Source organism: Ekhidna sp. ABH4_415 (assembly GCF_056161305.1).
Window position 1 is genome coordinate 54,524 of sequence record NZ_JBSWYW010000002.1, and the last position, 115,343, is coordinate 169,866.

At 41.0% G+C, this 115,343-nt stretch carries 116 protein-coding genes and 1 other RNA gene (2 of these 117 running past the window's edge); 55 read left to right on the forward strand and 62 right to left on the reverse strand.

Features of this window, described 5'->3' with window-relative positions; all coding sequences use genetic code 11:
* On the forward strand, positions 1-49 hold the final stretch of the coding sequence (locus tag ACXAH9_RS03200; protein ID WP_474893420.1) for an amidase. 1,568 nt of this gene lie to the left of the window's left edge; 49 of the gene's 1,617 nt are visible here — the last part of the coding sequence; its start codon lies off the left edge, out of view; its stop codon occupies positions 47-49.
* Entirely contained in the window at positions 46-702 is a 657-nt protein-coding gene (locus tag ACXAH9_RS03205) for a hypothetical protein (RefSeq protein ID WP_474893421.1), read from the forward strand. The genes ACXAH9_RS03200 and ACXAH9_RS03205 overlap by 4 nt, the downstream gene beginning before the upstream one ends.
* Here ACXAH9_RS03205 and ACXAH9_RS03210 read toward each other — a convergent pair.
* From ACXAH9_RS03210 to ACXAH9_RS03230, 5 genes are read right to left on the reverse strand one after another with little or no spacing between them, the layout of a single operon-like run.
* Positions 677-1,606, reverse strand: coding sequence for a hypothetical protein (locus ACXAH9_RS03210; protein ID WP_474893422.1), 930 nt, complete (start codon positions 1,604-1,606; stop codon positions 677-679). The two genes, ACXAH9_RS03205 and ACXAH9_RS03210, sit on opposite strands and share 26 nt — an antisense overlap.
* Positions 1,607-1,609: 3 nt before the next feature.
* On the reverse strand, positions 1,610-2,986 hold the full coding sequence (locus ACXAH9_RS03215; protein WP_474893423.1) for an MBOAT family O-acyltransferase: 1,377 nt from the start codon (positions 2,984-2,986) through the stop codon (positions 1,610-1,612).
* A gap of 1 nt (position 2,987) precedes the next feature.
* Entirely contained in the window at positions 2,988-4,169 is a 1,182-nt protein-coding gene (locus tag ACXAH9_RS03220; RefSeq protein ID WP_474893424.1) for a cytochrome P450, read from the reverse strand.
* Positions 4,148-4,381, reverse strand: coding sequence for an acyl carrier protein (locus tag ACXAH9_RS03225; RefSeq protein WP_474893425.1), 234 nt, complete (start codon positions 4,379-4,381; stop codon positions 4,148-4,150). Before ACXAH9_RS03225 ends, ACXAH9_RS03220 begins: the two co-directional genes overlap by 22 nt.
* Positions 4,382-4,415: 34 nt before the next feature.
* Positions 4,416-5,645, reverse strand: coding sequence for a 3-phosphoshikimate 1-carboxyvinyltransferase (locus tag ACXAH9_RS03230; RefSeq protein WP_474893426.1), 1,230 nt, complete (start codon positions 5,643-5,645; stop codon positions 4,416-4,418).
* A 69-nt stretch (positions 5,646-5,714) separates the two neighbouring features.
* On the opposite strand from ACXAH9_RS03230, the gene ACXAH9_RS03235 reads away from it, so the two are divergent.
* The gene (locus ACXAH9_RS03235) at positions 5,715-5,870 is read left to right on the forward strand and encodes a hypothetical protein (RefSeq protein WP_474893427.1); all 156 of its coding nucleotides are present in this window, start codon (positions 5,715-5,717) and stop codon (positions 5,868-5,870) included.
* Here the strand turns inward: ACXAH9_RS03235 and aroB are convergent.
* Positions 5,863-6,885 carry a 3-dehydroquinate synthase gene (aroB, locus tag ACXAH9_RS03240; RefSeq protein WP_474893428.1) on the reverse strand — a complete coding sequence of 341 codons (1,023 nt, stop codon included), beginning with the start codon at positions 6,883-6,885 and terminating at the stop codon, positions 5,863-5,865. The genes ACXAH9_RS03235 and aroB overlap by 8 nt on opposite strands.
* Positions 6,886-6,946: 61 nt before the next feature.
* On the opposite strand from aroB, the gene ACXAH9_RS03245 reads away from it, so the two are divergent.
* Both ACXAH9_RS03245 and lysS read left to right on the forward strand, forming a co-directional pair.
* Complete coding sequence (locus tag ACXAH9_RS03245; protein WP_474893429.1) at positions 6,947-8,125, forward strand: proline dehydrogenase family protein; 1,179 nt, start codon at positions 6,947-6,949, stop codon at positions 8,123-8,125.
* Positions 8,126-8,164: 39 nt separating this feature from the next.
* The gene (gene lysS / locus ACXAH9_RS03250) at positions 8,165-9,883 is read left to right on the forward strand and encodes a lysine--tRNA ligase (protein WP_474893430.1); all 1,719 of its coding nucleotides are present in this window, start codon (positions 8,165-8,167) and stop codon (positions 9,881-9,883) included.
* Positions 9,884-10,008: 125 nt separating this feature from the next.
* On the opposite strand, the gene ACXAH9_RS03255 is transcribed toward lysS, so the two are convergent.
* From ACXAH9_RS03255 to ACXAH9_RS03265, 3 genes are read right to left on the reverse strand one after another with little or no spacing between them, the layout of a single operon-like run.
* Positions 10,009-10,440 carry a DUF1801 domain-containing protein gene (locus ACXAH9_RS03255; protein ID WP_474893431.1) on the reverse strand — a complete coding sequence of 144 codons (432 nt, stop codon included), beginning with the start codon at positions 10,438-10,440 and terminating at the stop codon, positions 10,009-10,011.
* Between the two features lie 18 nt (positions 10,441-10,458).
* Positions 10,459-11,382 carry a DUF6624 domain-containing protein gene (locus tag ACXAH9_RS03260; RefSeq protein ID WP_474893432.1) on the reverse strand — a complete coding sequence of 308 codons (924 nt, stop codon included), beginning with the start codon at positions 11,380-11,382 and terminating at the stop codon, positions 10,459-10,461.
* A 38-nt stretch (positions 11,383-11,420) separates the two neighbouring features.
* A complete protein-coding gene (locus tag ACXAH9_RS03265; protein ID WP_474893433.1) occupies positions 11,421-11,798 on the reverse strand; it encodes a SnoaL-like domain-containing protein in 378 nt (125 codons plus the stop codon).
* A 101-nt stretch (positions 11,799-11,899) separates the two neighbouring features.
* Here ACXAH9_RS03265 and ACXAH9_RS03270 point away from each other — a divergent pair, with 101 nt between their 5' ends.
* Complete coding sequence (locus ACXAH9_RS03270; protein WP_474893434.1) at positions 11,900-12,805, forward strand: DUF6268 family outer membrane beta-barrel protein; 906 nt, start codon at positions 11,900-11,902, stop codon at positions 12,803-12,805.
* A gap of 3 nt (positions 12,806-12,808) precedes the next feature.
* On the opposite strand, the gene ACXAH9_RS03275 is transcribed toward ACXAH9_RS03270, so the two are convergent.
* Positions 12,809-13,948 (reverse strand): lycopene cyclase family protein, encoded by a 1,140-nt coding sequence (locus ACXAH9_RS03275; RefSeq protein ID WP_474893435.1) that lies wholly within the window; start codon positions 13,946-13,948, stop codon positions 12,809-12,811.
* Positions 13,949-14,166: 218 nt separating this feature from the next.
* On the opposite strand from ACXAH9_RS03275, the gene ACXAH9_RS03280 reads away from it, so the two are divergent.
* Positions 14,167-15,207 carry a mechanosensitive ion channel family protein gene (locus tag ACXAH9_RS03280; RefSeq protein WP_474893436.1) on the forward strand — a complete coding sequence of 347 codons (1,041 nt, stop codon included), beginning with the start codon at positions 14,167-14,169 and terminating at the stop codon, positions 15,205-15,207.
* A gap of 1 nt (position 15,208) precedes the next feature.
* Here ACXAH9_RS03280 and ACXAH9_RS03285 read toward each other — a convergent pair whose 3' ends face one another.
* Genes ACXAH9_RS03285 through ACXAH9_RS03295 form a run of 3 tightly spaced genes read right to left on the reverse strand, consistent with a single transcriptional unit; the run spans position 15,209 to position 17,394 of the window.
* Entirely contained in the window at positions 15,209-15,955 is a 747-nt protein-coding gene (locus tag ACXAH9_RS03285; protein ID WP_474893437.1) for a LytR/AlgR family response regulator transcription factor, read from the reverse strand.
* Positions 15,952-16,971 (reverse strand): sensor histidine kinase, encoded by a 1,020-nt coding sequence (locus tag ACXAH9_RS03290; protein WP_474893438.1) that lies wholly within the window; start codon positions 16,969-16,971, stop codon positions 15,952-15,954. The genes ACXAH9_RS03285 and ACXAH9_RS03290 overlap by 4 nt, the downstream gene beginning before the upstream one ends.
* A 9-nt stretch (positions 16,972-16,980) precedes the next feature.
* Complete coding sequence (locus ACXAH9_RS03295; RefSeq protein ID WP_474893439.1) at positions 16,981-17,394, reverse strand: hypothetical protein; 414 nt, start codon at positions 17,392-17,394, stop codon at positions 16,981-16,983.
* Positions 17,395-17,722: 328 nt separating this feature from the next.
* On the opposite strand from ACXAH9_RS03295, the gene ACXAH9_RS03300 reads away from it, so the two are divergent.
* Genes ACXAH9_RS03300 through ACXAH9_RS03315 form a run of 4 tightly spaced genes read left to right on the forward strand, consistent with a single transcriptional unit; the run spans position 17,723 to position 20,525 of the window.
* Positions 17,723-18,451 carry a bacteriorhodopsin-like gene (locus tag ACXAH9_RS03300; RefSeq protein ID WP_474893440.1) on the forward strand — a complete coding sequence of 243 codons (729 nt, stop codon included), beginning with the start codon at positions 17,723-17,725 and terminating at the stop codon, positions 18,449-18,451.
* 18 nt (positions 18,452-18,469) lie between these two features.
* Positions 18,470-19,396 (forward strand): Brp/Blh family beta-carotene 15,15'-dioxygenase, encoded by a 927-nt coding sequence (locus tag ACXAH9_RS03305; RefSeq protein ID WP_474893441.1) that lies wholly within the window; start codon positions 18,470-18,472, stop codon positions 19,394-19,396.
* Positions 19,397-19,428: 32 nt separating this feature from the next.
* On the forward strand, positions 19,429-19,968 hold the full coding sequence (locus ACXAH9_RS03310; RefSeq protein WP_474893442.1) for an HD domain-containing protein: 540 nt from the start codon (positions 19,429-19,431) through the stop codon (positions 19,966-19,968).
* An 11-nt stretch (positions 19,969-19,979) separates the two neighbouring features.
* Complete coding sequence (locus ACXAH9_RS03315; protein WP_474893443.1) at positions 19,980-20,525, forward strand: DUF2911 domain-containing protein; 546 nt, start codon at positions 19,980-19,982, stop codon at positions 20,523-20,525.
* 38 nt (positions 20,526-20,563) lie between these two features.
* Here the strand turns inward: ACXAH9_RS03315 and ACXAH9_RS03320 are convergent, their stop codons facing one another.
* The 3 genes from ACXAH9_RS03320 to ACXAH9_RS03330 form a co-directional block, all read right to left on the reverse strand.
* Positions 20,564-21,277 (reverse strand): DUF2490 domain-containing protein, encoded by a 714-nt coding sequence (locus tag ACXAH9_RS03320; protein ID WP_474893444.1) that lies wholly within the window; start codon positions 21,275-21,277, stop codon positions 20,564-20,566.
* Between the two features lie 29 nt (positions 21,278-21,306).
* Entirely contained in the window at positions 21,307-22,635 is a 1,329-nt protein-coding gene (locus tag ACXAH9_RS03325) for a pyridoxal phosphate-dependent decarboxylase family protein (RefSeq protein ID WP_474893445.1), read from the reverse strand.
* Positions 22,636-22,746: 111 nt separating this feature from the next.
* Positions 22,747-23,310, reverse strand: coding sequence for a nitroreductase family protein (locus ACXAH9_RS03330; protein WP_474893446.1), 564 nt, complete (start codon positions 23,308-23,310; stop codon positions 22,747-22,749).
* A gap of 17 nt (positions 23,311-23,327) precedes the next feature.
* Between ACXAH9_RS03330 and ACXAH9_RS03335 the strand changes: the two genes are divergently transcribed.
* The gene (locus tag ACXAH9_RS03335) at positions 23,328-24,188 is read left to right on the forward strand and encodes an SDR family oxidoreductase (protein WP_474893447.1); all 861 of its coding nucleotides are present in this window, start codon (positions 23,328-23,330) and stop codon (positions 24,186-24,188) included.
* A 29-nt stretch (positions 24,189-24,217) separates the two neighbouring features.
* Positions 24,218-25,084, forward strand: a complete 867-nt coding sequence (locus ACXAH9_RS03340; RefSeq protein ID WP_474893448.1) for a DUF72 domain-containing protein — start codon at positions 24,218-24,220, stop codon at positions 25,082-25,084.
* Positions 25,085-25,127: 43 nt separating this feature from the next.
* On the opposite strand, the gene ACXAH9_RS03345 is transcribed toward ACXAH9_RS03340, so the two are convergent.
* Both ACXAH9_RS03345 and ACXAH9_RS03350 read right to left on the reverse strand, forming a co-directional pair.
* Positions 25,128-25,517: a hypothetical protein gene (locus ACXAH9_RS03345; RefSeq protein WP_474893449.1), complete on the reverse strand. Its 390-nt coding sequence runs from the start codon at positions 25,515-25,517 to the stop codon at positions 25,128-25,130.
* A gap of 66 nt (positions 25,518-25,583) precedes the next feature.
* Entirely contained in the window at positions 25,584-26,357 is a 774-nt protein-coding gene (locus ACXAH9_RS03350; RefSeq protein WP_474893450.1) for an AMP nucleosidase, read from the reverse strand.
* Positions 26,358-26,493: 136 nt separating this feature from the next.
* On the opposite strand from ACXAH9_RS03350, the gene ACXAH9_RS03355 reads away from it, so the two are divergent.
* The 3 genes from ACXAH9_RS03355 (at position 26,494) to ACXAH9_RS03365 (ending at position 28,614) form a co-directional block, all read left to right on the forward strand.
* The gene (locus ACXAH9_RS03355) at positions 26,494-27,090 is read left to right on the forward strand and encodes a hypothetical protein (RefSeq protein WP_474893451.1); all 597 of its coding nucleotides are present in this window, start codon (positions 26,494-26,496) and stop codon (positions 27,088-27,090) included.
* A gap of 63 nt (positions 27,091-27,153) precedes the next feature.
* Entirely contained in the window at positions 27,154-27,918 is a 765-nt protein-coding gene (locus ACXAH9_RS03360) for an SDR family NAD(P)-dependent oxidoreductase (protein WP_474893452.1), read from the forward strand.
* A 96-nt stretch (positions 27,919-28,014) separates the two neighbouring features.
* Positions 28,015-28,614: an NUDIX hydrolase gene (locus tag ACXAH9_RS03365; protein WP_474893453.1), complete on the forward strand. Its 600-nt coding sequence runs from the start codon at positions 28,015-28,017 to the stop codon at positions 28,612-28,614.
* Positions 28,615-28,917: 303 nt separating this feature from the next.
* Here ACXAH9_RS03365 and ssrA read toward each other — a convergent pair.
* Positions 28,918-29,325: a transfer-messenger RNA gene (gene ssrA / locus ACXAH9_RS03370) on the reverse strand.
* Positions 29,326-29,500: 175 nt separating this feature from the next.
* Between ssrA and dnaX the strand changes: the two genes are divergently transcribed.
* Complete coding sequence (gene dnaX / locus ACXAH9_RS03375; protein WP_474893454.1) at positions 29,501-30,619, forward strand: DNA polymerase III subunit gamma/tau; 1,119 nt, start codon at positions 29,501-29,503, stop codon at positions 30,617-30,619.
* A gap of 344 nt (positions 30,620-30,963) precedes the next feature.
* On the forward strand, positions 30,964-31,239 hold the full coding sequence (locus ACXAH9_RS03380; protein WP_474893455.1) for a hypothetical protein: 276 nt from the start codon (positions 30,964-30,966) through the stop codon (positions 31,237-31,239).
* A 215-nt stretch (positions 31,240-31,454) separates the two neighbouring features.
* On the opposite strand, the gene ACXAH9_RS03385 is transcribed toward ACXAH9_RS03380, so the two are convergent.
* The 6 genes from ACXAH9_RS03385 to ACXAH9_RS03410 form a co-directional block, all read right to left on the reverse strand.
* Entirely contained in the window at positions 31,455-33,224 is a 1,770-nt protein-coding gene (locus tag ACXAH9_RS03385) for a lytic transglycosylase domain-containing protein (protein ID WP_474893456.1), read from the reverse strand.
* Between the two features lie 32 nt (positions 33,225-33,256).
* Positions 33,257-33,895: an O-methyltransferase gene (locus ACXAH9_RS03390; RefSeq protein WP_474893457.1), complete on the reverse strand. Its 639-nt coding sequence runs from the start codon at positions 33,893-33,895 to the stop codon at positions 33,257-33,259.
* Positions 33,896-33,911: 16 nt separating this feature from the next.
* Complete coding sequence (locus ACXAH9_RS03395) at positions 33,912-35,150, reverse strand: M16 family metallopeptidase (RefSeq protein WP_474893458.1); 1,239 nt, start codon at positions 35,148-35,150, stop codon at positions 33,912-33,914.
* Between the two features lie 298 nt (positions 35,151-35,448).
* Positions 35,449-35,985 (reverse strand): DUF4136 domain-containing protein, encoded by a 537-nt coding sequence (locus ACXAH9_RS03400; RefSeq protein WP_474893459.1) that lies wholly within the window; start codon positions 35,983-35,985, stop codon positions 35,449-35,451.
* A 79-nt stretch (positions 35,986-36,064) separates the two neighbouring features.
* Positions 36,065-37,294: an RNA polymerase sigma factor gene (locus ACXAH9_RS03405; RefSeq protein WP_474893460.1), complete on the reverse strand. Its 1,230-nt coding sequence runs from the start codon at positions 37,292-37,294 to the stop codon at positions 36,065-36,067.
* Positions 37,295-37,392: 98 nt separating this feature from the next.
* Positions 37,393-37,728 (reverse strand): YciI family protein, encoded by a 336-nt coding sequence (locus ACXAH9_RS03410; protein WP_474893461.1) that lies wholly within the window; start codon positions 37,726-37,728, stop codon positions 37,393-37,395.
* A 120-nt stretch (positions 37,729-37,848) separates the two neighbouring features.
* Here ACXAH9_RS03410 and ACXAH9_RS03415 point away from each other — a divergent pair, with 120 nt between their 5' ends.
* The 4 genes from ACXAH9_RS03415 (at position 37,849) to ACXAH9_RS03430 (ending at position 40,667) form a co-directional block, all read left to right on the forward strand.
* Positions 37,849-38,442, forward strand: a complete 594-nt coding sequence (locus tag ACXAH9_RS03415; RefSeq protein WP_474893462.1) for a DUF2179 domain-containing protein — start codon at positions 37,849-37,851, stop codon at positions 38,440-38,442.
* Positions 38,443-38,518: 76 nt separating this feature from the next.
* Positions 38,519-39,808 carry an aminopeptidase P family protein gene (locus tag ACXAH9_RS03420; protein ID WP_474893463.1) on the forward strand — a complete coding sequence of 430 codons (1,290 nt, stop codon included), beginning with the start codon at positions 38,519-38,521 and terminating at the stop codon, positions 39,806-39,808.
* Positions 39,809-39,810: 2 nt separating this feature from the next.
* Positions 39,811-40,233, forward strand: coding sequence for a RidA family protein (locus ACXAH9_RS03425; protein ID WP_474893464.1), 423 nt, complete (start codon positions 39,811-39,813; stop codon positions 40,231-40,233).
* Between the two features lie 5 nt (positions 40,234-40,238).
* Complete coding sequence (locus ACXAH9_RS03430; protein ID WP_474893465.1) at positions 40,239-40,667, forward strand: DUF5362 family protein; 429 nt, start codon at positions 40,239-40,241, stop codon at positions 40,665-40,667.
* Here ACXAH9_RS03430 and ACXAH9_RS03435 read toward each other — a convergent pair.
* A complete protein-coding gene (locus tag ACXAH9_RS03435) occupies positions 40,664-41,290 on the reverse strand; it encodes a hypothetical protein (RefSeq protein WP_474893466.1) in 627 nt (208 codons plus the stop codon). The genes ACXAH9_RS03430 and ACXAH9_RS03435 overlap by 4 nt on opposite strands.
* A gap of 181 nt (positions 41,291-41,471) precedes the next feature.
* Between ACXAH9_RS03435 and ACXAH9_RS03440 the strand changes: the two genes are divergently transcribed.
* Both ACXAH9_RS03440 and murA read left to right on the forward strand, forming a co-directional pair.
* Entirely contained in the window at positions 41,472-42,149 is a 678-nt protein-coding gene (locus tag ACXAH9_RS03440) for a DUF4290 domain-containing protein (protein WP_474893467.1), read from the forward strand.
* 100 nt (positions 42,150-42,249) lie between these two features.
* Positions 42,250-43,557 carry a UDP-N-acetylglucosamine 1-carboxyvinyltransferase gene (murA, locus tag ACXAH9_RS03445; RefSeq protein ID WP_474893468.1) on the forward strand — a complete coding sequence of 436 codons (1,308 nt, stop codon included), beginning with the start codon at positions 42,250-42,252 and terminating at the stop codon, positions 43,555-43,557.
* Between the two features lie 2 nt (positions 43,558-43,559).
* On the opposite strand, the gene ACXAH9_RS03450 is transcribed toward murA, so the two are convergent.
* From ACXAH9_RS03450 to ACXAH9_RS03465, 4 genes are all read right to left on the reverse strand, one after another.
* Positions 43,560-44,837, reverse strand: a complete 1,278-nt coding sequence (locus ACXAH9_RS03450; protein ID WP_474893469.1) for a hypothetical protein — start codon at positions 44,835-44,837, stop codon at positions 43,560-43,562.
* Positions 44,838-45,032: 195 nt separating this feature from the next.
* On the reverse strand, positions 45,033-46,223 hold the full coding sequence (locus tag ACXAH9_RS03455) for an aminotransferase class V-fold PLP-dependent enzyme (protein ID WP_474893470.1): 1,191 nt from the start codon (positions 46,221-46,223) through the stop codon (positions 45,033-45,035).
* Positions 46,216-47,127 carry an MBL fold metallo-hydrolase gene (locus ACXAH9_RS03460; protein WP_474893471.1) on the reverse strand — a complete coding sequence of 304 codons (912 nt, stop codon included), beginning with the start codon at positions 47,125-47,127 and terminating at the stop codon, positions 46,216-46,218. The genes ACXAH9_RS03455 and ACXAH9_RS03460 overlap by 8 nt, the downstream gene beginning before the upstream one ends.
* A gap of 60 nt (positions 47,128-47,187) precedes the next feature.
* Positions 47,188-48,498, reverse strand: coding sequence for a tetratricopeptide repeat protein (locus ACXAH9_RS03465; RefSeq protein WP_474893472.1), 1,311 nt, complete (start codon positions 48,496-48,498; stop codon positions 47,188-47,190).
* A gap of 177 nt (positions 48,499-48,675) precedes the next feature.
* On the opposite strand from ACXAH9_RS03465, the gene ACXAH9_RS03470 reads away from it, so the two are divergent.
* The 3 genes from ACXAH9_RS03470 to ACXAH9_RS03480 are packed head-to-tail and all read left to right on the forward strand — an operon-like array spanning position 48,676 to position 50,365.
* Positions 48,676-49,245 carry a MarC family protein gene (locus ACXAH9_RS03470; protein ID WP_474893473.1) on the forward strand — a complete coding sequence of 190 codons (570 nt, stop codon included), beginning with the start codon at positions 48,676-48,678 and terminating at the stop codon, positions 49,243-49,245.
* Positions 49,242-49,697: a ribonuclease HI gene (gene rnhA, locus ACXAH9_RS03475; protein WP_474893474.1), complete on the forward strand. Its 456-nt coding sequence runs from the start codon at positions 49,242-49,244 to the stop codon at positions 49,695-49,697. Before ACXAH9_RS03470 ends, rnhA begins: the two co-directional genes overlap by 4 nt.
* A gap of 38 nt (positions 49,698-49,735) precedes the next feature.
* A complete protein-coding gene (locus ACXAH9_RS03480; protein WP_474893475.1) occupies positions 49,736-50,365 on the forward strand; it encodes a hypothetical protein in 630 nt (209 codons plus the stop codon).
* A 2-nt stretch (positions 50,366-50,367) separates the two neighbouring features.
* Here the strand turns inward: ACXAH9_RS03480 and ACXAH9_RS03485 are convergent, their stop codons facing one another.
* Genes ACXAH9_RS03485 through ubiE form a run of 4 tightly spaced genes read right to left on the reverse strand, consistent with a single transcriptional unit; the run spans position 50,368 to position 53,994 of the window.
* On the reverse strand, positions 50,368-51,714 hold the full coding sequence (locus ACXAH9_RS03485) for a saccharopine dehydrogenase family protein (RefSeq protein WP_474893476.1): 1,347 nt from the start codon (positions 51,712-51,714) through the stop codon (positions 50,368-50,370).
* A gap of 38 nt (positions 51,715-51,752) precedes the next feature.
* Positions 51,753-52,505 (reverse strand): SDR family NAD(P)-dependent oxidoreductase, encoded by a 753-nt coding sequence (locus tag ACXAH9_RS03490; RefSeq protein WP_474893477.1) that lies wholly within the window; start codon positions 52,503-52,505, stop codon positions 51,753-51,755.
* Positions 52,502-53,245, reverse strand: coding sequence for a type IX secretion/gliding motility protein PorT/SprT (gene porT / locus ACXAH9_RS03495; RefSeq protein WP_474893478.1), 744 nt, complete (start codon positions 53,243-53,245; stop codon positions 52,502-52,504). The genes ACXAH9_RS03490 and porT overlap by 4 nt, the downstream gene beginning before the upstream one ends.
* A gap of 26 nt (positions 53,246-53,271) precedes the next feature.
* Entirely contained in the window at positions 53,272-53,994 is a 723-nt protein-coding gene (gene ubiE, locus ACXAH9_RS03500; RefSeq protein ID WP_474893479.1) for a bifunctional demethylmenaquinone methyltransferase/2-methoxy-6-polyprenyl-1,4-benzoquinol methylase UbiE, read from the reverse strand.
* Between the two features lie 62 nt (positions 53,995-54,056).
* Here ubiE and yihA point away from each other — a divergent pair, with 62 nt between their 5' ends.
* Genes yihA through ACXAH9_RS03515 form a run of 3 tightly spaced genes read left to right on the forward strand, consistent with a single transcriptional unit; the run spans position 54,057 to position 55,596 of the window.
* Complete coding sequence (gene yihA, locus ACXAH9_RS03505; RefSeq protein ID WP_474893480.1) at positions 54,057-54,659, forward strand: ribosome biogenesis GTP-binding protein YihA/YsxC; 603 nt, start codon at positions 54,057-54,059, stop codon at positions 54,657-54,659.
* Positions 54,660-54,689: 30 nt separating this feature from the next.
* Positions 54,690-55,148: a DUF5606 family protein gene (locus tag ACXAH9_RS03510; RefSeq protein ID WP_474893481.1), complete on the forward strand. Its 459-nt coding sequence runs from the start codon at positions 54,690-54,692 to the stop codon at positions 55,146-55,148.
* Positions 55,141-55,596: an acyl-CoA thioesterase gene (locus ACXAH9_RS03515; protein ID WP_474893482.1), complete on the forward strand. Its 456-nt coding sequence runs from the start codon at positions 55,141-55,143 to the stop codon at positions 55,594-55,596. The genes ACXAH9_RS03510 and ACXAH9_RS03515 overlap by 8 nt, the downstream gene beginning before the upstream one ends.
* Here the strand turns inward: ACXAH9_RS03515 and ACXAH9_RS03520 are convergent.
* Positions 55,586-56,059, reverse strand: a complete 474-nt coding sequence (locus ACXAH9_RS03520; protein WP_474893483.1) for a nuclear transport factor 2 family protein — start codon at positions 56,057-56,059, stop codon at positions 55,586-55,588. The two genes, ACXAH9_RS03515 and ACXAH9_RS03520, sit on opposite strands and share 11 nt — an antisense overlap.
* Positions 56,060-56,218: 159 nt before the next feature.
* On the opposite strand from ACXAH9_RS03520, the gene ACXAH9_RS03525 reads away from it, so the two are divergent.
* A complete protein-coding gene (locus ACXAH9_RS03525) occupies positions 56,219-56,536 on the forward strand; it encodes a hypothetical protein (RefSeq protein WP_474893484.1) in 318 nt (105 codons plus the stop codon).
* Here the strand turns inward: ACXAH9_RS03525 and fbp are convergent.
* Positions 56,511-57,518, reverse strand: coding sequence for a class 1 fructose-bisphosphatase (gene fbp, locus ACXAH9_RS03530; RefSeq protein ID WP_474893485.1), 1,008 nt, complete (start codon positions 57,516-57,518; stop codon positions 56,511-56,513). The genes ACXAH9_RS03525 and fbp overlap by 26 nt on opposite strands.
* A 78-nt stretch (positions 57,519-57,596) precedes the next feature.
* Here fbp and ACXAH9_RS03535 point away from each other — a divergent pair, with 78 nt between their 5' ends.
* On the forward strand, positions 57,597-58,835 hold the full coding sequence (locus ACXAH9_RS03535; protein WP_474893486.1) for an aspartate kinase: 1,239 nt from the start codon (positions 57,597-57,599) through the stop codon (positions 58,833-58,835).
* Between the two features lie 74 nt (positions 58,836-58,909).
* Here the strand turns inward: ACXAH9_RS03535 and ACXAH9_RS03540 are convergent, their stop codons facing one another.
* The 3 genes from ACXAH9_RS03540 to ACXAH9_RS03550 form a co-directional block, all read right to left on the reverse strand.
* Positions 58,910-59,767: a fructosamine kinase family protein gene (locus tag ACXAH9_RS03540; RefSeq protein ID WP_474893487.1), complete on the reverse strand. Its 858-nt coding sequence runs from the start codon at positions 59,765-59,767 to the stop codon at positions 58,910-58,912.
* Positions 59,764-60,234 (reverse strand): low molecular weight protein-tyrosine-phosphatase, encoded by a 471-nt coding sequence (locus ACXAH9_RS03545; protein WP_474893488.1) that lies wholly within the window; start codon positions 60,232-60,234, stop codon positions 59,764-59,766. The genes ACXAH9_RS03540 and ACXAH9_RS03545 overlap by 4 nt, the downstream gene beginning before the upstream one ends.
* 139 nt (positions 60,235-60,373) lie before the next feature.
* Positions 60,374-61,441: a DUF6588 family protein gene (locus tag ACXAH9_RS03550; protein ID WP_474893489.1), complete on the reverse strand. Its 1,068-nt coding sequence runs from the start codon at positions 61,439-61,441 to the stop codon at positions 60,374-60,376.
* 172 nt (positions 61,442-61,613) lie between these two features.
* On the opposite strand from ACXAH9_RS03550, the gene ACXAH9_RS03555 reads away from it, so the two are divergent.
* The 3 genes from ACXAH9_RS03555 (at position 61,614) to rsgA (ending at position 63,744) form a co-directional block, all read left to right on the forward strand.
* On the forward strand, positions 61,614-62,057 hold the full coding sequence (locus ACXAH9_RS03555) for a Fur family transcriptional regulator (protein ID WP_474893490.1): 444 nt from the start codon (positions 61,614-61,616) through the stop codon (positions 62,055-62,057).
* A 35-nt stretch (positions 62,058-62,092) separates the two neighbouring features.
* Complete coding sequence (locus ACXAH9_RS03560; RefSeq protein WP_474893491.1) at positions 62,093-62,722, forward strand: peroxiredoxin; 630 nt, start codon at positions 62,093-62,095, stop codon at positions 62,720-62,722.
* Between the two features lie 107 nt (positions 62,723-62,829).
* Positions 62,830-63,744 carry a ribosome small subunit-dependent GTPase A gene (rsgA, locus tag ACXAH9_RS03565; RefSeq protein WP_474893492.1) on the forward strand — a complete coding sequence of 305 codons (915 nt, stop codon included), beginning with the start codon at positions 62,830-62,832 and terminating at the stop codon, positions 63,742-63,744.
* Positions 63,745-63,881: 137 nt separating this feature from the next.
* Here rsgA and ACXAH9_RS03570 read toward each other — a convergent pair whose 3' ends face one another.
* Positions 63,882-64,721, reverse strand: a complete 840-nt coding sequence (locus ACXAH9_RS03570; protein WP_474893493.1) for a glycosyltransferase — start codon at positions 64,719-64,721, stop codon at positions 63,882-63,884.
* A 140-nt stretch (positions 64,722-64,861) separates the two neighbouring features.
* Between ACXAH9_RS03570 and ACXAH9_RS03575 the strand changes: the two genes are divergently transcribed.
* Positions 64,862-66,052 (forward strand): glycosyltransferase, encoded by a 1,191-nt coding sequence (locus ACXAH9_RS03575; protein WP_474893494.1) that lies wholly within the window; start codon positions 64,862-64,864, stop codon positions 66,050-66,052.
* Here ACXAH9_RS03575 and ACXAH9_RS03580 read toward each other — a convergent pair.
* Positions 66,030-66,917 carry a GNAT family N-acetyltransferase gene (locus tag ACXAH9_RS03580; RefSeq protein WP_474893495.1) on the reverse strand — a complete coding sequence of 296 codons (888 nt, stop codon included), beginning with the start codon at positions 66,915-66,917 and terminating at the stop codon, positions 66,030-66,032. The genes ACXAH9_RS03575 and ACXAH9_RS03580 overlap by 23 nt on opposite strands.
* A 98-nt stretch (positions 66,918-67,015) precedes the next feature.
* Between ACXAH9_RS03580 and ACXAH9_RS03585 the strand changes: the two genes are divergently transcribed.
* The 3 genes from ACXAH9_RS03585 to ACXAH9_RS03595 are packed head-to-tail and all read left to right on the forward strand — an operon-like array spanning position 67,016 to position 69,169.
* A complete protein-coding gene (locus ACXAH9_RS03585; RefSeq protein ID WP_474893496.1) occupies positions 67,016-68,128 on the forward strand; it encodes a hypothetical protein in 1,113 nt (370 codons plus the stop codon).
* Positions 68,125-68,736 carry an IMPACT family protein gene (locus ACXAH9_RS03590; RefSeq protein WP_474893497.1) on the forward strand — a complete coding sequence of 204 codons (612 nt, stop codon included), beginning with the start codon at positions 68,125-68,127 and terminating at the stop codon, positions 68,734-68,736. The genes ACXAH9_RS03585 and ACXAH9_RS03590 overlap by 4 nt, the downstream gene beginning before the upstream one ends.
* Entirely contained in the window at positions 68,723-69,169 is a 447-nt protein-coding gene (locus ACXAH9_RS03595; RefSeq protein WP_474893498.1) for a DUF1572 family protein, read from the forward strand. The genes ACXAH9_RS03590 and ACXAH9_RS03595 overlap by 14 nt, the downstream gene beginning before the upstream one ends.
* 446 nt (positions 69,170-69,615) lie before the next feature.
* Here the strand turns inward: ACXAH9_RS03595 and ACXAH9_RS03600 are convergent, their stop codons facing one another.
* From ACXAH9_RS03600 to ACXAH9_RS03625, 6 genes are read right to left on the reverse strand one after another with little or no spacing between them, the layout of a single operon-like run.
* Entirely contained in the window at positions 69,616-70,446 is an 831-nt protein-coding gene (locus ACXAH9_RS03600) for a DUF4249 domain-containing protein (RefSeq protein ID WP_474893499.1), read from the reverse strand.
* Positions 70,446-73,061, reverse strand: coding sequence for a TonB-dependent receptor (locus tag ACXAH9_RS03605; protein WP_474893500.1), 2,616 nt, complete (start codon positions 73,059-73,061; stop codon positions 70,446-70,448). The genes ACXAH9_RS03600 and ACXAH9_RS03605 overlap by 1 nt, the downstream gene beginning before the upstream one ends.
* Positions 73,062-73,094: 33 nt before the next feature.
* A complete protein-coding gene (locus ACXAH9_RS03610; protein WP_474893501.1) occupies positions 73,095-73,979 on the reverse strand; it encodes a FecR family protein in 885 nt (294 codons plus the stop codon).
* A gap of 55 nt (positions 73,980-74,034) precedes the next feature.
* Positions 74,035-74,604, reverse strand: coding sequence for an RNA polymerase sigma-70 factor (locus ACXAH9_RS03615; RefSeq protein ID WP_474893502.1), 570 nt, complete (start codon positions 74,602-74,604; stop codon positions 74,035-74,037).
* Between the two features lie 8 nt (positions 74,605-74,612).
* Positions 74,613-75,731 carry a serine hydrolase domain-containing protein gene (locus ACXAH9_RS03620; RefSeq protein WP_474893503.1) on the reverse strand — a complete coding sequence of 373 codons (1,119 nt, stop codon included), beginning with the start codon at positions 75,729-75,731 and terminating at the stop codon, positions 74,613-74,615.
* Positions 75,728-76,411, reverse strand: coding sequence for an SOS response-associated peptidase (locus ACXAH9_RS03625; RefSeq protein WP_474893504.1), 684 nt, complete (start codon positions 76,409-76,411; stop codon positions 75,728-75,730). Before ACXAH9_RS03625 ends, ACXAH9_RS03620 begins: the two co-directional genes overlap by 4 nt.
* Before the next feature lie 113 nt (positions 76,412-76,524).
* Here ACXAH9_RS03625 and ACXAH9_RS03630 point away from each other — a divergent pair, with 113 nt between their 5' ends.
* Together ACXAH9_RS03630 and hslV are read left to right on the forward strand one after the other, a co-directional pair.
* Entirely contained in the window at positions 76,525-78,171 is a 1,647-nt protein-coding gene (locus ACXAH9_RS03630) for a pyruvate dehydrogenase complex dihydrolipoamide acetyltransferase (RefSeq protein ID WP_474893505.1), read from the forward strand.
* Between the two features lie 107 nt (positions 78,172-78,278).
* Positions 78,279-78,818 carry an ATP-dependent protease subunit HslV gene (gene hslV, locus ACXAH9_RS03635; RefSeq protein ID WP_474893506.1) on the forward strand — a complete coding sequence of 180 codons (540 nt, stop codon included), beginning with the start codon at positions 78,279-78,281 and terminating at the stop codon, positions 78,816-78,818.
* Between the two features lie 21 nt (positions 78,819-78,839).
* Here the strand turns inward: hslV and ACXAH9_RS03640 are convergent, their stop codons facing one another.
* Entirely contained in the window at positions 78,840-79,667 is an 828-nt protein-coding gene (locus ACXAH9_RS03640; RefSeq protein WP_474893507.1) for a peptidylprolyl isomerase, read from the reverse strand.
* A 58-nt stretch (positions 79,668-79,725) separates the two neighbouring features.
* Here ACXAH9_RS03640 and ACXAH9_RS03645 point away from each other — a divergent pair, with 58 nt between their 5' ends.
* A complete protein-coding gene (locus ACXAH9_RS03645) occupies positions 79,726-80,256 on the forward strand; it encodes a hypothetical protein (protein WP_474893508.1) in 531 nt (176 codons plus the stop codon).
* Positions 80,257-80,492: 236 nt separating this feature from the next.
* Complete coding sequence (locus ACXAH9_RS03650) at positions 80,493-81,065, forward strand: hypothetical protein (RefSeq protein WP_474893509.1); 573 nt, start codon at positions 80,493-80,495, stop codon at positions 81,063-81,065.
* Positions 81,066-81,217: 152 nt separating this feature from the next.
* Here ACXAH9_RS03650 and ACXAH9_RS03655 read toward each other — a convergent pair whose 3' ends face one another.
* Positions 81,218-81,619 (reverse strand): DUF6326 family protein, encoded by a 402-nt coding sequence (locus ACXAH9_RS03655; protein WP_474893510.1) that lies wholly within the window; start codon positions 81,617-81,619, stop codon positions 81,218-81,220.
* A 205-nt stretch (positions 81,620-81,824) separates the two neighbouring features.
* Here ACXAH9_RS03655 and ACXAH9_RS03660 point away from each other — a divergent pair, with 205 nt between their 5' ends.
* A complete protein-coding gene (locus ACXAH9_RS03660; protein ID WP_474893511.1) occupies positions 81,825-82,199 on the forward strand; it encodes a DUF2784 family protein in 375 nt (124 codons plus the stop codon).
* 207 nt (positions 82,200-82,406) lie between these two features.
* On the opposite strand, the gene ACXAH9_RS03665 is transcribed toward ACXAH9_RS03660, so the two are convergent.
* From ACXAH9_RS03665 to ACXAH9_RS03675, 3 genes are all read right to left on the reverse strand, one after another.
* Positions 82,407-82,898, reverse strand: coding sequence for an N-acetyltransferase family protein (locus ACXAH9_RS03665; RefSeq protein ID WP_474893512.1), 492 nt, complete (start codon positions 82,896-82,898; stop codon positions 82,407-82,409).
* A 151-nt stretch (positions 82,899-83,049) separates the two neighbouring features.
* Positions 83,050-84,492, reverse strand: a complete 1,443-nt coding sequence (locus ACXAH9_RS03670) for a pyridoxal phosphate-dependent decarboxylase family protein (RefSeq protein ID WP_474893513.1) — start codon at positions 84,490-84,492, stop codon at positions 83,050-83,052.
* Positions 84,485-84,970 carry a MarR family winged helix-turn-helix transcriptional regulator gene (locus tag ACXAH9_RS03675; protein WP_474893514.1) on the reverse strand — a complete coding sequence of 162 codons (486 nt, stop codon included), beginning with the start codon at positions 84,968-84,970 and terminating at the stop codon, positions 84,485-84,487. The genes ACXAH9_RS03670 and ACXAH9_RS03675 overlap by 8 nt, the downstream gene beginning before the upstream one ends.
* A 94-nt stretch (positions 84,971-85,064) precedes the next feature.
* On the opposite strand from ACXAH9_RS03675, the gene ACXAH9_RS03680 reads away from it, so the two are divergent.
* On the forward strand, positions 85,065-88,508 hold the full coding sequence (locus tag ACXAH9_RS03680; protein WP_474893515.1) for a pyruvate carboxylase: 3,444 nt from the start codon (positions 85,065-85,067) through the stop codon (positions 88,506-88,508).
* Positions 88,509-88,541: 33 nt separating this feature from the next.
* Here ACXAH9_RS03680 and ACXAH9_RS03685 read toward each other — a convergent pair whose 3' ends face one another.
* Positions 88,542-88,769, reverse strand: coding sequence for a helix-turn-helix domain-containing protein (locus tag ACXAH9_RS03685; RefSeq protein ID WP_474893516.1), 228 nt, complete (start codon positions 88,767-88,769; stop codon positions 88,542-88,544).
* 3 nt (positions 88,770-88,772) lie between these two features.
* Complete coding sequence (locus ACXAH9_RS03690; RefSeq protein WP_474893517.1) at positions 88,773-89,354, reverse strand: DUF2975 domain-containing protein; 582 nt, start codon at positions 89,352-89,354, stop codon at positions 88,773-88,775.
* A gap of 116 nt (positions 89,355-89,470) precedes the next feature.
* Here ACXAH9_RS03690 and ACXAH9_RS03695 point away from each other — a divergent pair, with 116 nt between their 5' ends.
* Positions 89,471-90,715 (forward strand): MFS transporter, encoded by a 1,245-nt coding sequence (locus tag ACXAH9_RS03695; RefSeq protein WP_474893518.1) that lies wholly within the window; start codon positions 89,471-89,473, stop codon positions 90,713-90,715.
* A 10-nt stretch (positions 90,716-90,725) separates the two neighbouring features.
* Here ACXAH9_RS03695 and ACXAH9_RS03700 read toward each other — a convergent pair whose 3' ends face one another.
* On the reverse strand, positions 90,726-92,135 hold the full coding sequence (locus ACXAH9_RS03700; protein WP_474893519.1) for a hypothetical protein: 1,410 nt from the start codon (positions 92,133-92,135) through the stop codon (positions 90,726-90,728).
* A gap of 160 nt (positions 92,136-92,295) precedes the next feature.
* Here ACXAH9_RS03700 and ACXAH9_RS03705 point away from each other — a divergent pair, with 160 nt between their 5' ends.
* Positions 92,296-94,182, forward strand: a complete 1,887-nt coding sequence (locus ACXAH9_RS03705) for a RecQ family ATP-dependent DNA helicase (RefSeq protein ID WP_474893520.1) — start codon at positions 92,296-92,298, stop codon at positions 94,180-94,182.
* Positions 94,183-94,291: 109 nt separating this feature from the next.
* On the opposite strand, the gene ACXAH9_RS03710 is transcribed toward ACXAH9_RS03705, so the two are convergent.
* A complete protein-coding gene (locus tag ACXAH9_RS03710; RefSeq protein WP_474893521.1) occupies positions 94,292-95,479 on the reverse strand; it encodes a phosphoglycerate kinase in 1,188 nt (395 codons plus the stop codon).
* A 100-nt stretch (positions 95,480-95,579) separates the two neighbouring features.
* On the opposite strand from ACXAH9_RS03710, the gene ACXAH9_RS03715 reads away from it, so the two are divergent.
* Complete coding sequence (locus ACXAH9_RS03715) at positions 95,580-96,320, forward strand: tryptophan-rich sensory protein (protein WP_474893522.1); 741 nt, start codon at positions 95,580-95,582, stop codon at positions 96,318-96,320.
* On the opposite strand, the gene ACXAH9_RS03720 is transcribed toward ACXAH9_RS03715, so the two are convergent.
* Positions 96,321-97,295: a polyprenyl synthetase family protein gene (locus ACXAH9_RS03720; RefSeq protein ID WP_474893523.1), complete on the reverse strand. Its 975-nt coding sequence runs from the start codon at positions 97,293-97,295 to the stop codon at positions 96,321-96,323. It abuts the gene before it with no gap.
* Between the two features lies 1 nt (position 97,296).
* The gene (locus tag ACXAH9_RS03725) at positions 97,297-99,372 is read right to left on the reverse strand and encodes a T9SS type A sorting domain-containing protein (RefSeq protein WP_474893524.1); all 2,076 of its coding nucleotides are present in this window, start codon (positions 99,370-99,372) and stop codon (positions 97,297-97,299) included.
* A gap of 119 nt (positions 99,373-99,491) precedes the next feature.
* Here ACXAH9_RS03725 and ACXAH9_RS03730 point away from each other — a divergent pair, with 119 nt between their 5' ends.
* Both ACXAH9_RS03730 and ACXAH9_RS03735 read left to right on the forward strand, forming a co-directional pair.
* Complete coding sequence (locus tag ACXAH9_RS03730; RefSeq protein ID WP_474893525.1) at positions 99,492-101,165, forward strand: 1-acyl-sn-glycerol-3-phosphate acyltransferase; 1,674 nt, start codon at positions 99,492-99,494, stop codon at positions 101,163-101,165.
* On the forward strand, positions 101,143-102,213 hold the full coding sequence (locus tag ACXAH9_RS03735) for an NAD(P)H-dependent glycerol-3-phosphate dehydrogenase (protein WP_474893526.1): 1,071 nt from the start codon (positions 101,143-101,145) through the stop codon (positions 102,211-102,213). The genes ACXAH9_RS03730 and ACXAH9_RS03735 overlap by 23 nt, the downstream gene beginning before the upstream one ends.
* On the opposite strand, the gene ACXAH9_RS03740 is transcribed toward ACXAH9_RS03735, so the two are convergent.
* Together ACXAH9_RS03740 and ACXAH9_RS03745 are read right to left on the reverse strand one after the other, a co-directional pair.
* Complete coding sequence (locus tag ACXAH9_RS03740) at positions 102,210-103,442, reverse strand: M48 family metallopeptidase (RefSeq protein WP_474893527.1); 1,233 nt, start codon at positions 103,440-103,442, stop codon at positions 102,210-102,212. The two genes, ACXAH9_RS03735 and ACXAH9_RS03740, sit on opposite strands and share 4 nt — an antisense overlap.
* Before the next feature lie 24 nt (positions 103,443-103,466).
* Positions 103,467-104,495, reverse strand: coding sequence for a PorP/SprF family type IX secretion system membrane protein (locus ACXAH9_RS03745; protein WP_474893528.1), 1,029 nt, complete (start codon positions 104,493-104,495; stop codon positions 103,467-103,469).
* A 225-nt stretch (positions 104,496-104,720) separates the two neighbouring features.
* On the opposite strand from ACXAH9_RS03745, the gene ACXAH9_RS03750 reads away from it, so the two are divergent.
* The 4 genes from ACXAH9_RS03750 to ACXAH9_RS03765 are packed head-to-tail and all read left to right on the forward strand — an operon-like array spanning position 104,721 to position 113,606.
* Positions 104,721-109,880, forward strand: a complete 5,160-nt coding sequence (locus tag ACXAH9_RS03750) for a PKD domain-containing protein (RefSeq protein ID WP_474893529.1) — start codon at positions 104,721-104,723, stop codon at positions 109,878-109,880.
* Positions 109,881-110,471, forward strand: coding sequence for a hypothetical protein (locus ACXAH9_RS03755; protein ID WP_474893530.1), 591 nt, complete (start codon positions 109,881-109,883; stop codon positions 110,469-110,471). It begins immediately after the preceding gene.
* Between the two features lie 11 nt (positions 110,472-110,482).
* Positions 110,483-110,836 (forward strand): carboxypeptidase regulatory-like domain-containing protein, encoded by a 354-nt coding sequence (locus tag ACXAH9_RS03760; protein WP_474893531.1) that lies wholly within the window; start codon positions 110,483-110,485, stop codon positions 110,834-110,836.
* A 1-nt stretch (position 110,837) separates the two neighbouring features.
* Complete coding sequence (locus tag ACXAH9_RS03765) at positions 110,838-113,606, forward strand: FlgD immunoglobulin-like domain containing protein (protein ID WP_474893532.1); 2,769 nt, start codon at positions 110,838-110,840, stop codon at positions 113,604-113,606.
* Here ACXAH9_RS03765 and ACXAH9_RS03770 read toward each other — a convergent pair.
* Positions 113,603-113,758, reverse strand: a complete 156-nt coding sequence (locus ACXAH9_RS03770; protein WP_349564294.1) for a hypothetical protein — start codon at positions 113,756-113,758, stop codon at positions 113,603-113,605. The genes ACXAH9_RS03765 and ACXAH9_RS03770 overlap by 4 nt on opposite strands.
* Before the next feature lie 90 nt (positions 113,759-113,848).
* Here ACXAH9_RS03770 and ACXAH9_RS03775 point away from each other — a divergent pair, with 90 nt between their 5' ends.
* On the forward strand, positions 113,849-114,799 hold the full coding sequence (locus ACXAH9_RS03775; RefSeq protein ID WP_474893533.1) for an L-threonylcarbamoyladenylate synthase: 951 nt from the start codon (positions 113,849-113,851) through the stop codon (positions 114,797-114,799).
* Here the strand turns inward: ACXAH9_RS03775 and ACXAH9_RS03780 are convergent, their stop codons facing one another.
* Positions 114,800-115,343, reverse strand: partial view of a TraB/GumN family protein gene (locus ACXAH9_RS03780; RefSeq protein WP_474893534.1) — the end only. The gene runs 623 nt beyond the window's last position; the window shows 544 of its 1,167 coding nt (coding positions 624-1,167); its start codon lies beyond the right edge, outside the window; it ends in the stop codon at positions 114,800-114,802. It lies immediately after the preceding gene.

Genomic DNA, 115,343 nt, shown 5'->3' on the forward strand with positions numbered 1-115,343 from the left:
CAAAGTGAGAAAAGCACCTAAACTATTACCAACTCTAGATCTGGCATGATTAAAGCGATATTAAAATACCTTGGAGCAGGGCTGGTGGTCCTAATTATTATTGGGATTTTAGCTTACCTGTTTATTGATGAATCGGTTCCTGATGGAACACAAGGCCAGGAAGCAGAGTCACTGGCTGACGAGATGTTAAAAGCGTTAAACAAATCCGGGTACGATACCCTGTCAATGATCCGATTTACATATCCCGGGGGGCATAATTATGAATGGGACAAGGAAAACAACAAAGTAAGAGTGCGATGGGATAATAAAGATGTATACCTTGATTTGAACCAGTCACCCAACGACTTTAATGTAACTGAGTATCAGGCCTACGAGTACTTTATAAATGATACTTTCTGGTTGGTGGCTCCATTCAAGGTTAGGGATGAGGGGGTTATGCGATCGACTGTCAAAGTTAAAGATGGAAGAGGCCTTTTGGTAACCTACACATCTGGAGGAGTGACTCCCGGAGATTCCTATCTATGGATTATAGGAGAAGATGGATTCCCTAAAGCCTGGAAGCTATGGACCTCCAACGTGCCAATTGGAGGACTAAAAATAGGCTGGGGAGGCTGGGTTGAAAATGAGGGTGTTTGGTTCTCAACCTTTCACCCGAGTGCTGTCATTGATTTGGAGATTACGGATTTAGAAGTGAGCTATTGATTATCGCTTGCTCATTAAGCAATCTTGCGATTTCATTTGTTACAACCTTCGCTCCTTTAGCGTTGAAGTGATTTGAATCAAATAGGAGTTCAGGCTTATTAATTGTTTGAACAATTCGATCATCATAAATGAGTTTGTTCTCATTAGGAATTTGATGATATAATGGAATTATAATTAGTTTTTCATCTTCTTTTCTAAAGGTTAAAGGGAGTCTGAAAATAAGTTTTTTGTTATGTTCACGGGCCGAGGTTATTAAATCCAAGATTACATTTTTGTACATACTAAGATCAAAATTGGATGATTTGACCAGCAAGTCTTTAGACTTGAGGATGGTTTTGTCACTCGTTATTAGGTTTAACTCTTCCTCGAAATAACCAAATGGGCTTTTACTCTTTATTCTAAATAGTCGTTTCACTTTTTGCTTAATGAAGAGTTTTTTGGATACGATATCGTTCAACACTTCTATTTTGAATCGAAAATTTGATCCAGAATCATTCCCTTTGATTTTAGCTAAAGAAGAGTAATAATCGATATTTAAATAATCCGTCAATCGATGTGTGAAATTCGGACAGTCACTGATGATGGGTGAAAGCTCAAAAATGATAATCCCACATCTCGATTTTTCAATTAAATAATTGGTCACTAAGTAATTAGACACAAATGTGCTTCCACTTATTCCTAAGTTGAAGGATTTATATGTTCGGATCAAACTGTCGAGTAATATTGGATTGATTCCACGCATTGTTCTGCTTGAACCCACGAATGCAATTGAATGACTATCAGTAGATTCAACAATGCTTTTAAACCTGGAGACATTTTGATCTTCAATTGGAAGCTGATCAACTAGATAAAGGAAACTAAATACGAGGATTAAGAATATGATAATTTTTTTAATTGTATTCATAAGTCAAAACTGGTTGTAGTAATTATCAATTTGACCAGAGTTTCCGAACACAAGAATTATCGCTGTTAAAATTAAATAGAAGCTCCACCGGTAAACCAGAGTCTGTGACTTGAGATAATCACTTATCCTAATGGCAGTTGTTTTCTTTGCGAAATAATCCATCAGAGAAAAACTGACTACCATTATGATAAAAGACCTTGGAGTTATCTGATCTAATGGTAAGTGTGGTTTGCTGCTTATTTGCTTTACCAATTCACTTAAAGATGGACTGATAAATACCATAGCAAGAATGCTGGCAAAAAAGAAGTGGTAACATATACCTAAATAATGTCGAGCACTCGGTAGAGGCCAATGTTCGTGCTTAGCTCTCTTTTCAAGTATTATCCATGTCCCATTTAATACTCCCCAAAAGAATACAATCAATGATACCTCATGCCAAAGGGCTATCAATAAAAAAGTAAAAAGCAATATCAGGTCGATGAAATTTCGAGTACGATTGAGTTTAGCAAAGGGGAAGAAAAAATAATCCCTGAACCATTCGTTCAATGTGATGTGCCAGCCTCTCCAAAAATATTGTCTACTGGGAGATAAGTATGCCCTGCTTCGAAAGTTGTCTTTCAGTTTAATACTGAATAGCTGGGAAACCCCCTGAAATAAGTCAATGAAAGAGCTGAAGTTTACAAATAGATAAAGGAAGAAAAGAAGGCCACAGATTAGATAGTATGGACCACTAATCTCATTCTTCAACAGGTTGTTAAGCACCTTGAAAAGGTAGGTGGCAACTACCAGGTTTTTAAAGAGACCCCAAAGTATAAGCCGAAGACCGGCTGAAATTGAATCGTTTGTTACTTTGATTTCTTTGAACTGTTTACTTAAATATTTATACCTGTGCAGAGGACCTGAGAATATCGTTGGAAAATAGATTAGAAATAGTAAAAGTTTAAATGGGTTCGTCTCTGGTTTGATATACCCTCTTTTGATGTCAAACAAATAACTCAAAGCCAGGAATGTGAAATAAGAGATGCCAATAATCTGGAAAAGATTTGCCCAGTCAAATTGAATGTTAGCTGTTAGAATGGAAGTTGTATGTTTGGTAAAATGATTGCCTTGTTCGGAGAGTTTGCTAATAACGAGAGCACTTAAAATGACTAAAACGTATGTCCATGATGGGATGCTATTATGCGCAATAGCTCGGCCAAACAGATAGGTGAAGAGCCACATGGCAATTAGCACAATTGATTTTTCTCCTGCGAAATAAATGAGCAAAAGTAAGCTTGGAAGTAGTAGCCCGCACCATTTATTGTTTTTTGGTAATAGCTTGCATAAACAAATTCCTAATAAGATAGTGGTGCCAATGATGATGAAGTTTAAACTATGCATTTCATTTGCTCACTAAAACAAACTGAAGGTTTCTCATAAAGATCTGTTTTTTCCAGATCATACTATCATCGTTTAGGTGATAATTTTTAAGAAAATTCATCATTGGTTTAAGACATGTTCTCAATTCTGCACGAGCGATGTTGGCTCCAAGACAAAAGTGCGAACCTCCACCGAAAGCGAGATGATCATTCGGATATCTGTCCGGGACAATCTCATTAGGGTTCTCAAACTGTTCAGGATCACGGTTCGCGCTTGCTATGGATAGATAGAGTTTTGACTTTTCAGGGATTTCTATGTCTTGAAATTTTAGTCGGTGCTTGTTAACGCGGATAGTAAACTGAAGAGGTGATGTGAATCTAAATAACTCTTCAATCAAAACATTTTGATTTTCAGCTTTAGAAAAAAGCGTATAATTAATAAGTGTTTTCTTTTTAAGAATTTCAGCGAGTGCGATAGAAAGATTGTCTTTGGATGTTTCATATGCTGCCATAACGGTTACGACCATTAATGAAAACACATCATTCTCGCTAAGCAGTAAATCATGATTCTTAAATTCTTCAATGAGTTGATCTTTATACCTAGAGTCCTTGAAAATTTCTTTTCCCCATAAAAACCACTTATTAATTTCTCGGTAAATCTGCTTTGGGACGAAAATATCCTGGCTGATTGCAGCAAAGTTTGAATATTCATGTAATTCATCGTAGCTCATTGAAATATCAAAAGCTCTCCTCACTACCTCATAGATATAGAAACTACAATAATCAACCAGGTTGAATTGTCTTTTATCTTTAAATACTTGATTTGCTAATGCAATTGACTCATTGATGATTTCTTTGAAACCAAGCTGATTAAACACCTTTAGGACACCAACTCTTATAAGCCTGTGAAGCTCTCCTGAGAGATACATTGGCCACAGTTTCGTAGTTTCTCCAAGAATTGGGCATTGGCTAGTTCCTTTGAAAATGTACTCCTCCTTATCTCTCAAATACTCGCTTAAATTAGAGGCTTCAAAGTCTTTAGATCTCAAAATCTTACTCACATGTTCATATTTAAAAAATGTCCATGCTTTTTGTGTTCCAATTTGAATTGGATTAGATTCTCTACAGGCTGCTAAGTGCGGATACGGATCAGTTTGATAACCCTTTGTGAACGGATTCCATATTACTTCTGATCTTGAATCCATTTTGCTAATTTCTCAACATTATCATACTCAGTTAAGGCAGTAGGGTCCACTTCAATAGAAAATGCTGATTCGATTTCGTGAGCTAAGGATAAGAGAGACAATGAATCTAAATTCATGGTATCAAATGGCTGATCTGCAGAGATACTCTCTTTTTCTTCCCCAGTTTCTTCAGCAAGTTTGTCAATAAGCCAATTGGTGGTATCAGTGATCATGAATATAAAATTAATTAAACTTGAATTTGGCTATTTATTCAGTTAAATCTACTATAGGACCGATTTTTTTCACCTCATCCCAAAACTCAGGGTAAGACTTTTCAACGACCCTGGGATCCTCAATGGTTACATCCATTTTCATACAAAGCGGAGCAAAGGCCATGGCCATGCGATGATCTTCATAAGTTTCGACCTCTACTTCGCTAGGAAGTTGTAGCGAGGGCGTTAGCTTCCAGCTATTTTCGTTTTCAGATAGTGTTGCTTCAATCTTCGCAAGTTCAGTTTGCATGGCGTTAATTCGATCTGTCTCTTTTATTTTCAGACTTTCCAATCCGGTCATCTCTAAAGCAACTTGATTTACTGCTGCGGATATCATTACCGTTTGAGCTAAATCCGGACAATTTCTAAAGTCTAAGCTGAGTGCAGTTTGCGCTATGGGCTTCTTTTTCAGTAGCACCTTATCAGATCGAAAAATCGTTTCAACACCTAACTCATTCATGATAGAAGCAATGGCGATATCGCCCTGTGTAGAATCCTTCCTCAAGGTAGGTAATTGGATCTCTGATCCTTCAGGAGCCATCGAGATGAACGAATACCAGTAGCTCGCCCCTGACCAGTCCCCCTCAATAGTATACACAGCAGGTTTGTAGGCTTTGTTTGGAACACTGATCGTATTTCCAGTCCACTTATGATCAACCCCAAAAGCTTTCATCAGCGAAAGCGTCATTAAAATATATGGTCGGCTGTAAATCTCAGAGGTTAAAGTGAGTTCAAGTCCTTGTTCCAAACATGGAGCAATCATTAGTAGGGCGCTAATGTACTGACTGCTGATGTTTCCCGGAATAGCGATTTTGTTTGTCAGTTGTTTTTCAATTCGATGGATTTTTAAAGGAGGATAGCCGTCTTTCTCTAGGTATTTAATTGTTGCTCCCAAAGTTTGAAGCGAATCTACCAATGGTCCGATTGGACGGTTTTTCATTCGTTCCGTACCCGTTATGATTTTTCCTTGTCCATGAATGGCCAGGTAAGCGGTCAAAAATCGCATGGTGGTACCCGCATCTTTTACATCATAAACCTCTGGGTTTGTCTGGAGTAAGGAACGCATGGTTTGTGTATCGCGAGCATTGGAAAGGTTGTGAATATCAGACACGTTTCCACCAGCCAAAGCATTTATAATGAGTGCACGATTACTTTCACTTTTAGAAGATTCCAGTGTAATGGTACCTTTTAATCCGGAATTATACCTTTTTAGTCGATTCTTCAATTTTTGGCAGGCTTTTTGACAAACATTCTTACAACTTATTGCGTTGCTAAGTTGTCAATAAATTATAATATGTCAAGATCTAGAACCATAGGAACAATTTTCGCTTCTATCGCCTTAGGTGCTCTAACTTTCTTTCTAAGCTCGCCAAAAAAAACAGTAAAAAAGAAAGAACAGCAGACTTCTCAGGACGACAGAAATAGCGACAAGGAAGACTTATTTATTTAAGGATATCCTTAAGTACAGTTTCTTCCACGAGTACATCGTGGGCGCATGCCCCTATTTTTTTTATCAATGAAAACCTGATGCCTCGTGCATCATTTTTTTTGTCTTGTAATAAGTGTGATACAAGCTCTTCGAGGGTTGGTGTTCGCTGAGGAACCTCATAGTTGGATCGAAGAAAAGTATTGATTTTGTTGCATACCCTATTATCCAGCATCCCAATTTCAACTGCCAGTTCATTCTCTACTATCATCCCCCAGGCAATTGCTTCTCCATGTAATAGCGGGTTATCCGAAGCTAAAAAATGAGATTCCAGTGCATGCCCGATGGTGTGCCCGTAATTTAGAATTTTTCGTAATCCTCCTTCTTTCGGGTCTTCCTGAACCACTTCATTTTTAATGTTGATGGATTTTGGAATGATTTCCTCCCAGTTGATTTCTTCGAATGAATATCGGTTCAGGTATTCCCACTGCTCTGTACTTCTAATCAAAGCATGCTTTACTATTTCGGCAAATCCTGATTTGAGCTCTCTTTTAGGGAGTGTTTTAAGGAATTCTGTATTGATTATGACACGAGCCGGATCCTGGAAAACACCAATATGATTCTTCAAACCTTCAAAATCAATACCAAGCTTACCTCCAACACTTGCATCAACCTGAGAAAGGAGCGTTGTTGGAATATTGATAAATGGCATTCCTCTTTTGTAGGTACTGGCTGCAAAACCACCCATATCTCCGATCACGCCACCTCCAAGATTGATCAACAAACTCTTTCTAGTACATCCGATTGCGGTAAGTTGATGCCAAATATAACTGCAGGTTTCCAGCGTTTTGTGTTTCTCACCACTTTGAATTTCGATTTGGGAATCTACCGAAACATGTAAGTGAGGCAAACAATATTTTTTGGTGTTCTCATCTACCAGTACGGCGACTTTATCTGGTTTCAACGTTTCAATTGCGTTGCTTAAATCGCTATTGATATCTGTTGAAATGGTGAGATATGAAGGAAGATTATTAGACATTTGATTAAACAGATAATGGTGTGAATCTGTTAGCTATCTTTGCACACCGATTTTCAAAAATATGCAATCAGAGTCAATCAATTTTGATGATACCGCAACTGCTTTTGCGCATCGATCAACGTCGGAGCTGAGGAACTCACACTTTGTATTCACTTCCATGAGTAAGCCGTGGATGGTGAAAACAGGCACTGTGATGACTAACCTGGCTTTAAAGCTGAAATTACCTGTAAAAGGGATCATTAAGAAAACCATCTTCAATCAGTTTTGTGGGGGAGAGTCCATTAAAGATTGTAGCAACACTATCAATCGATTAGGAGATTACAACGTCCAGACCATACTTGATTATTCGGTTGAGGGGCTGAATAATGAAGATGGCTATGATGACACAAAGGAGGAGGCCTTGAGAGTCATCGATTTTGCATCTACTAATGATCACATTCCTTTCTGTGTATTGAAACTTTCCGGATTGGGTTCTACTGATCTAATGACAAAAGCACAGAATAAAGAGAAGCTGACGGAGGTTGAGAAAACAAAACTCTATAACTGTGAGCAGCGCGTAGATGAGATCGTGCACAAGGCAAGCAGTAAAGGTTTGATGGTGATGATTGACGCTGAGGAATCATGGTTCCAAAGCTTCATTGATGGTATTGCTTATCGGATGATGGCTAAATACAACAAGGAGCGACCGATTGTCTATAATACCTACCAAATGTATCGCCATGATATGCTGGACAGGCTTACACGAGCACAGATCGAGGCTGAGGTGAATGGCTATTACCTGGGCGCGAAGCTGGTGAGAGGTGCTTACATGGAAAAAGAACGAGAGCGTTCGGAAGAAATGGGATATGAATCTCCTATCCACGCAAACAAAGAAGCTGTTGATAAGGATTACGATGAAGCGTTAACATTTTGTATGAAGCACATTGATCGTATGGGGTTATGTGCAGGAACTCATAACGAGAACTCAAGCAAGTTGTTGGCAAGGCTAATGGAAGAACAGGAAATAGCTAAGAAAGACAATCGAGTCTTTTTTGCTCAGCTATTAGGAATGAGTGACAACATTTCATTCAAGTTGGCTCACTTGGGCTACAATGTCGCAAAGTATGTACCATATGGTCCAGTAGAAAAGGTGTTGCCCTATCTATTTAGAAGAGCAGAAGAAAACACTTCAATAGCCGGACAAAGTGGAAGAGAATATACCCTTGTAAAAAAAGAGCTGAAAAGAAGAAAGTCAGCCTGAGAATAAGATTAAATAAAGAAAAGAATACAAGCAAATAAAATGCAGTTAAGCGAACAGGAAATCCAACGAAGAAAATCCAGAGAAGAATTGATGGCGATGGGTATTGATCCGTATCCTGCCGAATCTTTTGGTGTGAATATGACTGCCAAACACATCAAGAAAAATTTTGATAGCCGTCCGGGGGACTACACAAACGTATCTCTTGCAGGACGAATCATGAGCAGAAGGATCATGGGGTCTGCATCGTTCGCTGAATTGCAGGATTCAAGCGGTCGTATTCAGATCTATTTACGCAGGGATGATATCTGTCCGGATGAGGATAAATCTCTTTACAATGATGTCTTCAAAAAGAAGCTGGATATCGGAGATATTATAGGTATCAAAGGCTATGTCTTTAAGACAGAGGTAGGAGAGATTTCTGTTCATGTAACTGAACTGAAACTGTTGACAAAATCCCTTCGTCCGCTTCCTATAGTGAAGGAAACGACTGATGAAGAGGGAAATAAAAAGACTTATGATGCCTTCAAGGATCCCGAGCAGCGATACCGTCAGCGATATCTGGATTTGATCGTAAATCCGGAGGTGAAAGACACCTTCATTCAACGAACAAAGCTGGTAAATTCTATACGGGAGTTTCTTGCCGATAAAGGCTACCTGGAAGTTGAAACACCAATTCTTCAGCCACTTTACGGTGGTGCGGCTGCCCGTCCATTCAAAACACACCATAACACACTGGATATGACGCTCTATTTGCGAATTGCGAATGAGCTGTATCTGAAAAGATTGATAGTTGGAGGGTACGATGGAGTGTTTGAGTTTGCGAAGGATTTCCGGAATGAAGGTATGAGCCGATTCCACAATCCGGAATTCACACAGGTAGAGCTCTATGTGGCTTATAAGGATTACAACTGGATGATGGATCTGATGGAAGCAATGATCGAAAAAGTGGCGTTGGATCTGCACGGAGATACGAAGGTGCAGGTGGGTGAACATGAGATTAATTTCCAGCGACCATGGAAGCGTTTCACCATGTTTGAGGCGATTGAGCATTTCACCGGAATTGATATTTCGGAGATGGACGAGGGTGAGCTCCGAGAGACTGCAAAGAAATTAGAGGTGCCATTGGATGATACCATGGGTAAGGGCAAGATCATCGATGAGATTTTTGGTGAGAAATGCGAGCCATTATTGATTCAGCCTACATTCATTACTGATTATCCGGTAGAGATGTCGCCATTGACCAAGAAACACCGATCTAAGGAAGGCTTGGTAGAGCGATTTGAGGCGATCTGTAATGGAAAGGAAATAATGAATTCTTATTCAGAGTTGAACGATCCGGTAGATCAGCGGGAGCGATTTGAGGAGCAGCTGGAGTTGGGTAAAAGAGGGGACGATGAGGCCATGACATTGGATGAAGATTTCCTTCGAGCGCTTGAGTTTGGTATGCCTCCAACCGCCGGTGTAGGTCTTGGAATAGATCGATTGACAATGATCATGACCAACTCCAATTCCATTCAGGATGTGTTGTTCTTCCCACAGATGCGACCAGAAGTAAAATCCAGAGCAGCCGAGCTTGAAGGGGATGTAAAAGTGGTATTTGAAATGTTGGAGAAGGAAGGGAATATGGATTTGAATGCATTGAAAGAGCAATCCGGACTTTCCAATAAAAAGTGGGACAAGGCGATTAAAAAGCTAACGCAAGGTGGATTTGCCAAAGTGAATAAGACCGATGAGGGCTTGTTTGTGGAGGTGGTTTAACAAATCCGTATTTATGTCATTTCGAACCGGAGGTACGATGGTGAGAAATCTATACCTCATGTTTCTTGGCTCCAAAGGTTACTTTTATGTGTATAGCCTGAGCTTGGGAGGGGGATGTGATTCTCTCACTCACCAATCCCCAACAGCGGCATCTTCTTCACCTTGTGATAAGTCAGAGCCGCTTTGATACATTGCTTCAATTCTTTTTCAGGCACCTCATCATCAAGCTTGAAGACGATGGCACGGGTGGTTTCATAACGGAATGTATCTCCGAAAGCGAGTTGGAATGAAGGTACGAGTTTACTGGTGCATTTAAAGTACATCGCATACTTATCAGGCTTCTTTTCTTTCCAATCGATGCGGATGGTGCTGCCATGCTTGGTGAGGTAGCTGGGTTCTCCCCACTTCAAGGTTTCTTCCAGGTCAGTGATACCTATTTCTTTTGCTGTTTCCAGGATGAGTTTACGGAGATGAGCTACTTTTTCTCTGGCTTGAGGAGGGTAGGAGGAGAATGTGGATTCAACTTCTGGGCAGGGTATGATTTTATAATTACTCAATTGTTTCTACAAACGACTTTAATGATCAGTTTTCATTCGCTCTTTTTCATCTTCAAAGTTCAGTCCCCACATCGATATATACTCTTCAATAGGACCAAGTCCAATTTCTGATCTTCTTTTGTTTACATTGTCAGGATCTTCGAGATCATATAAACTACCGTTCCTGATTTGAGAACCGTATACTTGCTTATATCCATTGTTCATAAGCAGTCTATCTTCCATTAAGGCCAATGTACTTGCACTTATTTTTCCTTGATTAGAGTATTCTTTAAGCTTAGGGTAGTAATAAGCCATCATTTCTGTGGGGGAGTGTTGAAATACGAGCCAAGCTGTATGTAAATGTTCTTCTGTCCAACCGCATTTAGATAAAATGGAAATGAGTAATTGTTGATTTAATCTGTCAACTTCCAGCATATCTCCACCATTATTTCTGACTTCCTGATCAGTCTTTTCTATTTCCGAGTACAAATAGTTTATGTTTTCACAGTCAACATCAATAATTTCAATATCAGCAATAGGGTTATTTGAAATTGCCCTTATTTGAATTTCATTAAACTTGTCGTTTAACTCAATGGGACGAACCCGTACTTCTTTAATTAGACCATTTTCATCTTCATAATAGTCTTTTGCCATTTTCCCTTGATTCAAAAGACGCCTATCTTGCTCTGTTAATTCCTCACCATTTTTATTTTTAAATTCAGCATAGGAATAATCTAGTTTTCCATCCATAGCTCTCTGAATTGTTTCGTGTGGAGAAATTAGCGTAAGTTTAGAATCACTTTCAGTTGTATTGCATGAATAAATAAATATCGCAAGTAGGATTGTCAATAGAGTTGATCTCATGGAAATTGAAATAATATAGAATGTAACGATAAGTTGATAAGCTAATGCATTAATTAAATAAATCAAATATTCATTCTTTGAAAACACAAAAACCGCCATATCTGACGGTTTATGTCTTATGATTCTTTCACGTGAGATTATGCAAATTCCGGCATAGGTGTGTAGAAAAATTGTTCTTTTACCACCTTTCCATCGTTTACCTCGTACACACATACTTCATCCATATTTATTGGCTGATCCATTCCTTTCATAGTTATCTTCGATTTCATTGTAATGGAGAAGAAATTCTCTGCAACAATTGGGTCTGATATCTCACTCGAATGAAACTCAGCTACCATCTCTTGCCATTCCTGACCTTTTTTCGCAATCGCATCCAAACCCTGTACGGTTCCCCATTTGGCACCTTCCGGTTCAATGCTTATGATATCTGTCGAGTAAAATTTCTGGATGCACTCCTCCCAATTACCAGCCCTGCAGAGTGTGACCATTTCAGTTGCTACTTCTTGTGTTGTCATAATTTTTTTGATTTAGAATTTGAACATGACTCAAAGAAATCAGTTGGAGTGACAGCCCTATGTCACTGATATTGGTCGAAATAAAAACAATCTTCATTCACGTGGAAAGAAATTTTCCGATCTTGGCGGATTCTATGCGAAAGCTGTTTTTAGTACTTGGGGTTGTAGCGTGTTATTTGGGGCAGTGCCAGTATCTGGATCTGGCCAAAATCGAGTATACCTACCTGCCGGGTGATGATGCTAATTTCGAATATCAACGTCAGCGAGTGCTTTTCAATATTCCTGTCAAGCTGAATGAAAAGGCCTACTTTTTTGCAGGACTTGATTACAGCAACATTCAATTTCGATTTGATGAGGAACAGGACTCATATGATAAGAGCGAAGCAGAGAATTTTAAGTCTTTGGATTTGGCACTTGCCTATATCTATGAACTGAAAAATGATTGGTATCTGGGTGTTCAGATATCCCCGTCATTTACAAGCAATCTTGAGGGAAGTTTGATTAGAAGAGATTTCCTTGTTTCAGGGATAGTGGTGTTTGTTAAAGATAAAATAGATCCTAATAAAGCTAAAAAGCCTCATCGTATCATAGCAGGACTGTACTATGCAACTACCACACGTTTTCCGGCCCCCTTTCCTTTTTTTAGTTACTATAGAAAATTTCATGAGAAATGGTCATATACCATTGGTGCACCTTCATCCAATTTGAAATACTATTTTGATCAGAAACATCGCATTCAACTTTACGCGGAAGGTGATGGGTTTAATACTAACCTGCAAAATGGGGTAGTTATAAACAATGATGTTTTTGCAGATCGTATTCGAATGTTTTTAATACTATCTGGTGCAAGGTATGAATACAGTATTTCAAAGCATTTTGAAGCGTATCTCAATATCACAAGAACGATGTTTTCTGATGTTCAACTGAGAGATGGAAAGGAAAATGTGTTTATTCCTGCTATTGATAATGCAATGCTGTATCGGATAGGGATTAGGTGCAAAATCTGATTTTTAGCCGAAAAATGTGCTCAGAAAAGCCTTCCAAAACTGAGGCTTATTTAAAGAGAACATCACCTTCATATCTTCTAGCAGGGAACTTTCTTCATCCAGAAACCTGAAAACAGACTGGATATCTGGTTTGGTATACAGTCGGGTAAATATCTCCTCCCCCAGGTCATTTCTTGATGATAGCACTTTTAGAAAAATGGAGTCATATGTTCTAAACCTCGAAGTGGCTATTCCTTTTTCTGGTCTGTTTCCATTTTTAATATTTTCGATCATCATGGTAGAATATCGATCGGCATTTTTGAAAGAATATCCGGAAGAAGGCCGTACCCAACCGCCTGCTGTGCCGATCTTGGTAATGAACCTGGAGTGGTGTTTGTGAAATGGGTAATCCGACATAGGAATCATGCCTTGCTCCACTTCTTCAATTTCATAATCAAATAAGTTGAGATAGGTCTTGAGGTATTTTTCAAGGTATTGATCATACTCCCCAACCATCAGAAGCTGATCATTGAAAAGTGTGAACTCCACTAATGCTTCGGTTTCTGATATAGGAAGCACATAGGTAAAGCTGGTGCTGTCTTTCCACTTTAGCCGATAATCCATCATGGTGAAAGTGTTGGGATCAAATACCGGTTTTTTGGTTTTGATAAACCACCCCTTGAAATGCTGAATCAGTGAGTGGTAATCATCCTGTTTGTCATGAAATTCCTGAGGAATACGGCTATCAAAAATATGTGTAGCTGAATAATGGTTTATTGACCCTTCAATATTCTGATCCTCAATATTGGCTATTTCATCTTTGACCCATGTGACATTAGATGTAGTAGCTAGCTCATCTTTAGCTACACGATAGAAATTTGCCGATCGAACCATTTTATATCGATAAGGGCTCAGGTCAAAGTCAATGGTTTCTTTATTATTTATGAATTGCCCTTGTGGCCAGGTGTGGGTGGCAAGATCATCCCATTTGGTTTTTCCCTGCTCCCAAAAGCACCAGGTTCGATCGTTCGTATTCTTATCATCCTTATCGAGAATAAGAATTGATTTTTCCGTAAAAAATGGATCATGGATCATTTTGAGAATGAGCTGAAGCCCAGCTGCTCCTGCTCCAATTATTGCATAATCATAATGTTTTTGATCCATTGGGTTAAAGATAAAGAGCCTTGCAAAAGCAAGACTCCCTATTCACCAAACTATTACTACTTATCTGATAAATCGTTTTCATACGTTTTTGTTTAAAAGTCAATTCAAAATCTTAATATCATGTAGCCAAAGAATGTGAAAAGGTGTTCGTGCCTTAAAACCTGTAAACAAAAGCAGTCTGAATTAAGAACTCTTCTTGCGTGCCTTACCTTTGCCGTATGGAAAAATTAAATGTATTACCATGGCATGAACAAGCATTGTGGCTACTTGGTATTTTCCTGGGAGGCCTGATTTTAGGTCTTACCTTTTACTGGATAATCAAAAAAATACTGAGGGTTAGCCATTCCGAATTGAGTAAGGACCTGCCTCGTGTTAAGAATCCATTTGTTTTTGTCGTTATCGTTCTCTCCTTGCAGCTATGGCCTGAACTTTATTTTGAATCCAAAACACCTTTTATAAAGCAACTCTCTCAAATTGTAAATATCATGGCTGTCACATGGCTGTTGATTGGGATTGTGAAAGGGATTCGGGATTCAATAGTGAGGAGATATAAACAGGATGTTGGTAGTAGCCTGAAGATGAGAAAGCTCTTTACTCAGGTCAGGCTCTTCGAACGAATTGTGATTGTTATCATCATCATCCTGGCCATTGCACTGATATTAATGACTTTCGATAGCATCAGAAGGGTAGGAGTAAGCATTCTTACTTCAGCAGGAATTGCGGGTGTGATTATTGGTCTGGCTGCTCAGCGTTTGATTGCAAACCTGTTGGCTGGGTTTCAGTTAGCCATAACTCAACCCATTCGCTTAGGGGATGTAGTGATTGTGGAAGGGGAGTGGGGGACGATTCATGAAATGACCCTGACCTATGTTGTGGTGGCAATCTGGGACAAAAGAATGCTTGTAGTGCCATCTACTTACTTTATTGAAAAGCCTTTTCAAAACTGGACTAGAAAGAGTGGTGATATGCTTGGTACTGTGTACCTATATGTTGACTATCATTTGCCTTTAGAACCAGTGAGGAAGGAGCTCAAAAGAATTGTAAAAGATAATCCTATGTGGGATGGAGAGACAGCTAATATTCAGGTGACGGGAAGTACTGAGAAGGCGATGGAGATTCGTGCACTAATAGGTGCAGATAATGCAAATGATGCATGGAGTCTCCGCGTACATGTAAGGGAAAAGCTTATTGAGTTTTTGCAAAGGGAGTTTCCTGAAATGTTACCAAAGAGTCGGGTAACGCTAGAGAAAGATGGGTGAGCTATCTATCCAACCACTCTTTAAAGGCCTTAACCTTTTCCCTGCTCACAATCACTTGTTCATCAAATTCAGGCTTCAAAGTAAGTATTAGTCGATTGTTGAAATACGAATCGATGGAGTTTATGTATTTATCACAAACCATCATGTGCCGGTTAATCCGAAAAAAATCTTCAGGGTTTAGCATGGTTTGTAATTCATCAAGTGAGTGATCGGTGATCAGGCTGTCACCTTTCAATGTCTTTAGATAAGTGGTGCTGGACTCGCTGTAGAAATAGGCTATTTCTTCAATAGGAATGGACTGATACTTATGACCAATTTTGATTAGGAATTTTTTCTTGAAGCCAGTTTTAATATGATCTCTTAGAGAATCAACAGCTGCACTTATGTCACTTTGAGCGTGTACTTTTTTTAATTTCTCTACTGCCGCTACCAAATCTTCTGATTTCACTGGCTTTAGCAGGTAGTCCACGCTATTGTACCTGAAAGCATCCAAAACATACTTATCAAAAGCAGTAGTGAATATTACTCTGGGATATGACGAAAGAGCATTTAGAATGTCAAATCCAGTGCCGTCACCAAGCTGAATATCTAAGAAAAGAAGGTCAGGTGTTTCATTTTCTTTGAGCCACTGAATCGCAGACTTTACTGAATAGAAAGTGCTTTGCACCCGTATGCTTGTGTGCTCATTCACCAGTTTTTCCAGCCTACTGGCCGAAAGCTCTTCGTCCTCTATGATGATGGCATTCATGACCGTGCAAGGGGTAATCTTACCTGAAATGTCTGCTCATTATCCAGAATTTCCAAGGCTCTGCCGGCAGAAAGCATTAGTCTTTTTGAAAGATTCTTCAAACCAATCTGAGTACTACTGGTTAGGTGTTCTTTTTTCCTCTTTTCATTTTCTACGACTATCGCCTTTTGGCCATCATTCTTCAAAATTATATGTAAAGGTTCATCAATAGAGAACGAATTGTGCTTAACCGCATTTTCAATCAATACCTGAATAGACATGGGAGGTATTAAAATTTCTTTGGATGGCAAATCCAGGTGTTTGTGTACAACTATTGCCGAACGATGGCGCATCGAGAGAAGGAAAGTGTAACTATCAATAAAAGACAGTTCTTCCTCCAGTGTAACTACCGTCTTCTCATCGTTTTCAAGAATGTAGCGATACATATCTGAAAGCTTCGAGATAAATTTTACAGCCGTTTTAGAATCATCTTCTACAAGTGAGGTGAGCACACTGAAGCTATTGAAAAGGAAATGGGGATTGACCTGATTTTTGAGACTTTCCAGCTTGGCAGCTGCTAGCTCTTTTTGAATTTGCTCTTTTTCCCTGGCGTTTTTTATCGCATTCCTTACGTATAAATTAATGATCTCATATGCGATTATTAATAATGAAATGACAAATCCCTGTGCAGTATTGATCAGAAAGCTTCCATAATAATGCTCCGGACAGCAACTAATGTATTGAAGGATGTTATCATAAATGTATGCAAACAAAAACACCAAAGGCAACATCAAAAGTGTTGCCTTTGTAGAAAGGATATATAACCCTTTGTTAGAATTTATGCCGGTTGTATTACTTGTTGCACGAATGTAGCGAGCAACTATTTCCCATAGCGCGAGAATTACGATAACAGTGTAGACCAATGATATTGAAGTACCTAGATCCCAATGAAATAACTCACCTCTGAAGTCATCTCTGGTCAACTTAAAAAATAAGAAGACAAATACACCAATCGTTAGCCTATACCAATATTTCATTAAGCAAATTTACTCTCCATCTTTGGATGCTACTGCCTTTGATGGAGTAACATTGAAGGAAAGTGTAGTGCCAACTACTTTTTGTGTACCTGTGCTTCTTGCAGAAACAGTGGTTGTATATTGACCTGTTTCCACATCTTTGGCAGAAACGGTAATAATGTAATGATCCTGGTCATTTTCGTCCTGAGCTATTTCGAAGGTAAGTCCGGAGCTGGAAATCAGTTTGGGTTCCAGAAATGTGGCTCTTTTGGCAAATCGAGACCTTACTAACCAAAGATCGAATGTTGTTTCACTGTCGGTATCTACCGAGATTGTATAATCATTTGCATAGATCTTGGCGCCTTTTTTGGGCAACTCAAAATCTTGGGCCATGGCAATTGTGCCTAAAAGTATAAATAGAATGATAGTGACGTGCTTTTTCATAATCGTGTCTTTTGGTTTCTTATTACAAATGACACGAGTATTTATCGCTTTTGTCGCACAGATGGACCTGGAACGTATGATATTCTTTTGAAATGGGATTTCCTCTTGTTGAATTGTGGAGGTAGACTTACTCCGAACACTGTTCGTTGTATAACTTAACGATTTCTGACCGATAAGAGTACTTCAACTCTTTTTTTTCAATTTTTTCTGAGACCATTTTACACAGGAGCGCTTCTGATCAGCAATAATGTTTAACTTTTAAATTAAAATATTAAACAAAATAAAAAAACAGAGGGTTACTAAGCTATAATTTAAAAGTTGAAGAACTATGAATACAACATTAGCCGCAACCCTTCAATCGGGTGATTATGTAGGGTTTACCTTCTTTATTGGCAGTATGGCCATGTTAGCAGCGACCGTCTTTTTCTTTCTGGAGATGAAAAGTGTAGACGGAAAATGGAGAACTTCTCTCTTAGTGTCAGGACTGATTACGTTTATTGCAGCCGTGCATTATTATTACATGCGTGACTATTGGGTGCAAAATGGGGCCTCACCAACAGAATTTAGATATATCGACTGGATTTTGACAGTGCCCTTGATGTGTGTGGAGTTTTACTTGATCCTCAAAGCATTCGGAGCTAAAATCGGATTGCTTTGGAAAATGATCTTTTACTCTGTATTCATGCTAGTGACCGGATACCTAGGTGAGACGGTATTCAGAGATAGTAGTGCTATTTGGGGAGCTATTTCTACCCTGGGATACTTAGGTATCTTTTATGAAGTATGGTTTGGATCGGCAAAACAATTATCTAAAAGTTCCAATGATCCGATTTTACAAAAAGCATTCAATACGCTGGCCTGGTTTATTTTGGTTGGGTGGGCAATCTATCCAATCGGGTATATGGCTATCGAAACGGATGGTTTATTGAGTGGCGTACTTTCTCCAAACTCACTGGATATCATCTACAATATTGGTGACGCCATCAACAAAATTGGATTCGGTTTAGTAATATATAGTCTTGCTGTAAGCCAGTCTTCTAAAAAGGCGACAGCTTAAAGCAAATTTGAGCGGAGTGTGATTGCATTCCGCTCTTATTTATCCATGGTTAGGATTATTCAATACGGAACTGTCTTTGTACTTACGGTCAATTTTCTTGTCTGGGACTTGTCTCCGCAGTTTGTCAATGCTTTTTGCTTAATCTTAATACTCATTTTTGGTATACCTCATGGTGCAGTAGATCATCGCATTCACCTTTCCACTTCCTCTGATACCAGTGTCATCAGGTATGTCATACAGTATGTTCTAATAGCAGGGGGTTACATCCTTTGGTGGTTGCTGGATCCTACCAAAGCACTTCTCATGTTTATCCTTTTGTCTTCTTATCATTTTGGTCAGGAGTTATTAGAGGATCACGACATAAAAAGCTCCAGTTTACTAATTCGAATGATCTGGGGTTTGACAATTTTGGTCGCTCCCATGTTTTACCACCTTCAAGAGATCATACCTTACTTATCCGTTGTGATCCAGGGAGAAATATTCAGCATGGGCAACTGGAGGTTTGTTACATCAGCATTGATTCTATTATCGGCACTTGGAAGCTTGGTTTTCCTCTATCGAAAAGGAACAAGTATCCGTAAAATCATTCGACTGTTCATTTTCTTATTGTTTATTGTGATCAGTCACATGCTAATGCCTTTTGTCTTGGCATTTACCCTCTACTTTGTTCTATTTCACTCATTAAATGCATTTAGACACCAATATTTATGGCTTAGAAGAGAAATAAACCATTACAATATAGGTAGGTTTATATCTGATTTAGTAGGGTTTAGCCTACTGGCCATTCTAGGGATTCTCGCTTTACTATGGTTTGTAAAACCGGAAAATCAGACAAGTCTGATAACTTATTTCTTTATCCTGATTTCATTGATTACACTACCACACGCGATTACTTTAGATCAATTCTACCGTTACAAAAGCAAACCTAAGCTTCGAACGAATTAAAATATATCCTTTCCATTTCTTACTTTTCTCTAATGAAAAGAGATGAAGCCAGAGAGATACTGCATTCTATGACTGAGGGTGACAGTCTTTTAAGACACGCACGAACAGTGGAACTTGTAATGGAAGCCTACGCTGAAAAGTTTGGTGAAGACACGGAGGAGTGGGCCATTGCCGGAATGCTGCATGATGCGGACTATGAAAAATATCCTGATGAACATCCCAATCGAATTGTAGCGCTTTTGCGCGAAAAGGGAGAGGAAAAGATTGCGCATGCAATATCAGCACATTACACAAAATGGAATGTTCCTTACGAAACAACCTTGGATAAGGCTCTTTTAGCGTGCGATGAGTTGACTGGATTTATTGTAGCCTGCTGTCAGGTTCGGCCGGAAGGGATCGAAACGCTCGCAGCAAAATCAGTTAAGAAAAAACTAAAACAGAAGAGCTTTGCAGCTAAGGTTGAGCGAGAGGAGATAGTGGCTGGTGTTGAGATGTTAGGTGTGGATATGACCGAACACATTAACTTTATTATTGAAGTACTGAAAAAGCATAAAGAAGAGCTAAACATCTAAAACACACTGTTATGAAAAAGAAATTGTTAATCGGGCTGTTGGTATTAGTTGTAATACTTATCGCCTTATACGCTTACTTGAATAATCGCAATCGGACTCTGAGCCCTCCCGGTCAAACGGAGCTGATATCCAATGGCGATACAGTCATCGTAAATTATTCACGACCTTCTGTTCGTGATCGACTTATTTTTGGGGAAGAAGAGGAAGGAGCACTACAACCATATGGTGTCTACTGGAGGTTAGGTGCCAATGAACCTACAGATATGACTGTGAGTTATGATTTTCTTTTTGGAAATAAGGAAATAGATGCTGGCCAATATGTGATCTATGCGATTCCAAGGAAAGGGGAAATGGAGCTACGGCTAAACTCGGATCTTCGATTTTGGGGCTACACAGAGCCTGATTATTCTCAAGATTTAGCAACAGCAATTGTAAGGGTAAATCCAAGTGATCATACAGAACAGTTTACCATAGAAGCACAACCTGATTCTATAGGTACTCGGTTAGTGTTCTTCTGGGATAAGTATCAGTGGGAACTGCTCTTGGAAAAACAATAAAAAGAAAAGGCCATCGATCGATGGCCTTTTTCTTTTTATTAAAAATCGTACTGAATAGTCACCTGCAAACTAGGATGACGCTCCACTATACCGCCGGCACTAGCATGTTGGTGAAGGTAGGCCAGTTGAATGTTTCCGTTTCCAACATTTTTTCCTACGCCAAGGTAAATCCAGTTTTGATTGTAAGTTGCTTGTCTGAAGTTGCTATCTGCGGATACCCACAACTCATCAAATATATGGATGAAGTAATCTTCTGAAATTGGTTTTCTAAGCGTAAGACGATACCTGAATCGATTACTGAAATTGAATCCGTCTTTAGTAACCTCGCCGGTCGTAAGATTTTGAGCCAAATTCTGCTGAAACCTATGCTCCATTCTATAGCGGTGTGACAGAGTAGTTTTCCCAAGATTTTGATTCACTGTCACCTGCTCCCAAAAATTGTGCTCCGATAGCTTTGCGGGCAAGGGATATTTGCCATATGGTTCCGTTTCAATGTATGAGTATCCGGCGCTGTAGATTACACTTTCCCCGGGTTTAAAATTCACAAAAGGTCGTAGAATAAATTGCTTTTGATCACTAAACCAATCGGTACGTCGGATATGAAGCTCATTCCCAACCGTCCATTTCTCGTTGATTTCATAATGATTTAGCATAAGAAACCAGAATTCCGGATCCCCGTGAATGTCGTCCTGAGCATTGATAGTGAAACTAGTGATGGATGCAAGTATAAGCAGTAGAGCGATTCGTTTCATAAATTCCAATTTTGCGGCAAATCTATAAATTATAGACTAGCAATCAATCGTTCCCAAATCTTCTCTATCCAGTCCTCATGCTCAGGCTTCATCATTGAAGAACGAAGGCATATCAGAAATTCGGAATCAATTTCAAAATCAGGATTTGAGAATTTTTCAGTTGGGTATTTATAGAGTGACAGATATAGTTGGTTTTTCTCAGCTCTTTTGAAAAGAGCTTGAGCAGCTTTTGACATATCACTGGTTTTATCACCCTTTAGTGTCCAGGTAACAATATCTGTTTCGGGCTTTACCAGAGGGAAAAAAAGATCACTTTTAGAAAGTTTCTCGTAAAGTTTCAATGCTGCACTTCTTGACTTTTCCAGGTCATTGGCAAAGTGCCCATTTACCACTGGTGGCATCAATTGATGAGTAGCCCAAAGAGCTACGGCAGAGGCACCAGCGCGCGAACACTCCAGACTTATTTCTCCTAAATGCAATTCTTCAGATGTGAAGTAGGTATAGGGCGAATCATGAATATAGTACTTAGCTACTTCTGGGTTTTTGAAAATTACACATCCACAACCGTACGGCTGAAGCCCTTGTTTGTGTGGGTCGATAACAATGCTATCCACCCGATCAATAACTGAATATTTGCTTTTGGTATGTTCTTCAAGGTTTGCCAATAGCTTGAAGTAACCGCCATATGCTGCATCTGCATGAATTCTGAAATTGTATTTTGTTTGCAGCTCTAAAATTTTGTCTAAAGGATCGACCGCCCCAAGCCCGGTGGTACCCATGGTGCCAACCACAGTTCCCACGTCACCTTTTTTCAATTTTTCCTCAAGTGCTGCAAGATCAATTCTCCCCTGATGGTCGGTGGCAACTTTGTCAAAATTAAGCTTCAATACTTCCGAAATTCGCTCGTGCGTATAATGAGCCTGATCCGAAGCAATGATCTTTTTGCCCGGGTGAATCTTGCCTGAAACCCATAGGGCTTCCAGATTGGCCATGGTGCCTCCTCCGGTTAAGTGACCAAGGTGCTCATTCCAACCAAACATCTTAGCCAGGTCAGCAACCACCTCTTTTTCCATTGGCGAGCTGGCTTTGCTACCATCCATGGCATGGTTATTCGGGTTGATCCAAATAGCCATCATATAAGCTGCCTTGGCAATAGGGTGTGGAGGTTTTAACATCTGTCCTGCGAAGAGTGGATGAAAATAGGGATAGTTATCCTGCATTCGCTCAGCAGCTTTTAAGATCACCTCTTCCATTTTTTGATAATCATGTGAAGTGTTGAAATCCGGCAGATCAAATCCGGATTCTAACTTTTCGATTGCTTTCGAAAGCAGCTGTATAGATTCTTTTTCCAATTTCATTCCGTCAAAATTTGCGTCATCGCGAGCTTGCGAAGCGATCTTAAAGACAAGATTGCTTCATTCGTCCCTGCCTTTGCCGGCAGGTAGGCTCATTCGCAATGACGGTGTAAATTACCCCTCAATCCACTCCACTTTATCTTCAATCGGTTTCTTTTGCACGATTCGATCAGAAGGTTTGCAATAGCCCATATAAAAAAAGCCGATACACGTTTCGTTTTCCTGCAAGTGCACGTGCTCACCTAAAAATTTGCAAAGAGCAGGACTGCTCCAATACCCACCTAATTTATATTGATCCAAGGCAAGCCAGATATTTTGCACTGCGCATGCCACAGCAGCAACTTCTTCCCATTCAGGGACTCGCTCAGCAGGGTCACGATGCATTATTATGGCTAAAACAGCTCCTGACTGGGTGGGCTTCATTTGAATCTTCTTGACTTTGGAGGGATCAGCGTTTGACGTGATTTCCTGATATTTCTTTGATAGAAACTCACCCAATTTCGATTTAGCCTCACCGGTGAAAATCTTGAAACGCCATGGTTCTGTAAGTCTGTGAGTAGGCGCGTGGTTGGCATTGAGCAGAAGCTCTTTCAGAATTTCTCTGGGGATGGGCTTATCAATATATTGCACAGGGTATACTGATCGGCGCTTGCGGATGATTGCATTTATTTCACTCACTATTGAAAACTGTTTAAATGACTAAATCACAGAACGTTTTAATTACTGGTGTTTCCACCGGTATCGGATATGAACTGGCAAAGATATTTGTTGAAAAAGGATATAATGTATTTGGGAGTGTAAGAAAACAAGCTGATGCCGATCGTTTGTCAGGCGAATTGGGAGAACATTTTCATCCGATGATTTTTGATGTGACTGACTTTGAAGCCATTGAGAAAACTGCCAAATGGCTGGAAGGGGAGATTGGTAATGAGGGGTTAGGATGCCTGGTGAACAATGCAGGGGTGGCCGTAGGAGGACCTTTTATAGATCTAAAGATCGAGGACTTCAGACAACAATTTGAAGTCAATGTTTTTGGTTTGATAAAAGTTACACAGGCATTTCTGCCACTATTGGGTGCAAGAGAAAATCATTCTACTGCTCCTGGAAAGATGATGCAGATTTCTTCTGTGTCCGGAAGAATGGGGATGCCTTTTGTTTCGCCTTATGTAGGGTCGAAGCATGCAGTAGAGGGCATTACCGAAAGTCTGAGGAAGGAACTGCTTATGTACGGAATTGATGTAGTATTAATAGAGCCAGGACCTATCAAAACACCTATTTGGGAAAAGTCAATGGAACCTTTATTCGATAAATTTAAAGATTCTGTATACCTGCCGATCATGAAAAAATCGCATGAAAAGTTCATGGGGCCCTCTGTAGAAAAGGCTTTGCCAGCTGGCGCAGCAGCGAAAATTATTTTTAAAGAGTTTGAAAAGAAAAAATCGAAGGCTCGTAGAATTATCATAGCACAGAAGTTTAAGAACTGGACATTGCCGAGCCTATTGCCAACACGAACACTGGACAAAATTCTCGGAAAAGCACTAGGACTTATTAAATAGCTTTTAGTAAAACAGTTTAGCTTTAGATTATGAAATTTGGCAGTGTAGACAATCCAGAAGAAATTGATTTTTCCTTACCTGACGATCACCACGATACGGAAAAAGTCCTTTCAAGAGGCAAAGGACTGAAAAGTGTGTTTGTTGGCTGTGCAAAATGGAACCGACAAGACTTAAAAAAATTCTATCCACGAGGGACCAAAGATGAGCTGGAGTATTATTCGACTCAGTTTAATTCGATAGAGTTAAATGCTACATTTTACAATCATTTTAAAGTAGAACAAATAGAACAGTGGGCAAATCGGACTCCTAAAGAGTTTAAATTTTTCCCAAAGGTTCACAGGATGGTGAGTCACATTAAGCGACTGAATGAAGTTGAGGAACCGATTGAACGATATACGACTAATATTCGAGCTTTTGGGGATAAACTAGGCATGTGTTTTTTGCAGCTTCATGATAATTTCAAGCCGAAGAACATGGATCGGCTCATAACAGCTGTAGAGTACTGGCCAAAAGATATTCCATTGGCAATAGAGCTTAGAAACACGGAGTGGTTTAACGATGCGGAAGTGGCCAATGAAGTGTATGCACTTTTTGAAAAGCACAACATTTCTAATATTGTGACCGATACGGCAGGAAGGAGAGATCTGCTGCACATGCGTCTAACCACCCCATCTGTATTTGTCAGGTATGTTGGAGCCAACCATGAGAGCGATTATTCACGTTTGGATGTGTGGTTAGAAAGGGTTAAAAGATGGGCAGATCAGGGGATGGAAAATCTGTACTTTTTTGTTCATCAAAATCTGGAAAAAGAATCTCCTGTGCTTTCTGCTTACTTCATCGAGAAACTGAATAAGGAATTAGAGTTAGATCTTACGATTCCGGTTGGTCAAGGGTAAAAAATCCCGATGAAGTGCCGGGATTTTCTGAGTTTTCTAATGGTCATCTACCGTCCCCACGACGATCTCTTCTCCGGTCTTTCCTTTTTTTGACGTTTTCTCGAACTTCCTTCTTGATGACTTCTAGTTCTGCTAGCTGATCATCGTTCAAAATCTTTGCCATCTCTTCTTCCTGTTTCTCTATGATATCGGCGTGAGCCCTCATCTTTTCACTCCTTTTCATGGATTCATCTTTTCGAATGGCCTCTAACTCAGGCTTAATCGATTCTCGCATTGCTTTCAGTTCGGCAATCTGATCATCAGATAGGTCAAGTCGGTCTTTATACTCTTCAATCTTAACCTCAACCTTTTCTCTCATTTGCTCCATTTTGCCCTGGGCAAAAAGAGTATTTGCGGCTACTAATAGCCCAATAATTAATATAAGTTTTTGCATCATCTAAAGTTTTCTTGATACTTAGATGATATTAATAATAGAAGGTTTAATCAGATAAGAAATTTTTTACTCGAATCTCAAATGCTTAACAGATTCCCCGGAACTACTCAATTCCATCAATGAGTCAATCCCTATCTCCAGATGATTTGAAACAAACTGCGCTGTTACTTTCTGATCACTTTTGGAAGTCTTCACCCCCTCAGGAGTCATCGGGTTATCAGAAACAAGTAACAGCGCTCCCCTTGGTATTTTGTTTGCAAAGCCTACGGTAAAAAGGGTGGCCGTCTCCATATCAATGGCGGAGGCACGAATCTCTTTCAGGTAATTCTTAAAGTCTTCATCATGTTCCCACACTCTTCTGTTGGTCGTGAATACCGTGCCCGTCCAGTAATCAAATCCTTTTGCTTTGATGACGTGAGATACCGCTCGCTGCAAACGGAAAGATGGAAGCGCTGGGATTTCCTGAGGCATGTAATCGTCAGATGCTCCCTCACCACGAATTGCCGCAATTGGGAGGATGAGATCACCCAGCTGATTTTGCTTTTTCAGTCCGCCGCATTTTCCAAGAAAGAGTACAGCTTTTGGCATAATGGCGGATAAAAGATCCATTACTGTTGCCGCCATGGCACTACCCATTCCAAAATTGATAATGGTAATATCATCATGGGTGGCTGTCTGCATGGCTCGCTTTCTTCCTTTAACCTTTACATTAAACTTCTCCGCGAAGAGGTCAACATAGTTTTGAAAGTTGGTGAGCAGAATGTACTTACCAAACTCATCTAACTCTGTGCCGGTGTACCTGGGCAACCAGTCGTCTACGATTTCATCTTTTGTTTTCATCTATGGCAAAAATAGTCTAATCATGTATCTAGCTGAAACGATTTACCTGATCAATAGATGTAGAAAATACCCCTATATAGGTATTGAATCAAAGTGAACTCATTCTTTTATTTGATGATCACTAAAATCTAATACCATGAAAAGAAGCTTATTATTTCCTGTTTTATTCTTATTATTTCTCTTGGCAAACGCACAGGATGCCATGTGGGATATTTCATTTTTTAGCATTGATTTTAAAAACACCAACAATCTTGGAGCGTACGAAGATAAAGGTCCAACTACCTTCGCATTTGAACCTTTTGGTGTTTATCGTTTTGCTGAAGTAGATGATTTGGATGGTGACTTTGTTCATGGCTGGATTGCAAGGTCATCCTTTACAGCGGTGGTTACCGAAAATGCACCAAATAGTCCTTCTTTTTCCTCCTATGTTATGGGGCTAAACTTAGGTGGTGGGTATGGAATTAACTCCGAGAAGCTAGGAGTTTTCGCAACCCTAAATCATGGATTATTTTATTTTTTTGGATCTGAGGTAGGGGGAGAGTCATTCAGTGATTCTGAAATTTTCCCAAAGGATTCATTCTTCTTTCGTTTGAATGCCAACTGGCGCCCGTTTTATGAATCTGCAGATAGTAAGGGTAAAACTCTGGCATGGGGTATTCATGCGTCTCTTGACTTTCCTCAAGGTGGAGGTAATGCATTTATGTTGGGATTTAACATAACTCCGATATACTAAAATCCATTATTTCAGATGGTTAGGCATTTTCTGATTTTCTTAGAAAATGCTTAACTTAAAGTTATGGATTCACCGCCAAACAAAGTTTGCGTCATCACCGGTGCAGCACACGGGATTGGTGCAGCCACCGCCCGCTTAATGAGCCTCCACGGAGGTATGAATGTCGTCTTGTCTGATCAGGATAAAGAAGCTGCTGATGAATTAATGCATCATTTAAACACTATTCGTCCACAATCGTGTATTGCCCTTGCTACCGACGTGTCAGATCCGAAACGGATGTTTCAGTTAATGAAGGCCGCATATGATCGATTTGAACGCCTGGATGTGTTGGTCAATAATGCAGGTATCTGGCCACAAAAAGTAGCGCGTACAGCAGATACTGATATTGAAGATTGGAACAAAGTAATCGGGGTAAATCAGAGTGGCGTCTATTATGGGATGAAGTATGCCATTCCTTATATGGTTGAGCAAGGGGGTGGTTTAATTGTGAATGTGGCATCCCTTGCAGGGCTCAAAGCATCACCCAATCTTATTTCTTATGCTGCAAGTAAATATGCCGTAGTAGGTATGACGAAAACAGCTGCCCTTGAATATGGTAAAAAAAATATTCGAATTAATGCTGTGTGTCCGGGATATACAGATACTCAGTACATGAATCAGCTTCATGCTACCAAGCCGGAATTAAAAAATCGCTTGCTAAAAGCCACCCCTCTGAGTAGGTATGCCAAAATCGATGAAATCGCTGATGCGATCTATTGGCTCTGTTCGGATCAAGCTAATTTCATTACTGGACAGACGCTGACCATTGATGGGGGAATTGGATTGTAAGATACATTTGGGTGAAATTATCTTGCTAATTCGAGGTAAGTCTTTTTCCCTAATTCTCATCGATAACCGATTAAATTAGCTTTATAAAATACGTCTATGAGAATTATCATCTTTTTACTATCCGGCTTATTGGCGCTTAAATCAATTGGCCAGGACGAGAAACTTGTTGCTGCTGGAGTACTTCCCTATACTGTCATAGACGATACAGTATATTTATTACTTGGCTATGACGAAGACAAACCCGGATGGACGGATTTTGGTGGTAGTAGAGAAATAGTTGGAAGTCTGGATAATGAGAAGAGGCTGGAAACTCCTAGGGAAATTGCAGTAAGAGAGTTTTTTGAAGAATGTAGAATGGTATATGAAAAGCAGGAGATTGATCTTAATTTCAGGCCGGAAGCTTACATTACAGCTGTGAATGGAGTTTATCGTAGCTATGTTGTTTACATACCTTACAAATCACGCCAGGAGATCAGGGAGGCATTGATACCCGTTGATGATAAGTTTGACATTTTCAATGAAAAGAAAGATTTCTATTGGATCACATTAGAAGAGCTAAAGTCAGTGATTCGTTCAGGGGAAAAATCGCTTTCAAATTCACCCAATCAGGGTATTATTTATAAGCATTTTTACAACACGCTAAATAAGGTGCTTCAGGATGATCAGGTAGATTATCTGTTTGCGAAGAAAGATTAAGTTTCAAGTTTTACCCTCTGTGAGGGTTTAAATCACAAACTAATACAAACAAAAAAGGGCCAAAAGGGCCATTTTTATATTTGTGGAGTTGGAGAGGGCCGAACGTTAAGAAATGAACCAATGAATCGATTTAGTGAAGGGGCAGGTTGTAGGGGAGCCCCGAAGACGGGATTACTCGTACGCACAACCATGCAGCACATCCCCTCGTGATCTTGCTCTGGTGAGCAAGATTCGAACCGTTCTACTCGGGTTCGAAATCACAAACCAATACAAATAAAAATGGCCCGGAGTGGGCCATTTTATTTGTGGAGTCGGAGGGATTCGAACCCTCGTCCAGCTAAGGAAACCATAAACCTTCTACATGCTTAGTCATTCTTGTTTTATCTCGTGCCTACAGCTGGTGAACAACAACCTACTGTAAGAACCAGTCGCTTAATTTCACCCATGGTCCACGACACTACCACAGACTATTCCTTATTATGACACCCTAAAATCCATTCTCAAGGACAAAGAACAGTAGGATGTGGCCCGGGAACTCTTATGAGCTCAACCGATTATGCCTGTTAATTTCGACTTTACGTCAGAAATTAGGCTGCCATAGCGTAGTTAGACTCGCCAATTATAATTGTGAATGAATTGATCACGCGTGCTCATTCAACACCCGGCATGCTAGCGTATGCTTTGCACTTCCTGTCGATTCCAGTCGACCCCATAAAAGAAAGAACAAATTCCACAAAACACCTTTAACAGCGTATGTTAATGGACATGTGACACAAAGGTAACATTCCTTTGTGGGAGAGTAAGACAATCAAAAAACTAAAATAGTTCGGTCCTTTTTTATGAGATTTTTTCAATAGAAACCCCCACATCATTAACTTGCCAGCAGATGGAAAATTTTGTGGTATCGGCGCGTAAGTATAGACCTCTTGGTTTCGAGGAGGTAGTGGGACAAGAGCATATTACCACCACATTAGAAAATGCGATTAACTCCAATCATCTTGGCCAAGCCTTGTTGTTCTGCGGACCCAGGGGAGTAGGTAAAACCACATGCGCCAGAATTCTCGCAAAAACCATTAATGACTTTGAAAGTGAGTCTGGTGAGGGCAACAACAACTTCAACATCTTCGAATTAGATGCGGCATCTAATAACTCAGTAGAGGATATTCGAAACCTGATAGATCAGGTGAGGTATCCACCGCAGACGGGTAAGTATAAAGTCTACATCATTGATGAGGTTCACATGCTTTCCACGCAGGCGTTCAATGCTTTTTTGAAGACATTGGAAGAGCCACCTGAATATGCCATTTTCATCCTGGCAACAACAGAAAAACATAAGGTAATTCCAACCATTCTTTCGAGGTGTCAGATTTATGACTTCAATAGAATTGAAGTGGCCGATATCGTGAAGCAACTGGAGAAAATTGCCGAAAGCGAAAAAGTAGAAGCTGAAAAGGAGGCACTTCATTTGATTGCTCAAAAAGCTGATGGCGCACTACGAGATGCGCTTTCCATCTTTGATTTGATTACGACCTTTTCTTCAGATGGTAAAATCACCTACCAGGATACCATTAAGAATCTCCACATTCTGGATTATGACTACTACTTCAAGTTGGTCGATGACTTGCTGGGGCAAAATATGTCCGGAGCACTCATTCTTTTCGACGAAATCCTGAGAAATGGATTTGACGGGAATAATTTTCTGAATGGCTTTCAGCAACACCTAAGAAACTTACTTGTTTCAAAAGATGAGAAAACGATTACGTTGCTTGATGTTACAGACAACTTAAAAACCAAATACGCTGAGCAAGCAGCTAAATGCAGCCCATCATTTTTACTTTCTGCTCTTAACATCTCCAATCAGTTTGAGTTGAACTTCAAGCAAAGTAAAAATCAGCGACTACATGTGGAGCTTTGTCTGATGAAGCTTGCTCACTTGCCTGCAGCGCTGACCCTTAGCTCCTCAGACAATGGAGCAAAAAAAAAAGACCAGCCAGTAACGAATTAAAGGATACCCCTGTAAAACCTGAGCAGGAAACAACTGCTGAGTCACAACCGCAAACTGATACTCCACCACCTCCAACGGAGGAGCCTCAGGCGACAATAAGTGAACACCCTTCTGCGTCTGTCACACCCAAGCAGAAACCCAGCCCGATTGTAAAGCCGTCCAATACAGATAAGCTGAAAGAAACACCGAGCATTTTTGGTAAGAAGAAAAAGAAGGTATCGGTAGAGGAGGCTTCACCGGTTATTGATAAAAAGGAAAATGATTTTTCCAATGATGATCTACAAAAGGCTTGGAAAGCTTTTGCTGAGCAAAAAAAGGATGCAGGCGATACTGAAAGGCTGGTTTTGAGCAAGTCTGTAAAAAAGGGAGAGAATCACAGTGTGATTTTGATGTTGGGCAGTCAGCTGGAGGTTAGCTTTCTGGAAAAATTTGATACTGAAGTTGTACAGTTTCTGAGATCAGAACTTCAGAATGATCACATTGTCATCCGAACGGAGATAGCCGAGATTGAAAGTGAAAAGAAGCTTTATACCAGCACAGATATCTTCGATTACATGGTCAAACAAAATCCGGATTTGAAGGACTTAAAAGATCGGTTGGGGTTAGATTTTGATTATTAAAAGTGTTGCCCTCAGGCTGAGAAGCCCTTCATTTTGGCTTGACCCAAAAACGAAGCAAAAAGGTCAAGACTTATTCATCAATGGCTAAAAATGATTCATTTCGCCTAAAATCCTCGAAACTCGCTCGCTATCACCCTCAAACAGTCGAGTCTTTCTTTACGACTCCATTCATCATCATTATTCTTACGCCATTCCTGAATAGGTCTAACGAAGAACTACTCCTCGTCATACACCTTCAACTCCTGACCAACATCCAAAGCAAATCCATTAAGATTGTTGAGGTCTACCACTTCATCTACTGTCATGCCATACTTTCTTGAAATTGCATAGACCGTCTCCCCTGGTGCCACCGTATGACTGATAATTTTCTTTCCGACAGAAGCTTCCTCAATGGGAGCTTTCACCTGAATGTTTTGCCCTATGCTTATGGAGTTTGGATCAGGAAGATGATTCCATCTGAGCAAATCTTCCATCTCTACTTCATAAAGCTGAGATATACTCCAGAGAGTTTCGCCTGCCGCGATGGTATGAATCTTTACTTTCTTTAAACGCTCTTCTTTGGTGTCAACCACTGGCACAATAATGTCCGGTACTTCTTCTTCAATGATTTCTTCACTAACGGGTTCTTCTACTGACTCTTTAGTTATGATTTCATCATCCACATCTTCGGTGGAGGCGGTAGGTCTGGCAGCTGGTTTGGTAATGTTTGGTTTGCTCAGTTCATGATAGGCAATTGGTTCGCTGGAAGGGCGCGTTTTATCCATCCACAGTACTCGGCCCGGCTTCAACTCATCGATAATACTCATTCGGTTTCGTTTCGCTAGCCTGGATAATCTTATTCCATATTGTTGAGAGATTTCCCATAGTGATTCATCTCGCTTCGCCACATGAAATCCAATTTTGGCTTTACCCTTTTTCTTTTTGATATAGTAAAATTCATTCGGGATTATCTTATCATCCTCGCTCATGTCATTGTATTTTCTGAAACGTTTTTCTGAAATGCCGGCACGAGCGGAAAGGCTGTGAACATCATCAAACTCCCGGGCAAGTATTGAAGGAATGCCATTCAGTGGGATAATGGTAGACTTATTCGCTTCTGTAATTCCAGGCTTCAGCTCAGTAGGGTAAATCTTCTTTTCAGGTTCTGAGATTTTATTGCGCTTATTGGTGTTTTGAGCTATGGCTCGTTTCGGAGGCGTTCCCTGACGTGGAATCAATACAGAATAAGTTTTGTCTTTGGGCACATCTCCTCGTTTCAACCATTTGTTGTATTTCTCCAGTTCTTCAAGGTCTACCTTTTCCTCTTTGGCAATTTGCGAGAGGCTTTTCCCTCCGGCATTCGTGATTTCATCCAACCAGATTCCTTCTGAGTGGGGATGACCAACAGCAGGGGTGAAGGCCACTATGTGAGCAATGAATTTTTTGACATACCAATGTGTCTTGCTGTTGATAGTCATTCGTTTAGCCCCAAGGTTGGAATTGTCCACATATTTCTGAGCTCCACCTCGTCCGGTATTGTACGCCATCACCGAATACACCCAGTTTTTCAGAAAGTAATTGTGACTATTGAGGTATTTGGCTGATCCCCTTGAAGCAGATACAATGTTCAATCGTTCATCCACATTTCGATCTACTCGCAAGTCCACTTCACGTGCGGTAAAATCTTTGAATTGCCAGAAACCAACTGCATTGGCAGAAGAAACTGCGTCAGAGATAAGGGCACTTTCCTGAATGGCAAGAAACTTTATTTCATCGGGAATACCCGCTTCTCTATGCTCTCGTTCAATGATCGGGAAGTAGAGGTTCATTCGATCAACCAGAATGTTGTAGTAGGTTTGACTCTGAGTGAGTCGATCCACGTCTTTTTGAATTTGTCTACGTGTGGATTCATTGATTGTGAGACGTAAGTCACCCAGCATCATCTCACCAGGAACTGTTTGGGCAAAACCGCCACAAGAAATGGCTAAGAATATCAGCCAGTTCAAAACTCGAAACTTAAAACTCGAAACTTTCAATTTCATACTTTTCTCAAAATCATCAAACCATCACGAATAGGGAATAGAACGTTTTGCACACGGGAATCCGCATGTACCTTTTTGTTAAATGCTCGTATGGCTTCCGTGTCTTTGTCGTTTTTAGTTTTATCAAACACCTTACCACTCCAAAGCACATTATCAGCAATGATAAATCCTCCGGTGTTCACATGATCAATTACCTGATCGAAATAATTTGCATAGTTTTCCTTGTCTGCGTCGATAAAAACCAGATCCCATTTTTCTTTCAGCTTGGGGATGATGTCTGAGGCATTTCCCACACGCAAATCAATCTGATCGGCCCATTTGGATTGATTGAAATACTCTTTTGTTCGCACAGCCAGCTCTTCATTGTTATCAATGGTTATCAACCGTCCATCTGACTGCATGCCTTCTGCCATACATAGCGCAGCATACCCGGTATAGGTACCGATTTCCAGGATGTTTTTAGGCTGAATCATGTGCGATAGCATAGATAAAACGCGCCCTTGTAGGTGGCCGGAGAGCATGCGAGGCTTTAAAACATGGAGGTGAGTTTCCCGATTGATCTGCTGAAGCAAATCAGATTCAGGTTCAGAGTGATCTTCTACGTATCTCTGAAGATCTTCAGGTAAAAATTCCATGTACGTAAAGATAGGATTATTCCGGCAGATATGTCAAGGCACTCATCTCTTCAGTGGGTAGGTAGCGAATGGCCAGGTCTTGAATATCAGCCGCTGTAATTTTGTCAATTTTATCAAATACGCTGTTGATGTCGGGTACTTTATTCAGGTCCAATTGACTCTTGGCCATCATCAGCATCACTGCATTTCTATTTTCTTCAGATAAGGCCATTTGTCCCTTGATCTGATTTTTGGCCTTGTGAAGTTGCATTGTGCCGAGTGGCTTTTTCTTCAAAGCTTCAATTTCTTTCAGGATGATGCGTTGACTCTTTTTTATGTTTTTCGGATCAGTCGCGAAATAGACGGCAAACTGGCCGGTTTCAAGATATGGTGCATAACTCGCATCAACCCCATAAACCAATCCATGCTTCTCTCTTAGTGAAAGATTCAGTCTGGAACTCATACTTGGTCCCCCGAGCAGATTTACCAAAAAGAAAAATGGGATTCGATTTTCATCTTTGATGCTCAAAGACGGCATACCCATAGCAAAGTGTGCCTGCGTGATGGGTTTTCTGATTTCCTTTCTTGAAGGTTGATAGCCTGAGAACCAATTTCTGGCAGGGGTGTGATTCTTGTGCGGTATTTCACTCAGATACTTGTTCGCAAGTTTCTCAACCTTCGTAGCTGAATAATTACCTACGCTGGACAGGATGATTTTTTCAGTATTCAGGTTGCGATCCAGAAATGACCGAAAGTCGCCCTGATGAAACGAATTAACAGTTTTTTCTGTACCAAGAATATTTTTACCCAGTGCATGGTTGGGAAAAATGAGCTCATCAAATTCATCCTGGATGGCATCTTCAGGGGTATCCCGGTACATGCTCATTTCCTCAAGTATGACTGATCGTTCTTTTTCTATTTGCTTCTCAGGAAAAGTGGAGTTGAAGGTGATGTCTGCGAGGAGTTCCACTGCTTTTTCCAGATGAATATCTAATAGGGTGGCGTAAAAACAGATCTTTTCCTTGGTGGTGTACGCATTCAATTCCCCTCCAAGGGATTCCAGTCGATTGATGATGTGGTAGGAACTGCGCTTAGTGGTGCCTTTGAAAGCCATGTGTTCAAGAAAGTGTGCCAGACCTTGCTCATTCGAGGTTTCATCCCGGCTGCCGATATCAAGCATGATACCCACATGGGAGATTTTGGTTTGGGGTACTTCCTTGTGAATGACCCTTATACCATTCGACAATTCTATCAGCTCGTATTCCTTCTTGCTCATGGGGGTGCAAAGGTAGAACTTAAGTTGCTAGTTATAAGTCTCAAGTTCCAAGTATGATCTTTAAATAGAATAATTCCCCCATTGAAGCAGGGTCGTTGCATTCTGATTTTTTGGAATTTTTAAAAACACCTTGATTCCCCTTTTGGAAGAGGTTGGGGTAGGTAATACATAAAACAGTTTTTAAAAAAGTCAAAAATCGTAGAATTCCTTCAAAGTATACTAGCGTGCGATAGTTCTGCTTTTTGAGGGAGTGATGGATTTAAAGAGTGTCTTTCAAAAGGAGGAATAAAGGGTGGTTTTACTCCTTCCCCGGAAGCTTCTTCATCGCTTTGGCCACCCCATTCCAAATCTCCTTCCTGTCAAAAGTCGGATTCATTTCCATATACTTTACAGCATTGGATCGCCAAACAAGCTCAGAATTTTCCCGATCAATGACGTCTATCACGAGGCTGCCTTTTAAGAATTTTTGATACTCTGGATAAAGCATGGTAAGCCATTCTCGCTCTCCTTGATAGGTGCCATCATAGAAACCATCGAAATTTCCCACCTCCGTGGAATCTTCCTCGATTACCATAAAAAAGTTGACGATCAGATCAGATTGATCATCTCCCTGCTGATAGCCTTTTTTATACATATTGTACGCCACTGCATTGGCAATTTCATCCACTACTTTTTTATCGTAGAGATAATCTGGTCCCTGATATGTGACCTCACATCCTTCCAGCCAACACCATGTCTCAAAATCATCAAAGGATTGATCGGGTTTTTGATAGGTTTTGACTGTTACTGCACAGGCTGTCAACACAAAAAAAGAGAGGATAAGAACGACCTTCATGACCTTTTAATTTTTAAGCAAGGTCTGTGATTGGTGAATTAAAGTGCCTGACTGGAATCAGACTTGGATGTGAATTTTGTCAATCCAATGTGTTTAATTTATGAGTTAGGTATTCTTTCTCACGCTCATTTTTTGTTAATTCCACCGCTATTTTCAATGCTGTTTTTGCCCCTTCAGTATTTCCGATTTTATGAAGCATTTCACTTTTAATTGCATAGAAAAGGTAATATTCCTCAAAAAAAAGGGTTGCCTCCAAACGCTCCACTTCCTTCAATCCAAGGAGTGGTCCATGTACCTTTTCCAAAACTACCGCACGATTTAGTTCTACTATTGGAGAGGGCGTAAGCTGAAGTTGTAAATCATATAGGCTAAGAATATTTTTCCAATCGGTCTCTACAAAGGTTTCCGCACGGCAATGTGTTGCACTAATAGCTGCCTGAATGAGGTATTCATTCATGGCTCCTTGCTCTGAAGCCGCATCCAAAAAGCGTAAACCTTTTTGGATTAGCTCCAGATCCCACTTAGATCGATCCTGATCTTCCAGCGAAATAACATTCCCTTTTTGATCCACTCTAGCATCGAATCTGGAAGAATGAAAATGCATTAGGGCCATCAAAGCATTTGCCGATGGTGTGTTGCAGATTTCACTTTCTAGCAAAACGCTGTTTAGTCGGATTGCATCTTCACATAAGTCTTTTCGAATCAAACTTTCGCCCTCAGCGGATTTATACCCCTCATTGAAAAGTAGATAAATGATCTTGAGAACGATCTCGAGTCTTTTTTCAATCTCATGTGCCGGAGGCAAAATCAGCTTGATTTCCTCCTGCTTAAATTTCTTTTTGGCACGAGTATAGGCTTTAGCAACTGTTTCTTCTTTTTTCAGCAATGAACTGGAGATCTCTCGTACGGAAAGTCCACCCAGTATTTTTAGCGTTAGAATGATTTGATACTCCTGGCTTAATGTAGGATGACAACAGGCAAACATCATCCGCACCATATCGTCGTTGATCGATTCTAAGGATAAGTCTTCTTTCATTTCTTCTACACGTTCCGGTACCTCTTGATTATTTGTTTTTTGATCTCTCCTTAGTTGATCGATCATTTTATTACGAGCTACCCGTAAGATCCATCCGGTAGGATTATCAGGAATTTGGGCGTAGGGCCAGGTCTGCATTGCTTTGATTAATGCTTCCTGAACGCTATCCTCTGCTAGTTCCAGATTAGACGAACCAAACCTGCTGGTAAGGTGAGATACTGCCTTACCATATTCGGTGCGGAAAAAGTGATCAACGAGTTGAGAGGTTTGCATGAGGTTTCTTCATTAGAATGTCATCCTGAACGCAGTGAAGGATTTTCAACATTAAAAGGTAGATCCTTCGTTTCACACAGGATGACATTACAAGGATGTTACATTGCCATATCTGTAATTATTTCTCTTACCTCAGTAGTGCCTCCAAATTCGAAAATGGGGCAGTCTTTGGAGAGTTCTACTGCATGATCCATGTCTTTTGCCTCCAAATGAACATAGCCACCAACAATTTCTTTTCCTTCAGCGAATGGTCCATCTGTTACAATTTTGCCCCCTGGACCTACTACTTTTCCTTCAGACTGTAGTGGGTAACCTTCAGCTTTTACTTTGGCCATCCATTCGCCCCATCGCTGCATGTGTGCTTGCATTTCTTCTGGTGACTGATCTGCATAGCCTTCATCACCACCTCGGAATACGTACAAAAACTTTTTCATTGTGTTGTAGAGTTTTAGTTAAGATAAATATTTCCCTTTAGACGAAGAGGGTTTTTCAGAATGGACAATGAAGAATAGAAATTAGTTGAGCAACTCACTAAATTCATTGATTTTTGTACTATGAACTTATCCGAAATACTTGATATTGATTCGCAGTTATTAAACTATGTGATCATTCCTTTGCTGATCTTCTTTGCTAGAATCTGTGATGTTTCAATCAACACCCTAAGGATTATTTTCATGCTAAATAGTAGAAAGTATGTAGCTACCATTCTAGGCTTTTTTGAATCAGCAATTTGGTTATTGGCAATCAGTCAGATTTTTCAAAACCTTGGAAGTTGGCAGACTTTTTTTGCATATGCAGGGGGCTATGCAATGGGCATACTTGTAGGGATGATGATCGAAGAACGCTTGGCAATAGGCAATGTGGTGGTGAGGGTGATTACAGCCAAACCGGCCAATGAGCTGCTTGAATTTTTTAAAGAAAAGCGGATGCGCTTTACAAATTTAGTTGGGGAATCAGCGGATGGTCCGGTTAATGTACTATTTACGGTAATTAAAAGGGAAAAGGTGCCAGAAACTGTATCTGCTATCAATAAATACAATCCTCAGGCACTCTATACAGTGGAAGGTGTGAAAAAGGTAAGTGATGGGGAGTTGATTGATGACAAAGGGTTTTCAAGAAGAATCTTTAGATTGGGTGGTGGAAGGTAGCTTGTCTTCCATAAAGAATACTAATTTTATCATCTCATCACCCGATCAATTTTTTTAATCAGAATTAATGTAGTCCATGAGATACGAGCCGATTGATAATCAATTATTTATTAATAATCGTGAAAAGCTTGCCAAGCGAATGAAGCCTCGATCCGTAGCAATCGTTCATGCCAATGATATCATGCCAACGAATGCCGATGGCACCATGAAGTTTATGCAGAATAGTAACCTCTTTTGGCTAACTGGTGTGGACCAGGAAGAGTCCATCGTGCTAATAGCACCGGACTTTCCAGATGAGAAGATGAGAGAAATTCTTTTCCTGAGAGAGACCAATGAAGAAATAGCGGTCTGGGAAGGGCATAAATTGACTACAAAGGAGGGAACTCAAACTTCAGGAATCAAGAACATTAAATGGACAGCTGAATTTGAAAAAACCTTTTATACCATTCTGGCTGAATGCGATCATATCTACCTTGATAGTAACGAACACATAAGGAATGCCAGTGAAGTGGAGACGCGTAATGCGAGATTTGTGAAAGAATGCAGAGAGAAATACCCACTTTACGAGTACGAACGACTGTTTCCCATCTTACAGGATTTGCGATGTATCAAATCTCAGTTTGAGATCGACATCATGCAGCAAGCTTGCAACATTACCGAGAAAGGCTTTAGAAGAATATTGGAGTTTGTGAAGCCGGGAGTGATGGAGTATGAGGTGGAAGCAGAGTACTTGCATGAATTTGTAAGAAACCGATCAAAAGGGTTTGCTTATGAACCTATCATAGGCGGAGGTGGAAACTCGTGTGTATTACATTACCTGGACAATAACCAGGAGCTAAAAGACGGAGATGTTTTGCTGATGGACGTTGGTGCAGAGTATGGAAATTATAATTCAGATATGACTCGCACTATTCCGGTGAATGGAAGATATACGGAGCGCCAGCGTAAAGTGTATGATGCTGTGCTACGTGTGAAAAATGCAGCTACGGAATTATTGAAACCGGGTAATAGGATTCCAGAATATCATGCGGAGGTTGGTAAGTTGATGGAGAAAGAATTGCTGGATCTGGGACTTATTGACAAAACCGATATTAAAAACGAAGACCCTGAATGGCCGGCCTATAAGAAATATTTCATGCATGGCACCTCGCATCACATTGGGCTGGATGTGCACGATGTGGCCTCAATTTATAAAGTATTCGAACCAGGTATGGTATTTACGGTTGAGCCGGGGATATATATTCCGGAAGAAAATATTGGGATCAGGATTGAGGATGATATTGTGATTACAGAGGATGGACATATCAACCTCATGCAAAACATTCCGATTGAGGCAGAAGAGATTGAAGAGATAATGAATAAATAATCATGGCTAGTACAAAATTTGATTCAGATAAAGCACCAGAACCGGTAGGACTATATCCGCATGCGAGACGTGTTGGAGACTTACTTTTCTTATCTGGTGTGGGTCCAAGAGAGCGAGGGACAAAAAAAATACCCGGGGTGGAGTTGGATGAAAAAGGAGAAATAGCGAGCTATAACATTGCTGAACAGTGTCATTCTGTTTTTAAGAATGTGAGGCTTATCCTGGAGGCTTCCGGGGCGAAATGGGAGGACCTGGTAGATGTTACAGTCTTCCTCACCAATATGAAAGACGATTTTAAAACGTACAATGAGATTTACGCCGAATATTTTAAGGACAATCAGCCTTGCCGGACGACTGTTGAGATTAGCTCTCTTCCAACTCCCATTGCGATTGAATTAAAGTGTATCGCTGCAATCAATAACTAAGCAAAATGGAAGACAATAAATTAACTCTTACGATTGAGGATAAAAACAACTTTCTTGAGACTGCCAGATGGGGGAAATTTTTAGGAATTGTTGGATTTGTGATGAGTGGCCTAATCATCATTGTCTCACTTATCCTTATTGGAGGTGTGGGACTCAATTCAGGTGAATTATATCCTGGTATTGGTAGCGGCATTGGATTTTTCTATTTAGTGTTTTCACTCATCTATATTTTTCCATCTTTATATGTTTATCGTTTTGCTATTCACATTCAAGAGGGAATCAGGTCTGATGATCAGGACAAGTGCTCATCCGCATACAATAACCTGAGAAAGCTTTTTCTATTTATAGGAGTAATGACGATAGTTGTACTGGCGCTGTATGTCTTGGTATTTATGGCTATTTTTCTTGGCGGAGCAATGGGAGGGATGCTTTAATCCAAATTTTGTTCCATCCATTGAATGCCTCTCCGAAGCAAATCAACATAATTACATGCTTCATAATGAGATAGTGTCTCGCTTGTTATGAATTCCATTCGATGACTTTTCTGTTGATTCTTCTCCAGGACAACTTTAGACCGGCTATAGCTAAATAGCTGATCTCTCACACCGTGGATGACGTATGTCGGCACTTTGTAGCTGGCAGGTTTGTAATAGCCAGCCAATGCTATCGCCCCATCAATTAGTTCTGAATGATCGGAAGCAAAGTGAACAGCTCCGGTAGCACCATCGCTGTATCCTGCGATGATTACCTGACTTACTGGCCAGAATTCTTTGATTAGGCCGATCAATCGTACGATTTGTTTTTCCTTAGGGTCTTCCCACCACGAGTGAAATTGCGACAGAGGAGCAATTACCATATACCTGGAAGTATCAATCGAAGGGATCATCAGACAATTCATGAATTCGTCGTTTTTATTTGTTGATACACCCCAGTGTAATGCCATTACAAGCGGCACTTCATTGGTCTTTATTTGTTCAGGAACCGATAATTTCATTTCCCATGAATCTCCTGTCGATAGCTTTATAGAAATATCCCTCAAACCTGGTTTTAGATCCATCTTTCTAATATTACCCCTGGTGGGCAAACCGCTAAATTGCTGGCCAGTAAGAGAGAAGTTTACTATTAGTAAAAGAATGCTTGTGACAAATCGTTTAGTGTACATGATCTTATAAAAAGTTAAAGAAGCCTGTCCCTAGTTTTTTGAAGATCAAAATCACTATTTTTGAGGCTATAATATTATGGATACACTAGAATACAATACGCAGCGTGCACAGCTGAAGCTTAGAGAGTACGGACGGAATGTGCAGAACCTGGTAGCGCACCTTAAGACAGTTGATAATAAAGAAGAGCGAAACAAAAAAGCGGCTACTCTGGTAGAGCTGATGAAGTTGATCAATCCGGACCTTGGAAAGAATAACGAAAGTGATCAAAAGGTATGGGATGATTTGCATATCATTTCCAATTTCGAATTAGATATTGAGGGACCTTTCCCAAAGCCTGACGCATCTGTGTTGGATCGCAAGCCTGAGCGGTTGAAGTATTATTCCAATGAAATCAAATACCGTCACTACGGCAGAGGAGTGGAGCTCCTGATTGATCAGGCTATTGAGATGGAGGATCCTAAAGAACGAGAAGGTGCAGTTGTGGCTATTGGTCGTTTGATGAAAGGTTTCTTCCAGACTTGGAACAAAGAGAGCATAGAGGATGAGCAAATCCTGAAGAACATCAAACGTCTATCCAATGATAAACTGGATATCGATATTGAGACCGTAAAAGAGCTTGGGCTATTTGACTCTGAGAAGAAACACTCAAATAGAAGAAGTAGCAGCAGCCAAAACAAAGGCCGTCGAAATAACCAGGGAGGCAAAGGTCGTCGCAACAATAATCAGGGCGGACGCAACAGACGAAGAAATTAATTCCACTTTCCAGGAAATAGTTGTTTAGCTGATTAGTGAATTAGTTCAGCAAGGCTTTTATTTGTCGATGCTAATTCACTAATTAACTAATCACGAAAATATGTCATCTTTTCGGGTAGAAGGCGGTCACCAGCTTAACGGTGAAATCATTCCCCAGGGGGCCAAAAACGAGGCACTCCAAATCATATCAGCAGTATTACTCACGGATCAGGAGGTTGTTATTAATAAGATACCTCAGATACGTGATGTGTTAAAGTTGATTGATTTGCTGGAGGATATGGGCGTGGAGGTATCCAAAAATGGAGGCGAATCCTACACATTTAAAGCTGCGAACGTAAACCTGGACTTTCTGGATACGCAAGACTTTAAGGAAAAAGCCGCTTCACTACGTGGATCTATTATGATTCTTGGACCATTGTTGGCACGGTTTGGAACAGGCAAAATGCCAAAACCTGGAGGTGATAAGATTGGGAGAAGACGTCTTGACACACACTTCGTAGGATTTCAAAACCTGGGGGCTAAATTCAATTATGACCCTAAAACATCATTTTATTCCGTTGATGGCAGGAATCTGAAAGGTGCCTATATGCTTTTGGATGAAGCGTCTGTAACCGGTACAGCTAATATCATCATGGCAGCTGTGATGGCTGATGGGCTGACGACCATTTACAATGCCGCCTGTGAGCCGTACATTCAGCAGCTCTGCAAAATGCTGGTACGAATGGGTGCCAATATTGAAGGGATTGGCTCTAACTTATTACGAATAGAAGGCGTTAAGTCTCTGAAAGGAACTGAACACACGCTACTGCCAGATATGATTGAGGTCGGGAGTTTTATTGGGATGGCTGCCATGACCAAATCTGACCTCACGATCAAAGACGCTCAAATAGAAGAGCTGGGAATCATTCCGGATACCTTTAAGCGGTTGGGTATTAAAATGGATTTCAAAGGTGACGATATTCACATCCCTTCGCAGGATTCTTACGAAATCGAATCTTACATTGATGGTTCCATCATGACCATTGCAGATGCTATATGGCCGGGACTTACGCCTGATTTGTTGAGTGTAATTCTGGTAACAGCTACCCAAGCGAAAGGGACAGTGCTAATTCATCAGAAAATGTTTGAAAGCCGTTTGTTCTTTGTGGATAAGCTCATCGATATGGGAGCACAGATCATCCTTTGTGATCCCCATAGAGCCACAGTCATTGGTCTGGATAGAGCCTATCCTCTTAGGGGAATAACCATGACCTCACCGGATATCCGAGCTGGTGTTTCATTACTTATCGCTGCAATGTCTGCAGAGGGTGTAAGCACTATTCATAATATCGACCAGATTGATCGTGGGTATCAATTTATAGATGATCGCCTGAATGCACTAGGTGCGAAGATTGAGCGGGTGAGCTAACCCTATCTTGATATTGAAATTACTCCCTCAAAACAACCATCCTGGGCAAGGTATTTATAACCACCATCTGTTTCAAACTCTAGAGTGTATATACCAGAAGGGATATCTGATGGAGCTTTTATGATCAAATATGAGGAATTAAAGTCTTCATAACCTTTATCTACAATCTCACCTTCAAACCTCAATGAGGAATCCACGAAAGTTACTGTTTCTGGACAACTGTAGCACCTATAGGTATTTAACCAAGGAACAATGTCAACTCTGATTTCTTCATCATAATTATACGATGACTTTTCAGTGCAAAATTTTATATCAGAAATGGTGATAATATTCGAGCTGTCAGGCATAACCTTAGTTGTTCCATCCAACGCATAAACCTCCAATTCGTAATTGCCTGCTGGTATATTAGGAGGAATTTCAAATGCTTTAATGCTATTATAACCATCTTCACTGTTTATTGGATCATGATAATATTGTCTGAGTTTTATACCATTTAAATATACATAAGACTCAAAAGCACCTGACGAAATTTTAGAAATAACCTGATTTCCCTGGTAGATAAGCACTTCATTTTCAGGTACGTTGTTATAGCTAGGGGTAAAAATTTTATACTTGCCGTATACCATGAGACCCTCTAACTCATAATAGGAATCATGATACTTGAGAAAGTAAGTTATTTCATCACCTAGGTCAGGCAAGTAACCATGATAATAGAATGAAATAGTTTGATCGGAAATTTCTGTTATTCTAAATGAACCGTTTGACGTAAGGCCTTGGTCAACACCGTCTTCTATTCGTCTTTGCCAAATACTAAAAGCATCATCCAATTGCGGAGCGTTTTCCACATTGATCTGAATAGTATCGCTTGATCGTGTACCGGGATCAACAACGATTTCAGTAGTTGAGAGCCCTGTTATTGTAAATGCATTGTAAATAAATGCATTTTCTTTTACTAGTAAGTCAAAACCAGATGATTCGTCAAATGCAATTTGTAAATCATGACTGCCACCTTCCAAAAATGGTACTGGAAATTGAAAAACAGAGTCATTTTCAGTGATAATGCCAGATACTTCAGTTAATCCAAACTTAATGTGATTGATTTTTTGAGCTTTTGATAATCGAAGTGTCAATGTATCCCCCTCAACACCGGAATCGGGTGTTAAGGAAATAATGCTGGGGGGATCAGGTTCCGGAGTAGGTTCTGAAGAATCATTACAGGTGGTGAGAAGAAGGGATATAGAAAAAAAGCCTAATAACTGCAGATGTTTCATTATGTACAACAAAAATATATTTACTAATTGGCTGCAATTATAGCGGTTTAGTGAGATGAAGAAAAATGACTATTAAAATTCGTTCCTCTATTCAGATGGTCAGGAACTGAAGGTTAATATTATTCTCTCAAAATGATAGAAGTACGGTCTTTACAACCGTAATATCTCGTCCTATTCCCACCATCTAATAGACTTCTATTTGGTTTAAATGGACTCGACAACCTCAGATGCCCTATCAATTTCTTCAAATGAGTTGAAATAGTGAGGAGACAATCGTACCGCCCACTCAATGTTCTTTTTGCTAAAATCAATAAATCCCCATTCCTTACTGCTGATGCTATGAAAGACATTGTTTTCATTTAGAGCACTTTGGATCTCCTCTATTGACTTATTGCCTTTTCTGAAGGTAAGAATGTTGCTTTTTTGACTGCCTCTGTCGTACATAGTTACGTCTGGTATGGATCGCAAATTATCTCTGAATCGAATCATCAACTCACGATTATATGTTTCAATTTGATCTACCCCGATTTGATTTAAGTATCGAATGGCTTCCGCCAGGCCAATAAGCAAAGCATATGGCTTTTCCCACAATTCGAACCTCTTAGCGTCCGGAATTAGGGAGAAATCCTCTTCCTGGTTCCAGATAGCTCCTGCACCATCAATCATAAGCGGAAATGATCCGACGTTAAGCACTTTATCAGAAACATAAAGAATACCTGTTCCTCGTGGGCCTCTCAGGAACTTTCTGCCTGTTGCAGCTAAAAAGTCACATTTGATATCATTTACATCTACAGTTATTTGACCAACAGATTGGCATGCATCCACTAAAAACAGGACTTCCTTTTCATTGCATATCTCACCGATTGATTTAACATCCTGAATCAGGCCGGAATTGGTCGGTACATGAGTGACAGATACAAGCTTAGGGTTGAGCTTATCTATTTTTTCACGAAAATCATTAAGGTCCAGATCTCCATTTTCAAGATTCTTGATTCGTTCAATCTTTATTTGGTAACGTTTAGCCAATGAAATGAACTGGATGAAATTGGATGCATAATCATCATCAGTAGTCAGAATTACGTCATTTGGCTTGAAATCAATTGATGCTAAAGCTTTTACATAAGCATCAGTAGCGCTGGCGGCAAAGGCAATATTGTGTGGTTTGCAACTTAGCATTAGGGCAGCTTGATTATAGAAATCATCGATTTCCAGCTTCATGATATCAGTGGCCTTATACCCTCCTTCCTTTTCTTCGAGATCTAAATATTGTTTGATCTTTTCATGAACGGATTTTGGAGGGAGAGACGAACCAGCACTGTTGAGAAAGATTTTATCTCCATAGTTTTCAATATCCTGCTTTATCTGATCAGGGTTCAACGCTTGCCTTTCAGTCATAAGTAGTCCCTTGCTCTGCAATTCTATAACCCTTTTTCAAAATCTCACTTCTTTTTCGTTTATCAAAAAGCAGAGGGTTTGTGTGATTTAAATGGATAAAGTGAATCTTTCTTTTCAGGTAATCTGACTCTCCATCAAATATTGCCATCGTTTCAGATACAAATGGGTGAGGCACCTCATTCATGGGCCGGTTTGGAAGCTCACCCGCATCGTAAAAAGTGGCATCCAGAAAGGCATAATCAATATCAGTGCTACTGACCATTTCAACAATATTTCTATCCCATTTGAACCATTTATCTATATCTGGTATAAAGAGAAATCCTTTATTTCCAGTTACAACCTTGAAACCGGCAGTTTCTGAAAATTCATCACGATGAGGCACAGTAAATGCCTGAGCGGATATATGCTCATTAAGATTGATTTTTTGATCTTGGGTCAGGGATATCAGTTCAATATTTTCCAGTCCAACCAGCTGACTCCAAGGCCCATTTGTCTTCAAAAAATCAATCATTTTTGGTAGTGCATAGACTTTCATATTTTGGGCACCAAACGCTTCTCTACCTAAAAACATCAACCCTGTGTAATGACCAATATGTGCATGTGTAACGAAGATTCCTTCAGGTAGATATGGATATTCTTCATCGGTGAGATTTCGGAAATATTGCAATTGCTTGTCCATGTCTGGTGTGGCTTCAAACAGCCACCACTTCTTGTTATCTGAGTCAATTAAAGCCAATGATGTGATATACCGGGCATTATTGCTATTTCTATGGGCCTGAAGGCATTCGTTTTGACATCCGATATGTGGATAACCTCCATCTTGTGCGATTCCTAGTACAATTACTTTTTGTCCGTAGTTTGAATAGGGGATTAAGATGAATAGAATAATGGTCAGGTACTTCATTAGATAAAACTAAAAAAGCCCCGCTTAATAGCGAGGCTTGTTGTGATCAAAAATTATTTATCAGTCTCTTCGCTGAAGTTTCACACTTTCATTAATCCAGCACCCTACCGTTATCGTTTCACCTTCTTCCATTCCCTCGCTAAATATCTCTTCGATGGAAGGAAACTGTTCCTTGGAAGCGTTCATCTGTGTTTTATTTCCAGCTTTTTCGTACATCTTATAGGCGGCAAGGAAAACGCCACGATCCATTACTTTACTTTTATCTCCCCGACAATCTTCGTAGCTTGTGAAGTATAAATTACCTATCAGATTATACGCTTCAGGGCTTCCCGGTTTTGCGCTTAAAGCCTCATATGCCAGTGTGCGGGCACGAGACTTGTTACCTAATTTACTATTAGCAACTGCCTGTCCTATCAATGCGTCAAATTTTTCTTTATCAGAAGTAGCAAGCTTTTCGGCCTCTTCATGATATTGGAGGCCCTTATTTATTTCACCACTCGCAAGGTATTTGCTCCCAATGGCACTGGCAAGTGCGTAGGAGGGTTGCTCTTTGAAAACCGGTTCGCTGGCCTCCAGAAAATATGGTTGATCCGTACATTTTGCTTCTACAGAATATTTGAAAATTTTCTTTGCTGTGCTAAGGTCTTTCGGGTTGGATCTGAATTTTGGCACAAGCTTTTCTTCAATGAATTCACAAGTCAAAATACCTGGAATTGAACTCAGCCATGCATCTGTTTTGGATTGTTCCTTATCCAGTTTTGATGGGTTTTCGCCACTTTTTCTCTTGGAGTCGATGATATCAGAGATCTGTGTATGAATGTCTAAAACCTTCTCAGCAGACATTTTTGTCGGATCAATAGCGTGAAAGTTTTTTGCAAGCAGCATGTAGGTATTCAGGTTGAATGTTGAAATCTCTGGGCCATTCATTTCATATGCTTCCGCATACAAATCAGCAAGCATAGAATATTTAGCAGGCGTTTTGTAGTACAGTTTAAATGCTTCGTATGCTTTTCGATCAAGTGTGGCAGCATCATTGTCAAAATGCTCAATACGCTGATCGTACATCCACAAAAGCGAATCCTGCAGTCGCTGCTTTCGTTCTTTATCAGTTGTTTTCTTTAGTATGTCTTCGATGCAGTCTACTCCCTGAATATAGATGGATGGATTAAGGTTTGGGTTGTTTTCATAGAGCCAGTTGAGTGGCTTCATCGCTTCCTCATATTTACTTTGAGCTATCAGAAGTTTGTAGTAAGCCTGTTTTTCCATTGCCTGACTTTTCAGGTTTGGATCTTCAGGCCAGTTCCATCCATTCTGGGCCGTTGTAAAAGAAGATACGAGCACCAGTAATGCAAAAATTGTTGATTTAATCATGTCCTTTGAATTGTATTTTGAGTTTGCCTTTTATTATCACTCACCTTGCCAAAACAGTGCCAGGAGGACCTGACGTGCTGGTCACCAAAATGTTTGCAAAATGAGTAATTTTTTATGCTAATACGGGTCTCAATCACATTAGTTTTGTGTTAAATATCACCCAAATAAAACATAGCGATGTTCAATTTTAAAGAAATAATTAGTGTTTCGCTCATACTTTTCTCAGTAATTGATATACTGGGTAGCGTACCGATTATCATTGACCTAAGAAAAAAATTCGGACATGTACAGTCGGAGAAGGCGACTTTTGTCTCAGGAGTAATCATGGTTATTTTCCTTTATTTGGGCGAAAGTATCCTAAATCTGTTCGGCATAGACATCAGTTCTTTCGCAATAGCAGGAGCAATCGTAATGTTTTTATTGGGGATGGAAATGATCCTTGGAAGGCAATTTTTCAAATCTGATCCAGAAGAAATGAAAAGTGCTTCTATTGTACCCTTAGCTTTTCCTCTGATTGCCGGGGCAGGCACCATGACGACTCTTGTTTCTCTGAAAGCCGAGTTTTCTACTTATAATATTCTGGTAGGAATCGCTCTTAACCTAATCTTTGTTTATGTGGTGCTTAAAACCTGTGGGTGGCTAGAGCGAAAAATAGGTACTGCCGGTTTTAATATCCTTCGTAAGGTGTTCGGAATTGTGCTACTTGCCATCGCCATTAAGATTTTCAAAAACCATCTATTTGCATGATTACAATGTTTACAGACGGAGCTGCCAAAGGCAATCCGGGACCGGGTGGTTTTGGAACCATACTCCGGTATGGCGATAAGGAGAAAGAACTATCAGAAGGTTTCAGACTCACTACAAATAATCGAATGGAGCTTTTGGCAGTAATCGCTGGGTTGGAGGCTATTAAGAAACCAGGATGGAAAGTGCTGGTGGTGTCTGATAGTAAGTATGTAGTGGATGCAGTGACCAAAGGCTGGCTGAAAAATTGGGTAGTAAAAGATTTTAAAGGAAAGAAGAACCGAGATCTTTGGGAAAGGTACCTGAAAGCATCCGCACCGCACGATGTTCGGTTTAAGTGGGTGAAGGGACATGCTGGTCATGCAGAGAATGAACGCTGTGATCAACTGGCTGTAGAGGCTGCTGAACGAAAAAATCTGAAAGTAGACACAGCTTTTGAGGCTACAAGTTCGTAAACGCTTATTTTAGTACAGGATTAGATATAATAATTAAGATGAATTTTAATAAAGGCATTTTTTACTTCCTATTTGCGGCAATTGTGATTGGATCAATGGTTGTCTATTTCAAAATTGATCGTGACAGAAAAATGGAGAATCCTAACCTCACGGATTTAGCTACTGAGCCAGACCTGCTTATGAATACAGCAGACAGAACCCTGCAAGACCACAAGTCAATGACCGCAATAAAATTTCTGGAGGATGCCATTAAAATGATGAAGCTTTTGGAAAAAGATGGTGATAGCATTAGTACTCAGGCGATTGAAATTGCTATCTATGATTTAGAGGTGGTAGAAAATCATATAAAGGCGGAAGATATCAACAACGACCTGATGTATGAAGCGTTTGCCGATGCAATGAACTCACTTGCATTTGCATCGCTTCGGATATCGGAGCAATTTATTAGAGAGGGTAAAAAAGAAGAGGCACGGATAACCATCCATCATGCCATGGATCATCTTCAAAATTCCATACGTTTTGCCAGAGGGCAACAAAAAGAGGATGAAATCCGAATTGCCAGTCACTTGCAAAGCCTCATTGATCAACATCTGGAGAATGACATTTCACAGATAGACCTTGTAATGTCTGAGATTGACTCAGTAGTGAAAGCCCATGTAATTGAGTAGATCTAATAAAAAGTAGGTTCTACCTCTCTTTCATTAAACTTCAAGCCAGTAGTGATCAACTCTTCCAGTACAGGCTCATAGATTTCCTTTTTAATTGGCACGTGAACGCCGGTTAGGTTGATCTTGTCTTTCAAAATCATTTTAGCAGCGATTGCAAGCGGAAGCCCTACTGTTTTTGACATGGCAGTATTTATCTCGTCATCACCCATTGCTACCATACTTGACTCAATCTGACGGGGCTTGTCACCATCTATGAAGTTGAACTTGTGCCACATCACAATCATGTCTTTATCCTCAGGATTGAGGGTCCATTTTTTCTTTAGAATGTGTTCCAGAATTTGAGCGGGCGTTCCCTGGTTTAACCCAACCAATTCATCATCAAAAATACCCAGCCATTTAAGCTTAAACATGATCCCATTATCAAGGTCAAGATTTAAGTAGTGAGCTAATTTAAGTTCTATTGAATCATGTGGGTTGTAAGAAAGGAATGAGTTTATAAACTGCCTATGTGTCATTTCAGACACATTTTCCATTTGATAGGTATCATCAGTAGCTCCCAGTTGCACAAACACATCCCATGCGGCACAATACCCTGGCCTGCGTAAAGTTCCACGATAGAGCGTTCTGATTCCTCTGAGGTTATAAACATCCAAATAAGCCAGAGAGTCACGATTGGCATATCCCTCAAAATAACCATGATCAGGAATGTATATAGCTTCAGTTCGTCTGAAAAGCTTTTGATATGGAATGTATTTATATCTCCCTTCCTGTATGAATTTACAGGTCCCCTGGCCAGCCAGAACTACATTTCTGGGATTCCAGGTGAACTTGTACTTCCAGGGATTGTCACCGACAGATTCTTCTGCAACTAATCCCCCAGTGAATGTTTCAAATCCGGTAAGTTCATATCCTTTTCCTCTCAGGTCATCGAGAACCTTCATGGCTGACATATGATCGATTCCGGGATCAAGCCCCATCTCCATAATCATTAGTTTACCGGCATTTTCAAATTGCCCATTTAAGGACTTGATTTCTTCTGAAAGATAAGAGGCGGTTAAAAAGTGTTTTTTTAGCTCAGCACACTTTCTTGCAACATGAATGTGTAGTGATGCCGGGAGCATCGAAATCACCAAATCATTTTCTTTCACCAGACTGGTAAGTAGTTCTGCATCAAAAACATCAAATGTTACAGCCTTGGCTTGTGGGTTTGCTTTGATTTTCGTTTGTGCCAGAGCCACGTCTTTTTCACCAACGGTAATGTGCCATTGCTCTTTCTCGGCATTCTCTAAGAGGTAATTGATTAGTGCGGTTGATGATTTCCCCGCACCGATGATCAGGATATGTTGCATCCGGCAAATATGTACTTATCGCAAATCTTTCAAAAAGACTAATTGCTTTTTTTATTCACAATCGTGCTGCTGGCCTGATCGGTAGGCAAAATCAACAAATCTCCGATCATGACATGGGCTGGACGATTAAGTACAAATTCTATGGTTTCGGCTACATCATGAGCGGTGAGTGGGGTGTAGTTCTGATACACCTGTTTTGCACGGTCACTATCACCTTTGAATCTTACTTCACTAAACTCTGTTTCGACTAAACCAGGATCGATTGAAGTGACTTTGATGCCATGTTCATTAAGGTCCATTCTCATGCCTTTGGTTAACGCATCCACCGCATGCTTTGAGGCACAATACACGTTTCCTCTAGGGTAAACCTCCAATCCTGCGATGGAACTAACATTTACAATATGACCCCTTTTGCGATCCACCATTTGCGGGAGGATCGCCTTAGTGACATAAAGAAGCCCTTTTACATTGATATCCATCATTGCATCCCAGTCATCGGTGTTTCCCTCGTGGATCAGATCGAGACCATGCGCATTGCCTGCATTATTAATTGATGCATCAATGACTTGCCATTCTTCTGGCAAAGATGCGATTGCATTAAAAACCGCTTCCTTATCCCTCACATCAAATGATAGGGTTTGAACGGCTGTTTCAAGCTCACTGCTGAGTTTTTCCAGGCGTTCTTTTCTTCTACCACAAATGATCAGTCGATAGTCCTTTGAGAGCAATCGTGCGGTAGCCTCACCAATACCACTTGTGGCTCCTGTAATGAGTGCAATAGGTTTACTCATTGTTTCAGTCTTTTTCTTTGTCTTGCTTCTATTCGGCTATTGCTTTTTTTCTTTTTACCGAGCTTCCGTTTACCTCCGGGTCCACCTTCGAAAGTTACGAATATGCCCAGATTTTGTGTGGTCAGTCGATCCAGCCCGATGCTAAAATCGTTCGGATCATCCGTAAGCATATTTCTAAGTCCATAGGAATACCTGATTTCAGGAGAAAATTTGAAGTAAGCAAAATACATGTCGAGTCCAACCCCCACATCTATAGCCAAATTCCAGTTTCTAAGCTCCAGTTTTTGTCCTACATCGTCTTCATCTCCTTTACCGGCAGCTTCAAATGATGGATTTATTCCAGCTACCATATACATGGCAAGGTTCCCCCTTCGTGCAGATTTATACTTTAATAGTAATGGAAGCTCAACCATAGTCGCATCTTTTAACTCACGCTGAGTGGTGCCGTTGGTAAAACGGTAGCTAAGGTCATTTTCATAAAATCCCACGGTAGGTAGGATGCGGAAATCGAGGTATTTGGAGATCTTCATATTGATCACAAAGCCCAGCTTAAAGCCACCAAGATTACCCGGAACAATTGAATGCACCGTATCCATGGCGGGAGAAGTGAAGTAATCTGAATGTTTGATGACATATTTTGATGAATGAACACTGATAAGGAATCCATAATGAATCCACTGATCTTCATAATGAATGAGGTTGTCAGTTGGATTGTTTTGAGCCTGGGAAGAATAACCCAATCCAAAAATTAGCAAACACGTTAGGGCTATTTTTCTCCCACGTAAATAGAGCTGATGCCTAGGGTTAATGGTTTGCATTTAGTGTTTTTATATCCTGTTTTTTCCAGAATCTTCAAAAAATCATCGCCAAAAGGGAATTCATTTACAGACTCTGGCAAGTAGGTGTAAGCGGCATTGTCCTTTGAAACCACTTTACCAATCTTCGGTAATATCCAACGAAAATAAAAATTATATAATTGTTTGAACGGAAAAGCTGTCGGTTTTGAGAATTCCAGAATGACTGCTCGTCCTCCAGGTCTCAAAACGCGATTCATTTCCGATAGTCCTTTTTCCAGATTCTCAAAGTTCCTTACTCCGAATGCAACGATCACTGCATCAAAGCTATTGTCTTCGAAATGCAGGTTTTCAGAATCACCGGATTGCATATCAATGATATCTGAGTAGCCTTTTTTCTTCATTTTCTGACGGCCTACATTAAGCATGCCCTCAGAAATATCCACACCTACCACTTTTTCAGGGTTTAGTTTCAATGATTCGATCGCAAAATCACCCGTTCCCGTAGCAATATCCAGAATTTTCTTTGGCTGAAGGTCCCGAAGCATTTTGATTGCTTTCTTTCTCCACCGAATGTCAATACCCAGGCTAAGAAAGTGATTTAAGAAATCATATTTGCCGGAGATGCTGTCAAACATTTCTGCCACCTGCTTCTTCTTTGCATCCGACTTATCTTTGTAAGGAAGTACCGTCATAATTGCCGCAATATTAGTGGATTAAACCCTTGTACGGTTCAAATGTTATCAGTTTCTTCTCCATGCAGATAAAATCAGCAGAATTTATAAAAAGTAGTCCGAACGTAGCAGATTGTCCTGAGCCGACCCTCCCGGAATATGCCTTTATCGGACGATCCAATGTGGGTAAGTCTAGCTTGATTAATCTGCTGACTCAACGAAGGAAACTGGCTAAAACATCCTCTACACCTGGAAAAACGCAATTGATCAATCACTTTTTGATTAATGAAAACTGGTATTTGGTGGATCTGCCCGGTTATGGGTGGGCACAGACGAGTAAAACCAATAAGGCGGCCTGGAAAAAGATGATCAATACTTATCTGGAGGAACGACAAAATCTGGCTTGTGTATTTGTGCTGGTAGACAGTCGGCATGAGCCACAAAAGATTGATTTGGAGTTTATGGAATGGCTGGGAGAATCAGGAATTCCGTTTAGCATTGTATTTACCAAAGTAGATAAGCTTGGAAAAAACCAGGTTCAGTCTAATGTGGTTGCTTACAAGAAAGAAATGCGTAAAACATGGGAGGAGCTCCCGCCAACGTTTGTTACCTCATCAACTGAACGGGTAGGTGGAGAAGAAATTATGGATTTTATTGATCGAATCAATGCAGAGATAGCGAGATAGGATATTTTTGCCCCCTCAAAAAACGACTTTATGGATTTTAGTGATATCGCATCTGTTTCCGGAAAAGGAACTCTTTTTAAAGTAATTCAACCGACTCGTACCGGAGTGATTCTGGAGAGCCTGGATGAGCACAAAAAGAAAATGGTGGCTACCATGCACAATAAAGTGAGCATCCTTTCAGAAATTTCTATTTACACCACTGATGCTGAAGGAGCTGTTCCTTTGGAGGATGTGATGAGAAAGATCCACAAGGAATTTGATGGAGACACGGATCTGGATAAAAATAGTAGCTCTGAAGAATTAAAGGCTTTTTTGAAGTTTATTCTACCTGACTATGACGAAGGACGAGTCTATGTGTCAGATATTAAGAAGGTGGTGAGCTGGTATGATCAGTTGGTGAAGCAGACCCCTCAGGTTTTAGTGGAGAAAAAAGAAGAAAAGAAGGCACCTAAGAAGACAACTAAAAAGGAAGAGCCAAAAGGTGAGTGAAGTTAAATACAAGTTTAGAGTAAGGTGGGCCGATCTGGACCCCAACGGTCATATGCGTCATACAGCGTACAATGATTATTGTGCTCAGGCACGACTGATGTACTTCGAAGATATTAGTATGCCATTCCATAAATTGATAAAAATGGGGGTGGGGCCAATACTCTTCAGGGAAGACACCCGGTTTTTTAAGGAGGTAAGAATGAATGAAGAGTTTGAGGTTGGATTTACTATTTCCAAGCTTAGAAAAGATGGATCTAAGTGGTCATTCCGACACAATATCTACACGCACGATGGAAGTTTATCAGCCAAGGTGGACGTGGATGGTGCCTGGCTTGATCTCAACAAACGAAGAACGACTGTTCCGCCCTCTGAGTTAACGGACATCCTTCTGGAAGATGCAGTGAAATCGGATGATTTTGAGTGGATTCCGAATAAGGTTAAGGCTTAAACTCATCCGGCACCTCACAATCTGTTTTTCTTCGAGTATCCACCAGATGGAATATCTTCCATCCATCCTCACGTTTGATTAGGTGAAAAGCATCCACCCCGCAATGTGAAAACTGATCATCCACATAAAAGGCATAATCTACCCAAACGGAGGCCATATTCGCATCTATTTCCACTTTTTCATTCCAGATGGGTTCATTCCATACCTGCTCTTTTGGCTGACCAACTGCATCAATAAATCGCTGAAAATCGCCACTTACAAGCTGTGTTTTGCCCTCCTTATTGATAAAAACCGTGAAAGTATTGGGGCTTTCCACAAAGCTCTGCTTTAGCATGGTACTATCGTTGGTGCGCATGGCTTCAAATACCTGATTAATGACCTTCATGATTTCACTTTTTTCATCACTTTGTGCAATTGATAAAGTAGAAACTGCGCAGAAAATGACAATTAATATGTTTTTCATGTGATATAGCTTGTTTTTAAAGGCACACATGGAATTCGCAATAAACATACATCTAAACGTCAGTAGATATAAGTTTGTCAGCATATGTTTATGCTCATTTCATGTTTGAACTTTCAAAGTCAATAAAAATGGCTGATCATTGCTTTAATCAGCATTACTATGGATGAAGTTACTTTACTAGAACACAGTTACCAACTGATTCGCAAGGATCTAGGATTGGAGGAACAATTGGAATTTGAGAACGGGAAAAATGAAATTGATCGGTTGGAGGAATATCTCACAAAGCAGGTCAATTACCTGCTTGATCATGATTTGAACCGTTTACTGAACGCCCTTTATCGCATCGACATTCCTGAAAATAAGGTAAAAGATCTCCTCCAGCATTCAAAGCAGGGGGAGATTGCCAGGAATGTAGCCAAAGCGATCATAGAGCGTGAAAAACAAAAAGTAATTACCCGGCAGCAGTACCAGCCTTAATGAAAGAGGTAGCATGCTCCACCATTTTAGCCGATCCGATATACAATGGAGATCGCTGGTGAAAAGTGGTAGGCTGAATATCTAAAATCCGCTCTGAACCACTTGTCGCAACGCCTCCGGATTGTTCGGCAATGAATGCTAGCGCGTTACATTCATAAAGAAGTCTCAATTTCCCGTTTGGAGCTTTTTCAGTGTTTGGATAAAGATAAATACCCCCTTTCATCATGTTTCGGTGGAAATCTGCCACGAGTGAGCCAATGTATCTTGCTGTCATTCCTTTTTTCTTACAATCTTCCACATATTCTCTCACCCACTCATCAAATGCGTAATAGTTGCCTTCGTTGATAGAATAGATTTTTCCATCATTCGGGCATCTCATTTGGTTATGTGATAGCACGAACTCCCCCAGACTAGGCTCAAGAGTAAATCCATGAACCCCTCGTCCGGTCGTATATACCAGCATGGTGGATGATCCATATAGAATATAACCTGCTGCTACCTGTTCGGTACCTTTTTGTAAAACATCTTCTTCCTGAACAGGTCCTCCTACCGGCGAGATGCGCTTATAAATGGAGAAAATCGTGCCAATGGAAACGTTTACATCAATATTCGAACTTCCATCAAGCGGATCGATTGCAACGACATACCTGCAATTAGGGTTGAGGTGAATGATTTCCTGTTCTTCCTCAGATACCACAGCACAAGTCATTCCTCCATTGCGTAGAGCCCGTGTGAATCGAATGTCAGCTACTACATCGAGTTTCTGCTGATCCTCACCTTGAACATTTTTTTCACCAAACCCACCAGTGATATCCAATAACCCAGATTTATTTACCTCTTTATTGATGATTTTACCAGCTAGTGCAATATCTCTCAAAAGTTGAGACAATTCTCCAGTAGCAGAGGAAAATTCATCCTCTTTTTGCTTAATAAAGCGGTCTAAGGTTGTTCCTATCGGTAGGCCAAGCTTACTTTTGTTCATTAGGGGTGTTTGTTCAGAATTTTATTTTGACTTTCGAACCACGAAATTAATTCATTCACTAGTTATAACGTTTGCATTATGCAGATTTTCAAGTTTGGGGGAGCATCAGTTAAAGATGCTACAGGTGTAAAAAATTTGGCTGAGATTGTTTCCTCTTTCGGCTCGAAGAAAGTAGTCGTAGTTGTTTCAGCTATGGGTAAGACAACAAACAAACTTGAAGAACTAGTCAAACAGGCACATGAAGGGAAAGATTACAGTCAGACTCTCAAAGAATTGAAGGCGTATCATCATGAAATTGCCCTGGATTTACTTGGCCAGTTACCGGAGCGCTATATTGAATTTGAAAAGTCATTAGAACAAACTTTGAAGGAATTAAATGGTTGCGAGCCTATGCTGGCCTATGACAGGATTGTGCCTCATGGGGAGCTGATGTCCACTTCCATCGTTGCAGCTTACCTGGATCAGTATGTGTCATGCACTTGGTTTGATGCTCGATCGGTCATCCGTACGGATCAATATTTCACTGAAGCCAATGTGGATTGGGTCGTTACAGAGAAACAAATAATCACTTCGCTGAAACCAGTAGCAGAGGAAACGGTTGTTGTCACGCAAGGTTTTATCGGATCTGATGTGGAAGGAAACTCAACCACTCTGGGACGAGAGGGATCGGATTATACTGGAGCTATTTTGGCGTATTGCCTTAATGCAGATGGATTTACAGTATGGAAAGATGTACCGGGTATTTTGAATGCAGATCCAAGAATACTGGAGGGAACTGAACAATATGAAAAGCTTAGTTATCGTGAGGTGACTGAAATGACCTACTATGGGGCGCAGGTCATCCATCCAAAAACACTTAAGCCCATAGCTCAAAAAAGCATACCGTTGATTGTTCGTTCGTTTTTGGATAAAGGAAAGCAGGGAACAACTATCGCTACTGAGAACACTACCAAAATGATCCCATGCTTCGTCTTTAAGGGGAACCAATTGTTGGTCACTGCACAGGTAAAAGACCACAGCTTCATGGATGAAAAGAAACTTGGGTTGATACTTCAGGTGCTTGATTTATTGAATATAAAGATCAACCTGATGCAAAATTCTGCACTTACATTTTCATTCTGTATCGACAACAAAGAATTTAAATCCAAGCGGATTAAGGAGTTACTAAACAGGGATTTCATGTTGTCGTTTGAAAGCCCATTGAACCTGGCAACCATTAAAAATTACACACCGGACTCATTTAATAAGTTGCCTTGGAATCGTACAGTGATCATGGAGCAAAAGACCGCTAACAATTATCAGGTGCTTTATCGATAGTGGGAGTCTTTCTGCGAATCCCTTGCCGATGGTTTAGAATCTCTTCCTTTCATCGAGGTAACTGACAATTTAAATCAACTGAAACGCCGAAGTGTCTGATTAATGCCTGAGAGATATGAACTCCCAAAAAGGTTCACGTGAACGAGCAGTGGGTAAAGGTTGTGTATGTCTACCCGTTCATCAAACCCTGGTGCTAAAGGGTATTCCTCATTGTAATAATGATAGAATTCTGATGAGAAACCCCCAAAGAGGTGTGTAAAGGATAGTTCAGTTTCCCGATGGCCGTAATGAACAGCTGGGTCGAAAATAGATGCTTCACCCTCGGAGTTGATCATGAAATTCCCACTCCAGAGGTCTCCATGTAAAAGTGCGGGTGGTTCATCTGGGATTAATTCTTCAAGCTGATTGAATAGTGAATCAAATTTCTTCTGAGTTCCCAGATCAATCAAACCCTTGGATGAAGCCATGTTTAGTTGTGGTTTCAAACGTTCGTTTATAAAGAATGAATGCCAGATGGTGTGTTGTTTATTTGATTGTGGTAAACTCCCGATGAAATTGTCATGATCCAACCCAAATTGATCCATTGTAACCTGATGTTGTAGTGCCAGGTTTCGCCCAAAATTTTCCCAAAACCGTGTATTTTGACCACCTTTTTCAATCCATTCGGTAAGGAGGTATGATTTACCATCCATTTCTCCATATGAAATCACTTTTGGAGAGTGAACTGGAGAATGTTCATTTAAGAGCACAAGCCCTTTTTTTTCTACTCTAAACATTCCCAATAATTCCTTCTTGTTCCATTTAAGGAAATAATCCCCATTATTGGTTTTTAGATGGTACGAATCATTGATGCAACCTCCTGAAGCTGGATGAAATGAAATTAAAGAGGCGCGTGTATGGTTGCTGATGACTTTCTGAATGAAGTCACTCATAAATGATGCTCTTTCTTTATGTGATCCAGAAACTTGTCTAATGACCGATCAAGGATTTGATATACCTGCTCAAATCCATTGACACCTCCATAATATGGGTCTGGAACGTCTTCACCTTTGCCATAAGGATCAAAATCTCTTATTAAAAGGAGTTTTGATGGTTCATCATCCATTTCGCGGATCATGTTTTGATAATTGGAACGATCCATTGCCAGTAGGTAATCAAACTCTGCCTGATGATGTTTTTTGAATTGCTTACCCTTATGATCGATAGGTGTATTGTGCTTTTGTGCAATATCTATTGTTCTGGAATCGGGATTTTCTCCCACATGATAGTTAGCCGTCCCGGCCGAATCAGTAGCTATTTTGTTGCTTAAACCTGCTTCTGACAACTTTTTGTTAAAAATTGCCTCTGCTAGAGGAGACCTGCAAATGTTACCTAAACAAACAAATAAAACTTTTATCATGATTGGGTGGTTACCTTTTTAGATTAGATAGTATATATCTAATGCATAACACAAATTTATTCATACACCTGTTTGACAAGTAAAAAAGAAAGTCCCGTTTTTGACGGGACTTTTCTTTTTTTATACGGTTCTAAAATTCTTATCTGATACTTAGTCCTAAACCAGCAGTAAAGGTGTTGTACTTCTGGATAGAGTAATCAGCGTGTACAGTTAGAATCAGCAACTTAATCTGGGCTCCTATGGTAACTCTTGGTGAACTACCGCCTCCGAAAGATAAATCGACAGGATCTTGAATGGTCTCAGATTGACCTGTGTTGGTGTCTTCGTACGTAAAGTCCCCATTCACTTTAAATGAGCTTCCGGCGATATTGTATCCCAATCCAACATATGGGGTAAAGATTGCTAATTTTTTTGAAGCAAGTACCTGAATAATAGTTGATGATGCTTTGAATTCAGCTGTTCCTTCGGCAGAATATGCGTAACCCTGATTATCTGTTCTTCTAGGTACATCGATATCATACTCTGCTTTTAAGCTTGTGTGGCCAACAAATGCTGCAATATCCATCGGAACCAATTTTAAGCCGGGAATCCACTGTTTTACGTCATGTAATACGCCCACTCCCCACATGTTAAAGCTTAGATCTTCTGATTGTATAGAAGGAACAAATCGAATTTTAAGATCGGTATTTTTCACCAATCCAATCCCTAAATGGAAAGTAGGCACAGGAAATCCAGCAAGAGGTAAGTCATCCGTATCAATTCCTTCTGCAGCAGGAAAGGGATCGGATTCGTTAGCAAAGTTGATAGCACCAATTTGTGCATTTCCTCTCACTACAAGTTCTTGATTGGTAGGTCCTCCAACAACTGTTGGAAGGGTAGCTTCGGACCCAGTTCTGAGCTGTAGGTTACTGAAATCGGAATTTCTGAATCGCCAAAGCTTATCATCGTCTGGAATATTTGCAATGTTTGCCGATACTGTTAAGTCAAATCCTAAAAGCTTGTGCGTTTTGGCAGTATTTACCCAGCCCCCACTTAAGCCATTGTTAAATGACTGCATGATGGGATCAATGTAGCTTTCTAGGTATTTCTCTGCATCCTCTGGACCTGCTTTAAATACCTCGCCGAAATCTTGCGAATTGGCTGTATAGCTGATAGAGAATAGACCCATCAGCGTTAGTATTAAAATCTTAGTAATAGGGTTTTTCATAATCATGGTGTTTGATTCCGATTCATTAAAGATAAATGATTCATTTATACTGCAATTAACCAAGATTCTTGCACTTTTTTGATCCCCTAATCATGGTATTTTCATTCATTGGTCGAAATTCTTGGCTACTTCAGTAATATGATCTAATTTCGCATTTAAGAAAAATTCCTAAATGGAAATTACTAATCAAATAAAGGAAAGGTTGAGTGAAGTCGGTTTAAAAGCCACACATCCTCGAATAACCGTGCTGAGGGAATTAATGGTATCAGATGATCACCCAACTGCTGAGGCGATTCATGAAACAATTAAAGTTGACAATCCATCTATTTCTCTCGGTAGCGTTTATAGAGTTTTAGATGTCCTGGTAGATGCAGGTCTGATCCAAAGGGTTTCTGTTCGTTCAGGATCTAAGCGCTATGATGCGAACATGAATCCACATGGACATATTTACTGCCTGAAAACGAACAAAATCCAGGATTTCTATGACGAGGAACTCTACGGCTTGATTAATGATTTCTTCAGGAAAAAACGAATAAAGAATTTTCGTATCAACGAAATAAAACTTCAGGTCAATGGCGAAAGAATTGATCCAGAAGTAGATGTAAAAATTTTATAAATCACTTTTTAAACAATTTAAAACAAACGTAAAAAATGTCTTTAGTAGGAAAAAAAGCACCTATTGTAAATGCACCAGCCGTAATCAATGGCGAAGAAATCGTAGAAAACTTTTCTCTTGACCAGTACATTGGAAAGAAAGAAGTAATCTTCTTCTTCTACCCAAAAGATTTCACTTTTGTGTGCCCAACTGAAATTCACGCTTTCCAGGAAAAGCTTGCTGAATTTGAGAAAAGAGGGGTAGCTGTAGTAGGAGCTTCTTGCGACACAGAAGAAACTCACCTGGCATGGTTGATGACAGACAAAGACAAAGGAGGAATTGCCGGAGTGACCTATCCGTTAGTGGCAGATCCTTCTAAAACTGTTGCAACTAACTTTGGTGTACTTGCAGGAGATTGGTCATACGACGAAGAAGGAAATCTGGAATTTGAAGGAGCTCCAGTAGCATTCAGAGGTACTTTCTTCATCGACAAGGAAGGAATCGTGAGACATGAAACAATCAACGATCTTCCACTTGGAAGAAATATAGATGAGATGCTTCGAATCGTAGATGCATGGCATCATGTAGAAAAGCACGGCGAAGTATGCCCTGCAAACTGGGAAGAAGGTAAATCAGCAATGAGCGCAACCAGAGATGGAGTGGCCGAGTACCTTTCAAATAATTAAGAGAATTTTAGTCTAAAGATATAAGGCTGATCACATTGTGGTCAGCCTTTTTTATTTCAATTGAGTGGTTTGTTTACTATTGCATGTAATGTCAATGAAAATGTTAAGTGAAGGCGCTCGTAGTTAAATCCACAGGACTTTGGTATGAGGTGCTAGCCGAAAATAAGCGGCTGGTGGCAAGGCTTAGAGGCAAGTTTAAGTTGGAGGATAAGAAGGTTACCAATCCGATAGCAGCCGGGGACTGGGTGGAAGTGGAAGCAAATCAGCAAGTAGATGGAGAGTGGGTCATTACGCATATTTATGATCGTGAAAACTATGTGATACGAGAAAGCCCCAGAAAGAAAGGGCATGATCACTTAATTGCGTCAAATATTGATCAGGGGGTATTAATTGTTACGCTAAAAAAACCACGAACTTCTACAGGATTCATTGATCGATTTCTGATCACCCTGGAGAGCTTTCGGATTCCTGGAATTATCCTTTTTAATAAGCGAGATTTATATAATGAAAAGGAAATTGAACGTTTCGAAGAACTGAAATCCATCTATAAGGATGTTGGATATGAAGTTCATTTATGTCAGTTCGAAAAAGAAGTTGAACCTATAGTATCAGAACTTTTCAGGAACAATACCAGTCTGCTTTGTGGCCACAGTGGAGCAGGTAAGTCTACATTGATAAATGGCTTGATTCCCAATGCAGGCCAGGAAGTAAAAGAAATATCTGATTTTGCGAACAAAGGTGTGCACACTACAACTTTCGCTGAGATGTTTTTTCTGGATGATAAATCTGCCATCATTGACACACCCGGGATAAAAGAACTTGGTCTTTCTGAAATAGAGGAAGAAGAACTATCTCACTACTTCCCTGAAATGAGAAACTACTTGGGGCAATGCAAATTCCATAATTGCCTGCATGAAAATGAACCTGGGTGTAAAGTAAAGGAGGCTGTTGGAGATACAATTTCCCAGCTAAGGTATGACGGGTACCTCGCCATTCTAAGGGAAGAAGATAACCGCAAATAACAAAGGGTCGCCCGAGCGGACGACCCCATCACACAACCAACCTAACTCACTATTACTAGTGTAGATTTATAACATTTGAACAACGCTGAGTGTTCATTTTTTAATGGAGAATTTCTTTGAAGAAGTAAAGAACCAGTTTAGAAAAGCTTTAAAAACTTGAAGATCAAACGAATATTACCCTGTTTTACACATTGTTTGATTTCATATAAGCACCTCTTTCTAAGAGCTGAATCTTCCTCTTTTGAACGATTCAGCTCTTTTATTTTCTGACAAACCCTCAAGGTGGTTTCCTGGTGCTTGGTTCTGTATCTGAACTGCTGATCGGATAATGAGCCTATCACCTTCCTTTTTTTCACTAAAATGTTATTGGTAAAAGCATACTTCCAGTTTCGTGAAGAGCGAATCCAGAAATCGAAATCCTCATAGGAGAGTGATTCATCATATCCACCTAATTCTTCTAAAACCTCTCTTCTTATCATCATCGAGGGAGGCGAGATAAAATACTTTTTGATCAGATCGATGTAAATATCTCCTTCCGGAATATCTTCCTGAATCGACCCATTTGGGGTTTTAAAATGAGTATCAAGCTCATTTCCTTCCTGATCGATGTTCATTACGTTGCAAAATGTAACGCCTGCATTGGTTTTCATAAATGTGTTTATACCCTCCAGTATTCTATCAGGCATTAAAACATCGTCAGCCGCCAGATCTATGATAAACTCGCCTTTTGATTGAAAAAAACCACGATTAAATGCTGCACAATTGCCGATACGGGATTCAATGTCAATGAACTTTACACTTTCCCCCTTTAAAATAGATTCGATCATCTCCTTGCTTCCATCCGTACTGCCATCATCCACTACGATGAGCTCAATATTGGGATAGCTTTGCTTCCAAACGGACTGTATGGCTTCCCTGACGTAAGGGAGCTGATTGTGACATAAACAAATGACCGAAACCAACGGCAATTGATTCATTTTAGTAATATCACATTTGAGATCGTTTTTACCAATTAAACTAAAGTGAAAATTGCCAGCGCAAGCAATCTGAGAGAGAAATTATTAAAGACTTAGTGGTGGATTACACCAAATCTACTATGTCCAATTAAATTCGGGGAATGAATCTCTTTATTGTCCCATCCTGGTATCCTTCTGATTCAAACCCCTCTTATGGGATATTCATAAAGGATCAAATCAAAATGATGGCTCGCATAAGACCAGATTGGAAGATTGGGGTAAGCACATGGGGACAGGGTAGTGATGAAAAGCTGATTTGGGTAAAAGACCACTATAAAAACCTAATTAAGATCCGAAGGCACCAAAAGGATACTCCTAATACAAAAAATAATGAGGGATTTAAAGAGTTTTATCAGCCGGCACTTAGCTGGACCAAGCGTTTTAAAAAAGGCAACCTAAGGGAGATCATCAGGTGTAATGAAATCAACTATCTGTCACATACCCAATCTTTTGGAAAAGCGGATGTGATTATGGTTCAGGCAACTTATCCGGGCGTGCTGATTGGTGAGTACCTCTCTGATAAATATGATATTCCATTTCACCTCCATATACGTTTGGGGGGCTTTATGTTCGAGCAATTATTGAGTGATCTGGGAGGAATGAGGCGTCAAACTTTATCTGCGATTTCAAAAGCAGAACTGGTGACTGTCACCAGTGATTTTCATGCTAAGGAATTAGCAAAATGGGTTCCAGAGACAAAAACATTGTATAATCCTGTAGACACTCAATTCTTTGATGTTCATAATATCTTTGATGTTCATGATAAAAATGAGCAATATGTGCTGGCTGTTGGCCGGTTAGAACATGAGAAGGGATTTGATTTATTGATTGAGGCGGTAGCTCAAATAGATGGGTTGAATTTGAAGATTATAGGAGGAGGTACACAAAGGGATGCATTGGTAAGAAAAATAAGCCAGCTAAAATTTGAGGATAGGGTCGAGCTTATTGGTGAAAAGAACCGGATGGATGTAAAATCATATATGCAGAATTGTCAATTTTTGGTGCTTCCGAGTAGATATGAAACATTCGGAAATGTGCTACTAGAGGCTATGTCATGCGGCAAACCAGTTGTGGCAACCAATTGCGGAGGGCCAGCTGAGATTGTTACAAAAGATACTGGCTTAATCTCCCAGGTTTCCGTTTCAGATTTGAAAGAAAAGATAGTCGCAATGATAAACTCCAATCAGCAGTATGACCCAAAGCTGATTAGACGTTCGATTGATAACAAGTTTTCCCCTGAGTCATGGGTAGAAAGGTTGGAATCCCTACTTACAACTGCAGCAAGAAAGTAGGTTTTTCAGTGACAACTCCACCCATCCTTTCTTTAAATATTTTCAAAGGTTCCTGTGGTTTTCCTTCTACAGAAGAAATGCCCAAATCCAGGTACTTGTATTGTCTCTCTCGATAGTGCTCAACCATCCCGGCAATGAGCATAACCATGGGACTTTGATTTCTGAACATCGGGCTCGTAGCAGGGAGATAATAGTATGCTACTTCGGTTGAAACATTCACAGCAATGCAAAGCGCAGATATTTTACCATCTCTGAAAACACCAAAGCACTCATACTTTCCGGGAAGTGCATCATTTAGTTTTTTTAATTGCTCCCAAGAGATATTGATTTGAAGTCCCTGTGTTTGACGACACACTGTTAAAAACTTATGGGCAGTCTCAAGCTCATCATTCTCCATTTTTCTGAATTCAAAGCCTTCATTTTTCAGCCCTTCCAACTTTTTCTTTTGCATTTTATGGATGGAGTCTTCCCAATGAGGTTGGAGCACAATATGTTGGCTTACGTCATTGTAGGCCAAATCAAAACCTGTTTTTTCTAAGAGTGATTTGGAAACAAAGGGGGTATAGATAGGGGACGGGTGTGTCAACTGAATTTTTTTGATTCCCTTTTCTCTAAAATGATCGGTAAACGTTTCGATGAACTGCTCGGCCTTTTTATTGTCGTTTCTACAAAATATGGATCCAAAAGGACTCCTTGGTATGCTAATTGCCAAATTGTCTATCTGGTCGAAGGCAATAAAAAAGTTTTCATCTGAGAAAGCGATAAAGTCGCTATAGGCTTGAGAAGTGAAATACCCATGCTCATAAAACAAAATTGGATTTTCAGCGATTACTTCTTTTGGGGAGGTATAAATATTAATTGGCATGAGACCGTAAAATTAAATACCTATCCCTCTTTTTAAAGCTCAAAACCGACGTTATCTTGCATCTTAGATTTTTACAATAAAATCTTAAATTGTTCACCTTGAAAAAAATACTCACTCTCTTCCTTTTATTTGGTATTTTCAGCTCTACAGCACAGGTTTTTAAACGTGGATATGTTCAGGATCTGGTGAAGAAAGGTACAGATCATATTTATAATGCTGCCTCTGATTCAGCGGAATTTTACATTAGTAAGGCAGAGAAGCACATTCCGAATCATCCGGTTATTCCTTTGATGCGTGCAATGACCATTCTCTGGTCAAACATACCACTAATCTCAGAAGAACTGTTTAATGAAATGGAGGTGCAATTGGACTCTGCAATAGCATTAGCCAGAGCAAAGGATCCTAATCTTGATGAACCCGAGATGATTTTCTTTGCCATGGCCTCTTATGGCTTATTGGCTGAGTATTACGCTGATCAGGGTTCCACAATGAAAGCGGTAGGTGAAGCAAATAGAGCTTATGGTCTAATGAAAAAAGGATTTGAAATTGTTGACGAGCACCCGGAATTTTTACTTACTACCGGCCTGTACAATTACTTCAGAGAGAAATATCCGGAAAAGCACCCCATGTACAAGCCCTTATTATGGTTTTTTAGAAGTGGAGATATGGAGCTAGGTCTAAAACAATTAGAGAAAGCCTGTACTGAATCCTTCCTGACCAGGGTAGAGGCGCATGTTTATTTGAGTTATATCTACCTAAGGTATGAAATGGAACCAAGGCTCGCTCAGGAGTACCTATCCGAGCTTTGCTCGCACTACCCAAACAACTTTTACGCAAAAGCCAAATACCTGGAATCACTCGCAAATCCACAAGACTTTCAAAATGTTCCGATCAATGTCATTTATGATTTAGTCAAACATGAAAGCCCTTATTATAAACTAGCTGGGTATGTCTTTTTGGGTTACTTCGAAGAGAAGGTTGTAAAGAATCAGAAGAAGGCGGAATACGCTTACAGGCTTGGATTAAAATATGGAGATACAATCCCTAACCATGGAGAGTTTTTCAAAAGCTTTGGGTATCTGGGTCTGGGTCGGGTACTTGTTGGAAAACAGGAAAACGAAGAGGCAAGAGAATTATTAGATTTGGCACTTACGTATGCTGAAACCGAGCAAGTGGAGTCAGAAGCTAAAAAGCTCCTATCAGAACTTTGAGTGAATTCTATACCATCCAAAAACCAACCGAGGGTCTATACAAGGAAAAGGGCAGTAAGTTTCTAGCTTTTGCATACCCTGTTCAATCTGAAGATGAAATTAAAATCATCCAGGTGGAGTTAAGGAAGGAGTATTATGATGCACGCCATCATTGCTATGCCTGGATTCTGGGAATGGATGATCAAAACTGGCGTGCAAACGATGATGGGGAACCTGCTCATTCAGCTGGCGATCCCATACTGGGGCAGATTCGATCCTTTGAGCTCACCAATGTGCTGGTTGTTGTTATTCGCTATTTCGGGGGAACCAAACTTGGTGTCGGTGGTTTGATCCACGCTTATAAGGAAGCTACAGCTTCTGCACTTTCCAAAGCAAAAAAGACAGTGATATTCGAAACACGCGAGGTTGTGATGAGCTTTCCTTATGATATGATGAGTACTGCAGAAAAGTTGATTGCGGATTTTGAAATAGAGGTTCTGAAGCGTGATTTTCAGCTCTCCTGCGAAATTTATGGCAATTTGAAAAAGGATAGAGTGAATGAATTTGTTGAAAAAACAACCGATCTTTATACGATGAAGTTTAAAATTTCTGGTCATGATTGCGAATGATTTAAAGAAACTTTTTCTAAGAGATTTGGACAGGTTAAAAACAGAATGTGAAGCCTACGAGGATAAGAGTAAGATATGGGAAAAGGTCGACGGTATTAATAACTCTGCTGGTAACCTGACCATGCATCTAACAGGAAATCTCCAACATTTTATTGGAGCCATTCTTGCAAAATCCGGATATGTGCGCGAGCGAGATTTTGAGTTTAATGGAAAAGTATCATACGGGGAATTATTGTCTGATATCGAAACCACAAAGCAGGTTATTGAAAATTATCTTGATAAAGCAAATTCAGAGTCTTTCACTTCAAATTATCCACTAGAGCCCTTCGGTTATCCAATGACCATTCACTTCTTCTTAACTCACCTGCAGGGGCATTTTAATTACCATTTAGGTCAAATCAATTATCATAGAAGAATACTATCTAGACCTTGATTTTAGTCATTATGTGGATTTTGTCACTGAATATTTCAATGTCAAAAATCTTAATCGGTGATAATATTGGGTTTGTCTAATATTTGACGAGAATGGCCGAATGAGGGTGGTTCATTATAAAAATCTTAGCTAACCTTGAACTAAAGAAATTCAAAACAATCCATAGCTGGTTGAATTAGAACGGAGTTGCTTTGGTGAGGGCGCTCCGTTTGCTTTTTATACACCCTCCACTTCCCACTTCATTTCATTCAAATAAAAAATGCCATCCGAAAGGGACAGCATTAGTTAATTTCTACTTTCAAAAGACATTAAGCCATCTTTCTCATTTTCTTAGTAACCTTGATCCCAAGCAAAGCAACAAGGATCGTTGCGAGAATTAGAGCAATTTGTTTTTTCATATGAGTAAGTAAAACAAGGCGGGTTTAACCCCTAAATATTTACTTGTGTCATGGAACTGTTTCTGAAGCATAACTACCAGAAACAGCACCAAAGAATCCAAGAACCTGTTCAGACTCATTATCAGCGAAAAACAGATTCCCCGAAACGATGGCAGGAGTTGTGCCAGATGAGGTTCCTAAGGTAGTAATCTGAGATCTCAGAAGTGAAAGGTAGCCATGCGCTCGCTGTGAGATAGATACCAGCTGCACGGTCATTTCATCTCCCGATTCGTAATCAAACTCCTGAAAGTTGTTTGGTATCAGGTTTCCATCAAATAACCTGTCATCCTGCACAGTGATAGGTTCTGGCTCAGTAAAGACCTCACCATTCTTATAAAAAATCCACCTATAAAAATTTTGTTGATCCTCAGGGTCTAGCGTGTTGATTTTTGGATAGTAGATAGTAATCTGTTGATCTGAATCATCCGGGTCATTTTCCTGAAACGAAGCAATCTCAAGTTCATCAATAGTTACTTGCTCAGGCATTGCATCCCAATCTGATCTTACTTCCTTTGAATCTAGTATTATACGAACCCTGTATTGAGTTCCACTGATACCACGATATTCGGTATTGGCTTCATAGTAACCATTATCAGAATAGGAGTAGCTATAAACATCACCATCTCTTGACTGTACAATTACCTGCGCGTCATCCACAGGAATGAATGGAACCTTACTGGAAAATGCATTTGATCGTGTTATTCGAATTGGTTGACTGCCAGTTGAGTCTGAAACCCATCCTTCAACTACTATCTGATTTTGTGGGTTTGGCAGATCAACATCTACCACTTCTTCACAAGCTATAAACGCAAATATCGATAGGCAGATTAGGTACTTCATTAGAATCTGAAATTATAAGTTACAGCTGGAATAATCGTTCCAAAAATGGAGTATTTCACCACCTGTGCGGTTCCCGGATCAATAGGTGATTCCCTATAGAAGTAAGAGTAGGCGTTTTGTCTGGCATAAACGTTGTAGACAGTAAAAATCCAGTAATCTTCATTTTTCCTTCTGGAACCATCTTTTTTATACTTCTTACCTTCCCACTTTACAGATAGGTCTAATCGATGATAGTTTGGAAGCCGAGCGTTGTTTCTTAATCCAAAGTGAGGAATTAAATTTCCTTCGAATACATATTTATCTGTAGGCAGTGTGACGGGTATTCCTGTGTTAAAGACAAAATTGGCAGAAGCACTCAATCGGGGTGATAGCTGCATGCTCCACGATGATGAAAAATCATGTGTTTTATCATGATTTTCTAAGACATATCGTTCCCCATTAATTTCGGGTATACGACTTTCTGCTCTGGATAGAGTGTAGCTAATCCAACCCTTGAGACGGCCAGCCTTTTTTCTAACATAAAGCTCCAGACCGTAGGCTCTTGCTTCGCTGAAGAGTAATTCAGTTTCGATGTTCTCATTGAATACCAGGTCAGCCCCATTTTTATACTGAATGTTATTGGCAATGTCTTTGAAATAGGCTTCAGCGGATAATTCCCACATGTTATCATTCAGGTTTTTATAAAAGCCCAGTGTGTATTGATTAGTTGTGGTAGGTGGGATATATGTGTCGCTAAGTTTCCAGATATCTGTGGGAGATGGGGATATCGTGTTAGAGATCAGGTGAAGGTATTGGGCCGTTCTCGAAAAAGATGTTTTAATAGCCGTCGAATTATTTAACTGCCAATTTAGAGACACCCGAGGCTCAAGGTTAAAATCCCGAGTGATAAAATCTAGATATTCATAATTCACTGTGTCGATTATGGTAGAATCGGCAGTTGGAACTCCATTCCGATATTGAAAAACCGTTCCAGGTCCAATGGTATGCAACATGCTAACTCTCAACCCATAGCTGATCGCTAATTGGCCCAGTTTCGTTTCCTGTCCGATGTGGAAGGCTGACTCAAACCCTTGCTCATCCTCGAGTTTAATTTTGTTAGTATTTGCGTTTTGATCTAGTGGTTCGCGTGACCCTGGCGCCAGGCGATGATAGACCGTGCCAAACCCAAATGAAACTTCATTGTTTGGGTTTATTACATAAGTGAGATTCATCTTAGCGCTATAGTCGGCAATCTTAGATCTTCCAACAAACGCCCCAGGTACATCGGTGTTTTCAATACGGTAGTTGTATTCCGAAACAAAAACAGAAATATTGGAAAACAGACGAGGGCTGAACAGGTAGTTCCACCGGAAATTTAACATTCGATTGCCCCAATTTCTTGTAGAATTCAGTCCGGCAAGGTTACGATCATTACCTAAATAGCCAGATAGGTAGTAGGTACTATTGCGGCTGTATTTGAAGTTGAGTTTTACATTTAAATCCTGAAAACGTATTCGATTTCTTCTCACAGATGTGCTGGCAAAATCATCCAATGAAAGGTTTAACAAACTTTGCCGACCTGAAATCAGGAATGAGCTTTTTCCCTCATGAATTGGGCCTTCTACTAATGCCCGCGCGGATAAAATTCCAATACCACCTGAAACTCGTGTTTGATTTACGTTTCCTTCCTTCTGTCTCACCTCAATTACGGAAGAGGTTCTTCCCCCGTAAGATGGAGGAATGTAGCCTTTGAGGATACGTACATTGTTTACAGCTTCGGGATTGAAAACAGAGATAAGACCATAAAAATGATTGGGATTGTAGATAGTTGCCTCGTCAAGTAAAGTCAAATTTTGGTCTACTCCACCACCTCTTACATGAATCCCACTGGCATCCTCACCAATGGCCCGAATTCCAGGCTTAAGTAGTGCGTTTTGAATCACATCTACTTCACCAAGAAAATATGGTATTTGGCCATCAGCACCTGAAATGGAAATTCGATCTATGGATGGGATATTCTCAGTAATGTTCACATCACTTGCGATGGAAGTTACTTCCACCTCATCTAGTTGTGTGATTTTGGGCGAAATGGATATGTCCAGATAGGTATTTCGGTAAAGCGATATTTCTGTTTGTTTCTGCTCGTAGTTGATGTGAGAGAATTTCAACCGATAGTCACCCTCTTTGATTGTTAGGGTGTAATACCCATACCCATTCGTGGTGGTGCCGAACGTTGTACCTTCTACCAGCACAGTAGCTCCAATAATATGTTCTCCGGACTCAGCATTCTTTAATACGCCATGCACCGTGTATTTTTTAGGTATGTGCGGCGAGACGATAACCTGACCGTCATCATAGTTGATATCTGCGATCAGTTCATCTTCCAGCAGATCAAAAAATGATTTGATGGAAAGACCCTTTTCTATGCTAAGATTTTGATTAGTAAGTTTATCAGAACTGTATGCAATGGGAATTCCAGTGCTTCTGAGTGAATCTAGCGACTCAAATAAAGATATCTGACCCCAGAAAATAAGATTGCCTTCCAATGCATTCTGTTGAGCATGAATAGTTATGGCTCCACATAACAATGCAAATGCTAAGACTTTACGTAAAGTGGATTTGAAGGCGATAAACACACCCACAAAATTAATGAAACGTTACTCCCGCAATCAGCAGCCTTGCCCTGAAATTTTTACTGTATCGTTCTTAATCGTGGTTTTTACATTAAGAACAGTGTCGATGATCTCTAAAACCTCCTTAAGCGACTGGTTATTGAACGTTGCGGAAATTTTACAGGCCTTCAACTTTTCATTAGAAAACTTGAATTCAACCTCGTAATACTTGCCAAGTTCTTTTAACGCCTCACTAAGTGGGGTTTGATCGAAATTGAAAACCCCATTTCTCCAGCTCATGATGTTTGATGAAGGTATGCTCTTCACTTCAACAGAGGCATCTTTTCGATTAAAAATCGCTTCTTTTCCGGCTGGAACCTTCGTTTGCTTTCCGTCCTTTTCAAAAGCAACCAACCCTCTGTCTACATATAATTCAACCCTTTCATCGGTAGTTACGAGGTTAAAGGCAGTACCTAAAACTTTTACATCCACACCATTCACATCTATAATGAATGGTTTTTCACTCTTTTGAATATCGAAATAGGCTTCTCCTGAGAAAGTAACATTTCGCTCATCTCCAAATGACTCTGGGTATGTAAAACTAGAATTCGCATTCAAAACGCCAATAGATCCATCCGGGAACGTAACACTGACCTTTTGATCAGCGGATGCAACATGAATTTGTGAAGGAGATGGATTGTAAATGAACAACGAAACAGAAAGGATTGCCAGAATAGCCACGGCTGCAGCTATTTTCATCCACGCAAAGCCTTTGTTTGGGTTATGAATCTTTTGATTCAATTGATCCCAGGCTCTGTTTTCATCTATTTCAGGCGCCTCTACATCAGTGTGCTGAAATAAGAACTCTACGAACCTGTCTTCTTTATCAGAAGGCTGATCCTTGTAGTTCAGGTGGTTATATACTTTCAGGTCGTTTGCCATCTCATTAATCTGTCAATCATCCAGGGGTCAACCCCTAAATTTTTTCACTTTATTTTCAGCTCATATGCTCCTTATAATGTTTGTACACATGCTCCAGTGATTCCCTCAATTTTTTAAGGGCAATTCCCATTTGATTTTCTACTGTTTTTTTGGATAAATCCAGTTCTTCCGCTATTTCCTCATAGGTCATCCCGGCATTTCTGCTGAGCATAAATATTTTTCTGCATTTCTTGGGCAAAGCGTCAATGGCAGACTGAATGTAATTCTTCAACTTTTCATTCTCACCCTCATCTTTTTTGGGCATACTCACGCTTAACATTACTTCGCTTACATCCGCCATGGATTGCTGCTTAGGTAGCTCCAGTTTGATGTAATTGAGGCACTTGTTTTTTACCGCTGAGTAGAGATACGTTTTGAGGGTTGTTTGGATCTCTATGTTACTTCGCTTTTCCCAGATGTAGAGAAACACCTCTTGTGCCATTTCCTCTGCAATGGTGGCATCACGCACGTATGTAAATGCAAAGCGGTAAAGCTCTTTGTAGTAGCGCTTAAAAATGACCTCATAAGAAGAGAAGTCATTACTTTTCACCTGCTGGAAAAGCAAAAGATCATTATCTGAGCTCATAGGAGAGATTACTGGAACGAATTAGTAATTTCAGCGAATAAATTAAGTGATGGGTTATAAAATCCAAATAAGAGATTTTCAGCGAAGATAGAAATAATCATGTTTTCAGAAGGTATTAAGTACATGTGCTGACCTAGTTCACCCGGGATATAGATGATTTCATTGCTTGGTACTCCAAAAACATTTGAAAAGTTGCTTCCAAACTGCCACCAAACATATCCCAAAGTATACGTTCCTGACACTTCGGTTTGAACAGAGGTTGCATTCTCAATGAAATTGGGATCAAGAATTTTTCGTCCACGCCAAAGCCCTTTTTTCAAAAAAAGATATCCGAGTTTGGTCCAATCCAGAAGGGAAACGCTAATACCATCACCAGCATTAAAGTTTCCTGAAGGATCAATCTCAATATTAAAGGAGGTGATTGTTAGTGGATCAAGAATATTTTCTTTCATGAAATCATCAAATGACTGATCTGATGCATTCTCGACGATTTTCGCAAGAAGTACACCAGATGCTGTATTCAGATTGAACCTGATGCCCGCTGGAGCTTCCATTGGTTGCTCTAGAATGAATCGGCCCCAATCACCTGATTCCTTCATTTGGTTTAAGTCATTTTGTAAACTAAGTGGTTGGATGTTCGCATCCCATGATAAACCACTTTTATGTAAGAGTAAATGCTCAATCGTAATATTCTGCTTTTCAGAATCAGCTAAAAATACATCTTCATATTCTGGCAGATAATCAGAAATTCGATCCTCAATATCGATTAGACGTTTATCATCAGCTACTCCGATCGCTGCTAGCGCAAATGTTAAACTGGCACTGCTTAAATTGAATGCCGTATGCCGCTTGCTTAACGTCGGCAATCGTTGAATGAATCCCTGCGAGTCATCCTGGTCAAAATAGTTTTCGAAAATAAGTTGATCATTTTTAATAATAATGAGGCCATCAATCTCAGAAAAATCGTTGGTCTGTATCCGTGAGTTGATTGTTAGGAGCGCTTCTTCGGATAGACCTACTTCTTTGGGGCGTGTGTATTCCCAAATCTCCTGATCTGGGGCCACTTCTTCGCCAACGTAGCAACTACACAAGATAAGAACCAATGGGATGTATTTCAACCTAATCATGTAAACAAAGTATAGTTTCCATGCTGATCAGCAGGAGGAGCTGGTTTTAAGAATGAAACATCATTCCCTTCAATATCCCTGATCTTAGGCCCGACTGTATGAGAAATAAATTCCTCTATCGATTCCTGATTTAATAACTCCTGCAGTTCCTCCTGATCATTTGACTCCAACCATCTTCTTGTTGAGGATGCATCCATGATGGCAGGCATGTCTTCCTGAAAGTCTGATATCTGGCTATTAGCTGGCCTTGTGATCATAATAAAGGAAAGCGTACCATCTTCGCCTTCCTCCCAAAGCCCTGCTACCGAGAAGACTTTTTTATCCGGGTAGAAAAAATAATGCGGTACTTGCTGCTTTTTTGCTACCTGCTTCCATAAATAAAATCCATCCATTGGGATGACGCATCGATGGGTCGCAAGTTTTTTTCTATAGCTCGCTTTGTTAATTACCGAGTCCATCGGCAGGTTAAAGAACTTAGGGCTCATTGCCCGATTGTTGGACCACTGTGCCATCAGACCCCAGCTGAAAAATAACAATTTGTCTGATTCTGAGCTGGTTATGGTTGGCAATACCTTGGTAGGCGCTGCGTTGTACTGAGGTTCATATAGGTCAGGAACCTCCACTCCCAAAACAAGCGCAAGCTCGTCTGGTTTTAATGTTATTGTGTATCGATCGAGCATTTTTGGCAATTTAATACTAGAACATCGCTAACTCAATGATCATTTTATGCAGAATCCAAATTTTTATTTTGATTGATGGGTTAATTTTGACTTGGAAATTAAAGACGATCTAAATGGCTGAAGTAATAAGAATGCCCAAAATGAGTGATACCATGGAAGAAGGCGTGATCGCTTCATGGTTAAAGAAAGAGGGCGATGAGGTGAGCTCCGGCGATGTGCTGGCAGAAGTGGAAACTGATAAAGCGACGATGGAACTGGAATCTTATCAGGACGGTGTACTCTTACACATTGGTGTGAAAGAAAAAGAGGCGGTTCCTGTCGATGGTATTTTGGCAGTGATAGGAGAAAAGGGAGAGGACTATAAGCACTTGTTAGTAGAGGCTGAAAGCGGAGCGTCTGAAAATGGAAGTAAAGAAACGGATAAAGAGGAAAAGTCTGAGAAAAAGTCAGCTGAGAAATTAGATACCAGTAACATCAATGCCTCAATCATCCGGATGCCTAAGATGAGCGATACGATGGAAGAGGGGGTGATCGCTTCCTGGCTGAAGAAAAAAGGAGAAAAGGTAGAATCCGGAGATATTCTGGCAGAAGTGGAAACCGATAAAGCGACGATGGAACTGGAGGCTTATGAAGATGGTACACTACTCTACACAGCGGTGGAAGAAGGCAATGGAGTGCCCGTAGACGGTGTGATAGCAATTATAGGAGAAGAAGGTGCTGATTACGAAGCTCTGCTAAAAGCTGAGGAGCAAAGCGGTGACGATTCTGCAGAGCAAGAAAAGAAAGAAGAGAAGGCCGAATCAACTGCTCCAACGACAAGTGATAGCGCTCCATCTCAGCCAGCGTCATCACAGCCGGTAGAATCAACAACATCAAGCAATGGAAGAATAAAAGCTTCTCCATTGGCTAAAAAGATAGCGTCCGAGAAAGGTATTGACTTATCACAAATAAATGGTTCTGGCCCTGATGGGAGAGTGGTGAAAGCGGATGTAGAAAATTTCACACCTTCACAGGCTTCACAGCCTGCCACCTCAGATTCAGGTCAGTCATCCATAAGCATCCCGCAGGTAGTAGGAGAGGAGAAATCCGAGAAAGTGGAGCTTTCGCAAATGCGTAAAACGATTGCTAAGCGATTGAGTGATAGTAAGTTCACAGCACCGCACTTCTATCTCACCATGGAGATCAATATGGATAAGGCGATTGAGGCGCGTAAGTCAATGAATGAAGTGTCTCCAGTTAAAATATCATTCAATGACATGGTGGTGAAAGCTGCAGCAGCAGCACTTCGTCAGCACCCTGATATCAACGTAAGCTGGAAGGGGGATCACATTGTGAAGCATCAGCACATTCACATGGGAGTTGCCGTAGCTATTCCTGAAGGACTAATTGTGCCTGTAGTGAGATTTGCTGATAGCAAATCACTCTCTCATATTTCAGCAGAGATTAGGGAACTGGCCCAGAAGGCCAAGGATAAGAAATTAAAACCTGAAGAATTTTCCGGGGGGACGTTCTCAATTTCCAATCTGGGAATGTTTGGAATCGAAGAATTTACAGCAATCATTAATCCACCGGAAGCTTGTATTATGGCCGTAGGCGGAATTAAAGAAACAGTGATCGTTAAAGACGGTGAAATGTATGCCGGAAATGTGATGAAGGTTACGCTTTCATGCGATCACCGAGCAGTGGATGGTGCTGTAGGTTCTGCTTTCCTTAAAACATTCAAAGAGCTATTAGAAGATCCTGTTAGGATTTTAATTTAATCCTACCATATTTTTAAAGTACCCTGAACTTGTTTCAGGGTCTTTTAGTTTTTTACCGCGTAGGTGCTGAATTATATGCAGCATGACATTTAAGGAAGAACTCAGTAATGGAAAAAATAAAATCAACAACCGTCCTCGCTATCAAACACAATGGCAAAGTTGCTATCGGTGCTGATGGACAAGCTACATTAGGAAATACTGTTGCAAAGTCCAACGTGAAGAAAATTCGTAAGCTTGGAGACGGCAAGATCGTGACTGGTTTTGCCGGGTCTACCGCTGATGCATTCACCTTGTTGGATCGGTTTGATGAAAAATTGAGTAATTATTCAGGTAATCTAAAAAGAGCTGCGGTAGAGCTAGCGAAAGACTGGCGAACAGATAGGTATCTCCGCAAACTGGAAGCTATGATGATCGTAGCGGATAAAAATGAAGTGCTTGTCGTTTCTGGTACTGGAGATGTACTTGAGCCAGATGAAGACGTAGCTGCGATTGGCTCTGGCAGCATGTACGCACGCTCAGCTGCATTGGCACTAAAGAAGCACGCTACCAATCTTACAGCAGAAGAAATGGTACGAGAGGGTCTCACCATCGCAGCTGATATCTGCATCTACACCAACCATAACCTGGTTGTTGAAGTTGTAGAATAATCAATTAAGACAAAGCCAGGTTTAATTATCTTCAAGTATTCTGGCTTTCAAAATCATCACCTGATCAATTGGCCTTCCGCCTTCTCTAACTGGTACAGCTGCAATGGAGTCAACCACATTCATTCCTGCCACTACCTCGCCAAAAACGGTGTAGTTCTGATCGAGATGTGGAGTTCCTCCGAGTGTGCGATAGATCTCTTTTTGATATTCAGGAATGGTATATCGTTCAAAATCTTCAAAGTCTTTAGCGATTTTGGAAAGGGTGTCATTGATCATACGATATTGCTCATAGTCTTCCGCTTGAATGGCCATTTTCAATGAGTCTAGCCATAGTTTATTTTCAGGAGCGTGGATTGCATAATGTCGTTGCAGCCAACCATTAATGCGCTCTTCTCCTTTGGTAATCAAACTGTCTGGAATTGGACCTCTCTGAACGATATAGAACTGGATGCTGGATGATGCTCTTTCCGGATTACCGTCTCGAGCTGCTCCTAATGCCCCTCTTTTATGAAATAGTGTGGAATCAAACTCTGCAGGAACCTGATAGTCCAGGTTTTCGATTACTGACGAATCCAAGTTGGCTTGCCTTAGGCTGTCAAACTCCCCGGCCTGCACAACAAATCCCTCCAACACGCGATGAAAAATGATGCTATCATACATGCCATCATTCACTAGTTTAACAAAATTATCTCGGTGTAAAGGGGTTTTATCCGAGAGTTCCAGGATTATGTTTCCTTTGGTAGTTGATAGCTCTACTTGTACGGGGATTGCAAGGTCTTCTTGTTTTTCAGGTATGGTACATTTTACAATGATGAAAAGGGATAGGATGAGCAGGATATTGGGTTTCATTGTTTAGAGTATATGATAAATGTTTCAGTAAAACCAATCTAAGCTAAATCTTGATAGTATGAGAATGCTTTATGTAATTATATTTTTTGCTTTGATTATGCTTCAGTGCGATAAATCTTTCTCACAAGAAAAAGATGATGTGCCTTGCAATAGCGCCTCCCACAGGCTTATTCAGCCATTTCTAGGAATTTGGGAGGAGTATGAAATCGAAAAAAATGGAGAGCAAACATTCATTGGAACACTCTCGGTCAATTTAGGTGCAAATAGGTGTTCCTTATTACAACGGTTTACAAGTTCTGACTCTACTTTTTCTTATACAACCATGGGATTTGTCAATACAGGTTCAGGAATTTGGGAAGAAACCTACATTTTCAGTAATGGGCATGTTGCAAATTATCAATGGATTATTGATTCCGGAGATATCATTCAACGAAGAGTAGGTGGGTCGCGTAAAATTGACTATCTACATCAATTGCGATTTACGGAGGTTACTAAATCTGATTATGTAGTGATTCAGGAAAGATCTGATGATGGTGGAAGAACATGGAAGCGGACAGAACGAACATATATTAAGCGAATTGGGGATTAAAAGCACAGGATAAGGTTCAGATGGTTAGATACATGTTCAGATGGTTTATAAAGTTAGATGCTTATCCAAAGTAATTGATGGATAGGTATGAAAATTATGAGTGGTTTTTGGCTTAAAAGATTGATGTAGGAGGATACCTTTTTTAGATTCGCGGTAAATAAGTGGAGAAGCTCTTGAAATAATTTCTCCCTCCTATTGTCGTTACGATGAACAACTAATCAGCCGGACAGATACGTATGAAAAATTTATCACTCACCCTTTGCTTTGTATTGCTTTTTTCAATCTCAGCTTCTGCTCAGGAAACCCTCCAGCAGAAATTTGATAACATGCTGGAAAACACGGAGACCTATGAACGATACAAGGTAATTCCTCGCACGGATCTAAATGCTTTTTGGTCAGAGGTGACAGACACGCTAAATCAAACGCAACAAAAAATCCAGCAGCTACAAACTGAAACCCAGGATGCGAAAGCACTGGCTCAGCAGGCTCGTGCACAGCTAACATATGTACAGGCAAAGCTGGACGAAAGTCTGGAACTGAATGATACCATTTATTTCCTTGGTATTCCTTTCTCGAAAGTGGGGTACCACATCATGGTGTGGGTGATTATCATTGCGTTGGCTGTGCTGGCAGTTATTGCTTACTTCATGTTCATGCGTAGCAATAGTGTAACATCCCGCACGAAGCGTGAGTTTGAAGCTTTGCAGGCAGAGTTTGAGGAGCACAAAACCAAAGCACGCGAAATGCAGGTAAAGCTGAAACGCGAACTGCAAACAGCCGTGAATCAGCTAAACGAGCGCAGGAGCTAGATTTTTTTATTCCCCCTTTAAAGAGGGTGTGAGAAAATATTGGGGGAGGAGGTGGATGTGATACCAATCACCCAAGTTTGTGTCTTCACATAGCAGTTTAGGGATTTCAGTTCCTGTGGATAAAAAAGGGTAATTAGAGATGCACTATCAAGTCAAACCTTTGGCCACTTCCAGGCTAGGTATATGATATAAATGGTTATCAGACTTTCCAGAAAAGCTAGAAACACATAAAATGAATACCAGGGAGTCATCGAGTTGATTCCAATCAATAGCATCATCAGCGTAAATAGCATGCCGAAAGAGATATTGAGTATCCTGTTCAGTTTGGCGTTGAGTAAAACAGACAGTGCCACCATCAACGATGGAATGGAAAGAATGACTGATGCAATAAGTAGTATCATGGGACTGTCCAGCACATTGTTCCCTGTTAGCAGGCTATCTACTTTACCTGGAGTGTATAACTCAAAGTAATCTCCGTAAAGAAAGCAGAATACCAATGAGGCCCATAAGGCAGAAAGCTTGATTTTGATATTGATTTTTGGATTGTCTAGCATGTTAGGTTTGTTATTACTGTCAGATTGATGCGGGTGGATAGATAATGGTTGCGCGAAGCAAGACAACATTATGAAATCGTTTCTTCACCCACACCCTTCGACAGGCTCCCCCGGCCGCCAAAGGCTAACCCGAAGGCATGGCAGGGAGACACGCACTGTTTTGCAGTGGAAGAATTTCTGGCACCATCTTAGCATCTTTAAGATAGTGAACGTTTTCTTAGACTACTTTTTGACCATTTTTCACAGCGCTTTTGTGCTGTTTGTTCTAACCGGATGGATATTTAAGCCTACTCGTAAGATACACATAATTGCTATTGGGCTAATCCTAATTGCCTGGTTGGGAATTGGATGGTATAAAGGCGTGATCGGTTATTGCCCACTCACTGACTGGCACTGGGACATTAAGCGAGAACTGGGTGAACGAAACATTCCAAGTTCATTTATTGAATACATGTTAGAGAAAATCACGGGTCTTGACCTAAACCGAAAACTAGTAGATGCTGGAACGGCAGTTGGATTGATCCTGAGTGTTTTGTGTGCCGGATATGTGAATCTTCATTCCCGATTTTCTAAGAATTGAATTGCCCCTTTGAAGGCGGTCCGACGTTTCCGGGGGTGTGTGCAGTGGAAGGGGATGTAATTACAAAAGCACAAGCGAGACGGTTGCGCCAGCAGAAGGAGGTTTTACAAGCAAAATGGCTTTCTATGTGTGTGGACACGACCCGATGAGGGTTAGCACACCTTTCAAATATAGCGAAACGCTAATATTCGATTGATAATAGAAATCCTATGATGACAAGTTCCTCCACATCACATACGTATCCACCAATCCTAATTCCTTGTGCTGAAATCCCTTTGGTATGGTGGCAATGATCTCAAAGCCGAATTTTTGCCAGAGTCGGACGGCTGCCTTATTCGTTGATACAACAATGTTGAATTGCATGGTGTGATAACCAAACTCCTTAGCTATTTGTATCGAGTGTTCGCATAAGAGTTTGCCGATTCCTTTTCCCTGATGAGACCGTTTCACCATATATCCGGCATTCGCGATGTGATTGCCACGGCCCGGATAATTGGGTTTTAGAAAGTACGTTCCTGCAATTTCTCCGTTTTCATTTTCAGCGACATAAGTCTCCATCTCCGGTGTAAACCAATACTTGGTTAAATCTGCTCGGGGAGTATCATCCGGAAAGACATAGGTGTCGCCTTTCTCAACAACTGCTGAGAAAATCTCCCAAACGCCATCATGGTCCGTCTCGGTGGCTTTTCTGATCTGCATTAATTTAATGTTTTAGCAACTTCACGGCTCACATTTATCTAGCGCCAAGGTTTGTGTCTTCACAAACCAATAGTTTTCTGTTCGTGAGGTCACGAACCGAGGCAAGAGATTTTTGTTGACAATTTCTACAGTTACCCCCCATATGTATGGATTATGAGTTTAGGTTCGTTGCAACCTCTCTAATAACCTTCAAAAGGTAATCGACGGTTCCCTCGTGCATCCGGTGGTTGATCAGACAGGCACGAATCACAAATTGATTGTGCAGGGTAGTGCCTGTGATAAACACACGCCCATCTTTCTCTAAAGCGGGGATCAGCTTTCTGTTCAGTTCATCAATGGCTTTCTCGTCGGTCAGTCCGTTGGAATATCGGAAGCTGGTAACTGCGAGATGAGAAGTGCTTTTCAATTCAAAGTCATCCGCCTTTTCAATCTGTTCACCGAGGTAGTGTGCCAGGTCTATGTCTTTCTGGATCATCGCCTTCAGCTTTTTCATGCCGTAGGTTTTCAAACTCATCCACACCTTGATGGCTTTCGCATTTCTTGTTAACTGAAAATAATGCTCGTTGAAGTTGGTGCGTCCTTGCTCTTCTAGAGTGGTATCTAAGTAAGAAGCCTGTTTGAAGTACGTTCGTTGTAGGATATTAAAATCATTCACCAGCAAACAACCCGCTTCAAATGTCTGGTACATCCATTTATGAAAATCCAGCGCCAGGGAATCTGCCTGCTCAATGCCGTTGTATTCTTTCTGTATGCTCTTTAAGCAGGCCGGCAATCCTCCATAGGCCCCATCAATGTGAAACCACATATCATGTTCTTTCGCGATTGAAGCCAAAGCTGTCAGATCATCAATTGCTCCTGTATTTACGGTCCCGGCATTTCCCACCACACAAAAAGGAGTAAAGCCTGCAGATTTATCTTTTTCTATGGCAGCTTTTAAAGCTTCCAGGTTGATGGTAAAGTCATCATTGACTTCAATTTTTCGAAGCTGATTGGTACCAATACCCAGCTCCATCAGGCTTTTATCCACACAGCCATGTACTTCATTGGAAGCATACACGGTAAATGGCTTCATACCAAATAACCCCTTTTCGCGGATGTTTTCTTTCTCAAAGAAGATGTTTCTGGCCACTGTCAGTCCGGCCAGGTTTGCGGCAGAACCACCACTGACCATTACGCCCCCACAGTTTTTACCAAAAGTGGTTAATTCGCCTGCCCATTGTACTACGCGTTTCTCTATTTCACTGGCAGCCGGTCCCAGGTGCCATTTCCCTACGTTTTGGTTAATGGTAGCAGTTAGTTTCTCAGCAAGTAAAGACATCTGCGATCCACCTGCCATCACGTAGGCGTACATGTATGGACCCACGTTATTGGTTGCGGTATCCATTACCAATTCTTTGAACAGGTCAACCGCTTCTTCTGGGTTCATTCCTTCTTCAGGCAGGGGTTCATCAAACCAGCTTTCAACTTCTTTTTGTGGGAAGTAGTGATAGGCCTTCTTATTTTCTAAATCAGACAGCTGATTGATAACCAAATCAGAAGTTTTGTGAAGGAGCTTTTCAAATTGCTCCGGAGAGAAATCGAGTGAGTTATTCATTGCCTAATTCGTTCAGTGTTCGTTCTTTAAAATCTTTTTGGCTGTATTGCACTTCAAGGGCTTCAAGTAGATTCAGGAAATTGCTATCGCTGGGAAAGAGCTTTTTCACACCTTCGGTCCCGGCTTCCCATATTTCCTCAAATCGCGGCAGGTTTTCTTCAGCTTTCGCAGATAAGAAAAAATACTTTTTTCGGGAATCAGACTTATCGATGGTGGAATCGAGGTAGCCTGCCTTCTCCATTTTACCTGCCATGGTTATAATGGAAGGATGCGAGAAATGCAGTTTGGCAGCCATTTCAGTCACCGATAGCCGATCATACTTTTTTAATAGTTTGAAAATCAGAAACCAATTGGGTTCTATATCGAGTCCCAGTTCTTTGTACATCTGTCGGCCACTATGCACCATGGCTTCACTGAGTCTTTTCAAACGGACAGCTAGACCCAGATACCCTAATTCATTTACAAAATCGTATTTCATGTTAATGTAGTCAACTACGTAAATATATTAAAATATACGTAGAGGTCTACATAATTTGTGGATTGTCTGTTGATTTAATTAATTTCCACCTCGTATGGAAAATCAGAAGTTCTTTAAGAAAATAATGGTGGCAAACCGAGGAGAGATTGCTATTCGTGTTTTGCGCGCCATTTCAGAATTACATATCAGATCAGTGGCGGTTTACACTTTTGAGGATCGCTATTCTCTACACCGCTACAAAGCAGACGAAGCATACCAGATAGGATCGGATGATGAGCCCTTGAAGCCATATCTCGACATTGAAGAGATTATATCTGTTGCAAAGCAAAACGAAGTGGATGCGATTCATCCGGGCTATGGATTTCTATCGGAGAATGTAACGTTTGCCACACGATGTAAAGAAGAGGGGATTACCTTCATTGGTCCTGAACCTGAAGTAATGTCTCAATTAGGAGATAAGGTGATGGCTAAGAAAGTAGCTAGGGCGGCTAAAGTTCCTGTGATAGAGGACAATCAGAAGACTTTAGAAAATGACGAGATAGCAAAAAGCGAAGCGAAGCGCATTGGCTATCCGGTGATCTTGAAAGCTTCTGCCGGAGGTGGGGGTAGAGGAATGCGTGTGGTCAGGGATGAGCAGACACTCATCAAATCATTCAATGAGGCGAAATCGGAAGCCGGAAAGGCATTTGGAGATGACACGATTTTCCTGGAAAAATATGTTGAGAATCCAAAGCACATCGAGGTGCAAATCCTGGCGGATGGTGCAGGCAACATTGTTCACTTGTATGAACGTGACTGTTCCGTACAGCGAAGATTTCAAAAGGTAGTAGAAGTAGCTCCAAGTGTTGGACTGAAAGATGAAACGCGGGAAAAGCTTTATGAATATGCCTTGCGCATCGCAAAACAGGTAAACTACAACAATGCAGGTACCGTCGAGTTTCTTGTCGATCCGGATGAGAACATCTATTTCATTGAAGTGAACCCAAGGGTGCAGGTGGAACATACCATTACCGAGGAGGTGACAGGTATAGACATTGTTCGAACGCAGATATTGATCGCGGCAGGATGTAAGCTCTCGCATCCACAGATTTTCATTCAGTCACAGGACGATATTCAGGTTCGGGGGTTTGCTGTTCAGTGTCGGGTGACCACAGAAGATCCTGAAAATGGCTTCAAGCCGGATTATGGAACCATCATTGCATACCGCTCTGCCGGTGGATTTGGCATTCGTCTGGATGCAGGCAATGTGTACAATGGCGTGAAAATCTCTCCATTCTTTGATTCGCTTTTGGTGAAGGTTACGGCAAAAGGACGAACACTTAAAGGAGCCGCACAAAGATTGCATCGGGCACTGAGGGAGTTTAGGGTACGTGGCGTGAAGACCAACATCGGTTTCCTAGAGAATGTGATCTACACCGAGGATTTTTTCAATGGAAAGGCCACCGTTGGATTCATTGATAGCCACCCTGATCTGTTCAAGATTAAGAAAAGCTTTGATCGGGGAACCAAAACCCTGAATTATATCGGAGAGATATCAGTAAATGGCAATCCGGATGTGAAATCATTTGATCCTGGTAAGACTTTTAGAGCACCAAAGATTCCACATTATCAAAAAGGAGCAACTATTCCGGAAGGTTCTCGAGACTTACTAAAAAAGCTTGGACGAGAGAAGTTTGTCCAGTCGATAAAAGACGACCCGAAAGTACATTTCACCGACACTACCTGGCGCGATGCACATCAGTCGTTGCTGGCTACACGGTTCCGAACGGAAGACATGCTCAAGGTGGCCCGGAGTTATGCTCAGCAAAACCCGGAAGTGTTCTCCATGGAAATGTGGGGAGGTGCTACCTTCGATGTATCGATGCGCTTCCTGAAAGAAAGCCCATGGAAGCGATTGCAGCTTATGAGAGAAGCAGCTCCAAATATCCTGTTTCAGATGTTGCTGCGAGGATCCAATGGGGTAGGCTACACAGCTTATCCGGATAACCTGATCGAACGGTTCATTGAACGTACGGCCGAAAATGGGATGGACATCTTTCGAATTTTCGATTCGCTCAACTGGATTGAAAATATGAAGGTGAGTATCAAAGCAGTAAGAGAGCGAACGGAATCTTTGGCCGAAGCTTGCATTTGCTACACCGGGGAATTGCAGGATGATGATCAAAAGAAATACACCCTTCAGTATTACCTGGACATGGCGCGTCAGCTTGAGGATGAAGGAGCCCACATGCTTGCAATCAAAGACATGGCCGGACTATTGAAGCCATACAGTGCACAATTGCTGGTATCTGAATTAAAAAAAGCGGTTGATTTACCGATTCATCTGCATACGCATGATACCTCATCCATGCAGGCTGCCATGTACCTGAAAGCCATCGAAGCTGGTGTAGATATCATTGATGTATCGCTGGCTTCTATGTCAGGATTGACCTCTCAGCCTAACTTCAACTCACTAGTCGCCACGTTACAATACCATGAACGTGGAAGGGAGATGAATCTCAAGTCATTGAATGAACATTCGACCTATTTTGAAGATGTGCGTGAATTCTATTATCCGTTCGAATCAGGGCTAAAAGCAGGAACGGCAGAAGTTTATGAGCATGAAATTCCTGGTGGTCAGTATTCTAATCTAAGACCTCAGGCGATTGCATTGGGTTTGGAACACAAGTTTGAAACCATCAAAAGGAACTATGCGATCGTCAACGATCTCTTCGGAGATATTGTGAAGGTGACGCCTTCATCCAAGGTAGTAGGAGATATGGCCATGTTTATGACCGCCAATGACCTGTCAGCAGACGATATTTTTGAGAAAGGAGGATCACTGTCGTTTCCAGAATCGGTGATTGGCTTCTTTAAAGGAGACCTTGGTCAGCCACCGGGTGGGTTCCCGGCTGAAATCAGCAAGCTGATCCTGAAAAATCAAAAACCGCTCAAGGGACGAGCGAATGACAACATGGAGCCGGTTGATTTTGAAATAGAATATGCCGCCTTTCAGAAAGAGTTTCCATTGACGGATTTCGATGATTTCCTATCATACAAGCTATATCCTAAAGTGTTCAAAGAGTATTACCAGCACATTCAGGATTACGATGAGGTAACGAAACTCCCTACTCCGGTCTTTTTCTATGGCATGAAACGAGGCGAGGAGGTGATCGTGGAGATTGGAAAAGGCAAAAACATCATCATTGAGATGGGATACATCACTGAGCCGGATGAGGAAGGCATGCGAACGGTTTCCTTTAAATTGAATGGCCAAACCAGGAAGATAGATATCCGCGATAAGAACGTGGCTGTTCAAAAAGTATCCAACAGAAAAGCAGAGAATGATAATGAAATTGGGTCACCACTGCAGGGCAAGATTGCTGAAGTAAAGGTAAAAGAAGGAGATAAGGTGAAGAAAGATGATGTGTTGTTTGTGATTGAGGCGATGAAAATGGAAACAACTGTTTCTTCTTCTGTTTCAGGAATAGTCAAGAAAATACACCTTGGAACTGGAGAGCTGGTAGAGCAGGATGATTTGGTGGTGGAGATAGATTAGAATTCCCCTCCTTTGGAGGGGCAAGGGGGTGGGTCACAACGAACCCTTATTTACAGGTGATTGCTGATATTCCAAAAGATCTCCTGGCTGACAATCAAGGGCCTCACAAAGTGCTTCAAGCGTTGTAAAACGCATCGCTTTTGCTTTACCTGTTTTCAAGATAGAGAGATTAGCTTCAGTTATTCCAAGCTGGTGGGCCAGATCTTTTGATCGGATTTTCCGCTGTGCCATAACGACATCAAGGTTTACAATGATTGGCATGGCTCAGATCGTTAGTTTGTTTTCTTCCATAAGCTTGTTGCCCTCTTTAAAGATTTCCGCTAATACAAAACATACCAGGGCGAATAGTGCGTACTTAAAGTCTAGCGTGGTGGTCATGGTTACACCGATGGTTCCACCGAAATCAGTTAAAGGTTTTATTGAGGGAATTGCTACTGCAAACCATATAAGAAATAGTTGTCCCATTTTTCGGAATGAAAAGACATTTTCAAATCGAAATGTTTCTAAACTCGAAATGGACTTGATGATGCGTATTGACAATTGGATAATCTTAAAAAGAATCGCGACCATAGTCAAGCTTCTAACGCAAGTGAAGTAAAAGTAGAATGTTCCAAATTCACTTAATGGCGGGCTTAGCGGAACGCCTCCCCCGGGGATAGTCTCAAATGAGGGGCTAGTCTCAAATTTAAAAATGGATGAGTCTTGCACGAGGTGAATGTCCTGTAGAAATGAAAGTTCTAACGGCCAGGCGATCATGAAAAACACTAGCAATGCACCTAAAAGGATCTCCAGTCCAAGGATAAACCGTGCGGCAAACGTTGCAAGTTTTAATATAATATTATTCATAAGTAATTAATTTATGCAATTATATAAATAATTATTGAAAAACAATAATAAATTATTGATATAAATTTTCTTCGATTTGAGTTAAGTATTTTGAATTGACCTATCTTATTCCAGTTTTGAATCGCACAAAAACCAACTGGACTTATCTGTTCCTCCTCATCCTGTCAGGAGAAGCAATATTTGTCTTACCATTCGTACTGCAGCGGGTATTTAGATCAACGGTACTTGAAGTTTTTGAAATAAGTAACACACAGCTTGGTCTTTGCTTTACATTTTATGGAATAGCTGCGATGCTTTCCTATTTTGTAGGCGGTCCGATTTCCGATCGATTTGAACCTCGAAAGTTGATCGCATTTTCGTTATGGTTAACCGCTATTGGTGGATTGGTGTATGCGCTGTATCCGGGTTTTTTCGCATTGCAGCTATTGTATGGCTATTGGGGGTTCACCACCATCTTACTTTTTTGGTCGCCTATGATTAAAGCGACTCGAATTTGGGGAGGAGCAGCAGATCAAGGCAAAGCCTTTGGAATATTAGATGGAGGGCGGGGACTTGTAGGTGCTTTGTTTGGAGTTTTTGCAGTCTTGCTGTTTGCCAATTCGCTCGTTGAGAATATTGAAATAAACCTCGATGAAAGAAGAGAGGCCTTTAAATGGGCTATTCACGGATCGACAGTCTCCATTGCGATAATAGGTAGTTTGGTTTGGTTTTTTCTCAAAACCGATGAAGCGGCTATGGAAAAAGTAGATCAACTATCCATCAGGCAGGTGAAAGAAGTTATCAAATTACCTGCAGTTTGGCTATTGATGGTCATTATTTTATGTGCCTATATGGGGTATAAGACCACTGATGTGGTATCTCTGTATGCAAGAGAAGTGTTGATTTATGATGAAATTGATTCAGCACATATTGGTACCTTCTTGTTATTCATGAGGCCTCTGGCAGGTGTTTTGATAGGTTTTGCTGCAGATCGTTCCCAAACCACACTTTGCCTAATCATGAGTTTCGCCATCATGCTAGTTGGGTCACTTTGGTTCGCGAGTGGTTTTGGTTTTGGAATAATTCCAATCTTCCTTATTTCAATTTTCACTATTTCCGGAGGGGTGTATGCGGCACGCGCACTTTATTTTGCGGTGATGAGGGAAGGAAGGGTACCATTATACCTTACCGGCACTGCTGTAGGTGTGGTTTCAGTAGTAGGATTTACTCCGGATGTTTTTGCAGGGGTTATTATCGGATTCCTTTTGGACAACAATCCAGGTGAGGTTGGACATCAACACGTGTTTTTGCTTCTGGCTGCTTTTTCAGCATTGGGCATTTTTTGTGCCTGGAGATATCATAAGATTAGTTACAGGTTTTAGATTGGAAGGATTAATCCGCCTTATAAATTCCATCATAATCACTTCCCATGTATGCACCCCACTTGACAGACTTCTTTATTTCAATGTCAGTTTTAACGAGGTTTACCCGTAGGTTTTTCATAGAAAAGATATTTCTTGATTCTGTGTGGTTGCAGTATACTATATCAAACTTCCCATCATTATCAAGATCTCCCACCCATGGTGTAGATGCGAGGTTTATGCCAAACTGCGCTTTTGTGAATTGGTGGACACTTTTATTCTTGAAATCGTAAAGCATTAAACAATTGAAATAGTCATTTAAAGGTAACTGCTCTACCTTAATATTTACACTGAGAAGAGCATCATCATATCCATCTTGAGTTATATCTGCAATGATAGGAGTGCTAGTTTGAATTGCGCCTAAAGTACCCGTGAATATTGCCTTACCAGTAGCTCCATCTATTAATCTTTGCTTGGAACCAGTCAAATTGGGCCATATACCTGAAGTATAAACAGAAAAGAAATCAATTTTTCCCAGATCAAAGAAATTACCGGCAGCTATTGATCCGTAAGCTTCGGATGAGGGGGTTAGGGACTGCCAAAGTGTTTCTTTAGTAGCTCCATCGACGGCAATCATTCGACCGTCTACGGCATTTATCAGGATATCAAGTGTTCCATCTTTGGTGACATCTATAAGTAATGGTGGAGCAATAAAGCCTTTTTCAGGACTACTGGCGATAGATATGGCACCATTAATATCTCCATCGCGGATTTCCGTCAAAGTACTTATATACATATTGCCTCCGATGGTCTCACCTCCGGTACCGAATATGACCGAATAATCAGTGTCGGATGGATTTAATTTTGTAACAACGGCAGAACAATAAATTTCTTTACCATCAGGCATCATTGCCCGTGAAATGACTTTACCATTTTGGCCATCCAGAATGAAAATTTGTCCGGTAGGTCGATCTTTCTCATTTGGTTTTTTGGTGACGTCACCACCATTTGCAACGAGAATATCATTCTTTCCATCACTGTTTTGATCATCAATGATCTGAGGATTGTAAAAGTTATAGAAGCCTAATTTTCTAAGTTTTTCAGGCTTATCAATGTCTGTAAACTCCCATATTAATTCCCCAGACTTTCCACTTATAGCTTTAAGCTCAGCGGAACGGCCAGAGATAATAATGTCGCTCACACCATCTTCATCTATGTCATAGATACCTGCAGACCCAAAAATCTGATCTCTCGCACCGACATGCCACAGCATCGAGCCATCTTTTCCATTCAATGCAACAATGGCCGTATCTGCTTTCTCAAATTCCTCTCTTCCACAACCAAGAATGATATCTTTTATTCCATCATTATTTAAATCCGCCACCCTTGGGGACGAAAATGTACCTAAATCTTTAAACTCTGCTGTCCACGCTGGACTCATTTGAGCATGGGAGCGGTTTGAACTAAAAATGGTAATTAAGACTATTATAGCAACTCGATTATGCTTTGACATAAATTGTTTTGAATTTTAAGTCAACTAAAATATATCAATGATTCTAAAGAAATCTTCTTTAGAATTTAAAGAGCTATTAGAATATTGAATGAATCCGTCTGAAATACTAAAACAATATTGGGGCTATGAGGCTTTCCGACCGTTACAGGAAGACATCATCCAGTCGGTATTGGATGGGAATGATACGCTGGCATTGCTACCTACTGGGGGAGGCAAATCGATCTGTTTTCAGGTGCCTGCATTGATGACTGAAGGTATTTGCATTGTGGTATCCCCATTGATTTCCTTGATGAAGGACCAGGTGGATCAGCTTCAACGACGAGGAATAAAGGCAGCAGCCATCTATTCCGGGATGAGCCGACGAGAGATCGACATTACGTTAGATAACTGTATTTACGGAGATTTTAAGTTTCTATATGTATCTCCTGAGCGATTGAAAACAGAGATCTTTATTGAGCGTGCCAGGCAGATGAATGTAAATCTACTGGCCATCGATGAGGCACATTGCATCTCGCAGTGGGGTTATGATTTCCGACCGCCGTATTTGGAAATAGCTGAATCTAAAAAAGAGATTGCTCCTGATCGGATGATCGCGTTGACGGCAACAGCGACTAAGGAGGTAAAGGAGGAAATCATAGAGAAGCTGGAGATGACCGATGCGAAGGTCTTCCAAAAAAGCTTTGCTCGTGCCAATCTATCGTACTCGGCTTTTCGACTTGAGAATAAAGAAGGAAAGTTGCTTGAAATTCTTGGCAATGTGCCTGGATCATCGGTGGTGTATGTGCGGAGCAGAAAGCGAACAAGAGAACTTGCAGATCTGATGCGCAGAAATCAAATATCTGCAGATCACTACCATGCAGGGCTCAGTGGGTTGGAGCGGTCGGAAAAGCAAAATGCATGGATCAATAATCAAACACGTGTGATGGTCGCTACCAATGCGTTTGGGATGGGGATCGACAAGCCGGATGTACGCACAGTCATCCACATGGATTTGCCCGATTCACTTGAGGCGTATTATCAGGAAGCCGGGCGTGCGGGACGGGATGAAAGAAAAGCCTATGCTGTAGCTCTTTATCACGATCAGGACGTAGATGAATTAAAAGACCGAACCAATCGATCAGTAGTGTCGCTTGAGCAAATAAAGCGCACTTATCAGGCACTGGCTAACTTTTTTAAAATGGCCATTGGCAGTCACGCGCTCTCCAGTTTTCCATTTAACTATGAGCAATTCGTAAATACCTACAATCTACCTGTGGTCGAAACTTATGCAGCACTAAAAAAGCTGACAGATGAAGGGCTCATTCAAATGACAGAAGGGTTTTACGAACAATCGAAGATCACTTTTTTACTGGATAAAAGTGAGACGTATAAATTTCAGATAGCCAACCCGAAACTTGATTCTGTAATCAAAACACTACTACGACTTTACGGTGGAGAAGTCTTTGCAGGCTATGCAAAAATCAAGGAAAAGGACATTGGTTCGCTACTTAAGACAGATAAAGTACAAGTTAGGAAATGGCTGAAGTTTCTACACGATAGCGAAGTGATTGACTATCAACCTGCAATGGATTCCGCCACGATTACTTTCTTAACTCCTCGTCTTGATCCCGAGAAGCTACCTATTGACAATAAGCAGATCGAGTGGAGGCGAAAACTGGCTTTAGAAAAAGCTAATGCGGTAATTGATTATGTAAAAACAAACGAGTGTCGTACACAGATATTTCAGCTATATTTTGATGAGGAAACGACGATTACCTGTGGTATTTGCGACAATGATCTGGAAAAGAAAAAGAAACTAAAAGCCAGTGAAATTCCTGTTGATAAGGTGGAAGAGGTACTGGAGTCTCCTCGTAATATATCGGAACTCCGGGCCTTACTAGCCAGCTATACCCAGGATCAGATCATGGAGGCCCTTCGTATACTCATCGATGATAAGAAAGCCGTGGAGAGTGGGGGGAAATTCTCGTTGACATAGCTATGTCCCCCTTGGGGGGATAGCGGGTGAATTGCTTGAATAATCCATCATCACCCACCTGACCTCCCTCAAGGGAGGAATTAGTTCGTTTTAAAAAAATCAAGTTTCCTTACCCTTCCAATGCTGCAACACCTGGCAGCATCTTTCCTTCCATGTACTCAAGTAATGCACCACCACCGGTAGAAACGTAGGATACTTTATCGCCATAGCCCAGATTATTCACTGCAGAGGCAGAGTCTCCACCTCCGATTAATGAGAAACCACCATTCAGTGTGGCTTTTACTACTGCTTGAGCAATCGTGTTCGTGCCTTCAGCGAAGTTACTCATCTCGAATACTCCCATTGGGCCGTTCCAAAGGATTGTTTTAGAGCTTTCAATGATTTTGGAAAAAACCTCTCTGGACTCTGGGCCAATGTCTAATCCCATATATCCCTCTGGAATGGCATAATTGTCTGAGATTTGCGTATTTGCTTCGTTGTTGAAATCGTCAGCGACGATGGAGTCTTTAGGTAGCTGAAGGTCTACGCCTTTTTCTTTTGCTTTTTGGATCAGCTCTTTCGCCAGGTCCAGTTTGTCTTCTTCCACCAATGAGTTTCCGATTTGTCCACCCATCGCCTTGAAAAAGGTATAGCTCATGCCACCACCGATAATCAAGTGATCTACCTTATCCAGCAGCTGCTCGATGATCATGATCTTGTCAGAGATTTTAGCTCCTCCCATGATCGCGGTGAATGGCTTATCCGCTTTTTCCAGCACTTTCTGTGCATTCTCAAGCTCTGCACTCATCACATACCCACAGCACTTGTCATCAAAATATTTGGCAGCAACAGTAGTCGAGGCATGTGCTCGGTGTGCTGTTCCGAATGCATCATTCACATAAATATCTCCGTGCTTAGCCAGCTTTTCAGCAAATGCCTCATCACCGGCTGTTTCTTCTTTATAGAACCTGACATTGTCGAGCAGTAGCACTTCGCCACCCTGTAGTTGTCTTGATAGTTCGTTTGCTGATTCACCAATGCAATCACCCCCAAACTTTACTTCTACCCCCAGCTTTTCACTCAGGTTAGGAATAATGTGTCGTAGTGAGAATTTATCTTCCGGCCCATTTTTAGGTCTGCCCAGGTGAGACATCAACACGCATGATCCACCATCTTTTAAAATTTTCTTCAAAGTTGGGATGGCTGCATTGATTCTGGTTTCATCTGTCACTTTCATATCCTCATTCAGCGGGACATTAAAGTCTACCCGGATCAATGCTCGTTTTCCTTCAAAATTGTAATCTTCGATGGTCTTCATGGTATGCTTGTTTTTGAGATCGCAAACATAAGAAGGGATGTCCAATTCTTAGATGTTTAAACAATCGGAATACTAACTGGTTGGTAGGTAAATTTGCGTCATGTCTAGAATTGTTCCCATACTTTCTTTGGTCGTAGTGCTGATTGTCAATTTCCTGGCTAATTTTCTTCCAATCGGTGGTCGAACAACAGGAGAAGTTTCTGAAGCTTACCCAACGCTATTCACTCCTGCGGGATTCACCTTCTCTATTTGGGGCGTCATCTATGTATTTCTAATAGCTTATGTGATTTATCAATATTTACCCAGAAATAGGGAGGATAGAACATTTGAAAGGATCAACAGGCATTTTGTCGTAAACTGCTCGGCCAATGCCTTATGGATTTTTGCGTGGCATTATGAATTGATCACCTTGTCGCTCATTCTCATGGCAGTGATCCTGAGTTCACTTATTGGGATTTATCGGCATGTTTTACCTGGAAAAATTGCCGGTTTTCGGGATAAACTTTTTGTCCGGGTACCCTTTAGCCTCTATTTCGGTTGGATTACAGTAGCGACATTAGCCAATATCAGTGTTGAGCAATCTGTGATTGGGATGGACAATTGGATCATGACAAAAACCGTTTGGGTGTTTGTTGAGTTGGCACTAGCAGGAGCCATTGCTACTGTAATGGTGATCAGGTATCGGGATCCGATTTTTGGTGGCGTGGTGGCATGGGCTGCTTATGGCATTACCGAAAGACAAACCGGAACACCAGAAGTGGCTGGAGCCGCTGCAGCAGTTATGATCCTCGTGTTGGTAATTCTGATCATAGAAGGGATCAGAAGTATGGTTTTTAAATGACTATTTCGTCCGCTCAATGGTGAACTGTACCAGATCTTCTAATGAATTGCGATAAGCAGATTCAGGCAGGGTCTGAAGAATGTCTTTAGCTTTTTGATGATATTTTTCCATCACGGAGATCGCATATTCAATTCCACCCGAATCTTTCACAAAATCAATGACATCATGCACTAGTTTGGGTTTTTTTTCTGCTCGTTTTACCAGCTTTTTTATTCGCCTTTTTTCAAGCTTTGAAGCTTTATTGAGCGCATAAATGAGAGGAAGCGTCATTTTCTTTTCTTTGATGTCGATTCCCCGTGGTTTACCAATTTCAAAGGTTCCGTAATCAAAAAGATCATCTTTTATCTGAAATGCCATTCCTACTGCCAGACCAAATTCACCCATTTTTTCAATGGTTTCTTCATCGGCACCTGCAGAAGCCGCACCCACTTTACAACAAGAAGTAATCAGGCTGGCTGTTTTTTGGCGGATCACGTCATAGTATATCTCTTCATTAATATTTAGCTTTCGAGCTTTTTCCATCTGCAATAGCTCACCCTCACTCATTTCCTTTACCGCCTCTGTAGTGATTCGAAGCAAGTCATAATCTCCATTTTCCATTGACAGGATGAGCCCTCGAGACAAAAGAAAATCTCCTACCAAGACTGCAATTTTGTTTTTCCAAAGCGCATTAATAGAGAAAAATCCTCGTCTTTTATTTGCGTCATCCACCACGTCATCGTGTACCAGTGTGGCAGTGTGCAGCAACTCGATTAGGGCAGCCCCTCTGTAAGTAGATTCAGAGATCCGTCCAGTGGCACCTGCACTTAGGAAAACAAAGAGTGGCCGCATTTGCTTTCCCTTTCGACGTACAATATACCCGGTTATCTTATCCAGAAGCATAACTTTACTCTTCATGGATTGGCGGAATTTCTTTTCAAATTCTGCCATTTCATTATTCACAGGCGCTTGGATGTCAGATAGTTTTAAGGACATATCAGTTTTTGATGAACCTTGTGGTGATGGTTTTGGAAGAGGTATGAGCCTTTATCAAATACATCCCCTTGTTCAATGATTCAATATTTACGATTGATTGATTGGTTTCTTTGGATTGACGGAATACAATTTTGGCGTGAATATCGTATATCTCGAAGCTAAATTGCTCAGAATTTGTTGATTGTATGAATAAAAGTTTGCTTGACGGGTTGGGATACGTGATAATCGTGGGATTAGCTGGTTTTGTTTCATACGTTCCATTAAAAAACTTCATGGCATAATCAACACTTTGTTCACCTATGATGTTTCCAATCTCTCTGCCCGGAATGTCATCGGCCGGAGGATGAATCCCACCCCATATTCTGGACAAACTACATTGGTCTGCAGCATCGCGATAAGTAGCCCATTGCAGTACAACATCTACGCTGGGACCTTCTTCAAAAACGAGGAATTCATTTTTAGGTGCTACAAATTCCCCCATCCCACCGGGAAAAAATGCACTTCCCGTTAACTTTTCTAATACAATTGATGCGGCTCTGCTGAAAGTTGAATGCCCTGAGACGTATCCCGCGAATGGGGGAGTAACAAACGAAGGGCGTTGATAAGGCCACCAGTCCTCCGCAAGAATCCAGTCAACACCCGCAGCATCTGTTTCTGGGTTGATAATAAATAGCGGGCCTTTCCAGGCTTTTATTTTGATTTTCCCTACATCCTTTTCACCATCTGCTAATGGATCATCCGTGCTGGTGATCACTTCCACGAACCCTTCGATCAAAGGGATGCCTTCTTCATGAAAACCAGGAAGGGAAGGGTCACTGGATTGACCTTTTGAAGCCATGAATCGTATAGCTGATACGGGTCTGATATAATCATACCATCCTTTGATGCCCCAGACACTCACAGCTACATCATGCATGGCCCCTCCAAGTGTAAAATAGGTTTTCACATCCCATTCCAGCGCATCCACTTCTTCTCCAGTTCCTCCCATCTTTTTCACAAGTTGTGGGTGGTCATTGACGTAGTTTAGAATAGTGAACCAATGACCGGGAGGGGTCTCAGAGTCAGGGCCATCAGCCCAGAATTCTGCCAACACACGAGTATAATCACCCCTAGGTACAAGTTGCTCTTCATATGGTGAACCAGTTGTCGGATTTAAAGACCACCCTTCACTAGCATCTCCACCTTGCTCCAGATCATAAAAAGATTCGTAATCACCCATGGAATTCGGGTAAGACTGGATGTTTCCTATGCTTTTTGGTGAAATATCCCACATCACTTCATCCGAAGGATCTAAGTGGCTGGACCATACATTAACCAGGCAAAACCCCCACTTATACGCATCGCTTTCAATTGATGGTGGTGGTCCCGGGTCGTGATAGACAATGTATTCATGCCCATCTCGCTGTTTGATTGTTGCGTCGGCTTTTTGTAGGGCAAAGGGCTTTACATTTCCCCACTCCGGACTTAGGAAAGCAGGGGTAGTATCGTCAGAGGGATTCCCACTTTGATCAATAAAGAAATCGAGTGTTAGTGGCTGCCATCTATCTGGGTCTGAAATGGTAGGATTGCCACTTTGCTGGATAAACAATGGTTCATTTACTGGCTCATAATATTCATTGGCATAATCATATTGCTCATTAGCTCCATCGTTGAGACCATAGTTTATGATACAAGAAGCAAGATAATTTCCTAATGCGGCCGGTGCGCCATTCCAGTACTCTTCAGATGAATAATCAGTGTCATAACCTAGTTCTTCCATTAGGTCATGTGCTAGCAGCAGCGTATGATAGCTTCCTGGTGAATTTTTAAAACGATGTTTAATAAGCTTGTAAACGGCATAGCTCAACGTTTCTTCTACTGCCTCCTTCTTGTTTGAAGGAGCAGTTATTTCAAAAACAGCACAATGATTACCTAAAAAATAAGGTGTAGCTTCCTCATCATAGAATGCCCATGCATCATACATGGCCGCTGAGATATGAAAGAGATTTCTTGCATGAATGGTAGGTCTGGCCAGGTCATTTCTTATTCCCTCCAAAATCACTTCATTCCACTGTCTGGCCACACTGTGTTGGCCCATTGTGCTATACACTGTGCAAAGTGAGAAGAGAATTAGAGAGAGGCGGGTCATCATCTTCAATTTCGAATCTCAAACTTATTAAATCCAATTATCTTTCCGCCAATTTCTAATTGAGGTAAATGGGTAGAAAGAAAGTTAGGTATTCAGAAATTGTCCCAAACAAAAATGATTGGCCGATTGTCAAACTGTCCAGGGACAGAAGAGAGTTCATCGATGAGGTGACGGCTGAAACGTACAATCACCTGATTGAGGGGAAAGGTGGATCGCTGAGAGAAGAAATAGAAATGACGATTCATCGCGAAAAGCTTCGGATGAAAGCCAACCCGTGGCGTGTAGACCCACCCGATGAGCGTGTTTATTGGAAAAACATGCAGGCGCGCCTGCTGGACATCAATCCGGATGAAAAAGAAAAGGCCATAGCACTCGAAAAAGAGCTTTTGAGTGAAATTATCAATAGATATACGCAGGAAATAGCGGGGAGCTTTAAGCGGTCAGCCTACCAGTTTGCTCAAAAATTCATTACGTTCGGTTTTGCCCGTTTGCTTAATGCTGCACGAGTTAAGGGGTTGCTGTCTTTGTTTAGTCGTCAGTTGGATCTGGACGATAAAATCCATGTCATTGGAGAAACTGAGCATATCAGATCACTCGCCAAGAAGGGAACGGTTGTAATGGTTCCAACACATTTCAGTAACCTTGACTCGATCCTGATCGGCTGGGCTATTCAGTATCTCGGACTCCCTCCTTTTATATATGGTGCAGGACTCAACCTGTTTAACATCAAGATTTTAGCCTATTTCATGAATAGCCTGGGTGCTTATAAAGTGGATAGGAGAAAGAAGAACCCTATTTATTTAGAGACGCTTAAGACATATTCCAGACATGCGATTAAAAAAGGGTGCCACTCTTTGTTTTTTCCTGGGGGTACACGTTCTCGTTCTGGAGAGATTGAAACTAATCTGCGAACAGGTTTGCTTGGCACTGCAATTGAAGCTCAACGAGAGCTTTATTTAAATGCAGGTGAAAATGAGGATGTAAGAAAGGTTTTTATTGTGCCAGTGGTAATCAACTACCACTTCACGCTGGAGGCACCTTCGCTTATAAGGGACCATTTGAAAAGAACAGGCAGAGAGCGCTATTATGTAGAGGCTGATGAGTTTTCTACTTCATATAAGCTTGGTACATTCATGTTCAAGTTTTTCACAAAAGGATCTGATATTTCTGTGAATATTGGGCGAGGGATGGATATTTTGGGCAACTATGTGGATGATGATGGTAATAGCTTTGATAAAAATGGTAATGCAATCAACGTAAAAGATTATTTCCTCAGAGATAAGAAAATCACGTTTGATGCACAGCGTGAGAAGGAATACGTGCGTGTATTGTCAAAACGGATTGTAGAAGAATACCACAAATACAATCGTGTTTTTGCCAGTCACCTTGTTGCTTTTACTGCCTTCAAAATGCTGGAACGAAAGAACCCTAAACTCGATTTATACAGTGTCTTAAGGTTGCCGGATGAAGACTTGGTTCTTGACTATGAAGAGTTTAAGGATAACTTTAAAAAGCTAAGGACCAGGCTAGAGAAAATCCATAAAAAAGGACAAGTGGATATGGCTGATCACATGAAGAAAAAAGCAACAGATGCAATTGAGCATGGTTTGCAGAATGTAGGTCTTTATCATGATCAGCGCCCACTGATAAGAAAAGGTGATAAGATCATCGTACAGGATACAAATACATTGTACTATTATCACAACCGAATGAATGGCTATGGGCTCGAAAAATATATCTAAAGATGAGACTGTAGGGGTCATTGGAGCCGGGAGCTTCGGTACGGCTGTAGCCAATATTTTGGCAGAAAATGAGGCCAATGTTATTCTATATGTCCGTGATCCTGAAAAGACCAGGAAAATTGCAAAACAGCGAGTGAGCTCTGGACAAAAGCTGCATGAAAATATTGAGGTGACGAATAACCTGGAAGAGGTTCCTCAGCGGTGCGAAGTGATATTTCCGATGGTTCCTTCTGCCAACTTTAGGGATATGATCATAAAATTGGCGACTCATTTGAGACCGTATCACGTACTTATTCATGGTACTAAGGGGTTTGATCTGTTCGTCCCTAAAAATCAAAAAATAAATGCTAATAATCCGCTCACACGCGAGCATGTAAAAACCATCTCTGAAGTCATAAAGGAAGAGACTTCAGTACTGCGAGTGGGATGTCTGGCAGGACCAAATTTGGCTCGTGAACTTGACCAACGCAAACCTGCGGCTACTGTGGTGGCTTCTCACTTTGATGAGGTGGTAAAGATTGGTCAGCGTTTACTAAAAAATGATCGCTTCATGATTTATGGTAGCCGTGATCTGATTGGAATTGAACTTTGTGGCATTCTGAAAAATATCATAGCAGTGGGAGCAGGAACGATTGCAGGCATGGATTTGGGTGAAAATGCTAAATCACTTTTCATCAGTCGGGGGCTTGTGGAGATGGTATACATCGGGCAGGCACTCGGTGGAAACGCCCAGGCATTTCTCGGACTCGCTGGAGTAGGTGATCTGATCGCTACCTGTACATCTAATCTGAGCCGAAACTTCACTGTCGGCTACCGATTAGCCAAAGGAGAAGGACTTGATGAAATCATCGAATCCATGGAGGAGGTAGCTGAGGGTATTAAAACCATCAATATTGTAAATCAACTTGCTGAATCTTATAAGGTCAGATGCCCGATCACGGAGACTCTTTACAAGATCATCCATGATCAGATGACCATACAGGAGGCACACACCTATCTGATGAGTTTTCCTTTTAGGGCGGAGATTGATTTTCTAGGAGGTAACTAAGCTTCTAATGCCTTTACTCGCTCCTTTAAAGGAGGGTGAGAATAATGCACAAATACAAAAGCCGGATGAGGAGTCAGGTTTGACAAATGATCAGCACTCATTTTTTTCAAACCGGTGACCAATGGTTTGCTATCATAGGTCTCTTTCGCATAGGCATCCGCTTCATATTCATTTTTTCGCGATATCACATTTCCAATAATCCCAAGTATCGTAGAAATAGGGGAGTATAAGATTCCAAACGCCAACAGATTTAAATGCAAAGCAGAAGTCTGACCACCCATCGCCCAGCTCACCTCAGCACTGTAAGCCATTCGTGAAAAAAGAAATAGCATAAAACCCATCAGTCCGATGCTGAAGATAGTGGTAAACAGGATGTGTTTCTTTTTGTAGTGTCCTACCTCGTGTGCAAATACAGCAGTTAGCTCCGGGATGGAGTGCTTTTCTACCAAAGTATCAAAAAGCACAACTTTCTTTTTCTTCCCTAGCCCACTAAAGAAGGCATTTCCTTTACTGGATCGTTTCGAGCCGTCCATGATAAAAATGTTCTTCAAAGGAAAATTCACCTTGTCGCAATAGGATTGAATGGAGGATTTCAATTCACCATCCTCCATGGGCGTCAGTTTATTGAAAAGCGGTAGGATGAGGGAGGTGTAGAAAAAATTGGCAAAAAGGACGAATGCTGTCATTACTGCCCAGAAATAATACCAGAAATCACTCCCGATAGCATTGACAAAATAGATCAGTACGCCTAGCAAAAGTCCACCAATAATGATGGTGAGGACGTAACCTTTTATTTTATCCAAAATAAAAGTTTTAGCGGTCATCTTATTAAAACCATACTTCGCTTCAATAACAAAATTTCGATATATAGAGAATGGGGTATTAATGATATCGGAAGCTATAAACAGAATTCCAAAGAATATTAAAGGAGAAACTAGACTTAATGGCGAGAACGTACGAATCCACTGATCCAGCATACCGAACCAGCCATTGTAGATGGCCAGAATCAGGATAACAAAACTAAACGTAGCAGAAAAGGTGCCGAACCTCGAAATTTCTGCCTGATAAGCCTGAGATTTGGTATAACGTTCTTCATCATAAATACCTTCCAGCTCCTTTGGAATTGGCTTTTTGGAGCTTTTTCTGTTTAAATAGTTCAATATTCGCTCGAGTGCAAAATCAAAGGTGATAATCACCAGAAGGATTGTGAAGATGGTTTGTTCAGTCATCCCACAAATTAACGGACAATGTTGCTAAAAAATAAACGGAATCGGGCACTTCAGCCTTCGAACGTCTGCAGCAGGCTTTAATGGATCTCCCAGACTAAACGAGTATGCAATGCTAATTTCATGTGCTCCTCCAGTACCAATACCCAGGTCAGAAAGGGTATAATCAAAACTGTAACCAAAAGTTGTTCGGTTGGTCTGCATACCAATCATAAATATAATTGCTTCATTGTTCACTACTCCGTCGGTGTTTTTAATGGGTAAGCCTCTGTACCACAGTCCTGCTAAAATTGAATTAATCGTAAAGTATGCTCCAACATCCAGCTGATCAAAATCTCCTTGCGTCCGATAGTTGAAACTAGGAGTAATGCTTCGCTCACCAATGGCTGTATTTGTGGTATTGGGATTCAAGGAAATGCGATATCCTCCGTGGATGGAGAATTTCCTTGGAAGCGGTGCATCACCACCCGCGATGCTTTGATTAGGCTCCAGGATATGATGCATGGAAGCCCCAATCCATAAGGCTGGATTATAAAGCACTCCTCCGAAGGCCAGGTCAAAAAATCGTGCATTTAGCCCGGTATTGAAAGTTTCCCCTGTCGTCGGCCGAACCTGACCGGTATTGTCAAACTGATCCCCAAAGGTGAGCTTGTCAAAATTCAAATCTCTGAAGTAGTAAGATGCCTGAACACCCGGACGAAAAGTCCATTCATAGTTGAGTTGCACCTGATAGGCATACAATAGACCGATAGAGGTAGAGCTCAGTCCGGCAATCCCTTCACGATCGCGAGTGAATATCACACCGGCACTGCTGTAGTAGTCTTCAAAATGATAATCGAAGTAGGTCGAGAATGTTTCAAAGTTAGCGTCCAGGTTGGGCCATTGTGTCCTGTAATTAATTCCCATTCGGCCTTTCTGATTGATTCCTACCAGTCCGGGATTGAGATAAAGCGGAGCTGCATAATACTGAGAAAACTGGGGGTCTTGCGCCTGCAAAGTGTTTTCCTGACAGAACGTACCGAAGATTATAAGAATGATAAATACCTTTCGGATCATGCAAAATGTATGATTAAAATCATTGAGCAAATTATAACAATTAATACAATTCGGCTCAAGATTTGTTGACTTACGTAGGTAATGTAACGCTGATTGGTACGTTGAAATTTTAAATGAAAACATTCAGCCAATGGAATATGCCTCTTCATTGTTTAAAGTTGCCACATTATTCAGGATTAAGTCACGAAATATTCGTGTTAAAGGTATTTTTACGAAGTGTTGTGTATGCATAAGGACATTTTAATGATTCATTCCCCCTATACCTCTGTCTTACGCAGAGTGCTGTTCCCTGTCCTGCTATTTTGTCTCTCAGTTTCGCTATTCGCACAGGATGTTACTGAAACCAGGTGGTATTTTGGTAATTCAGTTGAAAACCTTGTGTTCGATCGAAATGGGCGGGATGTATACTTGCAGACCGATCAGGCCACTCCTTTTGGAAATGCGGGGGCGGTGACCATTACAGATCAATTCACAGGAAATCTTTTGTTTTACACTGACGGAGTGGATGTATATGATGCATCTCATACCATTATTCCTGGTGGAGCCGGACTGTCAGGAAATTCATCCATCAATGTTCCAGTCGTTACTTGCCCTGTTACCAACAATCCGGGACAGTATTATTTATTCACTAATTCAGGAGCCGCAGCACCAAACGAAATTCAATACACCATCGTGGACGCAACTATACCCGGAAATGGGACTGCTCAATTTCCCTATGGGGACGTTACATCTACGAATAATTCAACAGGATTAACTAATCCTTCTGAAGGGATGCTGGTCATACCGGCTGGAAATGGTGAGCTTTTCTGGCTGATATCTCAAAACAGGACTACTTTTCAAATTCAGGTAACCCAGATTGACGGAGGAGGTATAGGAGCTACGATCAATTATGATTTCACCGGAGGAACGACACCTGGTTTCGAGGCAGCACATCTTGCTTTCAATGCTGATTCATCCCAGCTGGTTATGGCTCCTCGTACAACCAATCGAAATATCTGGCTAATGGATTTTGATCCGGCTACTGGTATTCCAACTTTTGATCGGACCTTAACAGGAACAGGTTTTAATGACGATGTTGGAGAATCTATTTATGATGTGGAATGGTCGTCAGATGGCTCTAAGCTTTATATTTCAAGATTTGGAAGCAGTGGTACAACCGGTCAGTTGTATCAGTTGGATTTCAACGATTCTACAGAGTCAGTGAATCCGATCCTGCCTGCTCCAATATTTCGAAGCTATGGCTTAAAGAGAGCACCTGATGAACGCATTTATCACCTGTACCAATCAACAAATGGAGCAGCGTTTAACCTGGGTAGAATCAACCAGCCTGATAGCATTGCCGATTCTGTTCAATATCAAGCGATCGTTTTTCCAGATAATTTTAATTCCAGACAGTTTACAGAGTTCACCCCCGGATACAACTTCACATTTGACACGCTTAACTTTTATTGGATAGATAGCTGTGAAACCAACATCACAAAATTCTTTCCGATAGTAGAGCCGGTTCCGAATAATCTTATTTGGGACTTTGGAGATGGTGGTGGAAGCAATGGTTGGATACCAAATTATCAGTACCAGGCTGCCGGCGGATATATGGTTAGCTTGACAGCCGAAGTAAATGGCATCACACAAACGATCACCCAACCGGTGGAGATTCTGACCAATAGCCTGATGGTCGATTTAGGCAATGACACCACCATTTGTGTGGATGAGATTTTAACATTGGATGCAGGTACCGGGCAGTCATTTGTATGGAGTACGGGTGAAACCACCCAAACCATAGACGTGGATACTACCGGTACGTATTGGGTAGAAGTTACGGATGCTTCGGGTTGTACCGGCTTTGATGATATCGAAGTATTGGAGTATGGAGTTTCCAATCAAACTTCAAATCAGTGGTATTTTGGAGAGCAGGCAGGGATCGAATTTACCAATGGACCTATCGCTATTTTGGATGCCAATCAGCAGGATGCACTGGAGGGGTGCGCAACCATTTCTGATGTGAACGGGGATCTTTTGTTCTACACCAATGGAGTAAACGTCTGGAACAAAGAGCATGATGTGATGGTCAATGGAGATGCTATCGGGGGTGACGAACAATCGGCACAAAACTCTTTGATCATGCCTTTTGCTGATGATCAGACGATGTTTTACATCTTCACTACAGAGCAGGTATATGGTGATGATGAGTATGCGCTTAGATATTCCATTGTGGATATGAAAGAAGATGCAGCCAGGGGGAAAGTGATTGTAAAGAATGTCAAACTGATGGAAAATAGCACCGAGCGAATTGCCGGCTCAGGCTTTACTGGAAATGATCTCATTGTGGCGCATGAGTTTGGAAATAATACCTTCCGGGCGTACCTGACAGGTCCTGCAGGACTAAGTGGAGCGATTTACTCACCATCAGGAGAAGTACATGACTTTATGCAGGAATTAAGTGCTACCGGATACATGAAGATTTCACCAACCCTGAATCAAATAGCCGTGAACATTCCTGGAACGAATCAGGTGGAGATTTTGGATTTAAACCAGGGTGAAATTTCAAACCCTCGATTGATTGATACCGGGGAAAGTGATCTCTATGGAATGGAGTTTTCACCGGGTGGATTAAGGCTTTATCTGACTACTTCGTCTGGTGCGTCTAAACTCATTCAATACGATCTAGATAGCTTAAACTCAGCAGATCCAGCTGGAGATATCGAAGCAACGAAATTTGATGGCTACCCGCAGGGTGCAGACTATGGTGCGCTGCAGCTGGGTCCGGACGGTACGATTTACATGGCAGTGGACAATTCTGGTACATTGGGAACAATCAATTCACCAGATGGTGACGATGCAGGTGCTAGCTTCAACGCAACAGGTTTCGATCTTTCCGGAAGAACCAGCCGATTGGGTTTACCCAATTTCGCTCAAAATCAATCACCCCCACAGCAGCAACCAAGTATGGTCGTAACAGTGGGATGTGCGGGTCAGGAGTCTACGTTTTCAGCTGTAGGTAGAGATCCAAATAACTCCATTGAAAACTACCTCTGGATTTTCGGAGATGGTACTTCTGCGGCTGTTCAAGACACTACGCATACGTACAACAGTCCGGGGACATACAATGTGCAATTGGTACTTAGCAATCGATGTGACACAGATACGACACTCACGCAAACGATAACAATCAACAACATTCCTGAAAGTCCTACTGTACCAACTGATACGGCGCTTTGTGATCAGTCGATTGTCTTGACTGCCTGGCCAACAGACAATCCTGATTTTAATTATTACTGGAGTACAGGACAGACCACACGGGAGATCACTGTTTCACAACCAGCAATTATTGATGTAGCAATTATCAATACCGTGACTGGGTGTACCTCAGATACGCTTCAGGTATTTTTGGCGGATGCCAGGCCTGCTGTTGACCTGGGTGGAGACCGAACACTTTGTCAGAATGATCCCACACAGACACTGGATGCACAGGTTGCAAGGGCTACTTATTCCTGGGCAATAGATGGAGTTGTATTAGGCACAAACCGAACCTTTGATATTGATACAACCACTGCTGGTGTATTTGAATACACCCTGGAGGTGACAAACTCATTTGGCTGTATTGGACGCGACACGATTCAGGTGACTATATTGGAAGAACCGGATGTCACCGTTACACCAAATCCAACTACAGGATGTGGAAACGATGATGGAACAATAGATATCAATTTTAATGCAGCTGGCAGCTATTCCTACCAGTTGGCTGGACCTACTGCATTTGGACCAGCAAACTTTGATGGTCCGGGAGCAGCACCAATAATTACTGGATTATCTCCTGGAAACTATAATCTGACAGTGACCAATCTAGTTACAGGCTGTACATATAGAGAAGTCGTTCAGATAGAGGATCCGGGTAGTTTTAATATGGCAGTGAACAATACTGGAGGGAATTGTGATGGTACAGTGGAACTGACAATATCAGGAACTACTCCAACTCTACCGGCTAGCTACGATTATGAAATTCAGAATCAAAATGGAGTTGTTGTTGCCAGCGGCACAGATTCAGTTGATCCATTGGTCGTATCAGGGTTAAATACCGGGACTTTCTTTGTTCAGGTTACGGACAATGCACCCCCCAATTGCGTAGAGACCGAGCAGATAACAATTAACCCGGATCCTGAGCCAGCATTCACTTTTGATGCCATTCAGGAAATATGTGGTGCCCAGGGAAATATTCTTGTGACCGATGGGTCAGGAGGTGCAGCTGCATATACATGGGCAGGGCCGGGCATTGTGGGTGCAAACACGGGAACTACCATTACCGTTGATCAGCCAGGTGTTTATACCGTAACCGCTTCAGAAGCAGGAAGATGTGATAGAATAGAAGAGATCCAGGTGAACTTCAATGGAGATCCGGTGGTGGATGTGGTAGTCAATGGCGATCCATGTGAAGGAATGGTCACGCTAGTAGCAAATGTGACCAATGGAAGTGGTAGCTACATTTTCAACTGGAATGATGGAGGGCAAGCGATGCAACGAACATTAACTACCTCAGGGACTTACAATGTCACGGTAACGGATCAATTCACAGGATGTGAGGTAACATCGGGAAATACAAATGTGGAGATACAACCAGAATTTGAAGTTACACTTGCGCTGGAGCCCGATTGTAACAATAACGGGAATGTCTTTTTAATCGCAACAACAAACTACTTCAATCCATCGGTGACCTATGAATGGCAGGATGCCAACGGCGCGGTTTTATCAGATTCTGATTCCATTCTAACGGTCACTCAATCTGGAAGGTATACGGTTATTGCTACCAATGAATCAGGCACCTGCACAGCTACAGATGCACTGGATGTAGCAGTTGTTCCAATTAACCCTGAAGACTTGCTACTCCCTGAGAGAGCTACCTATTGTACTGCCGATGCTACTGATCCTACAGTGGATCTTGATCCGGGAATTTTCAATACTTACGAATGGAGATTGCTCCCAGACAATACGGTCATTTCTACCAACCAGGTGCTAAATGTAGCAACTGCGGGGACCTATGAGGTAACGTTGTATAATGGATTTACCTGTGTGACCGACAGAGTAGAGGTGGTTGAGGATTGTCGTCCAGTCATTTTTGCTCCTAATGCGTTTTCACCTAATGCGAATGGAGTAAACGATGAGTTTTTTGTCTTTCCAAATGACTATGTGGAAACCTTTGAGATACTGATATACAGTCGATGGGGGGAATTAGTGTATTCGTCCAATAACCAGGATTTCAGGTGGAATGGCATCTACAAAGGCAAATTGCTTCCACCGGGTACGTATGCATACATCATGAAATTTTCGAGTTCACTGGCTCCTAATCTAGGAACCATCGAACAATATGGCTCTGTTACACTTATTAGATAGATGAGTTACTTTGATTACATATATAATCGACTGTTTGGGAAATCAGAAAAGACACCCACGAAGATTTTTGTCGATGAGATCATAAAAAGGAGTCAATCTTTCCTGGATCGATTCAATGCATGGAAGACTTCAGATACGTGCACTGAGTTTATAAATGATCTGTGGGAATCTTATGCCTGGAGCAAGCAAGGATTGGATAAAGATCCTCAAATTTTGCTACTCGAATCCACCTATAGTAATGGTTTTGCTATCAGCTATGAGTCTAAATATGGAAAAAGCAGTTACCGGTTTTTGTTTGATTACCTGGCGGATCAGGTGAAAAAGCTCGATTACAGATTGGTGCTTAGCCGACATACGATGCAGGAAAAGGGTGGGATAGTAGAGTCAAAAGAGATGCATTACCTGAAACCGAAACGTGGATTTGTGGAACCAATCGATCAAAAATTCGGTAATGTGCAGATAGAATATATTGAAGAAAACGATGAGCCGACACGAATCAAACTCATCGCAAATTCGTATCCTGATCGAAAGTATAAAGAGGCTCAAAATTTTGAAGATTTAGCCCAACATATTTTTTCACTTAAGAACTAGAAATTACAATTATGAGAGTACTTACATTAATTACCGTAATACTGCTGGGATCATCAGCATTCAATAAAGCAGAGGCTCAATTGCTACCTACGAAACTGCGAGTGACGGTCATAGACGGACTTGGAAACTTTGTGGAAGGGGCTACTGTCTCCATTTACGAAACCGAAAAAGACTATCTGGCAAGTGAAAATGCAGTAGCTACGTTAAAGACCGATAAGAAAGGCCGAGTGACCTTCAAAGACGTCAAGCCAATGGCCTACTTTGTAGAGGCAAAATTCGAAGACATGAATAACAATGGAGAGGGCGTGAAGACTGGAGAACTCTCAGAAGGAAGAATTAACAAAGTCAATACGGTAATCGAATAGATTGAAAAGACTTTTAGCTGCTCTTCTTTTCGTTCTCCTTGTTGGAGATTCAGCATCAGTTTTTTCTCCGCAATACACTTTTGAAGTCAGGGACGATCTTTCAGAAATAGGAGGCAGAGAAGACTTAATGGGTCGGCTGGAATATCAGCAGATGCTGACAGCTGATCCATCCACTGGGAATGTTCCTTCTAATATTCGCAAAGCGGAGCTTCAATTTGACCGTTTGCTAACTCAACAGACGGACGGCATGCGTTTAACACAGCTTACCTATGTGTCTGAAGGACCAGTAAATGTAGGTGGAAGAACCCGCGCGGTGGCTTTCGATGTAAGGAACGAAAACGTGATCCTTGCCGGCGGTGTATCTGGAGGAGTCTGGAAAAGTACTGATGGAGGTATAACCTGGGTCAGAAAGTCCAATCCTGAGAATCGGAATAGCGTGACCTGTATTGTGCAGGATATTCGTCCAGGAATGGAAGATACATGGTATCATGGCACGGGAGAAATTGTAGGAAATTCAGCTCGTGGAGGTGGAGCACCGTTTCGAGGAGATGGCATTTACAAATCGACGGATAATGGTGAAACCTGGGATCCAATTCCATCGACGCAGGATTCTGAGCCCAATGTGTTTAACAGTCAGTTTCAGTATATCTGGGATATTGAAATAAATCCGGAGAACCTGCTAGAAGAAGAAGTGTTGGTCGCGGCGTTTGGCGGAATTTTGCGTTCTTTAGACGGGGGGAACACCTGGGAGATTGAGATTGGTCAGGAGTTATTAGGATTAGATGAGTCAGTTGATTTGAATGAGGTCAGCGCTTCCTTTTACACCTCTTTGGAACGCTCGAATGATAATGTTTTTTATGCAGGACTTTCCACTGAATCACCAACTGATGAGAAATCTCCTGATGCAGGTTTATATTATTCTCTCGACGGCCAGAATTGGGAAGACATCACACCTTTAACAGATGAGTCTCAATACCGGCGCGTAGTGATTGGCACCAGTCCATCCAACCCGGATGTTGCCTATTTTATGCTCGATTCCAATCCGATATTTATTCTAGAACATAGATTGTCATTGATAAATAGTCCGGGAAGAATCAATGGGTTTGATCCGGAACCCCGAGAAATTCCTGATTTTGAAGCAGAGTTGGGAGACATTGACACTCAGGGATCCTATAACATGATGCTTCGTGTTCATCCTCAAGATCCTAACCTGGTTTTTGTAGGAGCCACAAACCTCTATCGTTCTATCGATGGTTTCCGAACGCAGGAGAATATCAAGTGGATTGGGGGGTATGATCCCGGAGGAAAAATCAAACCGTATGTGAATCATCATCCAGATCAGCACGATTTATTGTTTTTACCGAGCAATCCGGATGTTGCACTTTCAGCCAGCGATGGGGGGTTGATTCGGACAGGAGACATTGCTGCTGACTCGGTAGTGTGGCAAAGTAGGAATGATGGATTTGTAACCTCACAGTTCTTTACAATAGCACAGTCGAAAGTTCCCGGGGATCAAACTCTCATAGGAGGCATGCAGGATAATGGAACCGATCTCGCTCCAAATGGCAATCCGTCCTGGGGTACTATAATTGGTGGCGATGGTGGGTATTCAGCCACCACTCAAAACAACACGCTCTGGTTCGCTTCTTTTCAGAGAGGTCAGACGTTGAGACTTACCTTAAATGAAGACTTTGAGCTCACATCTTTTGGACGTGTGGACCCAGGTGGTCTGGTGGAGGAAGCTGGCTCTATTTACCTTTTCGTAAATCCATTCACACTAGATCCAACCAATGAAAATCGAATGTTTTGCGCGGGTGGAAATCACCTATACTTTCATCCGAATGTGAGTCAAATACCAGGAGGATCACAGACGCCAACCAACCTTGGATGGGAAAGGGTTACAGAAGAGCCAGTTGGTGATGGATTGGTCAGTGCAGTAGATATATCTAAAGACGGGGAAAAAGTTTACTTCGGAACAGCTTCGGGAGAGTTATTCAGGCTAGATAATGCAGATGAATCACCAAGCTTTAATGTAGTGAAGCTGGACTCATTAACAAATGGATATGTTTCGAGTATTTCTGTCAATCCGGAAGATCAAGATCATGTAGTGGTCGTTTTTTCCAGCTACAATGTGCCGTCCATTTTTGAAAGTAAGGATGGAGGGGAGACGTTTATGGATGTGAGCGGAAATCTAGAAGAGAACCCTGACGGTTCTGGCAATGGCCCTAGTGTTCGATGGACAGAGGTGGTGCCAACAAACACTGGCTATCAGGTCTTTGTAGGTACCAGTGTCGGTCTTTATTCAGCTGATAACGTTTCCACTACAACCACCTGGATTAAGGAGTCACCTGGACTTATTGGCAGCTCCATTGTTACCATGATGGATTACAGAGCCAGTGATGGAAGGTTGGTTATTGCAACCCATGGCAATGGTGTTTATTCCACACAAGTCAGCAATTTCAAATCTATTGAAACAGAATCTGATCAGGGGAATAGCTTTCAGCTTCTTGCTGCTTATCCTAATCCATTTCAGGAGAGAACCAATATTCAATACTCCATCCCTGAAGATGGAGATGTAAGAATTGATATTCTGACTGCCAGTGGAGCCCTGGTGAATACCATTTTATGGGGACCGCAATACGAAGGAACGAACACTGTGACATGGAATGGCACTACACCTTCCGGTTTCCCATTAGCAAACGGGACATACCTCTACAGGATCAGATACAAAGGTGGATCTAAAACCGGACGATTGCTACTCCGACGCTAACGTAGACTCAATACCAACAGAAAGTAGGCGATTACCATCACCCAAAAGTGATAATTGATGATGTTTGGTATCACCCCCAAGTCCATAAGTATGATCAATATTGCCAGGATGAATGATGCAATTCGTAAGGTATTTCTTGTACTTTTTGTCATGGTGTAGGTTTTAGACTAAAATAAGTATTTCACTGCCACATGACAAATTCAAATCGTTCATTCATCTTTGCGTTTTTAGATTTTTAGATCGTGGCTGAAATTGGCAAAGACATATCAAAGGCAAAACAATTGCTGGAAAATGGTGAAGTGGTAGGCATACCCACAGAAACCGTCTACGGTCTGGCAGGGAACGCATTGAATGAAGATGCGATACTCAAAATTTATTCTGTTAAGAATCGTCCTAAGTTTGATCCATTGATCGCCCATACGAATTCTTTGGATAAAATTGAAGGTCTTGTTAAGGAAATACCATCCAAAGCCTATGAACTGACCAATGCCTTTTGGCCCGGCCCGTTAACGATCCTGCTGAACAAAAAATCTTCGGTTCCAGATTTGCTTACTTCAGGCCTTGATCGGGTTGCTGTGCGAATCCCGGATCATCCGTTGACTTTAGAACTTCTGACAGCATTACAATTTCCATTGGCAGCTCCAAGTGCCAATCCTTTTGGGTATGTTTCTCCTACCTCTGCCCAGCATGTTGAGGACCAACTCGGTGATAAGATTCCATATATTTTGAATGGTGGCCCATGTCATATTGGATTAGAATCCACCATTGTGGGATTTGATGGAGAGGATGTGGTTGTTTACAGACTTGGCGGTACAAAGGTGGAGGCTATAGAAGAGATTGTCGGAAACGTTAAAATTCAGGTTAACGAGAGCTCTAATCCTGCTGCGCCGGGTATGTTGAAGTCCCACTACTCTCCGGGAAGGAAGATGATTATTGGAGATATATCGGAAAACCTAAAAAAGTTAAATCCTAAAACGACAGGTATTTTAACGTTTATGGGCACTTATGATGTTCCTGAGAAGAATCAGGTTATGCTATCTCCTGCTGGTGATCTGGACGAGGCAGCTCGCAACATTTTTTCAGCTTTGCGAAAAATGGATCAACCACATATTGAGGTAATCCTTACGGAATTTCTACCTCAGAAAGGATTAGGAAAAGCCATTAATGATCGCCTGAGAAGAGCGGCAGTTTAATCATTCACCATATTCCTTTTTATACACTTTATCAAAAGGGGTGATTTCACCATTGCTATTTATGAAAAGTGTATAATCAAAACCTTTTGATGAACGTAGCGCAGCATCTTCCTCTGTGTGGCGGATGAGCGTAGCAATGTTGTTTTTTAAATGATTCGGATAATTGAAATTGAGGCGCTTCAGGTCGCTGGAAATAATCATTTTATTGAAAAGCGCCGAAACCTTGATGATTGACACCTTCTCGTAAAGCGGAGAAAACGAAAGCTTATCAAGTTTGTAGATTGATGATCCTTTGGTGGCGTGACGCATGCCAATTACGCATAAGATCCCCGTTTCAGGATATTCTTCGATAAGTGACTCAAACTTTCTGTAAATCAATCTGTCTCGGAATTTGTAATTATTATTCGGATTCGTGTAATCAAAGGTGAGGCCGTCATCCATCTCCAGGATCATGGTTGCAAACCGAACAAAATCATCTCCGAAGAAGTCTGTGTATTCATCACTTTTTCGCTCCATTTCCTCGATCGTCATCAGAACCAGACTT

Coding starts and splice junctions, on each gene's coding strand:
- ACXAH9_RS03405 (WP_474893460.1), bottom strand. CDS start 37,294: ATGCAAACCTCTCAACTCGTTGATCACTTTTTCCGCACCGAATATGGT.
- ACXAH9_RS03685 (WP_474893516.1), bottom strand. CDS start 88,769: ATGCCAATCATTGTAAACCTTGATGTCGTTATGGCACAGCGGAAAATC.
- ACXAH9_RS03410 (WP_474893461.1), bottom strand. CDS start 37,728: ATGAAAAAGTTTTTGTACGTATTCCGAGGTGGTGATGAAGGCTATGCA.
- ACXAH9_RS03510 (WP_474893481.1), top strand. CDS start 54,690: ATGGATTTTAGTGATATCGCATCTGTTTCCGGAAAAGGAACTCTTTTT.
- ACXAH9_RS03440 (WP_474893467.1), top strand. CDS start 41,472: ATGGATACACTAGAATACAATACGCAGCGTGCACAGCTGAAGCTTAGA.
- ACXAH9_RS03245 (WP_474893429.1), top strand. CDS start 6,947: ATGCAATCAGAGTCAATCAATTTTGATGATACCGCAACTGCTTTTGCG.
- ACXAH9_RS03560 (WP_474893491.1), top strand. CDS start 62,093: ATGTCTTTAGTAGGAAAAAAAGCACCTATTGTAAATGCACCAGCCGTA.
- ACXAH9_RS03720 (WP_474893523.1), bottom strand. CDS start 97,295: ATGTCCTTAAAACTATCTGACATCCAAGCGCCTGTGAATAATGAAATG.
- ACXAH9_RS03615 (WP_474893502.1), bottom strand. CDS start 74,604: ATGAGCTCAGATAATGATCTTTTGCTTTTCCAGCAGGTGAAAAGTAAT.
- ACXAH9_RS03625 (WP_474893504.1), bottom strand. CDS start 76,411: ATGCTCGATCGATACACAATAACATTAAAACCAGACGAGCTTGCGCTT.
- ACXAH9_RS03290 (WP_474893438.1), bottom strand. CDS start 16,971: ATGAAATATTGGTATAGGCTAACGATTGGTGTATTTGTCTTCTTATTT.
- ACXAH9_RS03205 (WP_474893421.1), top strand. CDS start 46: ATGATTAAAGCGATATTAAAATACCTTGGAGCAGGGCTGGTGGTCCTA.
- ACXAH9_RS03540 (WP_474893487.1), bottom strand. CDS start 59,767: ATGAGTGACTTCATTCAGAAAGTCATCAGCAACCATACACGCGCCTCT.
- ACXAH9_RS03670 (WP_474893513.1), bottom strand. CDS start 84,492: ATGAATAACTCACTCGATTTCTCTCCGGAGCAATTTGAAAAGCTCCTT.
- ACXAH9_RS03645 (WP_474893508.1), top strand. CDS start 79,726: ATGAGAATGCTTTATGTAATTATATTTTTTGCTTTGATTATGCTTCAG.
- ACXAH9_RS03345 (WP_474893449.1), bottom strand. CDS start 25,517: ATGCAAAAACTTATATTAATTATTGGGCTATTAGTAGCCGCAAATACT.
- ACXAH9_RS03275 (WP_474893435.1), bottom strand. CDS start 13,948: ATGGATCAAAAACATTATGATTATGCAATAATTGGAGCAGGAGCAGCT.
- ACXAH9_RS03285 (WP_474893437.1), bottom strand. CDS start 15,955: ATGAATGCCATCATCATAGAGGACGAAGAGCTTTCGGCCAGTAGGCTG.
- ACXAH9_RS03725 (WP_474893524.1), bottom strand. CDS start 99,372: ATGGGCCAACACAGTGTGGCCAGACAGTGGAATGAAGTGATTTTGGAG.
- ACXAH9_RS03310 (WP_474893442.1), top strand. CDS start 19,429: ATGAAAAGAGATGAAGCCAGAGAGATACTGCATTCTATGACTGAGGGT.
- ACXAH9_RS03280 (WP_474893436.1), top strand. CDS start 14,167: ATGGAAAAATTAAATGTATTACCATGGCATGAACAAGCATTGTGGCTA.
- ACXAH9_RS03770 (WP_349564294.1), bottom strand. CDS start 113,758: ATGACAAAAAGTACAAGAAATACCTTACGAATTGCATCATTCATCCTG.
- ACXAH9_RS03755 (WP_474893530.1), top strand. CDS start 109,881: ATGAGTTACTTTGATTACATATATAATCGACTGTTTGGGAAATCAGAA.
- ACXAH9_RS03760 (WP_474893531.1), top strand. CDS start 110,483: ATGAGAGTACTTACATTAATTACCGTAATACTGCTGGGATCATCAGCA.
- ACXAH9_RS03425 (WP_474893464.1), top strand. CDS start 39,811: ATGGCTAGTACAAAATTTGATTCAGATAAAGCACCAGAACCGGTAGGA.
- ACXAH9_RS03300 (WP_474893440.1), top strand. CDS start 17,723: ATGAATACAACATTAGCCGCAACCCTTCAATCGGGTGATTATGTAGGG.
- ACXAH9_RS03295 (WP_474893439.1), bottom strand. CDS start 17,394: ATGAAAAAGCACGTCACTATCATTCTATTTATACTTTTAGGCACAATT.
- ACXAH9_RS03545 (WP_474893488.1), bottom strand. CDS start 60,234: ATGATAAAAGTTTTATTTGTTTGTTTAGGTAACATTTGCAGGTCTCCT.
- ACXAH9_RS03745 (WP_474893528.1), bottom strand. CDS start 104,495: ATGATCCGAAAGGTATTTATCATTCTTATAATCTTCGGTACGTTCTGT.
- dnaX (WP_474893454.1), top strand. CDS start 29,501: ATGGAAAATTTTGTGGTATCGGCGCGTAAGTATAGACCTCTTGGTTTC.
- ACXAH9_RS03340 (WP_474893448.1), top strand. CDS start 24,218: ATGAAATTTGGCAGTGTAGACAATCCAGAAGAAATTGATTTTTCCTTA.
- ACXAH9_RS03550 (WP_474893489.1), bottom strand. CDS start 61,441: ATGAAAAACCCTATTACTAAGATTTTAATACTAACGCTGATGGGTCTA.
- ACXAH9_RS03315 (WP_474893443.1), top strand. CDS start 19,980: ATGAAAAAGAAATTGTTAATCGGGCTGTTGGTATTAGTTGTAATACTT.
- murA (WP_474893468.1), top strand. CDS start 42,250: ATGTCATCTTTTCGGGTAGAAGGCGGTCACCAGCTTAACGGTGAAATC.
- ubiE (WP_474893479.1), bottom strand. CDS start 53,994: ATGACGGTACTTCCTTACAAAGATAAGTCGGATGCAAAGAAGAAGCAG.
- ACXAH9_RS03620 (WP_474893503.1), bottom strand. CDS start 75,731: ATGATTAGGTTGAAATACATCCCATTGGTTCTTATCTTGTGTAGTTGC.
- ACXAH9_RS03690 (WP_474893517.1), bottom strand. CDS start 89,354: ATGAATAATATTATATTAAAACTTGCAACGTTTGCCGCACGGTTTATC.
- ACXAH9_RS03710 (WP_474893521.1), bottom strand. CDS start 95,479: ATGAAGACCATCGAAGATTACAATTTTGAAGGAAAACGAGCATTGATC.
- ACXAH9_RS03595 (WP_474893498.1), top strand. CDS start 68,723: ATGATTGCGAATGATTTAAAGAAACTTTTTCTAAGAGATTTGGACAGG.
- ACXAH9_RS03730 (WP_474893525.1), top strand. CDS start 99,492: ATGGGTAGAAAGAAAGTTAGGTATTCAGAAATTGTCCCAAACAAAAAT.
- ACXAH9_RS03580 (WP_474893495.1), bottom strand. CDS start 66,917: ATGCCAATTAATATTTATACCTCCCCAAAAGAAGTAATCGCTGAAAAT.
- ACXAH9_RS03390 (WP_474893457.1), bottom strand. CDS start 33,895: ATGGAATTTTTACCTGAAGATCTTCAGAGATACGTAGAAGATCACTCT.
- ACXAH9_RS03650 (WP_474893509.1), top strand. CDS start 80,493: ATGAAAAATTTATCACTCACCCTTTGCTTTGTATTGCTTTTTTCAATC.
- ACXAH9_RS03535 (WP_474893486.1), top strand. CDS start 57,597: ATGCAGATTTTCAAGTTTGGGGGAGCATCAGTTAAAGATGCTACAGGT.
- ACXAH9_RS03430 (WP_474893465.1), top strand. CDS start 40,239: ATGGAAGACAATAAATTAACTCTTACGATTGAGGATAAAAACAACTTT.
- ACXAH9_RS03400 (WP_474893459.1), bottom strand. CDS start 35,985: ATGAAGGTCGTTCTTATCCTCTCTTTTTTTGTGTTGACAGCCTGTGCA.
- ACXAH9_RS03705 (WP_474893520.1), top strand. CDS start 92,296: ATGAATCCGTCTGAAATACTAAAACAATATTGGGGCTATGAGGCTTTC.
- ACXAH9_RS03225 (WP_474893425.1), bottom strand. CDS start 4,381: ATGATCACTGATACCACCAATTGGCTTATTGACAAACTTGCTGAAGAA.
- ACXAH9_RS03435 (WP_474893466.1), bottom strand. CDS start 41,290: ATGGATCTAAAACCAGGTTTGAGGGATATTTCTATAAAGCTATCGACA.
- ACXAH9_RS03490 (WP_474893477.1), bottom strand. CDS start 52,505: ATGAGTAAACCTATTGCACTCATTACAGGAGCCACAAGTGGTATTGGT.
- ACXAH9_RS03675 (WP_474893514.1), bottom strand. CDS start 84,970: ATGAAATACGATTTTGTAAATGAATTAGGGTATCTGGGTCTAGCTGTC.
- ACXAH9_RS03630 (WP_474893505.1), top strand. CDS start 76,525: ATGGCTGAAGTAATAAGAATGCCCAAAATGAGTGATACCATGGAAGAA.
- ACXAH9_RS03260 (WP_474893432.1), bottom strand. CDS start 11,382: ATGGCGGTTTTTGTGTTTTCAAAGAATGAATATTTGATTTATTTAATT.
- ACXAH9_RS03470 (WP_474893473.1), top strand. CDS start 48,676: ATGTTCAATTTTAAAGAAATAATTAGTGTTTCGCTCATACTTTTCTCA.
- ACXAH9_RS03360 (WP_474893452.1), top strand. CDS start 27,154: ATGGATTCACCGCCAAACAAAGTTTGCGTCATCACCGGTGCAGCACAC.
- ACXAH9_RS03480 (WP_474893475.1), top strand. CDS start 49,736: ATGAATTTTAATAAAGGCATTTTTTACTTCCTATTTGCGGCAATTGTG.
- ACXAH9_RS03415 (WP_474893462.1), top strand. CDS start 37,849: ATGAACTTATCCGAAATACTTGATATTGATTCGCAGTTATTAAACTAT.
- ACXAH9_RS03750 (WP_474893529.1), top strand. CDS start 104,721: ATGCATAAGGACATTTTAATGATTCATTCCCCCTATACCTCTGTCTTA.
- ACXAH9_RS03325 (WP_474893445.1), bottom strand. CDS start 22,635: ATGAAATTGGAAAAAGAATCTATACAGCTGCTTTCGAAAGCAATCGAA.
- ACXAH9_RS03665 (WP_474893512.1), bottom strand. CDS start 82,898: ATGCAGATCAGAAAAGCCACCGAGACGGACCATGATGGCGTTTGGGAG.
- ACXAH9_RS03570 (WP_474893493.1), bottom strand. CDS start 64,721: ATGAATCAATTGCCGTTGGTTTCGGTCATTTGTTTATGTCACAATCAG.
- ACXAH9_RS03365 (WP_474893453.1), top strand. CDS start 28,015: ATGAGAATTATCATCTTTTTACTATCCGGCTTATTGGCGCTTAAATCA.
- ACXAH9_RS03355 (WP_474893451.1), top strand. CDS start 26,494: ATGAAAAGAAGCTTATTATTTCCTGTTTTATTCTTATTATTTCTCTTG.
- ACXAH9_RS03350 (WP_474893450.1), bottom strand. CDS start 26,357: ATGAAAACAAAAGATGAAATCGTAGACGACTGGTTGCCCAGGTACACC.
- ACXAH9_RS03220 (WP_474893424.1), bottom strand. CDS start 4,169: ATGGATTCAAGATCAGAAGTAATATGGAATCCGTTCACAAAGGGTTAT.
- ACXAH9_RS03700 (WP_474893519.1), bottom strand. CDS start 92,135: ATGAGTCCAGCGTGGACAGCAGAGTTTAAAGATTTAGGTACATTTTCG.
- lysS (WP_474893430.1), top strand. CDS start 8,165: ATGCAGTTAAGCGAACAGGAAATCCAACGAAGAAAATCCAGAGAAGAA.
- ACXAH9_RS03210 (WP_474893422.1), bottom strand. CDS start 1,606: ATGAATACAATTAAAAAAATTATCATATTCTTAATCCTCGTATTTAGT.
- ACXAH9_RS03455 (WP_474893470.1), bottom strand. CDS start 46,223: ATGACTGAAAGGCAAGCGTTGAACCCTGATCAGATAAAGCAGGATATT.
- ACXAH9_RS03715 (WP_474893522.1), top strand. CDS start 95,580: ATGTCTAGAATTGTTCCCATACTTTCTTTGGTCGTAGTGCTGATTGTC.
- ACXAH9_RS03740 (WP_474893527.1), bottom strand. CDS start 103,442: ATGACTGAACAAACCATCTTCACAATCCTTCTGGTGATTATCACCTTT.
- aroB (WP_474893428.1), bottom strand. CDS start 6,885: ATGTCTAATAATCTTCCTTCATATCTCACCATTTCAACAGATATCAAT.
- yihA (WP_474893480.1), top strand. CDS start 54,057: ATGCAGATAAAATCAGCAGAATTTATAAAAAGTAGTCCGAACGTAGCA.
- hslV (WP_474893506.1), top strand. CDS start 78,279: ATGGAAAAAATAAAATCAACAACCGTCCTCGCTATCAAACACAATGGC.
- rnhA (WP_474893474.1), top strand. CDS start 49,242: ATGATTACAATGTTTACAGACGGAGCTGCCAAAGGCAATCCGGGACCG.
- ACXAH9_RS03735 (WP_474893526.1), top strand. CDS start 101,143: ATGGGCTCGAAAAATATATCTAAAGATGAGACTGTAGGGGTCATTGGA.
- ACXAH9_RS03610 (WP_474893501.1), bottom strand. CDS start 73,979: ATGGCAAACGACCTGAAAGTATATAACCACCTGAACTACAAGGATCAG.
- ACXAH9_RS03525 (WP_474893484.1), top strand. CDS start 56,219: ATGGATGAAGTTACTTTACTAGAACACAGTTACCAACTGATTCGCAAG.
- ACXAH9_RS03555 (WP_474893490.1), top strand. CDS start 61,614: ATGGAAATTACTAATCAAATAAAGGAAAGGTTGAGTGAAGTCGGTTTA.
- ACXAH9_RS03320 (WP_474893444.1), bottom strand. CDS start 21,277: ATGAAACGAATCGCTCTACTGCTTATACTTGCATCCATCACTAGTTTC.
- ACXAH9_RS03465 (WP_474893472.1), bottom strand. CDS start 48,498: ATGATTAAATCAACAATTTTTGCATTACTGGTGCTCGTATCTTCTTTT.
- ACXAH9_RS03680 (WP_474893515.1), top strand. CDS start 85,065: ATGGAAAATCAGAAGTTCTTTAAGAAAATAATGGTGGCAAACCGAGGA.
- ACXAH9_RS03640 (WP_474893507.1), bottom strand. CDS start 79,667: ATGAAACCCAATATCCTGCTCATCCTATCCCTTTTCATCATTGTAAAA.
- ACXAH9_RS03235 (WP_474893427.1), top strand. CDS start 5,715: ATGTCAAGATCTAGAACCATAGGAACAATTTTCGCTTCTATCGCCTTA.
- ACXAH9_RS03600 (WP_474893499.1), bottom strand. CDS start 70,446: ATGAAGTACCTAATCTGCCTATCGATATTTGCGTTTATAGCTTGTGAA.
- ACXAH9_RS03215 (WP_474893423.1), bottom strand. CDS start 2,986: ATGCATAGTTTAAACTTCATCATCATTGGCACCACTATCTTATTAGGA.
- ACXAH9_RS03460 (WP_474893471.1), bottom strand. CDS start 47,127: ATGAAGTACCTGACCATTATTCTATTCATCTTAATCCCCTATTCAAAC.
- ACXAH9_RS03335 (WP_474893447.1), top strand. CDS start 23,328: ATGACTAAATCACAGAACGTTTTAATTACTGGTGTTTCCACCGGTATC.
- ACXAH9_RS03420 (WP_474893463.1), top strand. CDS start 38,519: ATGAGATACGAGCCGATTGATAATCAATTATTTATTAATAATCGTGAA.
- ACXAH9_RS03265 (WP_474893433.1), bottom strand. CDS start 11,798: ATGACAACACAAGAAGTAGCAACTGAAATGGTCACACTCTGCAGGGCT.
- ACXAH9_RS03520 (WP_474893483.1), bottom strand. CDS start 56,059: ATGAAAAACATATTAATTGTCATTTTCTGCGCAGTTTCTACTTTATCA.
- ACXAH9_RS03395 (WP_474893458.1), bottom strand. CDS start 35,150: ATGAGCAAGAAGGAATACGAGCTGATAGAATTGTCGAATGGTATAAGG.
- ACXAH9_RS03655 (WP_474893510.1), bottom strand. CDS start 81,619: ATGCTAGACAATCCAAAAATCAATATCAAAATCAAGCTTTCTGCCTTA.
- ACXAH9_RS03575 (WP_474893494.1), top strand. CDS start 64,862: ATGAATCTCTTTATTGTCCCATCCTGGTATCCTTCTGATTCAAACCCC.
- fbp (WP_474893485.1), bottom strand. CDS start 57,518: ATGAACAAAAGTAAGCTTGGCCTACCGATAGGAACAACCTTAGACCGC.
- ACXAH9_RS03485 (WP_474893476.1), bottom strand. CDS start 51,714: ATGCAACATATCCTGATCATCGGTGCGGGGAAATCATCAACCGCACTA.